Below are 109,895 nucleotides of genomic sequence, written 5' to 3' on the forward strand. Positions count from 1 at the left end.
TCAGGCCGTCGCCCAGCCAGCGCTCCAGCTGTTGCACGTACTTGTCGGCACGTTCGTCCGGGCCGTCGTCGCCGGACTGCTTCTCGCGCCATTCGGCCAGCTTCTTGTCGAAGCGTTTCTGCAGGTGCTGCCACTGCGCGGGCTGCAGGCCGGCCAGCAGCGGCGCGGCCAGCGGCGCGGCCTGCTGCAGGCTGCGCTCCATGCTGGCGCGTGCGCCACGCTCCAGCGCCGCCAGTTCGTCGGGCGTCACGCCACCTTCCAGCGCGCCCTGCGCCTGGCGCAGCAGCGCCACGACCTGAGGCAACTCCTCGCGGCGGTGCCAGGCCTGCCAGGCCTGCAGTTGCTGCTTCAACAGCCGGCTCTGGTTGCGGTCCAGGTCCAGATAGCCGTCCACCCAGAAGCCTGCCAGCGTGGGCAGCTGGTTGTAGGCCAGCGTCAGGCTGGAGCAGCCTGCGAGCACGACGAGGCAAGCTGCCGCGGCGAAGGCCATGAATCGTTGGATCAACCGCATGACCCCGATGGTGCCAAAGCCGGCCGCGAACCCCTGTCCGCCAAAGCCTTCATCTCACGTCGGACATCCGGTAAGGCGGCCGGGCGCCGGGGCCAATGCGCATGATCGCGACGGCTTGCTGCACGTTGGGCACGCCACGTGCCAACGCCTGCAGCGCGGCGGCCTGCGCGGCGCTTTCGACACAGCCCTCCAGGTAGACGACCCGCCCCTGCACGGTGAGCCACAGGCTGCTCGGGTGCAGTGCAGCCGCGCCCGAAAGCACGCCGCGCAACGCGGCCGCGATGCCGGCGTCATAGCGGTAGGCGTTGGGCTCGCTGCACTCGCCCTGGAGCCAGCAGCTGGTGCCACGCTCGGCCCGGTGGTGGGCCTGCGCGCGGGCCTCGGCGGCCGTGGTGCGCGGGCCCAGCGGCTCGGGGCAGCCGGCAATGTCCGACGACAACGCCTCGAAGGGGTCGTTGAAACGGTTCAGCGGCAGGTCGTCGGCACTGGCGCCTGCGAGCAGCAGTGCGATGAGCAGCGTGTTCACGGCGGGCAGGCCGTGCGCTGCATCGGGAAGTCGATGCCGCGCTCCCGGCCGCCCACGCGGCCCTCGATGCGCGCCGTCAGCCGGTCCGCGGCGTCGCGGCGGTACCGCACGCGCTGCGGGAAGTCGTGCCCGGCGTTCTCGAACACGGCCTCGGCCTCACCCTGGCGCAGCAGCGCGAACTCGGTCGGCGGGCGGCCCTGGGGCTGGGCGATGAAGGTCAGCCGGCCCGCGGCATCGGCGCGGATCTGCATGAACTCGAACTCGGTGGCGCGACCGTTCTTCAGCGTGCGCGCCATGCCCAGCATCAGCCCGCCGGCCGGTGCCGTCCATTGCTCCACCGAGCCGGCCTCGCGCCCCTGCTGCACCCAGCAGCCGGCCAGCCAGGCCACGGGCGCGAACGGGTCGGCCTGCGCCTGCGCGAACGGCGAACAGGCAGCGAGCAGCAAGGTGAACCAGCGCTTCATGCCGTCCATTCTGGTCGGGCCGGTTATGGTGTGAGCCCGCGCAAACCCTGCCACTGCCGCCCGTGCCCCACAAGGAACTGCCGCACAGCCTCAAGCTGATCACGATCTGGCTGCTGGTGACGCTCGTGCTCTTCCTCGGCTTCCAGGCCTGGGAGCATCAACGGGCGGCCAGCCGGTTCCAGCTGGCGGGCGGTGCCATCGTGCTGTCGCGCGGCGATGATGGCCATTTCCACTGGCCCGGCCGGGTCGGCAACGTCGCCGTGGACTTCCTGGTCGACACCGGCGCCACGGTCACGGCGCTGCCGCAGGGGCTGGCCGAGCGCGCCGGCCTCAAGCCGCTGGGTGCCGTGCGCACGCAGACGGCCAATGGCGCCGCCCGCGGCTTCATCGCCCGGGCCGACATCACGCTGGACGGCGGCGTGCGGGCCGACCAGCTGACCGTGACCGTGCTGCCCGACCTGGCCGCGCCGCTGCTGGGCATGGACGTGCTGGGCCGCCTGCACTTCAGCCAGAAGCCCGGCCAACTCCGCATCGAACCCAGCCCATGATCCGCACCGTCCTCGCATTCAGCGCTGCGCTGCTGGTCGGCAGCGCCCTGGCCGCCTGCCCGCCCGCGCCGGCCGCCCCCACGACCGAGCAGGCCACGCGCTGGGCCGCGCAGGCCCCCGACCGCGGCCTGCTGTGGCGCATCAGCCGCGATGGGCACAGCAGCTACCTGTTCGGCAGCCTGCACATCGGCAAGGCCGACTGGGCCTATCCCGGCCCGGCGCTGCGCGCGGCGTGGGACGCGACCGAGGTGCTGGCCGTGGAGCTGGACCCGGCCGATGTGGGCCCCGCGCTCGCCGCCATGAAACAGGGCGAACCGCTGCCGCCGCCGCTGGCCCGCCGCGTGCAGGCGCAAGCGCGCGCGGCCTGCCTGCCAGCCGGCGCGTTGAGCGCGCTGCCGACCATGCTGCAGCTGTCCACGCTGATGCTGATGGAAGCGCGGCGCGACGGCTTCGACGCCGGCCACGGGCAGGACCTGATGCTGCTCGCCCGCGCCAAGGCCGAGGGCCGGCCGGTGCAGTCGCTGGAAAGCGTGGAGGAGCAGCTGGCCGCGCTGCTCCCTCAGGATGCCGAGCTGCCGTCGGTCGTCGACGGCACGCTGAAGCAGCTGCAGCGCGGCCAGGTGCGGGCACCGATGCGCCGGCTGGCCGACACCTGGTCGCGCGGCGACCTGAAGGCGCTGGCCGACTACCCGCGCTGGTGCGGCTGCACCGGCACGCCGGCCGAGCGCGCCTGGCTCAAGCGCGTCAACGACGACCGCAACGGCAACCTGGCCGACCGCATCGCCGCGCTGCACGGGGCCGGCCAGCGGCTGCTGGTGGCCGTGGGCGCGCTGCACATGAGCGGACCACAGGCGCTGCCGCGGCTGCTGGCGGAGCGGGGTTTCGACGTGCAGCTGCTGGTGCCCAACAAGTAGGATGGCGGCGCGGCCCGCTGGGTCTGCACAGGAGACAAGACATGACCGACAACAGCTTCACCAAGTTCGTGCCCGGTTTCGAATTCCTGCAAGGCCTCGTGAAAAACGCCGGCTCGGCGCTGCCCGGCATCGGCCAATGGGTGGCGCCCACGCTGAACCCGGAGGAACTGTCCAAGCGCATCGAGGAGCTGCGCACCGTGCAGTTCTGGCTGGAGCAGAACGCGCGCATGCTGGCCGTCACCATCCAGGCACTGGAGGTGCAGCGCATGACGCTGTCCACGCTGCAATCCATGAACGTGCCGCTGGCGGACCTGCGCGACAGCCTGAAGCTGCCGGCCAGCGCGGAGGGCGCGGCCTGGCCCGCCATCCCGCCGGAGATCCTGGCCGCTGCGGCCCCCATGGCCCAGGCCGCCGCCAAGACGGCGGTGAAGACGGCCGCCCATGCCGTGAAGACCGCGGGGGACGCGGCCAAGGCCGCCAAAGCCGCTGCGACACCGGCCGCCGCCCCGACCGCAGCCATCGACCCCACGCAATGGTGGACGGCGCTGAGCCAGCAGTTCACGCAACTCGCTGCGTCGGCCATGAAGGACACGGCGACCGACGCGGCCAAGAACCTGGCCGGCAACCTCGTCAAGCAGAGCTTCGACGCCGCCAGCGACACGCTGCGCCGCGCGGCCACGGTGCCCGGCGCGGTGGTCGGCAGCGTCGCCAAGGGCCTGGCCGCCGGGTCGGCCAAGCCGGCCGCCAAGCGGGCGACCCAGGCCGGCGCCGCCCAACCCGCGGCCCGCACGGCCGCCAAGCCGCGCCCCACCCCAACCCGCCGCAAGCCTTGAACGCCCCCATCGACCTCGCCACCCGCCGCGCTGCGCTCGTCGCGGCGCTGGCACCTCTGCTGCCGGCGCATGCGCTGCTGCACCATGCCGAGCAGACCACGCCCTACGAGTGCGACGGCCTCAGCGCCTACCGCCAGCGCCCGCTGGCCGTGGCGCTGCCGGAGACCGAAGAGCAGGTCGCCGCCGTGCTGAAGGCCTGCCACCGGCTGGGCTTCCCGGTCGTCGCACGCGGCGCCGGCACGGGCCTGTCCGGCGGCGCGCTGCCGCACGAGGTGGGCCTGACGCTGGCGCTGGCCAAGTTCAACAAGATCATCAACCTCGACCCGCTGGCCCGCACGGCGCGCGTGCAGTGCGGCGTGCGCAACCTCGCCATCAGCGAGGCTGCGGCGCCCCTGGGCCTGTACTACGCACCCGACCCGAGCAGCCAGATCGCCTGCACCATCGGCGGCAACGTCGCCGAGAACAGCGGCGGCGTGCACTGCCTGAAGTACGGCCTGACGCTGCACAACGTGCTGCGCGTGCGCGGCTTCACGGTGGCGGGCGAGCCCGTCGAGTTCGGCAGCGAGGCGCTGGACGCGCCGGGGCTGGACCTGCTGTCGCTGGTGGTCGGCAGCGAAGGCATGCTGGCCGTCGTCACCGAGGTCACCGTCAAGCTGGTGCCCAAGCCGCAGCTGGCGCGCTGCATCATGGCCAGCTTCGACGACGTGCGCAAAGCCGGCGACGCGGTCGCGGCCATCATCGCGGCCGGCATCATCCCGGCCGGGCTGGAGATGATGGACAAGCCGATGACGGCGGCCGTGGAAGACTTCGTGCACGCCGGCTATGACCTGAGCGCCGAGGCCATCCTGCTGTGCGAGAGCGACGGCACGCCGGAGGAGGTGGCCGAGGAGGTCGAGCGCATGGAGGCGGTGCTGCAGGCGCACGGCGCGACGCGCTGCCAGGTGAGTGCCGACGAGGCGCAGCGCCTGAAGTTCTGGAGTGGCCGCAAGAACGCCTTCCCGGCGAGTGGCCGCATCAGCCCGGACTACATGTGCATGGACTCCACCATCCCGCGCAAGCACCTGGCCACCATCCTGCTCGACATCCAGCAGATGGAGAAGAAGTACGGCCTGCGCTGCGCCAACGTCTTCCACGCGGGCGACGGCAACCTGCACCCGCTGATCCTGTTCGACGCCAACGACCCCGACCAGCTGCACCGCTGCGAGCAGTTCGGCGCCGAGATCCTGCAGCGCAGCGTGGCGCTGGGCGGCACGATCAGCGGCGAGCACGGCGTGGGCATCGAGAAGCTCGACTCCATGTGCGTGCAGTTCAGCGCCGACGAGCTGGCGCAGATGCTGTCATTGAAGCGCGCCTTCGACCCCGACGGCACGCTGAACCCGGGCAAGCAGATCCCGAGCCTGAGCCGTTGCGCCGAGTACGGCCGCATGCATGTCAAGCGCGGCCTGCTGGCATTCCCTGAGCTGGAGCGGTTTTGAAGTTCGACGACCTGCAAGCGCGTTTGCGTGACGCACGCGCCCCGCTGCGCTTCACCGGCCACGGCAGCAAGGATTTCTACGGCGAGACGCCCACTGGCGAGGTGCTGTCGACGCTGTCACTGAACGGCGTCACCGCCTATGAACCCAGCGAGCTGTTCGTCAGCGCGCTGGCCGGCACGCCGCTGGCCGACGTGGAGGCGCTGCTGGCGCAGCACCACCAGCGCTTCGCGTTCGAGCCGCCGCGTTTTCCGGGCGGTTCGGGCGGCCAGGGCACGGTCGGCGGCATGGTCGCGGCCGGCCTGTCCGGCCCCAGCCGCGCCGCGCTGGGCTCGGTGCGCGACCACGTGCTGGGCGCCGTCGTCATCAACGGCAACGGCGAGCTGCTGCACTTCGGCGGCACCGTCATGAAGAACGTTGCCGGCTTCGACGTCAGCCGCGCGATGGCCGGCTCGCTGGGCCAGCTGGGTCTCATCACCGAGGTCACGCTGAAGGTGCTGCCGCTGCCCGCCGCGACCGCCACGCTGCGCTTCGAGTTCGACCAGGCGACAGCGCTGATGGCGCTGAACCGCTGGGGCGGCGAGCCGCTGCCCATCGAGGCCAGTGCCTGGTGGGACGGCGCGCTGCTGCTGCGCCTGGCCGGCGCGAACGCGGCGGTGGGCGCCGCGGCACGCAAGCTGGGCGGTGACGTCATCCCCAACGACATGGCCGCGCCGTTCTGGACCGGCCTGCGCGACCAGGCCGACGAGTTTTTCGTGGGCGCCGAGCGCGCGGTGGCCGGCGGGGCACGGCTGTGGCGGCTGAGCCTGCCCAGCACGACGCCGGAGCTGAAGCTGCACGGCGAGCAGCTCATCGAATGGGGCGGCGCGCAGCGCTGGGTCGTCACGCCGCTGGAGCCGGCCGCCGTGCGCGAGGCGGCCGCCAGTGTGGGCGGTCATGCGACGCTGTTCCGCGCGCTGGACAAGGGCTGCGGCGTGTTCACGCCGCTCAGCGCGCCGCTGGCCGCCATCCACCGGCGCCTGAAAGCCAGCTTCGACCCGCACGGCGTCTTCAACCCCGGCCGCCTTTATCCCAACCTCTGATGCAGACCACGCTTGCCCCCGAATTCGCCGGCACCCGCGACGGCACCGATGCCGAGGCCATCCTGCGGCGCTGCGTGCACTGCGGCTTCTGCACGGCCACCTGCCCGACGTATCAACTGCTGGGCGACGAACTGGACGGACCGCGCGGCCGCATCTACCTGATCAAGCAGGTGATGGAAGGCGCCACGCCCACGCGCGAGACGCAGCTGCACCTGGACCGCTGCCTGACCTGCCGCAACTGCGAGACGACCTGCCCGTCGGGCGTCGAGTACGGGCGCCTCGTGGACATCGGCCGGCGTGTCGTCGATGCCAAGGTCGAGCGCCCGGCCGGTGAGCGCCGCGTGCGCTGGCTGCTGAAGGAGGGGCTGACGTCGCCCCTGTTCAAGCCGGCGATGAAGCTGGGCCAGATGTTCCGGCCGCTGGTGCCGGCGTCGCTGAAGGACAAGGTGCCCGCCAAGCCGCCCGCCACCGCGCACGACTGGCCGACGCGCCAGCTCAACCGCAAGGTGGCGCTGCTGCTGGGCTGCGTACAGCCGGCCATGCTGCCCAACATCAACAGCGCGACGGCGCGGGTGCTGGACGCGGCCGGCATCCAGACCGTGGTGGCCGACGGCGCCGGCTGCTGCGGCGCGATCCGCGAGCACCTGGGCGACCGCGACGCGGCGCTGGGCGAGATGCGCCGCAACATCGACGCCTGGTGGCCGCTGGTGTCGGGCCGCGGCGAGCGCGTGGAAGCGCTGGTGATGAACGCCTCCGGCTGCGGCGCGATGGTGAAGGACTACGGCCATGCGCTGGCGCACGACCCGGCCTACGCCGACAAGGCGCAGCGCATCAGCGAGATGACGAAGGACCTGAGCGAGTTGCTGCCCGACCTGGTGCCGGCGCTGAAGCCGCGCCTGAAGGCCCGCGCCGGCTCGCTGGCCTACCACCCGCCCTGCACGCTGCAGCATGCGCAAAAGCTCAAGGGCGGCGTCGAGTCGTCGCTGCGCGAGCTGGGTTTCCAGATCGCCTGCGCGCCCACCGACAGCCACCTGTGCTGCGGCTCGGCGGGCACGTACTCGGTGCTGCAGCCCGAGCTGTCGCACCAGCTGCGCGACCGCAAGCTCGCCGCGCTGGCGCCGCTGCAGGCCACGCAGATCGTGTCGGCCAACATCGGCTGCATCCAGCACCTGCAAAGCGGCACCGCGACGCCCGTGCGGCACTGGGTGGAGGTGCTGGACGATGCGCTGCGCGGCGTGGGCATGGCGGGCTGACCTGCCAACGGGTCAACCGCGCGTCACCGAGCCGGCACGGCGAACCGGTAGTCCAGCCCGACGACGATGTTGTTGGCGCTGTAGCGCCCGCCGCCGCTGCTGCGGGCCTCGATGCGGCCGCCGCTCAGGCTCACCGCGAGGCGGTCGTCCAGCACGTAACGCACGCCAGCGCCGGCCTTGCCGCCCTTGCCATGCACGTTGGCGCCCGCCAGCAGCTGCCCGAAGGCCTGCACGCGCTCGCCGGGCGCCAGGTGCGTCTGCACACCCACGCCCGCGAAGATCTCGGCATAGCCCGGGTAGCCCAGGTAGGACGTGTAGGCCGCCGACGCCTGCAGCGGCAGGTACCAGCGGTCGCTGACCGGCATGTCGATCTGCAGGCCCAGCATGTGCAGCGCCGGCCGGTCCACGTCGCGGTAGCGCAGTTGCGCGTCGGTCTGGTGCAGCAATGTGATGCGCAGCCCTTCGTAGAGGGCCGGCCCGGCGCTGTCGTCGCCTTGCCCGGAGCGCAGGTGGCGCGTCAGCGTCAGGCCATACGTCGGGTTGCGGGAGCTGCCCTTGGGCGCGGTGAGGTAGCCCGCCGAGACCGCCAAGCCGAGGTCCCGGGTCAGGCCGTACTCGGCCGAGAGCCTGGGATAGACCAGCAGGCCGGGCCCGGTGTCGATCTGCTCGGGGGCGTAGCCGCCCGATCCCACGCCCAGTTGCGCGTAGAGCCGCCAGGCAGGCGCGGGCCGCCAGCGCCAGCCCAGGCCGCCCGTGAGCTGGTTGTACGTCGGCAGGCCGCTGTACGCGCTGGCGAAGTTGGCGAACCAGTACAAGTCCGCCGCGAGGAAGTGCGAGAACTGGAACTCGCCCGTGCGCACCGTGCCCTGGTAGCTGCCCTTGGCGTTGAGCTGGCGGTAGTTGTCGAGCGAGAAACTCAGCATGGTTTCGCCCATCTCGCGGGCGGCGCGCTGGTCGTCTGCCGGCGACAGCGGCTGGCCGCGGGTTGCATACGAGCCGCTGAGGTAGCTGAACGGGATGTCCAGGAAGACGTTGAGCTGGCTGTTGTCGATCAGCGAGCGGCGGAACTTCAGCCTGGACACGCCGGCGCCGACCGTGAAGTCGCCGGCGTCGTAGCCCAGCGCCAGTTGCCCGCGCACGAAGCTGCCCGTGCCGGACAACTGCTTGGCATGCTCGGGGCTGCGCCCGCCGGCACCGCCGCCCGCTGACAGGGCCGCCAGCGCCACGACGGGGCCGCCGAGGCGCAGCCGACCCTGAACGCCCACGCTGGCGCCCATGAAGCCGCCGTACCGCCCGGAGACGAGCGGCGCCAGCAACCCGGCGCCGACGGAGATGCCGTCGGCCACCGGCATGTAGACGTGAAAGCCCATCAGGTCGATGGGGCTGTCGCCCGGCACGCGAACGGTCTGGTAATCCAGCATCAGCCGGGCGTCGTTGCGCTGCAGACTCGACGTCTCGGTCGGCGCCGCATCCGGCACCGGCGCGCCTTGGCAGGGCAGCGCCAGGGCGCCGGCAGCCAGCATCGCCAGAGCAGCGTGCGCGCGGGGCCGCCAAGGCGTCTTCAAAGAGGCACGAGATGGCTGCACTTCACATCCTCCAGCGCAGCGTCGCTGCCACGGTTCTTCTTGTCGTCGGACGGACCTCGACCGCACAGGATCGAGCGCGGCTGGAGGACGAAGCCCTCCACGCGGGCGAATCGGCCCACAGAGCTCAGGTCCGGAAGGTCGACACGAGCTTGACCAGCTCGTCGGCCTGGCTCTTCAGGCTCTCCGCCGCGGCGGCGCTTTCCTCGACCAGTGCGGCGTTCTGCTGCGTGGCCTGGTCCATCTGCGTGATGGCCTGGCCGACCTGGGCGACGCCAGTGCTCTGTTCGCGGCTGGCCGAGCTGATCTCGCGCACGATCTGGGCGACCCGGTCGATGGAGGCCACGATCTGCTCCATCGTCTCGCCGGCACGGTTCACGAGCACGGCGCCCTGCTCCACACGCTCGACGCTGTCGCCGATCAGGCCCTTGATCTCGCGCGCCGCCCCGGCGCTGCGCTGGGCCAGCATGCGCACCTCGGCCGCGACGACCGCGAAGCCGCGGCCCTGCTCGCCGGCCCGCGCGGCCTCGACGGCCGCGTTCAGCGCCAGGATGTTGGTCTGGAAGGCGATGGCGTCGATGGTGCCGATGATGTCGGCGATCTTGCGCGAGCTTTCCTCGATGCCGCGCATGCGCTGCACCGCCTCGCCGACGACGTCACCGCCCTGGCGTGCGACGGCGCTGGCACTGTGCGCCAGCTTGTCGGCCTCGCCGGCGTTGTCGGCATTGAGCTTCACGGTGGCCGACAGTTCTTCCATCGACGCGGCGGTCTGCTGCAGCGCGCTGGCCTGTTGCTCGGTGCGTGACGACAGGTCATTGGCGCCCATCGAGATCTCGGAGCTGGCCGTGGCCACGCCGGTCGCGTTATCGCGCACGCTGCCGACGAGGTGGCGCAGCGCCTTCTGCATACCCGACAGCGCCTGCGTGAGCTGCGCCGTCTCGTCGCTGCCGGTGCTGCTGATGTCGCGCGACAGGTCGCCCTGGCCGACCTGCTCGGCCTCGTGGATGGCACTGCGCAGCGGGCCGACGACCGAGCGCGTGATGAGCCAGGCCGCGGCAATGCCGATGCTCAGGCAGGCCACGGCCAAGCCCAGCATCAGCATCTGCGTGTGGCGCGAATCCTCCAGCACCTGGCCGGTCTCGGTGCGCACGCGTTCGGCCTGGAATTCGGCGAGGTGCGTGAGGGTGCCGACGTAGGCGTCGGCGGCCGGCCGCATCTTGGTTTCCAGCGTCTGCAGCGCCGCGTCGGATTCCCCGGCCTTGAGCTGCGCGAACACCTGGTTGCGGATGTCGACGTAGACCTTGCGGGACGCGGCGATCTCGGTGAGCAACGTCTTGCCCCGTGCGCTGTCGAGCACCCGGGTGAGCGCTTCCTGCAACTCGTTGATGCGGGCGCTGGTCGTCTTGATCGCCGGGGCGAAGAACTCGGCCACCGGACCCGCGCCGCCGGCGCGCGCGACCGCGTCGGTGCGGGTCACGTTGAGCAGCGTCTGCGTGCGCCAGTCCTGCGCCATGTCCTGCTGCCGCTGCAGCTCCATCAGCATGTCGATGTGCGGGCCGACGGCGCCGATCTGCCGGTAGCTCAAGCCCACCGCCACCGCGAGCAGCAACAGCACGAGGCCGAAGCCCAGACCCAGCCGGGTGCCTATCCTGAGGGATTGCATGTTCATCGCCTGCCTCCAAGCGTGTGCCGGCTCTGGCAGGAGCGCCGGCCGGCTTGTGCAGCCGACTCTAACCGCGTGGCAGCGATGTGACAGGGCAAAAAGTTGCGCCCGATGCACAACGAGCCTGGGGCCGTCGGGCGCCAGGCTCGCAGGAAGTCCGTCTTTGGGTTTCTTCCCACGTCGCGACGCGACATGGGCGTTGCCCGCGAACGGCCAGGCCGCTTCGCGGTGGGCTTACAGCCCAGCAGCCGCGCGCAGCGCCGCTGCCTTGTCGGTCCTTTCCCACGTGAACTCGGGCTCCTCGCGACCGAAGTGGCCGTAGGCCGCAGTCTTGGAGTAGATGGGGCGCAGCAGGTCCAGCATCTGGATGATGCCCTTGGGACGCAGGTCGAAGTGCTCGTTCACCAGCTTGGCGATCTGCTCGTCGGGGATGACGCCGGTGCCTTCGGTGTAGACGGTCACGTTCATCGGCCGGGCCACGCCGATGGCGTAGGCGACCTGGATCTGGCATTGACGCGCGATGCCGGCGGCGACGATGTTCTTGGCGACGTAACGGGCGGCGTAGGCGGCCGAGCGGTCGACCTTGGACGGGTCCTTGCCGCTGAACGCGCCACCGCCGTGCGGGCAGGCGCCGCCGTAGGTGTCGACGATGATCTTGCGGCCGGTCAGGCCGCAGTCGCCCTGCGGGCCGCCGATGACGAAGCGGCCGGTCGGGTTGATCAGGTACTTCGTGTCGGCGCTGATCCATTCCTTGGGCAGCACCGGCTTGATGAGTTCCTCGCGGATGGCCTCGTAGAACTCGTCCGTCATGCGGTCGCCGAGGGAATACTCAGGCGCATGCTGCGTGGACAGCACCACGGTATCGATGCTGTGCGGCTTGCCGTCCACATAGCGCATCGTCACCTGGCTCTTGGCGTCGGGGCGCAGGAACGGCAGGCGGCCATCCTTGCGCAACTGCGCCTGGCGCTCGACCAGCCGGTGGGCGTAGTAGATGGGCGCGGGCATCAGCTCGGGCGTCTCGTCGCAGGCATAGCCGAACATCAGGCCCTGGTCGCCGGCACCGGTGTTCAGGTGGTCGTCGGACGCGTGATCCACGCCCTGGGCGATGTCGTTGGACTGCTTGTCGTAGGCGACGAGCACGGCGCAGCCCTTGTAGTCGATGCCGTAGTCGGTGTTGTCGTAGCCGATGCGCTTGATGGTGTCGCGCGCGACCTGGATGTAGTCGACGTGGGCGTTGGTCGTGATCTCGCCGGCCAGCACCACGAGGCCCGTGTTGCACAGCGTCTCGGCGGCCACGCGGCTGCGCGGGTCCTGTTCGAAGATCGTGTCGAGGATGGCGTCGGAGATCTGGTCGGCCACCTTGTCGGGGTGTCCTTCGGAAACAGATTCAGACGTGAAGAGGAAATCGTTCGCCACTTTTAAACTCCGGTTGCTTGGTAGACGGCGTCGCCGTGGCTCCAGGAGGTGCGGCGAACGCTTTAGCGGGATTTATGAATCGCCCCGCAAGTAGTTCATTAACTCGGCGATACCCGAAGTATAGGAAACATGGGCTGGGTCTTTCACGGGCTGTCCAGGCTGCCACTGGCTGTTTTGCACGCTTTGGGCGCGGCGATGGGCTGGATCGTCTATGCGCTGTCGCCCGCCTACCGCCGCCGCTTCAAGGCCAACGTGGCGGGCGCCGGCATGCCGTGGGCCCTGGCGCGGCCGGCCATCGCGGCGGCCGGCCGCATGGCGGCGGAGCTGCCCTGGCTGTGGATCGCCCAGAAGGGCCGGCCGTTCGGCGCCCGGCTGCGCTGGGAGGGCGCGGAGCTGATCGCCGCCGCCCTGGCGGAGAAGCGCGGCCTGGTGCTGCTGACGCCGCACATGGGTTGCTTCGAGATCTGCGCACAGGCCATCGCCGAGCGCTTCACGACGCCCGAGGCGCCCATCACCGTGCTCTACCGCCCGGCCCGCCAGGCCGTCATGCGCGACGTGATGGCCGGCTCGCGCGAGCGCCCCGGCCTGGCGACGGCGCCGGCCTCGCTGGCCGGCGTGCGGCAGATGATCCGCGCACTGCGCCGCGGCGAGGCGATCGGCCTGCTGCCCGACCAGGTGCCGCCCGATGGGCTGGGCGTGTGGGCGCCGTTCTTCGGCCGGCCGGCCTACACGATGACGCTGGCGGCCCGCCTGGTGCAGCAGACGGGGGCGGCGCTGCTGCTGATCTGGGGCGAGCGCCTGCCCGGCGGCGAGGGGTTCGTCGTGCACGTGCTGCCGGCGCCGGCCATCGCCAAGGACGCCGCCGCCGAGGGCGCCGCCGCGACCATCAATGCCGCGATGGAAAGCCTGATCCGCCGCGCGCCGGGGCAATACCTGTGGGGCTATCACCGTTACAAGCAACCGCGCGGGCTGGACATCGGCGCGGCCCCGGATAATCCCGCCCCATGAGACTGCGGTTCACCAAGATGCAGGGCGCGGGCAACGACTTCGTCGTCATCGACGCGACCCGGCAGCCCTTCGCGCTGACGCCCGAGCAAATGCGGCGCCTGGGCGACCGCCGCTTCGGCGTGGGCTGCGACCAGATCCTGGTGATCGAGCCCAGCACCGACGCCGGCGCGGACTTCCGCTACCGCATCTTCAACAACACCGGCGACGAGGTGGAGCACTGCGGCAACGGCGCGCGCTGCTTCGTGCGCTTTGTCGTCGATGCCGGCCTGACGGACAAGCGCGAGATCCGCGTCGACACGATGAACCGCCGCCTGCTGCTGACGCTGCAGGACGACGGCCGCGTCACCGTGGACATGGGCCCGCCGGTGTTCGACCACGCCGCCCTGCCCTTCGACGCGCAGGGCCTGGTGCCGCGCGTCGTCAACGGCTTCGAGCTGTGGCCCGTCGAAGGCGCCGAGCTGGCCGTGCTGTCCATGGGCAACCCGCATGCGGTGCAGCGGGTGGACGACGTCGAGACCGCGCCCGTGCTCACGCAGGGCCCGCGGCTCGAACGCCACGCGCGCTTCGCGCGGCGCGTGAACGTCGGCTTCATGCAGATCCTGGCCCGCGACCGCATCGCGCTGCGCGTGTTCGAGCGCGATGCCGGTGAGACGCTGGCCTGCGGCACCGGCGCCTGCGCGGCCGTTGTCGCGGGCATACGCCTGGGCTGGCTGGATGCGGCCGTCGAGGTGCAGACCCGCGGCGGCCTGCTGCGCATCGAATGGGCCGGTGGCCAGAACGCGGTCTTGATGACCGGCCCGGCGACCCAAGTTTTTGACGGAGAGATCACGCTGTGAGTTCCAACCCGGCCGCTGACGCGGTGCAAGGCATCACCGAAACCGACATTGCCAACTACCTGGCGGCGACTCCCGGTTTCTTCGAGCGCCATTCGGCGCTGCTGGCCAGCGTGCAACTGCAGCACCCGCATGGCGCGCGCGCCGTGTCGCTGCAGGAGCGCCAGGCCGAGATGCTGCGCGACAAGATCAAGGGCCTGGAGTTGCGCATCATCGAGATGATCCGCAACGGCCAGGACAACGTGGCCATCGCCGACCGGCTGCACCGCTGGACGCTGGCCGTCATGCGTGCCGTGGGCACGCCCACCGAGCTGCCGCACGTGCTGCTGGCCGAGCTGCGCCACCACTTCCTGATCCCGCAGGCCGGGCTGCGGCTGTGGGGCGTCGCACCCGAGCACGGGTCGTCGGAGTTCGCGGCCTCCGTCAGCGCCGACGTGAAGAGCTTCGCGTCCAGCCTGAGCCAGCCCTATTGCGGCGTGAACTCCGGCTTCGAGGCCGCACGCTGGCTGGGCCTCAGCGAAAGCGGCGGCACGGCGACGTCGCTGGCGCTGATCCCGCTGAGCCAGGCCGGCGCCCACGACGGCAAGCCCTTCGGCCTGCTGGTGCTGGGCTCGCCGGACCCGACGCGCTACACGGCCGAGATGGGCACGGACTTCCTGAACCGCGTCGGCGAGATTGCCAGTGCGGGCCTGGCCGGACTGCTGGCCACGGCATGACCGAGCTGGCAGCGGACTTTCAGGAGTTCTTGCAGCACGCCCGCGTGCAGCAGCGCCTGAGTCCGCGCACGCTGCGCATCTACACGGACGGCCTCGAGCGCCTGCAGGCGCTGCTCGCCGATGCGGCCATCGATGCACGCGCGCTGAGCCTGGCGCAGGCACGGCGCCTCGCGGCGCTGCTGCATCGCGAAGGCCTGGGGCCGAAGTCCATCGCGCTGCTGCTGTCGGTGTGGCGCAGCGCCTACCGCTGGCTGGGCCTGCAGGGCCGCGTGGCGCTGAACCCGTTCGACGGCCTGCGCGCGCCCAAAGGTGCCAAGCCGCTGCCCAAGGCGCTGGGCGTGGACGACGCCGTGCAGCTGGCCAGCCACGTGCCGGACGAGATCGCCGACTCGCGGCTGGAAGCGCGTGACCGCGCGATGGTCGAGCTGCTGTATGGCGCCGGCCTGCGTTCGGCCGAGCTGATCGGCCTGGACGTGCAGGCCAGCGGCCATGCGGACGGCTGGGTCGACCTGCAATCCGCCGAGGTGCACGTGCTCGGCAAGGGCGGCAAGCGCCGCAGCACGCCGCTGGGCCGCGCGGCGGCCGACGCCTTGCAGGCCTGGCTGGCCGTGCGGCCGCAGCTCGCCGCGGCCGGCGAGGCGGCGCTGTTCGTCGGCGCCCGCGGCAAACGCGTGGCGGGCTCGACGCTGCGCGCCATGCTGGGCGCGCGCGCCATCGCCGCCGGCAGCCCCGCCCATGTGCACCCGCACATGCTGCGCCACAGCTTCGCCTCGCACCTGCTGCAGTCCAGCGGCGACCTGCGCGCGGTGCAGGAGCTGCTGGGCCACGCCCACATCACGACGACCCAGGTCTACACGCAGCTGGATCACCAGCACCTGGCTCGCATCTACGACGCCGCGCACCCGCGCGCCAAAAAGTGACCCGCCCATGACCCGCCGATTCGCCACGCTGCTGGCGCTGCTGCCCGCCTGTGCCTGGGCCACGCCCGATGACGCGCCGTTCGCGCGCGTCGAAACCATCCGCCCGGCGGCCGTGGAGGCCAACTGGACGAAGATGAAGATGCCCGACGGTGGCCACACGGCGTTCGCGTCGATCAGCTACCTGATGGCGCTCAACGACGACTGGGGCTTCGGCCCCGGCGTGTACGGCGCGGCCAAGGGCGACTACGGCGGCATCTTCACGGTCGGCTTCACGGGTCAGCGGCGCTGGCGGCTGTCCGGCAACACACACCTGGCGGCCAGCCTGTACGTGGGCGCGGGCGGCGGGCTGTCCACACCGGTGCTGCGCTTCGGCGGCGGGTTGATGCTGCGGCCCGAGCTGTCGCTGCGCACGGAGGCCGGCGCCTGGTATTCGGGCATCGGCATCTCGCAGATCCGCTTCCCGAGCGGCAACGTGAAGAGCGGCGTGGGCCTGGCGTTCACGCTGGGCCGCGCGATGGAATTCGGCAGCTTCTCGCCCGCCGACGCGGGCCTGCCCGGCCGTGCGGGCCGGCGCACGGGGCTGGGCTTCGACGAGATCGCGCTGACCGGCGGCTTCGAGAAGCCCCGCGCCTCCAGCCGCACGCGCAGCGGCACCCCCTACGCGGGCAAGGTCGGCAAGGCCGGCGCCGAGCTGCGCCAGTACATCGCCGAGGGCAGCTGGTGGGGCGTGGAGGCGGCGGGCGCGGCCAAGGGCGGCGTGGATGGCTACATGGAAGTGTTGGGCCAGATCGGCCAGGACTGGGCGCTGTTCGGCAGCCCTCGGCTGCGCGTGGGCGGCCAGTTGGGCGCGGGCCTGGGCGGCGGCGGCAATGTCGACAGCGGCAACGGCTGGCTGCTGCGCGCCGGGCCGACGCTGCGCTGGATCACGCCCTGGGGGCCGACCGTGCGGCTGGACGCCGGCTTCACCCACGCGCCCAGCGGCGCCTACTCGGCGCCCTATGCGCGCGCGGTGCTGGCGATGCCGCTGGACCGCACGCCCACGCTGATCGGCGACGACCCCGGCGGCGCCGTGCGCGTGCAGCAGCTGGGTGCCAGCGTGCTGCACCTGCCCCGCGTGCGCTTCAAGGACGGCCGCCAGGAGGCCGTCAGCCACCTGGCCGTCACCATGTCACGCGAGTTCTCGCCGCGCGTCTACGGCACGGCGCAGGCGGGCAGCGCGGCGGCCGGCAGCGCGGGGGCGTATTCCTTCGGCCTCTTCGGCCTGGGCGTGCAGAGCGACCCGCTGTGGGGCGACCTGCGCGTCGGTGCGGAATGGCTGGTCGGCGCGGCCGGCGGCGGCGGCGTGAAGGTGGGCGGCGGCGCGGTGACGCAGGCCGAACTGTGGGCGCAGTGGTCGCTCAGCGAGCGGCTGCGGCTGCGCGCCGGCGTCGGCGAGTTCCGCACGCTGCGCGGCAGCGACCAGTCCTCACCGCTGGCCCACCTCAGCGTCAGCTACGCCTTCGGGACGCTGCGCCGATGAAGAAGGTCACGATCCGCCCCGGCAAGGAGCGCTCGCTGCTCAAGCGCCACCCCTGGGTGTTCGAAAGCTCCGTCGCGCGCGGCGGCGGCGATGCGGGCGAGACCGTGCGCGTGGAATCCGCGGATGGCGTTTTCCTGTGCTGGGCCGCCTTCAGCCCGCAGTCGCAGATCCGGCTGCGGGCGTGGAGCTTCGACGAGGCGGAGCGCATCGATGCAGCGTTCTTCCGGCGCCGCATCGACCAGGCCGTGGCGATGCGTACGCGGCTGGCCATCGACTCCGACGCTTGGCGCCTGGTGCACGGCGAGGCGGACGGCCTGCCCGGCCTGATCGTGGACCGCTACGGCGACACGCTGGTGGCGCAGTTCGGCAGTGCCGGCGCCGAGCGCTGGAAAGACGCCATTGCCGACGCGCTGCTGGCCGCGACCGGCCTCTCCCGCCTGTACGAACGCTCCGACGCGCAGGCGCGCGAGTGGGAGGGGCTTCCCGTGCAGACCGGCTGGCTGCGTGGAGAAGGGGACACCGCGCTGACCATCCGCGAGCACGACTGGCGGCTGACGCTGGACGTCGCCGAGGGCCACAAGACCGGCTACTACCTCGATCAACGCGACAGCCGCCGCCGCTTCGCCGACGCGGTGAAGCAGTACGGCTGCCGGACGGTGCTGAACTGCTTCAGCTACACCGGCGGCTTCTCGGTGGCGGCGCTGGCGGGCGGCGCGACCGAGGTCATCAGCGTGGACTCCTCGGGCCCGGCGCTGGCACGCGCCACGGCGCACGTGGCGCTGAACGGCTTTGACGCCAGCCGCCACCAGGCCTGGGATGCCGACGTGAACGCGACGCTGCGCCAGTGCCTGAAGGACGGCCGACGCTTCGACGCCGTCGTGCTGGACCCGCCGAAGTTCGCGCCGACGGTGGCCCACGCCGAGCGCGCCGCGCGGGCCTACAAGGACATCAACCGGCTGGCCTTCATGCTGCTCAACGACGGCGGCCTGCTCTACACGTTCTCGTGCTCGGGGGGCATCGCGCCCGACCTGTTCCACAAGATCGTGGCCGGCGCCGGGCTGGATGCCGGCGTGGACGGCTGCATCGTCGAGCGCCTGTGCGCGGCGGCCGACCACCCGCAGACGGTGTGCTTCCCCGAAGGCGACTACCTCAAGGGCCTGGGCATCCTGCGTCGGTGACGCGCAAGGCCCGCAAGGCGTAACCGTTTTCACACCTGGCGGCACCCAGGTGTTGCCCTGCCCCTTGGACGCGGGGGCCGCATCGTTCGGCTGGACAGCCGCCGAGCTTTACACTTTTTTTACACGAGTGTGGGGATGAGGGCCCCGCGCCTGCAGGCAACGCCAGCGGCGCTTCGATCAATTCGACGTTCCTCGTGGATCTGGTTCAAAAACAAGTGATAGCCGCCGTAGGAGGGCAATTCCCATGGGCAAGTTCCTGAATTTCAAATCCCTGGTGCTGGCACCGGTCGCCCTGGCTGCAGCCATGAGCGCCCAGGCCGCCGAAGGCATGAGCAACCTGATGACGGAATGGCTGGGCGGCGCGTCCGGCCCCGTCGCCACGACGGGCAACACCTCCGCCGCCAGCAACTGGCGCCTGACGGCCGGCATGGCCTTCAACGGCATCCAGGGTGCGTTCGACGGCACGGCGCTGCTGCTGTTCACGACCTCCACCGCAACCGGCACCTACGCCTGCAGCGGCTCGCTGGTCAGCAGCGAGTACATCCTGACGGCCGGCCACTGCACGGACGGCCTGCTCTCCATGAGCATCCAGTTCGGCTACACCAACGGCGTGGCCCTGCAGACCCGCACGGCGGCCAGCGTCGTGCAGGCCCCGGGCTGGAACGGCACGCTGGACACCGGCGCCGACCTGGCCTTGGTCAAGCTGAGCGCACCGGTCACCAACCTGCCGATCTACAGCCTGAGCACGACCAACGACGTGGGCAAGCAGTTCATCATGACGGGCTACGGCACGTCGGGCAACGGCAGCTCCGCCGGTTCCGCGAACAACCCGCTGCCCAACTGGAACGACAGCGCCTACGGCCACTACGGCTACAACACCTTCGACACCACGTCGGACGTGTTCACGGCCGCCTGGCAAGCCAAGACCGGCGAAAGCGTCTACACCTCGCCGACCTATGGCCGCACGTACGTGGCCGACTTCGACTACTACAACGCCACGGCCAACGCGACGAACTCGGCGCGCTACAACACGCTGCAGCGCATTGCCGACTTCACGGGCGGCACCTGGGGCAACAACGAAGGCGTCGGCGTCAACGAGGCGCTCATCGGCGGTGGTGACTCCGGCGGCGGCGACTTCATCTGGGACGGCTCCAAGTGGGTGCTGTCGGCCGTCCACTCGTGGGGTTGGCAGTTCTGCGGTGGCCGCTTCGGCTCCGGCACCGCCGGTGGCGGCACCAATTGCGACCTGAGCGCCAACAACAGCTCCAGCTTCGGCGACCTGATGGGCTCGACCGCCATCGTCGACCACGTCGACTGGATCAACTCGGTCATCGCCGTGCCGGAACCCGAGAGCTATGCGCTGATGTTGGCCGGCCTGGCCCTGGTCGGCGGTGTCGCCCGCCGTCGCCGCGCCTGAGCGTCGACCGCCCCACGACCCAGCGGCCTTCGGGCCGCTTTTTTGTGGCGACGGCCGCTAGCGCGACGGCAGGCCGATGCGCGTGTCGAACTTGGCCCGCTTCACGCTGAAGAAGGCCTTGATGTTGCGCACGTTGGCGTGCTGGGTCAGCAGGCGCTGGCTGAGGGCGTGGTAGGCCGGCATGTCGGCCACCTGCACGACCAGCACGAAGTCCGGCCCCGGCGACACGCGCCAGCACTGCTGCACGGCCGCCTCCTGCACGGCCAGCGCCTCGAAGGCGTCCAGGTGCTCGGCGCCCTGGCGGTCCAGCGTGATCTCCAGGATGGCCGACAGGCCGGCGCCCAGCTTGTCCGGCGACAGAAGGGCCACGCGGCGCTCCACGATGCCGGCGTCCACCAGCCGCTTCACGCGGCGCAGGCAGGTGGCGGGCGATACGGCGACTCGGGCGGCCAGGTCCTGGTTGCTCAGCGAGGCATCGGTCTGCAGCGCGTCCAGCAGCCTCAGGTCAACGGCATCCAATTCATCCAATTTCCACCTCTATTTGGCAGGAAATTTCTCCACGCTCCCGGAGAGAAATTTCTGGTCAATCTGAAGTGAATTTTGCACGCCAATGCCGCGGCGGCTTGCCTAGGATGCACGCCATCCCTGAATGGAGACACCTCATGTGCGGCATCGTCGGCGCGGTCAGTCAGCGCAACATCGTTCCCATCCTCGTTGAAGGCCTGAAGCGGCTGGAGTACCGCGGCTATGACTCCTGCGGCGTGGCCGTGCACCAGGACGGCGGCCTGAAGCGCGCCCGCAGCACCTCGCGCGTGGCGGAACTGCAGGCCCAGGCCGACCAGGACGGCATCGCCGCCGGCACCGGCATCGCCCACACCCGCTGGGCCACGCACGGTGCGCCCGCCGTGCACAACGCCCACCCGCATTTCTCGACCGGCCCGAACGCGGGCGCCGACGGCGTGGGCCGCATCGCCCTGGTCCACAACGGCATCATCGAGAACCACGACGAGCTGCGCGCCGAGCTGAAAGCCCGGGGCTATGTGTTCTCCAGCCAGACCGACACCGAGGTCATCGCCCACCTCGTCGACCACCTCTACGGCGGCGACCTGCTGGAAGCCGTGCAGCAGGCCCTGCCGCGCCTGAAGGGCGCCTACGCCGTGGCCGTGTTCTGCCGTGACGAGCCGCACCGCGTCGTCGCCGCACGGGAGGGCTCGCCGCTGGTGCTGGGGGCCGGCGCAGGCGAGAACTTCGTCGCCTCCGACGCGATGGCGCTGGCCGGCGTGACCGACCAGATCGTCTACCTGGAAGAAGGCGACGTCGTCGACCTGCAGCTGGGTCGCTACTGGATCAGCCACCTCGACGCCGCAAGCGGCCGCTACGCGGACGTGCAGCGCGAGGTCAAGACCGTGCACGCCCACAGCGGCGCGGCCGAGCTGGGCCCCTACCGGCACTACATGCAGAAGGAAATCTTCGAGCAGCCCACGGCCATCGCCAACACGCTCGAAGCCATCACCAGCATCTCGCCCGAGCTGTTCGGCGACGGCGCTTACCGCATCTTCAAGGACGTGGACAACGTCCTCATCCTCGCCTGCGGCACCAGCTACTACTCGGGCTCCACGGCCAAGTACTGGCTGGAGAGCATCGCCAGGATCCCCACATCGGTCGAGATCGCCAGCGAATACCGCTACCGCGACAGCGTGCCGAATCCGCGCACGCTGGTCGTCACCATCAGCCAGAGCGGCGAGACGGCCGACACCCTCGCCGCGCTGAAGCACGCCCGCGCCCAGGGCATGGCGCACACGCTGACCATCTGCAACGTGGCCACCAGCGCCATGGTGCGCGAGTGCGAACTGGCCTACATCACCCGCGCCGGCGCGGAGATCGGCGTGGCATCCACCAAGGCCTTCACGACGCAGCTCGTGGGCCTGTTCCTGCTGACGCTGGCGCTGGCGCAGACGCGCGGCCACCTGAGCGACGAGGACGAAGCCCGCCACCTCAAGGACCTGCGCCACCTGCCCGTGGCCGTGCAGGCCGTGCTGGCGCTGGAGCCGCAGGTCATCGCCTGGAGCGAGGAGTTCGCGCGCAAGGAAAATGCCCTCTTCCTCGGCCGCGGCCTGCACTACCCGATCGCGCTGGAAGGTGCGCTCAAACTCAAGGAAATCAGCTACATCCACGCCGAGGCCTACCCGGCCGGCGAGCTCAAGCACGGCCCGCTGGCGCTCGTCACCGCCGAGATGCCGGTCGTGACGGTGGCCCCCAACGATGCGCTGCTGGAGAAGCTCAAGAGCAACATGCAGGAAGTCCGCGCCCGCGGCGGCCAGCTCTACGTCTTCGCCGACGGCGACACGGCCATCGAGAGCGAAGCCGGCCTGCACGTCATCCGCATGCCCGAGCACTACGGCGCGCTGTCACCCATCCTGCACGTGGTGCCGCTGCAGCTGCTGGCGTATCACACGGCCTGCGCGCGCGGAACGGACGTGGACAAGCCACGCAACCTCGCGAAAAGCGTGACCGTCGAGTAGCCCTGCAGCGAGCAGAACTACACGCTGTATCACCGCGGCCCGTCAACCGAGCCGTCCCGCGGGCGTTCAATGAGTACTGGCGCGACGAGCGCCGCACTTTACGGATACCGACGATGACCACGCTGACACTCACCTTCAACGGCCCGGCAAGCCAGGCCCGCCAAGCCCTTGGCGGGCTGCTGCAGCGCTATCGCTCAGCCTATTTCGTGGAGCGCAGCAGCAACGAATATGCCGTGACGGCCGACGAGGTCACCGCGGCGGAACTGGCCACACAACCGCTGTGGTCGGCACTGCCGGCGCAGGGGCAAGCGCAGCGATAAGCGGCTGCGCCAGGCGACGAAACGAGTCGCCTGCAGCCTTGGGCCCCACTGGGGTGCGCCTTCAGGCCACGACGTTGCGTTGCTGCCCCAGCCGGGGATCGTTCGCCCGGTCGGGCTCCCAGGTGGGATGCTCGATGACGGGCGCCAGCGCCGGCGCCTGGCTGGGCATCGTCGGCTGAGCCGCGTCGAGGGCGCCTTCAGGCGGCAGGCCGGACACGTACAGCAACGCGGACGCGAGCGTCACGGCGAGCAGCGCAAGAACGATGGTCCGATGCAAGATCACGTGGGCCTCCTTGGGATGGCTGGCGTGATGTTCGATGCGCGGGGGCATGCGCGGCGCCGGACTGCCGCGCGTGGCGGCGTAGGACACGACCTGTGGCCCAGTTGCCGACCGCCGTGCGCGGGAAACCTCAGAGCCGGCGCCGATCAGCGGCGCGGCGACGCGCGTCGGCGCCAGGCCAGCAGCACGGCGCCGCCGCCGAGCAGCAGCGCGGCGCTGCCCGGTTCAGGCACCGCCAGCACGCCGTCCGGGCCATAGGCCGTGCCGGACGCCGAGAGGACCGAGAAGTCCGTGATCGCCGTGTTGCCGGCCTTGGCGCTGATGCCCGAGAGCACGGCGGTGTTCAGGAAATCGGAGACGACGGACGCCCCGTTGCAGCAGGCATAGGCCGTCGTCAGGAACGCCACCTCCATCTCGAAGGGCACGCCCCACTGGAACTCGAAATTGGCCGTGCTGAGCACTTCGGCCGAGCCGCTGAAGCTGCCGGGCGCGAGGATGAAGTTCCCCGGAATGCCGGTGCCGCCGCCGCGCAGGAAGGGCATGCCGTCGTTCACCACCGTGCCCATGAACGAGTACCACGGCGCCCGGCCGGCATTGCCTACGCCGGTACCGACACGGATGCCCAGCGCGATGTCACCCTGCTGCGTGTAGGGCGCGTTGGGCAGGCTCTTCAACAGGCCTTCGATGAGGAAGGCGAAGTCCACCGCGCCGACCGTGCCGGTGGCGATGCCCGGGCTGGTCAGCGTGAGGGTGTCCTGGTAGCGCGCGAAGCCGGCGGTCTGGTGGAAGGTGCTGGAGGACGTGGCGCCGGTCATCGTGCCGTTGGCCGACACACCCAGGCGCCCGTAGTCGGCCGTCGCGCTGGCCGAGCCGGTGAAGCTGCCGCCCGTCACACCCGCGCTGACGCTCTGCTGCGCCGTCAGCGGCCCGCCGGCCGCGGTGTTGTTGACAATGCCGCCGCCCAGGTTGCAGGCCGAGAACCCTTCGGTGGGAATGGCCACGCCCGCGAACCAGCCGTTGCCTATCGTCGGGCCGCTGGTCGCACAGGCGAAGGGGCCGCCCGTGCCCTGGGCGATGCCGCCCACCGCGCCGGCATAGGCTTGCAGCTCCGCCGCCGGGGCACCTGCGCCGGCCATGGCGAATGCAGCGATCAAGGCGCCTTGTCTGAGGTACTGCATGCGCGTCTTCCGGGGTGGGTTGAGCGGCACATGCTAGGAGTCGACGCGCACCGCTCCTACCCCTAACTGACGCGCGCCCCAGTGGACAGGGGGAGCCGTCTCCCCTGCCCGCATCTGTCATGCCGCCGGGGCGGCGGCGGCATCCACGCGGGCCAGCCAGCGCAGGAACGGCGCGACGACGGCTGCCGGCTGCTCCAGCGTCGTCAGGTGGGCCGCATCGGGCACCAGCACCAGCTCCACGTCGCCCGCCAACAAACGCGCCATCTCCTCGCTGCGCTCAGGCGGCGTGGTCTGGTCCTCGCGACCGCACAGCACCAGCGCGGGCACGTCCAGCGTCTTGAGCACGTCGCGCCGGTCGGGCCGGTTCATCGCAGCGGTCTGCTGCCGCACGAAACCAGCCTGGCCGATGCTGCGCGCCATGTCCTCCAGCAGCGCCACCAGCGCAGGATCCTGGGCATGCGCGGGATGGAACAGCTTGGCCGGGAACTGGCCCAGCGTCTGCGTGAACGATGCACTGCCCGAGACCAGCGCGTCGATCATGCGCTGGCGGTTCTGCTTCGCGTCGTCGGTGTCGGCCCGCGCGCTGGTGTCGAGCAGCGCCACGCCGGCGATGCGGTCCCGCGCCTGGTGGCAAAGCTCCAGCGTCACGTAGCCACCGAGCGAAAACCCGGCGACCGCGAAGCGGCCCGCGGGCATCTGCGCCAGCACCGAGGCCGCCAGGTCTGCGACGCCGTCGGCCGTGTGCGTCCGCCCCACCACGACGGTGCGGCCCGGCGGCAAGGCCTGCAGCACCGGGTCCCACACCCGCGCGTCGTTCATCAGGCCGGGCAGCAGCAGCAACGGGGTGACGGCCATGAGGGGCTCCAGAGTGGTGAACAGCCCGCACCGTAGGCCAGCCGCCGGCGCTGCCGTGTCGGACAACGGCGCCTTCATCGCCGGGCCTGCGCTCAGGTCGTGTGGCGCGTCAGCGCATCGACCAGCGCGTCAAAGACCGCGCGGCACGGCGCGCTGTGGCGCAAGTCCTCGTGCATCGCGATCCAGGTGTCCATCTGCCACGCGAAATCTTGGGCCAGCACGCGCTCCAGCTGCGGCTCGCGCCGCGCCAGCGCGACCTGGCAGAAGCCGATGCCGGCGCCCGCGCGGACCAGCGCGAGCGCCGCCAGGTCCGAGTCGCTGCGCAGCGCGAAGTGCTCGCGGCCCAGGCCGCCCAGCCGCTTGCCGACGGTGCGGATGAAGGGTGTCTCGGTGTCGAAGCCGATCAGCGTGTGCCGGCGCAGCTCCGCCATGCTGGCGGGCCGGCCGTGGCGGTCGAGGTAATCGGGGTGCGCATGCAGGCCCAGCGCCACGGCGCCGACGCGGCGTGCGACGAGCTGGCCTTGTTCCGGCGGCGTCATGCGCACGGCGATGTCGGCCTCGCGGTGCAGCAGGTCCTGCAGCTGGTTGCTCAGCACCAGCTCCAGCACCAGGCCGGGATGGCGCTCGCGCAGCCCGGCGAACACCGGCGCCAGCACCTCCACGCCGATGACCTCGCTGGCCGTCACGCGGACAGTGCCACTGACTTCGCCCCGCGCGCCGCCGCTGGCTGCGCGCTGCAATGCCGCGGCGGCGGCTTCCATCTGCTCGGCGTGGCCGCGCAAAGCCAGCGCGGCTTCGGTGGGCAGCAGCCCGGCGGGCGAGCGGGTGAACAGCGGCTGCGCCAGCAGCGCCTCCAGCGCGGCGATGTGACGGCCCACCGTCGGCTGCGTCAGGCCCAGCGCGCGCGCGGCGCCGGACAGCGAGCCTTCGCGCAGCACGCCCAGCAGCGTGTGAAGCCACTCCCAGGGGATCGTCGAGGCCATGCATGAATGTATAGCCACTCCCTCATCATCAGCAATTTTCAAATAGGCAGCCGGTTCCCAGAATCGCACCATCGACAACGGCTGGAGAACGGCATGCAAGGCAAGGACAAGACGGCGCTGGTGCTCGGCGCGAGCGGCGGCATCGGCGGCGAGGTGGCGCGGCAGTTGCGCGATGCCGGCTGGCGGGTGCTGGCGCTCCAGCGCGGCCTGGCCGCCACGCACGAGCTGCGCGACGGCATCCACTGGCAGCGCGGCGACGCGCTGAACGCTGCCGACGTGGCCCGTGCCGCCCAGGGCTGCGGCGTCATCGTGCATGCGGTCAACCCGCCCGGCTACCGCGACTGGGACCGGCTCGTGCTGCCCATGCTGGCACACAGCATCGACGCGGCACGCACGCAAGGAGCCACGCTGCTGCTGCCCGGCACGGTCTACAACTTCGGCCCCGATGCCTTCCCGCTGCTGCACGAGGGCGCGCCGCAGCGGCCCGTCACGCGCAAGGGCGCCATCCGCGCCGAGATGGAGGCGCGGCTGCAGGCCGCCAGCGACAGCGGCCTGCGCGTCATCGTCGTGCGGGCCGGCGACTTCTTCGGCCCGCGCCCGGGCAACAACTGGTTCTCACAGGGCCTGGTGAAGCCGAGCCAGCCGGTCACGGCCATCAGCAACCCCTCATCGACCGGCGTGGGCCACCAGTGGGCCTACCTGCCCGACGTGGCGCGCACCATGGTCGCGCTGCTGGCGCGGCGCGACACGCTGCCGGCCTTCGCCAGCCTGCACATGGCCGGCCACTGGGACGCGGACGGCCGGCAGATGGCCGAGGCCATCCAGCGCGTCGTCGCCCGCCACACCGGCAAGGCGCCGCGCATCGCGCGCTTCCCGTGGTGGCTGCTGACGCTCGCCTCACCCTTCGTCGCCACGTTCCGGGAGATGCGCGAGATGCGCTACCTGTGGCGGCAGCCGCTGCGCATGGACAACACGCGCCTGCTGGCTGCGCTCGGCCACGAACCCCACACGCCGCTGGACGAGGCCGTCGAGGCCGCGCTGCGCGGCCTGGGCAGCCTGCCGCAAGCGCCGATCGGGGCCGGTCGCGATAATCGGGGCCGTCCACTTGCATCGACCCCTCCATGACCTACTGCGTCGCGATGCGCCTGCGCTCGGGCCTGCTGTTCGCCTCCGACACCCGCACGAATGCCGGCGTCGACCACATCGCGAGCTTTCGCAAGATGTACCAGTTCCAGATCCCGCACCAGCGCGAGATCGTCATCCTGACCGCGGGCAACCTGGCGACGACGCAGTCCGTGCTGTCACTGCTGAATGCGCGGCTGCACAACGACAGCACCGAACACCTGCTGAACGTGGCCAGCCTGTACGACGCGGCCGTGCTGCTGGGCCGCACGATCAAGGAGGTCATCGCACGCGACAGCGACGCCGGCACCATGGGCCAGGGCGTGGACTTTGGTGCCAACTTCCTGCTGGGCGGGCAGATCAAGGGCGAGGGGCCGCGCCTGTTCCACGTCTACCCGCAGGGCAACTTCATCGAGTCGACGGAAGACACGCCCTACTTCCAGATCGGCGAGAGCAAGTACGGCAAGCCCATCATCGACCGCGTGGTGCGCTACGACACCACGCCGCTGGACGAGGCCGCCAAATGCACGCTGGTCAGCTTCGATTCGACCATCCAGTCCAACCTGTCGGTGGGCCTGCCCATCGACATGCTGATGCTGCGCGCCAACCAGTTCGACATGGCGATGAAGCCGCCGCACCGCATCGGCCGCGACGACCCCTACTTCCTGGCGCTGCGCACCGGCTGGAGCGCCGGGCTGCGCAAGGTCTTCGACGAGCTGCCCAACGAGCCCTGGTTCGACGCGTGAACGCGAGCCCCCCGCCCAGCCCCGCGGCGGCACGCCGGCGCGGCTGAACACCGGACCCTGACACGACATGATCCTGGAACGCTGGGAGCACGCCTCCCCCGTCGTCGGCCTGACCTTGCGCGGCTGGCACACGCCCGCGACCGGCAAGCCGCTGCTGCATTTCCTGCACGGCAACGGCTTCTGCGGCCGCACCTACGAGCCCATGCTGGCGGCGCTGGCGGCGGACTTCGACCTGTGGCTGTCCGACGCGCCGGGCCACGGCGACAGCGAGGCGCCCGCGCGCTTCCCCGGCTGGAACGCCTGCGCGCTCGCGGCGCTGGAGGCCTTCCAGGCGCACGCCGGCCGGTTCGGCGACGTGCCGCGCCTGGCCGCCGGGCACAGCTTCGGCGGCGTGTTGACGGCCCTGATGCTGGCCGAGGCCGGCCAGCCCTTCCGGCGCGCGGTGCTGCTGGACCCGGTGCTCTTTCCGCCGCCCATGCTGCTGGCCATCCAGCTCGGCCTGGGCCGCCTCAACCCGCTGGCCAAGGCGTCGCTGCGCCGCCGCAGCAGCTGGCCCGACCGTGCGGCGGCCGCGCAGGCACTGCGCGGGCGCGGCACCTACAAGGGCTGGACGGAGGACGCGCTGCAGGCCTTCGCCACGCACGCGCTGCGCGACGAGGCCGACGGCAGCGTGGCGCTGAAGTGCGCGCCTGAGCTCGAGGCGACCATCTTCGCCAGCGCGCCGCGCGGCCTGTGGGCCGCTGTGGCGAACATCGAAACGCCGACCTTGATCCTGCACGGCCACGACACGATGCCGTTCGTGGCCACGGCCGCGCGGCAGGCCGCGCGGCGCAGGCCGCAGGTGATCCGCGTCGCCGAGCTGCAGGGCGGGCACTGCTTCATGCAGCAGCACCCGGCAGACGCCGCGGCGCAGGTGCGGGCGCACCTCCTGGGTCAGGCGCCGACCGGCCCCAGCACGCGCATCGAGTAGTCGACGGCGCGCACGTCCTTGGTCAGCCGGCCAATGGAGATGCGGTCCACGCCGGTGGCGGCGATCCAGCGCAACTGGTCCAGCGCCACGCCGCCCGACACCTCCAGCAGCGCACGGCCGCAGTTCACGGCGACGGCCTCGCGCATCTGCGCCTCGCTGAAGTTGTCCAGCAGCACGCTGACCGCGCCGGCGTCCAGCGCCTCGCGCAACTGCGCGAGGGTCTCGACCTCGATCTGGATGTCCACGCCCGAGTCCAGCGCCTGCGCCGCACGCAGTGCCAGGCCCACGCCGCCGGCCGCGGCGATGTGGTTCTCCTTGATGAGGATGCCCGCATACAGCGCCAGCCGCTGGTTCTGCCCGCCGCCCACGCGCACCGCGTACTTCTGCGCCAGGCGCAGCCCCGGCACGGTCTTGCGCGTGTCGAGGATGGCGCAGCCGTTCGGGTTGGTGCTGGCGCCGGCCACCGCGTCCACGTGGGCACGCGTGACCGTCGCCGTGCCCGACAGCAGCTGCAGGAAGTTCAGCGCCGGCCGCTCGGCGGAGAGCAGCGCGCGGCCGTCGGCCTCGATGCGGCAGACGATGCTGTCGGCGGCCATCGGCGCGCCTTCGTCGCAGAGCCACGCGATGCGGCTGGTCGCGTCCAGCGCCGCGAACACGCCGTCGAACCAGTCGCGGCCGCACAGCACGGCGGCCTCGCGCACGCGCACCTGTGCCGCCACGCGCCGGCCCGCCGGCACGAGCTGCGCGGTCCAGTCGCAACGGCCGATGTCTTCCGACAGCGCGTCACGGATGTTGCGTGCCCGCGCCTCGTGCAGGCTTTCTTGCGCGAACATCACTCCGGCTCGCCCACCGTCAGCGTGATCTCGCCCAGGCCTTCGATGCGGCCCGTCAGCACGTCGCCCGGCACCACGGCGCCCACGCCGGCCGGCGTGCCGGTGTAGATCAGGTCGCCGGGGTGCAGGTGGTACAGGTGCGAGAGGTTGGAGACGATCTCGGCCTGGTTCCAGATCATGTCGCTCAGGTCGCCATGCTGCTTCTCGACGCCGTTCACGCTGAGCGTGATGGCGCCGCGCGCGAGCGGGCCCACGTCGCTGGCGCGCACGATCTCGCCGAGGATGGCGGACTGGTCGAAGCCCTTGGCCGTGTCCCAGGGCTTGCCGGCGGCCTTGGCGGCCGCCTGCAGGTCGCGGCGCGTCATGTCCAGGCCCGCGGCATAGCCCCAGATGGCGGCCTTGGCCGCCTCGGGCGTGACCTTGAACACCGGCGCGCCGATGACCAGCACCAGCTCCATCTCGTAGTGGTAGTTCCGGGTCTCGGTCGGGTAGGGCACGGTGCTGCCCGAGGGGGTCAGCGCGGTCGCTGGTTTCGTGAAGTAAAACGGCGGCTCGCGCGTCGGGTCGGCGCCCATCTCGCGGGCATGATCGGCATAGTTGCGGCCGACGCAGAAGATGCGGCTGACCGCGTAACGCGCCTCGGTGCCGCGCACCGGGGCGCTGGGAATCTCGGCCGGGGGAAAGACGAAATTGCTCATGGGGTGGCTTCGACATTGGAAGGACAGCGCGCAGCATACTGGGCTCGTCCTGGCACTGATGGCGCTGGCGCTGATGACCGGCTGCGCCACGCGGCCCGTCAGCCGCGACGGCCCGCCGGAGAGCCCGCCGCCCGACTTGGCCCGCGTGCCCGACGCGCTGCCCAGGCTGGAGCCCATCCGCATCGGCGGGCCCAACAAGCCCTATGAGGTGTTTGGGGACCGCTACCAGCCCATCACGACGGACACGCCGTACATCGAGCGCGGCCTGGCGTCGTGGTACGGCCGCCAGTTCCATGGCCGCCCCACCGCCAGCGGCGAGGTCTACAACATGTACGCGATGACGGCCGCGCACGCGACGCTGCCCATCCCCAGCTATGCCCGCGTGCGCAACCCGGCCAACGGCCGCGAGATCGTCGTGCGCATCAACGACCGCGGCCCCTTCCACAAGGGGCGCCTCATCGACCTGAGCTACACCGCCGCGCTCAAGCTGGACCTGCTGCGCGGCGTGGCGCCGGTGGAGGTGAAGCGCATCACCTATGCCGAGATCCGCGCCGGCCTGGCCACACCGCCGGCCGGCGAGCCCACACCCGTGTTCGTGCCCGCTCCGCCGCCCGGCGCACCGCAGCGCGAGACCACCGGCACGCCCGCCAGTGCGGCGGCGTACTGGCTGCAGTTCGGTGCCTTCACGCGGCTCGACGGCGCCGAGGCGCTGCGCCAGCGCGTCGCCGAGGCCGACCTGGGCCTGCTGCCGCTGCTGACCATCGTGCGCGAGGCCGGGCTGCACCGGCTGCGCGCCGGCCCGTTCCCGAGCCCCGACGAGGCGCGTGTGCAGGCCGACAAGCTGCGCACGGACCACGGCCTGGACACCAGCCTCGTCGAGAAGCGCTAGCGGCCTCCCGCGACGTCGAGCAAGGCGCCCACGGTGTAGCTCGCCGCGTCGCTCAGCAGCCAGGCGACGGCCTCGGCGACCTCCTCCGCCCGGCCCAGCCGCTGGATGGGGATGCCCGCCGCGATCTCGGGCGCGCCCACCGTGAAGCCGCTGGTGGCGTGGATGTCGGTCTCGATGATGCCGGGCCGCACGCCGTTGACACGGATGCCCTCGGCGATCAGCTCGCGCGCCAGGCCCTTGGTCAGCGTGTCGACGGCGCCCTTGGTGGCGGCGTAGTCCACGTAGATGCCGGCCGAGCCGAACTCGGCCGCGCGCGAACTCAGATTGACGATGGCGCCCCCTGCGCCGCCGTGTTTGGTGCTCATGCGGCGCGCCGCCTGCTGGCAGCACAGCAGCGTGCCCAGCACGTTGACGTCGAACAGCCGCCGCCAGCGCGCCATGTCCATGTCCTGCAACCGCGCGGCCGGTGCCACGATGCCGGCGTTGTTGACGAGTCCCGCAAGGTGGCCGCCGGCCTCGTCCAGCCGCCGGAACATCGCGGCCACCTGTGCCTCGTCGGCCACATCGGCCTGCAGCGTCAGAACGCGGCGGCCCCGTGCGTGCAATCTGCCCGCGAGCGCTTCGGCCGCGGCGCTATCCTGCGCGTAGTTGATGGCCACATCCCATCCGGCCTCGGCGCAACGCAGCGCCGTGGCCGCGCCGATGCCACGCGATCCGCCAGTGATCAAGACCCAGTCCGCCATGGCCGCATTGTGGCCGCCGTGCGGACCCGGCGATGAGGCTCGGTACCCCCCAAGAACCTGTTCCCGCTGCTGAATGGACTTTCTCGACACGCCCACCGTGCTGGTGGTCAGCGCCGTTTTCAACGCCATGGCGGCACTCGCCTGGTTGCTGCTGGCGCAGGTCTTTCACATCGCGCCCACCGCGGGCCGGCTGATGGCGGCGGCGCACCTCACGCGCATCCTGTCGCAGGGCTGCGGCGACTGCCTCACCGGCTGGCCCGCACGGCTGGGCCAGGCGCTGTCCGAGTACGGCACGCTGGCCAGCATCGCCTTGCTGCTGCTGGCCTTGCGCCGCATGCTGCGCAGCCGCCGGCGCCCGCAGGACATCGTGCGGCTGACCGTCCTGGGTGCGGCGGGCATGACGGCCGGCTTCATCGCCGGTTCGGGACCGCTGCCCCACCTGGTCGGCGCGACGGCCATCGCCGCGCTGGCGGTGCTGGCGGCGCGCGAGGTGGTGCGGGGGGTCGCGCGCCAGCTCTCGCGCACCGTCACGGCCTTCATGGCGGTGCCGTTCTTCGCCCTGGCCGCGGTGTCGGTGCTGAACGTGCTGGAGCTGGCCACCAGCCCCGACCGCCACCTGATCGGCAGCGCCCTGCCACCGCCATGGCGCGCGGTGCTGTGGTTCCTGCTCAGCGCCGCCATCACGCTGAGCTTCATGTCGCTGATGATCTGGCGCCTCATCACCCGCATCCAGCAGTTGATGCGCAACGACGCGCTGACCGGCACGCTGAACCGCCGCGCCTTCGGGCAGGCATTGGCCGAACACCAGGCCCTGCTGCTGCGCGGCCACGGCTTCGCCATCGTCATGATGGACATCGACCATTTCAAGCGCGTCAACGACCAGCACGGCCATGCCGCCGGCGACGCCGCGCTGCAGCACGCGGTGCGGCTGTGGCGCGCCGAGCTGCGCGATGTGGACGTGCTGGGCCGGCTCGGCGGCGAGGAGTTCTGCGCGCTGCTGCCGCTGGGCGATGGCGCCGGCATCGCCGCCGCGACGCTGGCGGCTGAACGCCTGCGCGCCGCCCTGGCCGCCGCGCCGCTGGCCTGGCAGGGCCGGTCGCTGCCGCTGACAGCCAGCTTCGGCGTGGCGCTGCCGCAGCCCCGGGACGCGACCGGCGGCGCGGGCCTGGCAAGCGCCGATGCCCAGGTCTACCGCGCCAAGGCGGCGGGCCGCAACCGCGTCTGCGTGGCCGCCCCGCCCGGGCGTGCGAACGGCATCACCGTGGCCGCCGAAGCCCCATGAGCACGGTCGCACAGACGCAGACGCTGCTGTCGGCCACCGTGCTGCTGACGACCATGTCCGCCATGGTCTGGGTGGGCATGGCCGCGGTGGCGCGGGTGTCGCCGCGCGCGTCGTGGACGCTGGCCGCCGCCAACGCCAGCGCGGCCCTCGCGCTGATGCTGCACGGGCTGCGCGGCCTGTGGTCCGACCTGCTGACGATGTGGCCGGCGGACGTGCTCTCCATCTCGGCGTTCGCGCTGCTGCGCGCCGCCGTGCCCGCCATCATCACGCGCCGCTTCGGCTGGCGCTCCGCGCTGGCCGTGGTGGGGGCCGGCGCGCTGGGGCTGGCCCTGCTGCCCGAAGAAGGCCCGCGCCAGGCCCAGGCCCGCATCGTCAATGCCGCGGGCGCGCTGCTGTCGCTGCTGGCGGCCGTGGATGCCTATCGCCACCTGCGTGGCGCGCAGATGCCGTTGCGCACGGTGCTGCTGCTGGTGGCCCCGCTGGCCCTCATCGCGCTGTTGCTGGCGCTGCGCGGCCTGCATGCACTGATGCACCCCGACCGGCTGGCGAACCTGATGCAGCCCACCGGCTTCAACCATGGCTTCCTGTGGGGCGCGCTGCTGCTGGCGCTGCTGCAGAACGCGACGCTGGCCTTCCTCGTGCTGATGCGGCTGGTGCTGCGCATCCGCCACCTGACCGAGCACGACCCGCTGACCGCCGTGCTGAACCGGCACGCCTTCAACCAGGCGCTGGAGGCCGCGCACGCCGGGTCCAGGCGTGGCCGCGGCTATGCGCTCGTCATGATCGACATGGACCGCTTCAAACACCTCAACGACAGCCTGGGCCACGCGGCCGGCGACGCCGCGCTGCTGCAGCTCGTGCGCGAGCTGCAGCCCTGCCTGCGCGAGGTCGACCGCTTCGGACGCCTGGGCGGCGAGGAGTTCTGCGTGCTGCTGCCGGGCACCGACCTCGTCGGCGCAGCACTGGTGGCCGAGCGCATGCGGGGCCTCATCGACGCGGCGCCGTTGCACTGGCAGGGACGCGACTGGCCGCTGTCCGCCAGCTTCGGCATCGCCGAGGCCGAGGCTGGCGACGCGTGCGGCGAGGCGGTGCTCGGCCGCGCCGACGCCGCGCTCTACCGCGCCAAGGGCCAGGGCCGCAACGTCGTCCAGGCTTAGGGCCATGACGCGCCGGCAGCGCCGCTGTTGCGCGCCGGCTGCACGCCATGCCGTGCATTGAAGGCCGACGGGACGGTGCCGGGTAGGCGCATTCCTATTTCGCCCGGCGCGCCGCCGCCGCCCCGTGGTGGGATCACACAATGAAACCACTTCAACGGGACAGACATGCCAGATCCTCAGCCAGCGCAAGCGACTGCCACGGGCGCGGACACCGCGCCAGCCACGCCCGCCAGGGCGCCCGAGTCGCCGCGCGTGATGCTCCACATGCCGGTGGACGTGCGCAGCATTTCTCTGGCCGTCATCGCAACGGTGCTGTGCCTGTACGCATTGCAATGGGCCAAGGACGTCATGGCGCCGATCTTCTCGGGGGTCATCGTCAGCTATGCGCTGAACCCGCTCGTGGCCCGCCTGCAGCGGCTGCGCGTGCCGCGCGCCGTCGGCGCGACGGGCGTGCTGTGCCTGCTGGTGGGCATGCTGGCGTGGGGGGCTTCGGCGCTGGGCAGCCAGGTGGACGCCCTGATCGACACGGTGCCGGCCGTGACGCAGCGCGTGCGCGAAATCTCGCAGCGCATCGCGGGCAAGGAGTCCACCATCGAGCGCGTGCGGCTCGCCGCGGACGACCTGACGGCCGCCGCGGGCGTGGCCACATCGCCCAGCGCGCCGGCCAGCACCGGCACCCCTCGCGCCGCGCCGCCGCGCAGCGTCGCCCGGGCGCCCGCCTACGCCCCTGCGCCGGCCACCGACCACGCCATCGACGTGCGCGCCTACCTGCTCAGCGGCACGCTGGGCGCGATGTCCTTTCTCGGCAAGCTGTCCATCGTCTTCCTCGTCGCGCTGTTCATCCTGGCCTCGGGCAGCAGCTTCCGCCGCAAGGTCGTCAAGCTCGCCGGCAAGTCGTTCAGCCAGAAGAAGGTCACCGTCTCGACGCTGGACGACATCACCGAGCAGATCCAGCGCTACCTGCTCGTGCAGGTGGGCGTGAGCGTGGTGGTGGGCGTGTGCACCTGGCTGGCCTTCCTGGTGCTGGGCCTGAGCAACGCCGGCGCCTGGGGCCTGGCCGCGGGCGTCACCAACCTCGTCCCCTACCTGGGCGCCGTGGTGCTGAGCGGCGCTGCCGCCATCGTCGCGCTGGTGCAGTTCGGCACGCTGGACATGGCGTTCGCGGCGGGCGCGCTGTCCATGGGCATCCATGCCGTGGCCGGCAACCTGCTCACGCCGTGGTGGACCGGCCGCGCCAGCAAGATGAGCCCGGTGGCGGTCTTCATTGCGGTGCTGGTGTTCGGCTGGCTGTGGGGCGTGTGGGGCCTGCTGCTGGGCGTGCCCATCCTGCTGGTCGTCAAGTCGGTGTGCGACCACGTGGAGGATCTGAAGTCCTTGGGCGAGCTGCTGGGGCCGTGACGGCGTGCGGCAGTCGGGCAAACTGCCGGCAGCCCACCACCGAGACCCCGCCATGGACCTGGACCCAAAGGACGTCATCGACCGCGCCGCCGACGCCAGCCGCGAGGCCAGCGCGGCGCGCCTGAACGCCGCCGTCGCCGTCACCGTGGCCATACTCGCCACCTTCATGGGCATCTGCAAGGTCAAGGACGACAACATCGTCCAGGCCATGCAGCAGGCCCAGGCCGACAAGCTGGACCACTGGGCCTACTACCAGGCGCGCACGGTCCGCGCCGACGTGGCCGAGGCGGCCGCGACGCAGCTCGAACTTGCCAAAGCCGGCGCCGCGCCCGCCCAGGCGGCGGCCTACGACCAGACCATCGCCAGGTATCGCGCGCGGGCCGCGGAGCAGCTCCAGAAGCGCGACGAACTGAAGGCGCAGGCCGAGGCCGACCAGACCACCTACGACGCGCTGAACTACCGCGACGACCAGTTCGACCTGTCCGACGCACTGCTGGCCATCGCCATCGCGCTGCTGGCCGTCACGGCGCTGACCAAGCTGTGGCCGCTGTTCTTCGTGGCCATGGTGCCGACCTTCTTCGGCATGCTGATGGGCGTCGCCGGCCTGGCCGCGCTGCACATCCACCCGGACAGCCTGATCAAGCTGCTCTCGTAGCGCCCGCCGGGCCACCCGCTGGCATGTCAAAACCCGGCGGGGCAGTTCGTGGTGCGCATGGGTGGGCCACGGCCAGGGCGCTGGCCGACTCCTTCGAGGACGTGCAGTCGCTGGCGCCGCAGTACCGCGTCCGCGGCTGCCTGCACAAGGGCGAGCCCGGATGCGCGGTGCGTGCCCACGTGGCTGCAGACCGGCTCGACAACGACCAGAGGCTGATCTCGACGCCCGGCGCGGCCAGTGGCAGGCGATTCGCAAGGCGGGCATCCAGCGCGCGCGAGACGCGGTCCTGGGCACCGGCCCGGCGCGCCGCTGGGTTCACCACACCTTGCAGTGCTGCCCCGCCGCCTTCACCAGCTTGGCCCCGGGCTTGCACGCGAAGGCCTTCTCGAACTCCGGCATGTTGACGACGACGCCGTTGATGCGCCAGCGCGCCGGTGAATGCGGGTCGGTCTTGGCCCGCACGCGCAGCGCCTCGGGGCGGGCGTCGGCGCAGTCCCATTGCGCGAAGGCGACGAAGAAGCGCTGCTCCGGCGTCAGGCCATCGCGGGCCTCACCGGTCCTGCCGGCCATGTGCGCCTTCCACGCTTCCCACGCCAGCACGAGGCCGCCGAGGTCGGCCAGGTCCTCGCCCAGCGTCAGCTTCGAATTGATCTTGATGTCGTCGACGACGGTGTAGGTGGCGTACTGGTCGGCCACGCAGGCGGCGCGCTTCTCGAATTCCTGGCCGTCCTTCTTCGTCCACCAGTTCTTCAGGTTGCCCTGTGCATCGAACTGGCGGCCTTCGTCGTCGAAGCCGTGCGTCAGCTCGTGGCCGATGGTGCCGCCGGTGTTGCCGTAGTTGGGCGCATCGTCCAGCTGGGCGTCGTACAGCGGCGGCAGCAGCACGCCCGCAGGGAAGTTGATGTCGTTCATCTGCGCGTCGTAGTACGCGTTGACGGTCTGCGGCGTCATGTGCCATTCGCCGCGGTCCAGCGGCTGGCCGATCTTGGCGAGCTGGCGGCGTGCCTCGAACTGGTTGCCGGCGATGACGTTGGCGAGGAAGTCGCCGCGCTGCACCGGCAGCGCCGCGTAGTCGCGCCAGCGCTCCGGGTAGCCGACCTTGTTGACGATGGCCTTCAACTTGGCCTGCGCGCGCGCCTTCGTCGCGGCGCTCATCCACGCCAGGCCGTCGATGCTGCGCGCCATCGCCGCCTCGATCTCGCCGGTCATCTGCACCGTGGCGGCCTTCAGCGCGGGCGTGAAGTTGCGCGCGACGAACTCCTGGCCCAGGGCCTCGCCGAGCTGCACGTCGACGAGTTGCACGCAGCGCTTCCAGCGCGGCATCAGCTGCGGCGTGCCCACCAGCGTCTGGCCGTAGAAGTCGAAGTTGGCCTGCACGAAGCCACTGTCCAGCGCGGGCGCGAGGCTGCTGGCCAGCTGCCAGCGCAGGTAGGCCTTCAGCTCGGCCGCCGACATCGCCTTCAGGCGGGCGCCGAAGGCCTTGAAGAACGCCGGCTCGGTGACGTTGTAGCGCGCATGCCAGGGCGCCGTGCCCAGCGCGGCCTGGTAGGCGGCCCAGTCGAAACCCGGCGTCAGCGCCTTCAGGCCACGGGCGTCATAGACGTGGAAGGTCTTGTACGGGTCGCGCTTGTCGACCTTGCTCAGCGAGGCCCTGGCCAGCACCGTCTCGGTGGCGATGACGCTGCGCGCGCCGGCTTTGGCCGCCTCGGGCGAGTCGCCCAGCAGCTCGAAGAGGCGGGCCACGTGGGCCTCGTAGGCGGTGCGGATCTTGACGGTCTTGTCGTCGTGCTTGAGGTAGTAGTCGCGGTCCGGCAGGCCCAGGCCGCCGGCCGACGCGAAGGCGATCTGGCGCGTCGCGTCGGCAAAGTCCTGGCCCGCGCTGAAGCCGAAGAACAGCCGGTCGTTGCCGGCAGCCAGCTGCAGCGCGGCCAGCAGCGCCGGCAGGTCCTTCTTGTCCTGCAGCGCGGCGATGCGCTGCAGCAGCGGTTGCAGCGGCTTCAGGCCGGCGGCCTGCACGGCGCCCTCGTCCATGCAGGCTGCGAAGTAGTCGCCCAGCTTGGCCTGGTTGGCGCTGCGGCCTTCGCCCTGGGTGGACAGCTTGTTCAGCACGCCCCACAGGTAGCGCTGGTTCTCGTTGGCCATCTTGGCGTAGACCGACCAGCGCGACTGGTCCGCTGGGATGGGGTTCTTGGCGCTCCAGGCGCCGCAGGCATAGCGGTACAGGTCGTCGCAGGGGTCCACGCTGCGGTCCATGACGGTCGGGTCCAGGCTGGGCGTGTAGGGCAGCGCGTCCAGCGGGGTTTCGGCCTGGCCATGGGCGGCCAGGGCGGCAGCGAACAGCGTGGACAGCAGCAGGAGTCGTTTCATGTCAGGGGCTCGGCGAGCATTCGGAACAACCGGGATTGTGGTCGCCCCGGCAGCGCCGGCCATTCGGCATGCCGCTCAGAGCCGGCGGCCTTCGGCAGACGCGGCGATGAGCTGGTCCAGCCGCCGCTCGGACGTGGCCTGCTGCTTGGCGTGCAGCACCCGGCGCAGCATCTGCTTGCGCCAGCCCGGCGGCTGGGCCTCGAACCAGCGCCACGCGGGCTTGTTCGCCTTGAAGCGCTTGAGCATCGCCGCCGGCCACACCGGGTCGTCGGCCTGCTCGTACAGGTAGACGGCGCTGCGGTGCGCCTCGCGCTTCGCATGCGCCGCCAGGCCTGCCGGCTGCATGCGGCCCTCGGCGGCAAGCGCCTGCACACGGGCGATGTTGACGGCGCTCCAGATCGACCCGGGCCGGCGCGGCGTGAAGCGGATCTGGTAGCGCAGCTCGTCCACGCGCTTCCTCACGCCGTCGATCCAGCCCACGCACAGCGCCTCGTCCACCGACTGCGGCCAGGTCATGCTGGGCACGCCGGAGCCGACCTTGTGGAAGCCCACGAGCAGCTCGGTCGCCGTGCCGGCATGCCGGGCCAGCCAGGCACGAAAGTCCTCGGGCGTCGCGAAGTAAACGGGTTCGGCCATGATGGCGCATTCTCACGTTGACCCGCCCTGCCCGCCCATGCTCACGCTGCTGCTGCTCGTCCGGATCGCGCCCGAACACAAGGCCTTGCTGCTGGACCGCTTCCACGTCATCGAGGCCACCGACACCGCCTCGCGCGCCGCCGCCATCGCCACGCGGGGCGTCGACATCGACCTCGTGCTGACCAACGGCGCCACGGGCCTGCGCGCCGACGAGATCGCCGCGCTGCCGAAGCTGAAGCTGCTGGCCGCCCAGGGCGCGGGCTATGAGAACGTGGACGTGGCCGCCGCCCGCGCGCGCGGCGTGCCGGTGTGCAACGGCGCCGGCACCAACGACGACTGCGTGGCCGACCACGCGCTGGCGCTGCTGCTGGCCAGCGTGCGCGCGCTGCCGCAGCAGGGCGCGGCGCTGCGCGCCGGCGTCTGGCGCGATGCGCTGCCGCTCTTCCCGCAGTTCGGCGGCCGCCGGCTGGGCATCGTGGGCCTGGGCACCATCGGCCGCAAGATCGCCCAGCGCGCGCGGGCCTTCGGCATGGTCATCGGCTACCACAACCGCCGCCCGCGCACCGATGCCGGCGACGCCACCTACCTGGACAGCGTGGCGGCGCTGGCCGCCTGGGCGGACGACCTCGTCGTCGCCACGCCGGGCGGCGCGGGCACAAGGCACCTCGTCGACGCCGACGTGCTGGCGGCGCTGGGCGCCGGTGGCCACGTCGTCAACATCGCGCGCGGCAGTTGCGTGGACACGGCGGCGCTCGCCGCGGCGCTGCGCGGCGGCGTCATCGCCGGCGCGGCGCTGGATGTCTACGAGAGCGAACCGGCGCCGCCACAGGCGCTCGTCGGCCTGGGCAACGTCATCCTGACGCCGCACGTCGCCGGCTGGTCGCCGCAGGCCATACGCGCCACGGTGGACAACTTCATCGCCAACGTGGACGCCCTGCAGCGCGGCGAGCCGCTGCGCACGCCGGTGTGACGGCCGGCCTGCAACGCCGTCAGGCGCGACGCGGGTCCAGCACCTCGGCCTCCTGGCGCGGTGCATAGTCGCGCTCACTGCCCTCGGCCAGCGCCACCTCCGCCGCGACACGGCCGAACCGCGTGCCGGCCAGCGCCTGCAGCCGCAGCACCTCGTCGTCATCGGGCATGCGCGTGTCCGGCGCATCCAGACTGGGCTCGCGACGCGCGAACCAGGCATGCAGAGGCAACAGGCGGCGGGGCGTGAACCAGAGCTTCATCGCGGGCTTCCAGGCAGTACGGGCGCTTTCGCAAGGCCGACTCGTCACAGACGTCATTGCAGCCCCGGCAGCGACAACGCACGGCGGGTGGCGCAGCCGCGCACGTCCTACGCCTCGCGCGCCCAAGTCCTACGCGTGCGCCCGGCCACCCGGCGCAGACTGGGTTTTCATACCCAGCCCAAGGAGGCTCGCATGGCAGGCAACACCACCCGCATGACCCACCGCAAGGCGCCCGACACGGTCGGCCGCCCGCATGACGACGGCCACAAGGCCGACCTGGCCCACAAGGCGCCGCCACAGGGTCACGCGTCGCCCAAGGACTTGGCCGCCGCCATCGACGCGGCCGAACATGGCGCCCAGCCGGCCGCCAAGACACCGCACGGCGACTGAGGAGCACCGCATGGCACACAGCAGTCTTCTGGGCACCGACAAGGTGCCGCGCCGCCCCAAGGGCACGGACGAAGAGGCACTGGGCCCGTCCGACGGCACGGACAGTGGCAGCGACCTGGTGGGCGCCGACTCGCTGCCCGCCGCGGACCCCGGCGAGCCGGTGGACGTGACGCTGAACCGCGATCAGGCCGTCGCGCCCATCGAGGGCACGAGCGAGGATTCGCACGAGACCGAGGCGACCGACATCGGCACGGACCGCGTCATCGAATCGCTGGACGCCGAGGAGCAGGTGCTGGACGAGGAAGACAGCGTCGACACCGTGCCCCCACCGCCGCGCCGCGGCCTGCCGTCCAAACCAAGCTAGCGCCGACGCGAGGCGCCGGGCTCGCTCGCCAGCCCGCTCAGTGCGCCGCCATGGGCAGCAGCACCTCGAAACACGAACCGGCCCCCGGCGCGCTGTGCACGGTGATGCTGCCGCCATGGGCCTGCACGAAGTGCTGGCTGATGAACAGGCCCAGACCCATGCCCGGCGACTTGGCCGCCGCCGGCAGGCGCTCGAACTGCTCGAAGATGCGCAGCTGGTCCGCGTCGGAGATGCCGATGCCCTGGTCGGTCACCGCCAGGCGCGCCATGCCGCCGTCCGTGCGGCTGACCTGCACCTGCACGGGCTTGCCGCCGCCATAGCGCAATGCATTGCTGAGCAGGTTCACCAGCACCTGGCCGATGCGGCTGTCGTCCCATTCGCCAACCACGCCCGGCGCGACATCGACGTGCAGCGGCACGGTGCGGTAATGGACCTCGAAGTCCGCGACGATGTCGCGCGCGAGCTCACCCAGGTCGGTGCGGCGCGGCCGGATGGACATCTTGCCGTGCTGGATGCGCGAGATGTCTAGCATGTCCTCGATGAGCCGCGTCATGCTGCGCAGCTGACGGGCCTCGCGCGCCAGCATCGTCTGCAGGTGCTCGCGGCTGAAGTAGGCGAGGTCGCCGCGCTCCAGCCGCTCCTGGCGCATGACGACGTCCAGCGTCATGACGCCCAGCGGCGTGCGCAGCTCGTGCGACACCATGGACATGAACTCGTCGCGCATCTTCAGCGCACGCTGCAGCTCGGCCTGGGTGTTCTGCAGCGCCGTCAGCAACTGCTCCTGCTGGGCCCGCGCCGCCTCGATCTCGACGAGCTGGCGGCGCAGCTCGCGGGTCTTGCGGTGCAGTTCGGTGAAGACGCGCACCTTGCTCTTCACGGCGTGCGCATCGAGCGGCTTGTAGAGGAAGTCCACCGCGCCGTTCTCGTAGCCGCGGAAGGTGTAGGACTGGTCGCGGTCCGCGGCGCTGACGAAGACGATGGGCAGGTGCATGGTGCGCGAGCTGCCGCGGATCAGCTCCGCGAGCTCGAAGCCGGTCATGCCCGGCATCTGCACGTCCAGCAGCGCCAGCGCGAACTCGTGCTCCAGCAGCAGCGACAGCGCGGCCTCGCCCGACTCCGCGGCGTGCACCTCCAGCCCGTCCTCGCGCAGCAGCGCCTCCAGCGCCAGCAGGTTCTCGGGCAGGTCGTCGACGATGAGCAGCTTGACGACGTCGGTGGGCGGGCAATCGGTCAAGTCGCGGCTCCCGCGTCGTGGCCAAGTCGTAGCAGCATGTGCCGGATGTCCTTCAGGGGCAGGATGTGGTCGGGTGCGCAGCGCGCGATGGCCGCCTCGGGCATGGTGGCCACGTCGGCGTCCTGGGGTTGCTGGACGATGGTGAGGCCACCGCCGGATTTGATCGCGGCCATGCCTTCGGCGCCATCCATGTTCGCCCCCGTCAGCAGCACGCCCGCCAGCGCGGGGCCGTAGGCGTCGGCGGCGGAGGCCATCAGCACGTCGATGGACGGGCGCGCATAGCTGACCGGCGCATCGCTGCTGAACGAGAAACTGTGGTCGTGCTCGATGAGCAGATGGTAGTTGGCGCTGGCCACGTAGACGGTGCCGGGCTGTATGGGCTCCTTGTCCTGCGCCTCGCGCACCGGCAGCGACAGGCGCGCGCCCAGCACGCGGCCGAGCTGGCTGTCATGGCGCGGCAGCAGGTGCAGCGCCGCGACGATGGGCAGCGCAAAGCGAGCCGGCAGCGGCGCCAGCAGGGCCAGCAGCGCCGCCACGCCACCGGCCGACGCGCCGATGACGATGAGCTCCACGCGGGGCCGGGCGACGGCAGCGCAAGGGCCCGGCATGTCAGCGCTCCGTGGCGCCGTGGCGCACGCGCCTGCGGCCAGCCAGGCGAGATGGGGCGAGGGTCAGCGTCATCTCAACGCTTGCGGAACAGCCGCTCACGCAGCGCGACCGGCTCGAAGGCGGCGCCCTGCGGCGTGAAGTCCAGGCTCTCCTTGCTGCCCAGGCCCAGGAAGCCGCGATGGCACAGCGACTGCGCGAACAGCCCGATCGCGCGGTCCTGCAGCTTGCGGTTGAAGTAGATCAGCACGTTGCGGCAGCAGATCAGGTTCATCTCGGAGAACACGTGGTCGGTGGCGAGGCTGTGGTCGGCGAAGGTGACGTGCCGGCACAGCTCGCGGTCGAAGCGGGCTGCATCGTAAGCGGCCGTGTAGTAGTTGGAGAAGCCCGCGGTGCCGCCGGCGTCCTGGTAGTTGCGGGTGTACTGCTGCAGTTCGCTGAGCGGGAAGATGCCCTGGCGCGCCCGCTCCAGCGCGGCCGGGTTGATGTCGGTCGCATAGATGAGGCTGCGTTCCAGCAGGCCTTCTTCCTTCAGCAGGATGGCCAGCGAATACACCTCCTCGCCGCTGGCGCAGCCGGCCACCCAGATCTTCACCGACGGGTAGGTGTGCAGCACGGGCACCACGTGCTGGCGCAGCGCGACGAAGAACTCCGGCTCCCGGAACATCTCCGTGTAGGGGATGGTGATGATCTCCAGCAGCTGCGCAAAGGCGCGCGGGTCGCGCAGCACCAGGCCCTGCAGCGCCGAGATCGAGTCGCACTGCAACTGCTCCACGCCTTGCAGCACGCGCCGCTTCAGCGAGGCGCCGGAATACTCGCGGAAGTCGTGGTTGTAGCGCGCGTAGATGGCCTCCAGCAGCAGGCGGATTTCGAGGTCCTGGACGGCATGCGGCATTTCAGTTGTTCCTGATCTTCGGGCCGAGCGCTGGGCCGCTCCCGAGCCCGCCCGTCTGGCGATGTGCCTGCGGCTCGACGCCGCAAGCATCGCCGTCCCCTCGGGGGCTGAGGTCGGACACAGGGCGTCCAGTGGACGGCCTGTGCCTACCGAAGCGCTGCGGCCCGGGCCGCAGCGCGGTCCCAGGCCAACGTACTCGTTGGACGAGGGGCTTCATGTCAGACGCGCTCGATGCCGGGCAGCCAGACGCGCAGCAGCGACAGCAGGCGGTCGGGCTCGATGGGCTTGGCCAGGTAGTCGCTGGCGCCAGCGCGGCGGCACTGCTCCTGGTCGTCGCGCATCGCCTTGGCGGTGATGGCGATGACGGGCAGCTTTTGCCAGCGCGCATCGGCGCGGATGCGGCGCGTGGCCTCCAGGCCGTCCATGACGGGCATCATCACGTCCATCAGCACGACGTCGATGTCGGCGTGGGCTTCGAGCTTCTCCAGCGCCTCGACGCCGTTGCGCGCCGGCTCCACGGTCAGCCCACGCTGCTCCAGCACGCTGGTCAGCGCGAAGATGTTGCGCGCGTCGTCGTCCACCAGCAGCACCTTGCGGCCCTCGAACACGCGCTCGCGGTTGCGCGCGGTGCGCAGCATGTCGCGCCGCTCGCCGGACATGCGCGACTCCACCTTGTGCAGGAACAGCGTCACCTCGTCCAGCAGCCGCTCGGGCGAACGCGCGCCCTTGATGATGATGGAGCGCGAGTAGCGGTTCAGCTCGGCCTCCTCCTCGCGGCTGAGGTGCCGGCCGGTGTAGACGATGACCGGCGGCGGCGTGATGTCCGGGCTGCGCGCGGCCATGCGCGACAGCAGCTCGGTGCCGTCCATGTCCGGCAGCTTCAGGTCGATGACCATGCAGTCGAAGTGCTGCTCGTCCAGCAGCTTGAGCGCCTGCTCGCCGCGCTCCACGGCCACCACCTCGATGTCGTCGTCGCCGATCAGGTGGGCGATGCTCTCGCGCTGGCGCTGGTCGTCCTCCACCAGCAGCAGGCGGCGGATCTGGTCGCCGCCCTGGCGCTCCAGCTTCTCGAAGATGCCCACCAGCTCCTCGCGCGTGGTGGGCTTGATGGCCGTGCCGACCGCGCCCATGGGCAGCGCGATGTCGCGGAAGTCCTCGCCGGCAATGATGTGCACGGGGATGTGGCGGGTGCGCGGGTCCTCCTTGAGCCGCTGCAGCACGGACAGGCCCGAGCCGTCCGGCAGCCGCACGTCCAGCAGGATGGCCTGCGGCAGGTGGGCGGCGGCCAGCTCCAGCGCCTCGCGGCCGTGGCTGGCGACGAGGCAGCGGTACTGCATCTCGTGCGCCAGGTCGTACAGGATGGCCGAGAACGAGGGGTCGTCCTCCACCACCAGCGCCAGGCGCCGCGACGGCGCGTCCGGCACGAGTTCGCGGCGGTCGTCGTCGAAGGCCGGCACCGCGACGTCGAGCGGCGCGTCCAGCGGCGACGCCCAGGAGGCCGGCGGCGGCGGCAGGGTGCGCACGGGTTCAGGGACGTCCGGCGCCGATGCCGCGGCGGCCGGCGGCTCGAAGGGCAACTGCAGCGTGAACTGGCTGCCCTGCCCTTCGACGCTGCTCAGGTGCAGCTCGCCGCCCAGCAGGCCCGCGAGCTGGCGCGAGATGGACAGGCCCAGGCCCGTGCCGCCGAAGCGCCGGTTCAGCGCGCCGTCGCCCTGGTGGAAGGCCTCGAAGACGCGTTGCTGCTGCGCCTGCGGAATGCCGATGCCGGTGTCCGTCACCACCAGCGCGATGGCGCCGGCGCGCGGCTGGATCTCCAGCGTCACCGAGCCCTTCTCGGTGAACTTGATGGCATTGGAGAGCAGGTTGCGCACGATCTGCTCGACCCGCTGGCTGTCGCTGACGATGGTCCTGGGCAGCCCCGGCGACAACCTGACGTCGAACTTCAGCCGCTTCTCCTGCGCCAGCGGCTGGAACAGGCGGCGCATGCCGTCGGCCAGCGCCTGCAGGTCCATCGCGCGGGCGGCGATCTCCAGCTTGCCGGCCTCGACCTTGGACAGGTCCAGGATGTCGTTGATCAGCGTCAGCAGGTCCTGGCCGGCCGAGTGGATGGTGCCGGCGAACTTGAGCTGCTCCTCCGTCAGGTTGCCGGGCTTGTTGTCCATCAACAGCTTGGACAGGATCAGCGCGCTGTTCAGCGGCGTGCGCAGCTCGTGCGACATGTTGGCGAGGAACTCGGACTTGTAGCGGCTGGCGCGCTGCAGTTCGTGGGCCTGCTCCTTCAGCTCCACCTGGGCCTGTCCGAGCGCCGTGTTGCGCAGCCTCAGCGTCTCGGCCTGCTCGCCCAGCTGCACGTTGGTCTGCTCCAGCTCCGCGCGCTGCTCTTCCAGGTGCAGCTGCGACTCGCTGAGCACGCGCGACTGCTCGCTCAACTCCTCGTTGGCCGTGCGCAGCTCTTCCTGCTGCACCTGCAGTTCCTCGTTGAGCTGGCGCGTCTCCTCCACCGACAGCTGCAGGCGGTGGCGGAAGTGCGCCGATTCCAGCAGCGTGCCCAGCATCCCCTGCAACTGGTCCAGCAGCATCAGCGCGCGTGCGTCCGGCGTGTTCAGGAAGCCCAGCTCCAGCACGCCGTTGACACGCCCTTCGTTCAAGGCCGGCACCAGCACGACCTCCTGCGGCCGCGCCTCGCCCAGGCTGGTCGCCACGCGCAGGAAGTCGGCCTGCAGCCCCGGCAGGCGCGTCAGCTTGCCGTCGCGCCAGGTCTGTGCCACCAGGCCGTTCTCGGGGTCGGGGAACGCGTCCTCGCCCGGCTGCATGCCGTGCGTGGCGATGCGCTGCAGCCGGCCATCCTCGCCGCGCACGAAGGCGGCCGACACGATGGCGCCGATGCGCTCGGCCAGGAAGGTCAGCGTGCGATGGCCGATGCCGGCCATCGCGCGCTCGCCCATCAGCTGTTCGCTCAGCTCGGCCTGCGCGCCGCGCAGCCAGGCGCGCTCCTCGCTCTCGCGCGCCGTCTCCTGCACCAGCGCCAGCGCGCTGCCGTACTCGCGGGACAGCGCCAGCACGTCGCGCCGGCCGGCCCAGGCGATGAACCCGCTGACGACCAGCAGCAGCGCGATGTAGCTGCCCACGGACACCCAGGTGCCGTTCTGCGCGTCCTCGTTGCGCTCGCGCAGCAGGCGGAACTCGGCATCGCCGAACGCGCGCAGCTCGCGGCGGATCTCGTCGACCAGCTGCTTGCCCGTCTGCCGGCGCACGACCTCCTCCACGGGCTCGCCGCGGCGCTTCATCTCGATGACGTCCTGCGCGAACTGGTTCCAGCGCTGCGACAGCGCACCCACGCGGCGCAGCCGCTCAATCTGGATGGGGTTGTCGCCCACCAGCGCCTCGGCCGCCTGCAACTCCGCGCCGAACTTGGCCTGCGACAGCGAGTAGGGCGCGAGGAACGCATCCTGGCCGCTGAGCAGGAAGCCGCGCATGCCGCTTTCCTGGTCGGCGTTCAGCGTGGCGAGCTCCTGCCCCTTGGCGATCACGCGGTGGGTGTGGTCCACCCAGTTCAGCAGGCCCAGCACATGCCACAGCAGGCCCACGAAGACGACGATGCTGCCCAGCCCCATCAACAGCGGGATCGCCAGGTTGCGCGTCAGGATGCGCTGGAATTGGGTCGAGTCGTCGGACCGGGCGTCAGTCATCGCTGTCCTTGTTCTGTTCATGTCGCGAGGGCGAGACGGTAACGCGCAAAACCGGCAGGGCGGCCCCGGCGCGGGCGTCGAATCGCCTGAAAACCGCCGCCGGCAAGCGCGACCGCCACGGCAGCGCGGCGCCTGCAAGGCGTGGAATCGGCAAAATTTGCCGTTATTTCAGACCCGGGGCGGAAAGAAACGCCTCAGGCGTTCTACCGAGAGCGGCTTGCTCAGCACGTGGTCGATGCCCGAGGCCATCGCCAGGTCGTGCTCCTCGCGGCCCTCGCGGCCGGTCACCGCGATCAGCACGAGGTCCGCGCCATAGCGCGCCCGCAGCCGCCGCGACAGTTCGCAGCCGTCCAGGTCCGGCAGGCCGAGGTCGACCAGCGCACAGACGGGCTGGTACTCGTCGACCGCCGTGATCGCGTCTTCCGCCGTGGTGGCGAACCGGACGCTGTAGCCGTCGAACGTCAACAGTTCGCTCAGTGCTTCGCAGGTGTCGATGTCGTCATCGACCAGCACCACGCGAATATCCTCCTTCGACACGGCCCATCTCCTTGGTTTGTTGCCGGGCGCCGGCTGGGCCGGCGCATCGATGGCGTCCATAAAGCAAGTGTGATGCCTGCTTTGCAGGACGGCGTGAGGCCCCGGATAGGACAATAGGCCGATGCGCTTCGCGGATGCCCCGGCCCGGAAAGCCGCCGCCCGCCGCCGGGGGCCGGCGCGCGCACTGCTGGCCTCGCTGCTGGTGCATGCGCTGCTGCTGAGCCTGGCCTTCGGCGGCGACGGTGCCGGGCTGCCGGGGCTCAACCTGCCCTGGCAGCAGCGCCGGGCCGAAGTGCCGGACCTGCGCGTGGTGCTGCTGCCGGCGGCACCTGGGCCGTCACAACCGCCACCCGCGTCACCGGCGCCACCCGGGGCACCCGACCTGCCGCCGGACATGCCTGCCGCGGCCGGCGCGGCCACGGACGCATCGGCCCGGGCGGAGCCCGCGCCCGTCGCCGAGGCGGCGCCGTTGCGCATGGCGGCGGCCGAAGCCGTCGCCACGGCCACGCCCGCCGTCATCGCCGTCGACAGGCCCGCGCGGCCGACGTGGACGGTGCCACCCGCGCTGCCGGCGTCTACCCCCGTCATCGCCGTCTTCGGCCAGGACGCAGCCAGTGCGCCGCCCGCGATGGCGCCCCTGCGCAACGCCAGCGACGCGATGCGCATGCGCGCCGACCGCGAACGCGCCGCCGACCTGGCCCGGCTCGACCTGTCCAGCGAGGACGTTCGGCAACAGGCGCAGCGGCTGGAGGCCGTGCGTGCCGAGGCTGAACGGCTGGAGGCCGAGCGCCTGGAAGCCGCACGCACCGCGGCCCTGCAGGAAGCCGCCCGGCAGGAGGCCGCGCGGGCGCAAGCCGAACGCCAGGACGCGGCCAGACGCGCCGCCGCGCAGCAGGAGGCGACCCGCCAGGAGGCCCTGCGGCAGGACGCGGCCAGGCAGGAGGCCGCACGCGCCGAAGCCGCCCGGCAGGAAGCGGCACGGCAGGACGCTGCCAAGCAGGAGGCGGCCCGCCAGGACGCCGCGCGCTCGGAAACCACTCGGCAGGAGGCCGCCCGCGTCGCGACGGCCAAGCTGGATGCGGCCCGCGCCGCCGAAGAGCAGCGCGAGGCCCGCCTGCGCGCCATCGGCCGGCAACTCGACGAGGAGGCCGCCCGCCGCGACGCGGCGGCATCACGCCCACCGAACGCCGCCCTGCCGACCTCGTGGAGCAGCGCCCGGCGCGGCCGGCTGCTGGGCCGCATCGACACCAATGCCGAGCTGGTGGCCTATGCCGAGGCCTGGGCGCGCAAGATCCAGTTCAACCCGACCTTCGACACGGTGCGCGATGCACTCAAGCAGCCCTACACCGACCCGCTCGTGAATGTCGCCATCCGCAGCGACGGCTCGGTGGAGTCGGTGACCTTCGTGCGCTCCAGCGGCGTGCCGGCGCTGGACGACGCGGTCCGCCGCGTCATCCAGAGCCAGGAACGCTACGCGGCCTTCCCGCCCGCGCTGCTGCAGGACTACGACGTCATCGAGATCCGCCGCACCTGGCATTTCGACAGCGCGATACGGTTGTACTGAGCCCGTTCACGGCGCTGCGGCGACAGCTCGCGATGGCAGGCGGATGAGCAACATCTCGACAGCGCGGTTGGTCTGCTCGGCGGTGTGGCGATCGGTCAGGGTCGGCAGATCCTGCTCGGCCAGGCGCGCCACGAACAGACGCGATGCGCTGATGCCGCCCTCCGCCCGCAGCGCCTGCAGCACACGGGCAGCGCGCCGGGCGGCGAGGCCGTCGTTGTGGGCGCCGCTGCCAACGGTGTCGGTGTTCGCGAGGATCAGCAGGCCGGCCCCCGCATGCTCGCGCAACTGGTTGCGGGCGGCCTCGACGCGACGCAACGCCTCGCACGTCAGGTCGGCCTTGCCGGTCGCAAAAAGCACCGGCGCCAGCCGCGGCAATGGCGGGAGCACCGGTGCGGGATCGGCGGACGAGATGACCGTGATGGTCGCCGGCAACGCCTCCTTGTCCTTCTGCGATGCGGCCGCGAGCACGAACACGGCGACGGCCCCCAGCGCCAACAGGCCGATCCGCAGCACGTCGCGCACACCGTCGCTGACGCGGATGTGCAGGCGCGTGAAGCCGCTCCAGTGGTTGATCATGGCCAGCTCGTCCGCTCGCCGCTCGTGGTCCAGGCGCTTGGGTTCGCTGGCCAGCTCCCGTTGGTGGGCGTCCCAGGCCGCAGACTTGGCTGCGATCAGGTCCTCGACGCTGTCGATCGACGGCTGCTGCGGCCGAGCCTTGGGCAGCAAATGCGCCTTGTGCTTTTCGAACTCGGCCTTCAACTTCAACAACTCGGCGTCCGTCGTCGGATCGGTCAACAGGCTGATGTAGGTCAGGTCCGGCCGCAGGATGAACAGCAATCGCCGCACGCACAGGCCCAGCAGCACGAGCGCTGCCAGCAGCGCCAGCGAGGCAACGGCCCACCGAACGCTGGGCAACTCCAGCGCGCCGTAGCCGGAGAACGGCGTGCCAGCGAGCAGCACGCCAGCCACGCCGCCGAACACGGCGATCAGCGTCTTGACGTTGTCGCGCAGGCTGGCCTTGGCTGCGGCGTAGGGATCGGTCACCACGACCTACTCGTCCTCGTCTTGTACCCCGAGCCCGGCGACACCCGGGGCAGGCCCCCAGTCCTGCAGCAGCCGCTGGATGTCCGCCAGGGCGCGTTGCTGCGGCGGGGCGATTTTGCTGACGTCGACCTCGACGATCCGCACGCCGCTGTGCCGGAAAAACGACCGGCTTACCCCCCACTCGACTTCTGCCTGCAGTGCCGCCAGCGTGGAGCGCCTGACGGACCGGACCCGATCCCCACCGGCCGCCGGCTCGGGCGTTCGCACCAAAAGGCTCGGCGGCTGCCCGCGGCTGCCGATCATGCCGATGAACATCGTGCTCGGCGGTATCGGCGGCTCCGGGGCGATCGTCGGCTGGTCTTCAGGCACCTTGATCGGCCGCGCGCCGGTGGAAGGGTCAGACAGATCGGGCGCCGTGGGAGACGGCCCGGCCGTCGTGCCGCCACCGCCGCCCGGAAGGCGGATCTCGATCCAGTCATCACCGCACCAGACAAAGATGCTCTCGTGGTCGGTGAATCGGTAGTGGATCGACATGACATGCCCTCCTTGCCGGCGGTCCGGCAGCACCGCCGACTGTTGCAGCGGCGTCGTGTAGGCGGCATCCCCAAGGCTGTGGATGCAGTGCTCCGATATGCTTTCGCCCAGGTTGTACATACAAGAGGAGACTGTCCATGACCCCCCACGACATCGTCATCGCCGGTGGCGGCGTGTCGGGCCTGTACTGCGCGCTGCGCCTGGCCGACGCGGGGCACCGCATCCTCGTGCTGGAGGCCGCGGCGGACCGCTGGGGTGGCCGCATCGAGACCGAGGACATGGACGGCTTCATCGCCGAGTACGGCCCGATGCGCTTCGAGCCGACGCTGCAGCCGCGCTTCGCGGCGCTGTGCGCGGAGCTGGCCGTGGGGCTGGTGGACTTCTCGGGGCCATCGGCCGACCAGCTCGCCACCGACGACACCGACCTGCCCGAGGCCGAGCGCGGCCTGAACTCGCTGCAGCTGCTCAAGCGCGGCATCCTGCTGATCATGGGCCGCACGGGCCCGGATGCGGACGACCAGGCCTGGATCGACGCGCTGACCGAGGCCGACTACATGCGCCTGCGCAAGCACGCGCAACTGCACGGCCAGCCGCTGTGGGACATGGGCTTCTGGAACGCGCTGTCGGCGCAGGGCATCCTGAGCCACCGGGCGCTCGTGAAGCTGCGCGACACCGGGACCTTCTATCACATGATCCCGGAGAACCTGAACGCGGCCGAGTGGATCATCTGGTGGCTGCGCGCGCTCAAGACCGTGGGCCAGCAGCTCGCCAGCATCGCGGGCGGCTCGGCCCGGTTGACCGAGGGCCTGCTCGCGCGGCTGCGCAGCCACGCCAACGTGACGCTGGCTGGCGGGCACAAGCTGCTGGGCCTGCGGCCCGTGGAGCTGGGCAAGCGCACGCTGGAGCTGGACGTGCTGACGCAGAACGGCCCTGTGAAGCTGCGCGCCGAGCGCCTCGTGCTCGCGCTGCCGCGGCTGCCGCTGCTCAAGCTGACGCGCCACCTGCCCGAGCACATCGCGTCGCAGCTGGACAGCGTCAACGGCTTCCCGATGCTCAAGGTCTTCTTCGTCAGCAACGCGCCGTGGTGGAGCCACGGCCAGGCGCCGCAGCAGTACGCCAACTGCATGCCCACGCGCGAGATCCACTACTTCCGCCGCGCGCCCGAGGCCGATGCGGACGGCCACGGCATGGTGCTGCTGTACATGGACCGGCCGTCCACCGAGTTCTGGCGCCACTACGTCATCGACGGCGACCGCCACGACCGCGCCGAGGTGGACCAGAACGCCCGCATCGTCGATGCCTTCGCCCTCTTCGTCGCCCGCGACGTGAAGCGCTCGACGGAGTCCGGTGCCGGCACGCCACTGAAGCTGACCGACCACGCGCGGCGCATCTTCGGCGACATGAGCCTGGCCGAGACCAGCCGCTACATCCGCGACTCCGTCATCACCTACGGCATCCGCGACTGGGCGCGCGCGCCCTATGGCGCGGCCAACCACGGCTGGCAGCCGGGCGTGCGCTCGTGGAAGGTCATGGACGCGTTCAAGGCCTTCGACTTCGGCAGCGGCGCCCGCAACCTGCACATCGTCGGCGAGGCGTATTCGGACTACCAGGGCTTCATCGAAGGCGCGCTGAACAGCGCCGAGCTGGCGCTGGCGACGGTGCCGGCCCAGCCGGTGGACGAGGCGGCGCAGGAACCCAGCCTGGGGCTGTCCTGACCCGCGGCCCAGGACCGACGCGCGCCTGAGGTCACAACACCAGCCGCCCGAGCACCTCGGCGCCCGCGCTGTTGCCCCAGCGCATCGCGACCATCTCGCCGGAGGCCGGGAACACCCCCGACAACGCGGTGATGTTCACCTGGTGCGTCACCACCAGCAGCGCGCCCGGCCCGGCCCAGGCGGCGAGCAAGGTGCGCGCCTGGGTCGCGAAGCGCTGCTCGCGCGTGCCGTCCGGGTCGTCGAAGAAGGAATTGAACAGCGGCTGCGGCCGGGTGACGCCCACCGCCAGCAGCTCGGCCGTCTCGCGGGCGCGGCACCACTGCGAGTGCCAGACCGCGGCAATCGACAAGCCCTGCGGCCGCAAGGCCCGCAGCCGCTCGCCGATGCGCCGTGCCTGCTCGCGCCCTTCGTCGCTGAGGTTGCGCTGCGTGGCGCAGTCGTCCAGCCGGAAGCCGGGCGGGTCGCCGCCGCCGGGCGCGCTGGCGTGGCGCATCAGCAGCACGACGCCGTCGGGCTGCGCCAGCAGCCGGTACAGCAGGCGCTCGTCCACGGCGTCGGCCGCCAGGCCCGCGGGATGCACGGCCGCGCCGGCCAGGCCCAGCAGCACGCCGCGGCGGTTCGGCTCCCGCGGGCTCATCGCACCAACGGCCGGATGGCCGTGAAGCCGCCGTCCACGGGCAGCACCTGGCCGGTGATGCGCCCGGCCTGCGCCGACAGCAGCCAGTCGATCACGGCCGCGACGTCGTCCGCGGTCTGCACGCCCTGCGCGTGCGGCAGCGGGTACTGTCTCGCCGCCGCGGCGCGCATCTCGGGCTGCTGGGTCAGGCCGGCGCTGAGCGGCGTGTCGGTCAAGCCCGGCGCCACCACGTTGATGCGCAGGCCCAGCGCGGCATAGCTGGCCGCGGCGCTGCGGGCCAGGCCCTCGACACCGGCCTTGGCCGCCGAGATGGCCTCGTGGTGGCTGACCCCGATGCGGGCCACCACCGAGCTCATCAGCACCGCCGCACCGCCGGACGCCATCTGGCGCAGGGCGTCCACCCAGGCGGCGAGCATGAACACGGCGCTTTCCAGGTTGATCCTCAGCAGCTCGCGCGCCTGAATCGGCCGCGTGCGGTGCAACGGCGCAATCAGCGTGCTGCCGATGCAGTGGGCGAGCAGCAGCTGCGGCCCACCCCAGCGGTCCTGGCAGGCCGCGAGCGCCTGCGCGATGCCCTCGGGCGTGGTGGCGTCCGCCGCGATGGGCAGGTCGGCGGCGGCGCCCGCCAGGCGCGCCGGGTCGCGGCCGGTCACGGCCACCTGCACGCCGCGTGCCTGCAGGCGCAGGGCCAGGGCGCGGCCGATGCCGCCGGCGCCGCCGGTGATCAGCGCGGTCGGGATGTCAGCGGGCATCGTGAAGGTTCTCCATCGGTTCAAGTCTGTCGTGCAGCGCCATGAGATCAGGCCGGCCAGCGCCCGGCCCCACGCCACAACCGCCGCAGGCGCAGGAACACCGCGTACCCGGCCGACAGCAGCAGGCGGCCGGCGGCGTTGTCCAGCCAGCGCGTCCAGCGCCGCCACCGCGGCAGCGCGCGCCACAGCACCAGGAACGCGGGGCCGCCCACATGCAGCCGGCCCTGCTCGTCGCGCACATGCAGGCGCGCCATCGCGGTGGCGCGGTCCAGGTCGGGCGCGCAGGCGGGCGCGTCGGCGGGGCTGATGTCCAGCCACTGCACGCGGTCGCCGCTGTCCGCCCGGCGGTACAGCGCGATCTCGCGGGCGCACACAGGGCAGCCGCCGTCGAAATAGACGACCGCGGCACGGGACTTCGGTGGGGCCATGGGCGCAGGATTCAAATTGGGTTCAACATCCAGCGTTGTAGGCCTTTTTTGCGCTGAACAAGGACTTTCAAATGGTTCAAAGCCTGTTCAAGACGGGTGTTGCCGCCCACATCGTGGGCATGCCGGCCAATACGCTGCGTGTCTGGGAGCGCCGCTACGGGCTCAAGTGCAGCCAGCTCGATGGCCAAGGCCACCGGCTCTACTCGGCAGACGACGTGCAGCGCATCGCCGCGCTGCGACAGCTGACGCTGCAAGGCCACGCCATCGGCGTCGTGGCCGGCCTGAGCCAGGACGCGTTGCGCGACCTGCTGTCGACGCAGGACCAGGTGCGCGAGGTCGCCCAGGCCATGGCCCAACCCGCCCTGCGGCCGCGCCAGTTGCTGGTGGTCGGCGCGGCGCTGGCCACGCGCATCAGCCGCGCGGCGCCGCGGCGCCAGCTGCGCGTGGCCGACTCCGCCAGCGACCTGACGGCAGCCCTGGTCGCGCCGCGGCCCACCGGCGCGGCGCGGCCTGACGCGCTGCTGCTGCACCTGCCGTCCCTGCACCTGCCGCAGGTCGAAGATCTGGCGGCCGCGGCCGCGGCGCTGGCCCTGCCGCGCGTGGGGGTGGTGTACGGCTACAGCAACTCCGAGGCGCTGCGCCGCTGCGCCGAACTGGGGATACCGTGCTGGCGCGACACGCACAACGACCGCAGCCTGGTGGGCTGGGTCCTGGAGGGCCTGGCCGCGCCGCGCAGCGCGTCACCCACGCCCGCCGCTGCACCGTCGCAAGCGGCGGCTGCGGCACCGCCCACGCCGCCGCAGTACGACGAATCCACGCTGGCCGACTGGGCCACGCGCAGGACGGCGGTGGCCTGTGAATGCCCATCCCATGTCGCGGAGCTGCTGCTGCGGCTGCAGCAGTTCGAGGCCTACAGCGCCGACTGCGAGCACCGCGACGACCGCGACCGCCACCTGCACGAGCAGTTGCACCGGCTGGCCGGCTCGGCCCGGGTGCTGTTCGAGGGCGCCATGCAACTGCTGGCCGAGCACGAACAGGCGCCGGGCCAGGCAGCGGCCCACTGAGCGTGGGGCGGCGGGCGGCTCAGCGCAGCCAGCGCGTGGCGACCACCGTGGTCGCCCAGCAGATCCATCCGGTCCAGAGCGTGTGGCTGGGGTAGTGCGCACCGCGCACCATCTGCCCCAGGCCATAGACGAACCCCAGCACCACGACCATGGCCCACCAGGCCCGCGCCGTGCGCGGGTAGGCGCGCGCGAGCGCCCAGCCGCCGGCCAGATAGGCGAATGCCGCACTCGCATGCCCCGACGGGAAGCAATGCCCGCCGCCGCCGTCGCGCACGCCGAACGCCCAGTGCGACACGTACTGCGCCGTGCCGCCGAACTCGGCCAGGTCCCAGGGGCAGCTCGTCATGCTGGCGCGCTTGATCAGCGAGATGACGGCCAGGCAGACCAGCGTGGTCACCAGCCACCAACGGCGTTCGCGCCGGTCCAGCGCCGGCAACAGCCGGGGCCAGACGTTCACCACGACGATGAAGGCCATCGCCACGTACGACACCAGGCGCCCGCCCTCGTGGATCAGCGCGCGCATGGCCCAGGCCTCGCGCAGCGCGAAGCCGCCCGCGTCGCCGACCTGGCGCATGGCCCAGAGGTCGAGGTGGCTGGCATCCCAGGCCAGCAGCAGCACGAGGGCGAGCGCGACCCAGCGCAACGGGAGAAAGCTTTGCATGGGGCGCATTGTCTACACTGGCCCGATGTCTTTCGATTCCTTCGATGCCGGGCGTGCCGTCCGCATAGGCCGTGACGCGCTCGAGGTCGAGGCGCGGGCGCTGGCAGGCCTGGCGCCACGCCTCGGCGAGGCCTTCGCCGAGGCCGTGAAGCGGGTGCTCGCCTGCCACGGCCGCGTGGCCGTGATGGGCATGGGCAAGAGCGGCCACGTCGGCCGCAAGATCGCCGCCACGCTCGCCTCCACCGGCACGCCGGCCCTGTTCGTGCACCCCGCCGAAGCGGCCCATGGCGACCTGGGCATGGTCACCGCGGGCGACATCGTGCTGGCGCTGTCCAACTCCGGCGAGAGCGACGAGCTCAACGCCATCCTGCCGGTGCTCAAGCGCCTGGGCGTGCCCGTCATCGCGATGACGGGCCGGGCCGAATCCAGCCTCGCCGCGCATGCGGATGTCGTGCTGGACAGCGCCGTGGCCGAGGAGGCCTGCCCGCTGCAGCTCGCGCCCACGGCCAGCACCACGGCGCAGATGGCGCTGGGCGACGCGCTGGCTGTCGCGCTGCTGGACGCCCGTGGCTTCAAGGCCGAGGACTTCGCCCGCTCGCACCCGGGCGGCTCGCTGGGCCGCAAGCTGCTCACGCATGTGCGCGACCTGATGCGCAGCGGCGACGCGCTGCCGCGCGTGTCGCCCGACCTGCCGTTCACGGCCGTCATGCGTGAGATGAGCAGCAAGGCGCTGGGCATGGCGGTCGTCGTCGATGCGGACGGCCGCGTGCGCGGCATCTTCACCGACGGCGACCTGCGCCGCCTCGTCGAGCAGGGCCGCGACCTGCGGGCCCTGACGGCGGCCGAGGTCGCGCATGCCAGACCGCGCACGGTCAGTGCGGACGCGCTGGCGGTGGACGCCGCCGACCTGATGGAGTCGGCCCGCATCACTGTCGTCCTCGTCGTCGACGACGCGCAGCGCCTCGTCGGCGCGATCAGCATCAACGACTTGATGCGGGCGAAGGTCATCTGATGGCGGCGCTGAGCTTCCCACCGGAACTGCTGGTCAGGGCGCAGGGCACGGGCCTCGCCATCAAGCTCGCCCTCTTCGACGTGGACGGCGTGTTGACCGACGGCCGCATCTACATCGGCGAGCGCGGCGAGGAGTTCAAGGCGTTCTCGACGCTGGACGGCCACGGCCTGAAGTCGCTGCAGCAGGCGGGCATCGTGCCGGTCATCATCACCGGCCGCGACAGCCCCGCCGTGCGCCGACGCGTGGCCGACCTGGGCCTGGCGCAGGCGTTCTACGGTGTGAAGGACAAGCTGGCCGTGGCCGAGCCGCTGCTGGCGCAACTGGGCGCGAACTGGGGCGAGGTCGCCGCGATGGGCGACGACTGGCCCGACCTGCCGCTGCTGCTGCGCGCCGGCTTCGCCTGCGCGCCGCCCGGCGCGCACGCCGAGGTGCTGGCCGTCGCCCACCACGTGACGCGGGCCGCCGCCGGCCATGGTGCCGCGCGCGAGTGCTGCGACCTGCTGCTGATGGCCGCGGGCCACTACGAGCGCCTGCTGCACGCGCACCACGACACGCTGGACGGGAGCGGCAGCGCATGACGCCGGTCACCCTGCCCGCACCGGCACCGCGCCGCCAGGTCGCCCAGCCCCTGCTGTGGCGGCTGCAGGGCCTGCTGTCCAACTACCTGCCGCTGCTGCTGATGGCGCTGCTGGCCAGCGGCACCTGGTGGCTGGTGAAGAACACGCCGCTGCTGGATCTGCCGGGCGAGGTCGCGCCGCCGCGCCACGTGCCGGACTACCGCATGGAGAACTTCGAGATCCAGCGCATCGGCGCCGACGGCCGGCTGCGCGTGCAGATCGCCGGGGCGCAACTGCGCCACTACCCCGACACCGACACGCTGGAGATCGACAACGCCCGCGTGCGTGCGATCGCGCCGGACGGCAGCCTCGCCATCGCCGAAGCCCGGCGTGCGATCAGCAATGGCGACGGCAGCGACATTCAGCTCATCGGCAATGTGAGGCTGCGCCGCCTGCCCCCCGACGCCGGCGAGAACGCGACCCCGGCGCTGGACGTGCGCGGCGAGTTCCTGCAGGCGCTGGCCAACGCCGAGATCCTGCGCTCCCACCTGCCGGTCACCATCCACCAGGGCGGCTCCACGCTGAACGCCCAGAACTTCGAGTACCGCCACCTGACCGGCCAGGCCACGTTCACGGGCCGGGCGCAGGGGCAGATCACCAACCGGGCGCCGCGATGAGGGCCGAGCGCAGGGTCGCCCCAAGCCGGCCCGTCATCCCCTCGGGGGATCGTCTCGTGTCCCCGCGAGACGAGGGGCACCCATGAACGAACTGGTGTTCATCACCGGTGCCTCCAGCGGCATCGGCCAGGCGCTGGCGCTGCGCTACTACCGCGATGGCGCGCGGCTGGCACTGGTGGCGCGGCGCACGGCGGAGGTCGAGCGCTGGGCGGCCGAACAGCGGCTGGACACGGCGCGCTTCAAGGTCTACGGCGCCGACGTGGCGGACCTGGACGCGATGGCCCGCATCGGCCGCGACTGCATCACCGCGCAGGGCTTGCCCGACGTCGTCATCGCCAACGCCGGCATCAGCATCGGCATGGACACGGCGCAGTTCGACGATCTGGGCGTCATGCGGCGCACCTTCGACACCAACAACGTGGGGCTGGCGGCGACCTTCCACCCCTTCGTCGCCGCGATGTGCGAGCGCCGCTCGGGCACGCTGGTGGGCGTGGCCAGCGTCGCGGCCATCCGTGGGCTGCCGGGGCATGGCGCCTACTGCGCCAGCAAGGCCGCCGTCGTCGCCTACTGCGAGAGCCTGCGCGGCGAGTGCCGGCCGGCCGGCGTGCGCGTCGTCACGCTGCTGCCGGGCTACATCGACACGCCGCTGACGCGCGGCAACCGCTATTCCATGCCTTTCCTGATGCCCGTGGACGACTTCGCCGACCAGGCGGTGCGCGCCATCCGCGCCCAGGTCAGCTACCGCGTCATCCCGTGGCAGATGGGCGTGCTGGCCAAGCTGCTGCGCCTGCTGCCCAACGGGCTGTACGACCGCGCGCTGGGCAGCCGGCCACGCAAGAAGCGCGCGAGCGAGTAACCCGGCGCGGCTTGGCAACGCCTGACCCTGCTGGCTACACTGCGCGCCTTCGAACCGAGGGCCGCCGCATGACATGCCGGGCCGCCGAGGAGGACATCATGGCCCAGGTACTTCACCCCTGCTGACGCTCGCGCGCTGAACACCGCTTCAGCGCCGCCCGCTGGCTGCGCCTCGCGCACGCCCGATTGATGCCTGCGGCCGCCCGTCACGCGGCGGCCGATCTCGGACGATTCCCATGACATACCGCCTTCTCGGCCCGGGCCTGGCTTCGAGCCTTTGTGCCCTGGCCCTGCACGCCTGGGGCCATGCCCCGGAGCTGCTCCATCCCACCGCACTGCGCCTGGCCCCGGGCGAATCCGTGCCCGCCATCGACGGTCGCCTGGACGATGCCGCGTGGCTGCGCGCGCCGGCCCATGAGCGCTTCGTGCAATTCCTGCCGGCCGACAAGCGTCCGGCCGCCTGGCGCACGACCGTGCAAGTCCTCGTCACCGAGGACGCGCTGGTCTTCGGCATCCGCGCCTGGGATCCGGCGCCCGATCGCATCCGCGCGCCTCTGGCGCGGCGCGACCAGGTCAAGTCCGACCAGGATTTCGTCTCCGTCCTCATCGACCCGGTCGGCCACCGGCGCACGGCGCAGTACGCGCGTGTCAGCGCGGCCGGCGCGGTGGAGGACGGGCTGTTCTCCGCCGAGGAAGACACCGAGGACGCCGCGCCCGATTTCGACGTCGAGGCCGCCGCGGCGCGGCTGCCGGACGGCTACAGCATCGAGCTGCGCTGGCCGTTGGCGGCGCTGCGCTTTGCGCATGCGGGCGGCGCGCCCTGGCGCATCATGGTCACGCGCAACATCCCGCGCGAAGACCGCACGGTCGACGTCAGTGCACCAGCGCTCACCAAGGACGCGCTGAGCTTCATCGCCGAGCTGCAGCCGCTGAACGGCCTGGACGATCTCGTCGACCAGGTGCGTGAGCGCAGCTTCGTTGGCTTGCGGCCGGAGCTGACGCTGCGCAGCACACGCGACGCCAGCGATGCCGACGGCACGCGGCGTGCGCGCAAGGCGTCGCTGGGCGCCGAGTTCAAGTGGCGACCGCGCGCCGACTGGGTGCTGGACGTGACGCTGAACCCCGACTTCTCGCAGGTCGAGCTCGACGCGCCGCAGCTCACCGGCAACACGCGCTTTGCGCTCAGCGTGCCGGAGAAGCGGCCGTTCTTTCTTGAAAGCGCGGACGTCGTCGGGCCCACGCAGGCCGACGAATCGGGCGAGAACCGCAGCCTCGCGGCCTTCTACACCCGCGCCATCACCGACCCCGACTGGGGCCTGCGCGCCACCTGGCGCGGCGCCGACGCCGAGGCCACCGCGCTGCACCTGCGCGACGCCGGCGGGGGCCAGGTGTTGCGGGCCGGCGCGTTCGCCACGCGCAGCGGCGTGCAGCCCGCCGGCTCGCAGGCCAGCTTTGCGCGCGGTCGCCTGCAGTTGGGCGGGCAGGGCCGGCTCGGCCTGGCGGGCCTGGTGTCGCTGCGCGACTTCGGCAGCGGCCTGGCGACGCAGGTGGTCGGCAGCGACGCGGTCTGGCGGCCGGGCGACAGCGACCAGTGGCGCGGCCATGTGCTGCTGTCCAGCACGTCGCTCGGCCTGGACGGCGGCGGCCGCGTGCTGCGCGTGAACCGCGAGCGCGGCCACCGCGCCTGGCTGGGCTGGCGGCACCGCGACGCGGGCTGGGTGGCCAACGTCAATGTGGAGGAGATCAGCAGCCGTTTCGCCAATGACAACGGCTTCGTCAGCCAGAGCGGCATCCGCCGCGCCTGCGCCTTCGGCTACCTGCGCCTGGGCCCCGGTGAACTGGCCGGCATCGCCCTGCACGACCGCGAAGCGCAGCTCAAGCTGCAGGAGACGCGCACGCTGGCCGACCCGCTGCTGGGCGTGGCGGCCGGCCAGGTCGTGGACCGCCTCGTGCAGCCCGGCTTCTGGTTCGCGGCGGCGCGCAACACGGGCGTCTGGGGCCATGTGGGGCTGGACAGCCATCGCGCGAAGAGCGGCGGGCGGCTGCACGCGACGCGCACGCTGCTGCTGGGCTTCGAGTCCAACCCCGGCGAGCTGCTGAGCCTCATCAACGGCGAGGTGGAATGGGGCCGCCGCCTGGACATCGACGCCGACCGCACCGGCCCGGGCCTGCAGGGTCAGCTCGAAGCCAGGCTGCGCACCGCGCTGCCGGCGGGCCTGTGGCTGGAGTTCGAGCAGCGCCTCGGGCTGGGCTGGGTCGATGCGCCGGACGGGCGGCGTGCGTTCACGGACCGCAGCGTGCAGAGCCTCGTCGTGCTGCACCTGAGCCCGCGCGACTCGCTGCGGCTGATCCGGCAGCGCACGCACTTCAGCCGCCGCAGTGACGCCGGGATGAATCTCGTGGCGCAGGACGATGTGGGACGCGTGCTGTCGTTGATGCTGCAGCACCGCGTGGGCCTGAGCCGCATCGTCAGCCTGGGCGTGAACCGTGCCCGTGAGCAGCCCGGCGGCGTGCGCACCGACGAGGTCTTCGCCAAGGCCACGCTGGGTTACTGACTGACCTGGCCGCGCCGCCCGGCTGCAAGCTTTTGGAGGCCTGAAACGAACAAAGCGCCCGAAGGCGCTTTGCTGCATCACTCTTGCGAGTGCCGGGATCAGTAGCCGCTGGAACGGCCACCGCCGCCGTAGCCGCCACCACCGGAACGGCCACCGCCGCCACCGCCGCCGTAGCCGCCACCGCCGGAACGGCCACCGCCGCCACCACCGTAGCCGCCACCACCGCCGCCGTAGCCACCGCCACCGCCGCTGCCGCCACCACCGTAGCCGCCGCCGCTGGAACGGCCACCGCCGCCACCACCGTAGCCGCCACCACCACCGAAGCCGCCGCCGCCGGAACGGCCACCGCCGCCACCGCCGAAGCCGCCCGGCCGCTCTTCGCGCGGACGCGCCTCGTTCACGACGATGGCGCGGCCTTCGAGGGCCTGGCCATTCATGCCGTTGATGGCTGCTTGCGCCTCGGCGTCAGAGCCCATTTCGACGAAGCCGAAGCCCTTCGAACGACCGGTTTCACGATCCATCATGACCTTTGCGGAGGTCACCGTACCGAACTGACCGAACGATTCTTGCAGCGATTCGTCACGCACGCTGTAGGCAAGATTGCCCACGTAAAGCTTGTTTCCCATGGGGAAGCCCTTCTCTTCTCAAAACCAAAAAACCATGTGGAGCTTCAACCCATCGTGAACCATTCAAGCGAAGGTGCGGCGTCCAGACACAGGCAATCGATTATGGTGGCGAGGGTCAGGGATTGCAGAACGGCACTCCGGCAAGTGTTGTTTTTCAGAGCTAGCACAAACCCTGGAGATGAAGGTCGGACATGGCGCCGTCATCGATACCATCGCCGCCCGAGCCCGAATTCATGACTTCTCCTCTGCTTTCCGCCCTGTCCCGCGTGCTGTCCAGCATCGATGCGCCGCGCAACCTGCGGGCGCTGTACGCGCTGCTGACCTGCTTCTGCTTCGCCGGCCTGATGCTGGCGATGGCGCAGTCGGCCCTGTCCCGTGACGAGAACCTGATGGGCGCGCTCTGGATGGGACTGGCACTGGCTGTCGCCTTTTTCGGGGTCAACGCCACCGGGCTGATGCTGATGGACCAGGCCCGCGGCCTGCCGGTGCGCGATCCGCAGGACGCGCTGTCGGACGCACTGCGCGGCGCCCATCGCGTGCTGCTGGCACTGCTGGCCTGCCTGGCGCTGGGCAGCGTGGGCGTCCTCGTGCTGGCCGGCCTGCTGTGGGCGACGCGCTGGCCCTGGGTCGGCGCGCCGCTGTTGGCGGTCGTGCTGCCCGCGGGTGTGCTGCTGCTCGGGGGACTGGCGTTCGTGGTGGTCATCCTGGTCGGGCCGCTGGCTGGCCCGGCCGTCTGGGCAGGCCAGCGCAGCCGCGGTGTGCTGACCTTCATCCGTGGGCGGCTGCGTCATGGCCTGCCCGAGACGGCGCTGCTGATGGCCGCCGTCTACCTGCTGACGACGCTGGCCACGGCCGCCGTCAGCTTCGTCGTCGTGACGGGCAGCAAGCTGCTGGCCGGCCTGGCCATCCTCGGGGCCGGCGTCGAACTGCCGGCGCGGCAACTGCTGGCCGGCGTCATGGGCCTGGGGCTGCGCGGCCTGAGCGCCAGCGGCGTGCCGCTGGAAGGCGGCAACCTGGGGCTGGCAGCGCTGATCGGCGGTGGCGTCGTCTTCGCGCTGGCGCTGGTGCTGCCCACGCTGGTCTACCTGCGCGGCTGCTGCGCGGTGTACCTGGCGCTGACTGAAGAGGCATGAGCGCGCCCCGCATCGCGTCGCTGGTGCCAAGCGCCACGCAGACGCTGGTGGCGCTGGGATTGGGGCCTTGCCTGGTCGCCCGCACGGGCTTTTGCATCCACCCGGCCGAGGCCGTGAAGGGCGTGCCCAAGGTCGGCGGCACGAAAGATGTGAATCTTGCCAAGCTGAAAAGGCTTGCGCCCACGCACGTCATCGTCAATGTCGACGAAAACCGCCGCGAAACGGCCGATGCCCTGCGCGAGTTCGTGCCCGAAGTCATCGTCACGCATCCCAGCCGGCCTGAAGACAACCTGGTGCTGTTCGAGCAGCTGCGCGCCGCATTCGCGGACCAGCCGGGCGTCAACGAGCGGGCCGCAGCGTTGGCCGCCGAGTTCTCGGCCGCACTGAGCCGGTGCAGGGCTGCGGACCGGACCGGCCAGCAGGTGCTCTACCTGATCTGGCGCGACCCATGGATGACGGTGGCGCGCGACACCTACATCTCGGCGATGCTGGCCGAGGCCGGCTGGCGCACCTGGCCTGACCTGCGGGGCGGCGACCATGGCGCCGGCCGCTATCCGGTGCTCGTCGGTGACGAGTCGGGGCTGCAACAGATCGACCGCGTGCTGCTCAGCTCAGAGCCCTACCGCTTCGGCGCCGAGCACCTGGCCGAGGCACAGGCGCTGTGCCCGCAGGCGCAGGTGCAGTTGGTGGACGGCGAGTTGCTGAGCTGGTGGGGCGCACGCGGCGCGGCGGGGCTGGACTACCTGCGCGAACTCAGCGGCGCCAGTCGATGCGGTCCAGCAGCGCCTTGAGTTTTTGCGCCTTGACGGCATTCAGCTGAGCGGCCCAGGCGACGCGCCCCTGCAGATGCCCGCGCCAGTCGGCGTGGCCGTCGCGGTTCTGGCCCGCCGGGCCGGCGACGACGCAGCGGTGCAGAACCGCCTTCAGCCGGTCGAACTCGTCGCGCGGCAGGTTGGGCCGCTCGTTGACGACGATGCCGCAGACCGACTGCCGCTGCGCAGCGCCCAGGCTGCGCGTCTTGCGCGCGTTCAACGCAAAGCCCTCGTCGGCGGCGATGGCCGCGACCCAGGCGGCGATCCGCCGCACGGGCAGCGTCGCCGGGCCGGAGAAGACGAGGTCGTCCGCATAGCGGCTGTAACGAGCGCCGACAGCCTCGGCCAGGCCGGCCAGCCGGGCATCCAGCGCGAACGCGCACAGGTTGGCCAGCGCCGGCGAGGTGGGCGCGCCCTGCGGCAGGTGCGGGTCGCGCAGGCGCTGGCGTTGCAGCCAGCTCAGCCGCGGCTCATCGCGCAGCCAGGCCTCGGGCACGGCCGTGGTGCACAGCGCGGTCAGCGCGCGGGCGGTGGCCGTGGAGTAGCCCAGCGTCTTGAACAGGGCATGCACACGCGACGCGCGCACCGTCGCGAAGAAGTCGCTCAGGTCGAAGCGCAGCACCCGCGCCTGCCCCGCGTGCCGCGCCGCGTGCTGCACGACCGAGCGGCCGGCGGCATAGCCGAACGCCACCTCGTGCGGCGGCAGGCCATTCAGCAGTTGCGCCAGCAGCCGGCGCTGCACGGCGCGCAGGTGCGGCTCGGGCACCTCCAGCAGCCGCCAGCCGGCGCCGTCGCCGCGCTTGGGCACCAGCGCCTGGCGGTAGTGCTGCTGCGCCAGCGGGCGGCGGCGCTGCCAGTCGGTGGGCAGGGTCAGCCGCCACAGGCCGGCGGGCGTCATGCCCAGCCTGCGGGCCAGCGCGCCGACGGTGGGCCAGTGCGGGCGCGCGAGGCCGGCGGGCGCCGGGGCCAGCTCGTCGGGCGGGCGCAGCAGCCAGTGGCGGGCCTGGGGGCGCGCCTCGCCGGCCCAGGCGACGGCAAAGCCCTCGTGGGCCTCGACGCGCTCGGCCAGCGTCGCCACCTCCAGTCGCCGCCAGACTTCGCCCGGCACGCGCGCCATGGCCTGGGCCAACGCGGCGAGCCAGGGCGGGCGCTCGTCCAGGCAGACGGCCATGCGCGCCGCCAGCCCCGCCGCATCGCGCGGGCCGGCCAGCATCGCGCGGGCCAAAGCCCGGGCGGTCATCGTGCGGGCGGTGTCCACCCCGTTCGTCTCCCTGACTGCAAAGGTGCGGCACGCTGCCCGAGCGACGGGTGATGCGTGAGGTGGCTGGCGCCTTGCGCCGGCACCGCTCACGCCCTGCCGGACGCGAGATTCAAGACCCCTGGGGTTGCCCCGGAGTGCTGGCCCGTGAAGGCTGGCAAAGACCTCGGGCAGCGGCCGCGCCGCGATGATAGGAGCACGCGCGCCGGCCTGGGGCCCGTTCACACGACGGCAACAGGCCCTCGTCCGCTCACAATCTGCGTCATGGACATCTACAAGCCCCTCGTCGCGCTGCTGGCCATCGTCAACCCGATCGGCGTGGTGCCCTTCTTCATCCACTTCACGTCCGCCTTCACGCGCCAGCAGCGGCGCCGGACCATCCTGGTCAGCGCCTGCACGGCCGGCATCGTCATCGCACTGAGCGCGCTGTTCGGCCTGAAGATCATCGAGTTCTTCGGCATCTCGCTGGCCAGCTTCCAGGTCGGCGGCGGCTGCCTGCTCTTGATCAGCTCGCTGCAGATGCTGAACGCCAAGCCGGCCGAGGCGAACAAGGAGGACGTGAGCGAGGGTTCCAGCAAGGTGGACGCAGGCGCCAGCATTGCCGTCGTGCCGCTGACCATCCCGCTGCTGACCGGCCCGGCGACCATCTCGACGATGGTCATCTACGCGGACAAGACCCGGCACTGGTGGGAGCTGGCCATCCTGTGCGGCTACGGCGTGGTCGTCGCGGTCGTGACCTTCGTGGCCTTCTCGGCCAGCAGCAAGATCGCCAAGGTGCTGGGCCAGACCGGCATCAACATCATGACGCGGCTGATGGGCCTGATCCTGGCCGCGCTGGCCGTCGAGCTGCTCAGCGACGGCCTCATCAAGCTCTTCCCCGTGCTGGCCGCGCGCACGATCAGCTGACGCCATGCGCCTGTTCGACCTGCCTCCCGTCTGGATGGCGCCCATGGCCGGCGAAGCCGCCAGCGCCGCGCTGGTGGCCGCCGTCAGCGCGGGCGGCGGCTTCGGCCAGCTCGGCGCGGCCTACCTGGCACCGGCGCGCATCGGCGAGATCGCCGCGGACATCCGGTCGCGCACCGACCAGCCCTTCGGCATCAACCTGTTCTGCCCGCAGCCCTGGCTGCGCGACGACGCGGCGCTGGACGCCTACCTGGCTCGCCTGGCCGCCTGGCACGCCGAGCTGGGCCTGCCGGCGCCGACGCGGCCCGAGCGCTTCGAGGAAGACTTCGACGCCCAGCTTGAAGCCACCGTCGCGGCACGGCCCGCCGTCATCAGCTTCGTCATGGGCGACCCCGGCGTCGCGCGGGTCGCGGCGCTGAAGGCGCAGGGTTTCAAGGTCGTTGGCACGGCCACGCAGGTGGCCGAGGGCCGCCTGCTGCAGGCCAGCGGCGTCGACGCCGTCGTGGCGCAAGGTTATGAGGCCGGCGGCCACCGCGGCGGCTTCCTGGGCCGGCCCGAGGGCGCGTTGATCGGCACGCTGGCGCTGGTGCCGCAACTGGTCGACGCGCTGGACATCCCGGTCATCGCCGCCGGTGGCATCGCTGACGCGCGCGGCGTGGCCGCGGCGCAGGCGCTGGGCGCCAGCGCGGCGACGGTGGGCACGGCTTTCCTGCTCGTCGATGAATGCCCGCTGTCGCCGGCCTACCGCGCCGCGCTGCTGGCCGCGACCGATGCCGACTCGACGCTGACCCAGGCCTTCTCCGGCCGCTACGCGCGCGGCGTCGCCAACCGCGTGACGCGCGAACTCGACGGTGTGGCGCTGCCGGCGTTTCCCCAGCCCAACGCGGCCAGCCGCGCGATGCGCCAGGCGGCGGCCCAGGCCGGTCAAGCCGACTTCCTCAGCCTGTGGGCAGGTCAGGCGCTGCCGCTCAGCCGCCAGGCGCGCAAGGCGGCGGAACTCGTCGCGGCGCTGAGCCAGGGTTGGCGCACTTGACGACGGACCACCCGGCTGCGCCACACGCTCAGACACGCCGGCAGCGTGAATTACGCTAGGGGCCTATGTCCCAGCAAGGTTTCGACTACATCATCGTGGGCGCCGGCACCGCCGGCTGCCTGCTTGCCAACCGGCTCAGCGCCGACCGCAGCGTGCGCGTGCTGCTCATCGAGGCCGGTGGCAAGGACGACTACCACTGGATCCACATCCCCGTGGGTTATCTGTACTGCATCGGCAACCCGCGCACGGACTGGTGCTACAGCACCGAGGCCGAGCCGGGCCTGAACGGCCGCAGCCTGCGCTACCCGCGCGGCAAGGTGCTGGGCGGCAGCTCCAGCATCAACGGCATGATCTACATGCGCGGCCAGAGCCGCGACTACGAGCACTGGGCCGACCTGACCGGTGACGACACCTGGCGCTGGGCCCGCGTACTGCGCGCCTTCCGCCGCCACGAGCACCACTGGCGGCTGGACAATCCCAAGACCGCGCCCGCCGGCTTTGCCGAGCTGCACGGTCCCATGCCCGGCAAGAAGGGCGAGTGGCGCGTGGAGCAGCAGCGCCTGCACTGGCCCATCCTCGACGCCTTCTCCCAGGCGGCGCAGCAGGCCGGCATCCCGGCCACCAGCGACTTCAACACCGGCACCAACGAGGGCGTCGGCTACTTCGAGGTCAACCAGAAGAAGGGCTTGCGCTGGAACACGGCCAAGGCCTTCCTGCGCCCGACCTGCCTGGGCAGGCCCAATTTCGAGCTGTGGACCGGCGCGCAGGTGCAACGCCTGCGGCTGATGAAGGACGACACCGGCATGCGCTGCAGCGGCGTGGAGGTGCAGACGCCGCACGGCCTGGAGCACCCGTGGCTGAACGCGGGCGGCGAAGTCATCCTCGCCGCCGGCGCCATCGGCTCGCCGCAGATCCTGCAGCTCAGCGGCCTGGGCCCGGCCGAACTGCTGCAAGGGTTGGGCGTCAAGGTCGAGCAGGACCTGCCCGGTGTCGGCGCCAACCTGCAGGACCATCTGCAGATCCGCGCCGTCTACAAGGTGCAGGGCGCCAAGACGCTGAACACACGCGCCGCATCGCTGGCCGGCAAGGCCGCCATCGGCCTGGAATACCTGCTGCGCCGCAGCGGCCCCATGAGCATGGCGCCCAGCCAGCTCGGCGCCTTCACGCGCTCCAGCCCCGACAAGGCCTGGCCCGACCTGGAGTACCACGTGCAGCCGCTGTCGCTGGACGCCTTCGGCGAGCCGCTGCACGGCTTCAACGCCTTCACGGCCAGCGTGTGCAACCTGAACCCGACCAGCCGCGGCACGGTGAACATCACCTCGCCCGACGCGGCCCAGGCGCCGGCCATCCAGCCCAACTACCTGTCCACCGACGAAGACCGCCACATTGCCGCGCAGAGCCTGCGCATGACGCGCCACATCGTCTCCCAGCCGGCGCTGGCCGGCTTCAAACCCGAGGAGTACAGGCCTGGCCCGCAGTACCAGACCGACGAGGACCTGGCCCGTCTGGCCGGCGACATCGCGACGACCATCTTCCACCCGGTGGGCACCTGCAAGATGGGCGCCAAGGACGACGCCAGCGCCGTCGTCGACTCGCGGTTGCGCGTGCGCGGCATCAGCGGCCTGCGCATCGCGGACGCGAGCGTGATGCCGACGATCACGAGCGGCAACACGAACTCACCGACGCTGATGATTGCGGAGAAGTTGGCGGGGTGGTTGGTGGGATGAGCGAGTAGGAACTCACCAAGGCAATGTCACAGCGGCGCGGCTCTGCGCACTTGGAGAAATGGCGAAAAGCCTGCGCAGCAGTGTGTTGACCTGTTTGGTGGAGCGGTCGCCGAACTCGCTGACAGCATCCACCTGCTGGGGCTCGTAGATCAGCGCTCGTTGACCTTCGCCTGTTGCATCAGCAGGTCCAGCTTGGCCTTCATCTGTTCCTGCGGCGTGCCGGTCTCTGCCCGGTACTGGAAGGTGTACAGGACGTCAGGATCCGGCTGAGCATCCGCAACGCCATAGATCGTGCTGATGATTTGCCTGCCGTTTGCGGTCAGCGCAACGGCATCGTAAGGATGGGCGTGATGAATCCGTTTGCGCCATTCGGTCTTCGCGGCCTCGCTCCCGGCTTCCGCAGGTGTCCCATGGCGGAAGACATCGACCTCGGTCTTCTCGTCGGCGTTGTAGGCCACGATGCCTGCGATGTCGAGCAGAGCCCCGGCCGGTTCACGCGTGAAGGCGAAGTCCAGCCGCAGGCGGCTGCCCTGATCGATCTTCTGCAACTCGGGCCCGTAGCTGAACGCCACATGGCGATCATCGAATGCGAAGCTGCGGCCATAGTCGACATGCAGCACTGAGGCCGCCAGCGCCTTGGGCAGCAGGGGCTTCTGCGACAGGAAGCCGTCCCACTGCGAGAGCTTTCCTTCGTAGGACGCCGCGAAGAAGCCCGTCAGCAGCTTCATCCGCTCGATCTGGAAGTTGCGCCCCAGCGTGGAGACCCTGCTCTCAAAACCGACTGAGCCGTCCGGCACGGGCAGGTCGAACTCGACAAGCCAGTCACTGCCGAACCAGGTGGTGACGTGCCAGACGCGCATCTGCCAGACCCGGCCCCAGGTGTCGGTGAAGAGGGAGTCCTCGGTCGGGGCGCCCATCGAAACGACCTTGGCATTCTCGGCATTGATGTGGATCGTGGCCGGGGACGCCTTGAGCACCACCTCCCTGGCCATCTGGGCGTCCGCGTACCACCTCGCCTGGTTGATGTCGTCCGGCTTGTGCCGGTGGAACACAAGGTATCCCTTGAAGTTGGCCGAGTCCTGCCAGCCCTCGCGACCAAGATCGAGCCGCGTGTAGCTGGGCTGCGTGAACGTCCAGTTGCCGTTGCCGTTCTGCACGACGATGGCGGGGGCGCTGCGCTCGTAGAGGCCGTGCAGCAAACGTTCGCTGCCGCTGCCGCGGGGGAAGGTTTCGTTCGCGTTGTCAGCGAGCAGCCCGCGCAACTGGCCCGCATTGAAATCGTCCACCGCCTTCATGTACGCCGCCGCCAGTTCGGCGAAGCGCTTGGGTGCAGGGATGTCCGCCTTGAATCGTCCAGCCCGCGTCTTGTCGAAGACGGCAAAGCCGGCGACGGCGCGCGAATCCGCGCTCACGACGTGATCCGGAGCGCTCTTCACGAGCGCAGCGGGGACGGCGATGTTCAGCGTGTTTTCGGAAGTGCGCATGGCGCGCACGAGGCCGATCACGCGGCCCCTCGCGTCGATCAGCGGTCCACCACTGTTGCCGCCCGATATCGGCGCGGAAAAACGCATCCACTTCCAGCGCCCGCTCTCCTCCTCCGGCGTGTCGGACGTGTAGTTGCCTTCCCGCATGACGACACCCTCGCCGAGTGCGTTGCCGACGGCGTAGACCGTCTCGTTGAGCTCGGGCTTGTCGTTCAGTTCCAGGAAGGCGGCTTGATCCGGTGGCTTCGCCAACGTGAACACCGCGAAGTCCTGGTCGGTGGAGCCTTTGGTGATCTGCGCGATCGGATAGAGGCTGCCGTTCGCGTCGCGCAGCATCGGCTCGCCGCGCGAGTCGCCGAACGCTGCGATCAGCACATGCATCGCTGTGGCGTACAGGTTCGGACCGATGGCGAAGGCCGTCCCCATCGACACGTACTTGTCGGAGCGCGCCTGATAGGGAATCAGCTCCTGCCAGGGCTTGTCATAGGTGACGGATTCCTGGGCCGGCTTGGGCAGGACGACTTCGAAGGTCGCGTCGCGCACTTTGCGCTGAATGCCGGCCTCCAATGGCGACGCGAACGCGCCGACGCAGAACTGCAGAGCGAGCACCACAACGCCACCGATGCGTGCCGTCGCTGCCAATGACATTTGCATACCTCTCCCTTGGGGTGGCGGTCCGATGAAGGCCGGGCCACCGGGGGATGCTGCGGCGGGCAGGCTGCCGTTTGGTATCGAGTGCGTGAAGAAGGATGAAGTGACTGACTGAGGCTTGTCGGCGCTGCCTCCCGCGCCAAGCTCGGATCGCGCCCTCTGACGAATGCAGGTCTTGGCCATGAGGCCACGATCGCGCGTGTCCAGTCCTAGGGCCTCGCTTCTGACAGAGGACCGGCGCGCACCGACAATCCGGCCATGCAGTCCCCGGCCCCCTCTGCTCAGCCATTCGCCCTCCGCGTGCTCGCCGTCATCCCGCCGATGACCCAGCTGAACACGCCCTACCCGTCCACCGCCTACCTGACCGGTTTCCTGCGCTCGCGCGGCGTGCAAGCCCGGCAGGTCGACCTGGCGCTGGCGCTCGTGCTGGCGCTGTTCGCGCCAGAAGGCCTCCAGCAGATGCACGCAGCCGTGCTGGCGCTGCCCGAAGCCGCGCAGACCGTGCAGACCCGCTGGTTCGCCGCGGATTTCAACGCCATAGCCGCCGCGGCGCCGCGCGTCATCGCCTTCCTGCAGGGCCGCGACCCGACGTTGGCGCACCGCATCAACACGCGGACCTTCCTGCCCGAAGGCAAGCGTTTCGACACGCTGGAGGCTTATGTCGACGAGGACGGCGGCGACCCGCTGGCCTGGGCCTTCGGTGCCTTGGGCCTGCAGGACCGCGCGCGGCACCTGGCGACGCTGTTCCTGAACGACCTGGCCGACGTGCTGCGAGACGCGGTGGACGCGCGCTTCGAGTTCGTGCGCTACGCCGAATCACTCGCCGCCGCCCAGGCACATTTCGACCCGCTCGCCGACGCGCTGGCCGCCCCGCCCAACCTCGTGGACCGCACGCTGCACCGGCTGACGCTGGCGGCACTCGAACAGCACACACCGGACGTGGTGCTGCTGTCCGTGCCCTTCCCCGGCTCGGTCTACGCGGCGCTGCGCATCGCGCAGGCGATCAAGGCCGCGCGGCCGGAAGTGGTGTGCGTGCTGGGCGGCGGCTATGTGAACACGGAGCTGCGCGAGCTGGCCGAGCCGCGGCTGTTCGACTTCGTCGACTACGTGACGCTGGACGCGGGCGAGCGGCCGCTGCTGGCGCTGCTTGAGCACGTCGCCGGCAAGCGCTCCAAGACCCGCCTGGTGCGCACGTTCTGGCGGGATGGCGAAGCCGTCAAGTACACCAACTTCGTCGAACCCGACATTCCCTTCGACGACGTCGGCACGCCCACGTGGGACGGCCTGCCGCTGGACCGCTACCTGTCTCTGCTGGACATGCTCAACCCCATGAACCGGCTCTGGAGCGACGGCCGCTGGAACAAGCTGACGGTGGCGCATGGCTGCTACTGGAAGAAGTGCAGCTTCTGCGACGTGAGCCTGGACTACATCTCGCGCTACGAGGCCGCCAGCGCCGAGGTGCTGGTGGACCGCATCGAGGCCATCGTCAAGGAGACCGGGCAGACGGGCTTTCACCTCGTCGACGAGGCCGCGCCACCCAAGGTCTTGCGCGCGCTGGCCGAAGAGCTGCTGAGGCGCGGCGTGGCCATCAGCTGGTGGGGCAACATCCGCTTCGAAAAGACCTTCACGCCCGAGCTGTGCCAGCTGCTGGCCGACAGCGGCTGCATCGCCATCTCGGGCGGCCTGGAGGTGGCGTCGGACCGCCTGCTGCAGCTGATGAAGAAGGGCGTCAGCGTGGAGCAGGTGGCACGCGTCACCAAGGCGTTCGCGGACGCCGGCGTGCTGGTGCACGCCTACCTGATGTACGGCTTTCCGACGCAGACGACGCAGGACACCGTGGATGCGCTGGAGTACGTGCGGCAGCTCTTCGAGCACGGCTGCATCCACAGCGGCTTCTTCCACCGCTTCGCCTGCACGGTGCATTCGCCGGTGGGCATGGACCCCGCGGCCTACGGCGTGACGCTGCAGCCGCTGCCGCCGGGCCGCTTCGCGAAGAACGACATCGCCTTCATCGACCCCACGCCCACCGACCATGACCGGCTGGGCCAGGGGCTGAAGAAAGGCCTCTACAACTTCATGCACGGCATCGGCGTGGACGAGGACGTGCGCAGCTGGTTCCCGCTGCGCGTGCCCAAGACGACCGTGCCGCGACGCTTCGTCGAACACGCGCTGAGCCGCTGACCCATGTTCACTTCGACTTTCACGTTCGCCAAGGGCGACTACGACGCCGACTTCTTCAGGCTGGACGACACCATCGCGCAGATCGCCCGCGCCATCCCGGGTTACCTGGGCGAAGAAGCCTGGGAGAACGCCGCCACCGGACTGATCTCCAACGTCTACTACTGGGACTCGATGGACGCCCTGCAACAGCTGATGAGCCATCCGGCACACCGCGAGGCCAAGCAGGCGCAGGGCCGCTGGCTGAAGGGCTACCAGGTCGTCATCGCGCAGGTCGTGCGCAGCTACGGCGACGGCGGCATCGCGCATCCGCTGGCCTGCCAACCCACCTGAGAACCACGCCATGCAACGTCGCCACCTGCTCTCCCTCGCCGCCCTGCCGCTGATCGCCGACGCCGCGCCTGCCGCTGTGCGCACCCGCGTCGACACCCCGCTCGGCCCGTTCGTCATCGCTGTGGACCCCGCTGTCGCACCGGTCACGGTCGCCAACTACCTGGCCTATGTGGACCAGCACCTGCTGGACCAGGCCTGGGTCTACCGCCTCGTCACGACCGCCAACCAGACGCCGGACACGACACACAAGATCGAGGTCGTGCAGTGGGGGTTGAACCTGCCCGACGACGCGACCCCGCGGCTGCCGGCCATCGCGCACGAGACGACCAAGGCCACAGGCCTGCGTCACAGGGACGGCACGGTCTCGATGGCGCGCGGCGCGCCGGGCACGGCGACGGCGGAGTTCTTCATCTGCATCGGCGACCAGCCCGCGCTGGACTTCGGCGGCCTGCGCAACCCGGACGGCCAGGGCTTCGCGGCCTTCGGCCAGGTGGTGCAGGGCATGGCTGTCGTGCGTGCGCTGCACGCCAAGGCGGGCGCCGAGCAATGGCTGAAGGCGCCCCTCGCGATCGGGCCGGTGCAACGGGTCTGAACGCCGCCGCGCGGCGGCGCCAGCGCTTCAGGTCGCCGCGACCGAGCCCGGCACCGCCGGCAGGCTGATGCGCGCGCGCAGCCCGGGGCCGCCGTGGGCGTCGAGCAGCGCCAGTTGGCCGCCGTGGCGCGCGGCGATGTCCGCCGCGATGGCCAGGCCCAGGCCGCTGCCGGTGCTGCCGGACGAGGTGTTGCCGCGGCGAAAGCGCTGCATCGCGGCCGGCCGATCCGCAGGCGCGATGCCGGGGCCGTTGTCCTCCACCTCCAGCCAGGCGCCTTGCGGCCCGCTGCCGCAGCGCACCGTGATGCGCGCGCGCGCACCGGCATAGTTGACGGCGTTGTGGATCAGGTTCTCCAGCGCCTCGCGCAGCAGGAAGGCATGGCCCAGCGCCGGCGCCTCGGCCAGCTCGAAGCCCAGGTCCACCCCGGAGGGCAGCGCGCGGTGCGCCCAGTCCTGGCCGCTCTCGGTGGCGATGTCGCGCAGGTCGATGCGCTGGCCCAGGTCCACCGTGCGGTCCTCGGTGCGCGCCAGCGACAGCAGTTGCTGGGCGAGGCGGGCGCTGCGCTCCACGCGCTGGCGCAGCCGGCGCAGCAGCGGGTCCACGCGCTGGTCATGCGGCTCCAGCATCGCGAGCTCGATCTCGGTCTGCAGCGACGTCAGTGGCGTGCGCAGCTGGTGGGCCGCGTCGGCCAGGAACTCACGCTGCGTCTCGGCGGCACTGGCCAGCCGCTCGAACAGCCGGTTGAAGGCGGCTTGCAGCGGCACCAGTTCGCGCGGCAGGCGGGCCGCCAGCGGCGTCAGGCGGTGCAGGTCGCGGTGTTCCAGCTCAGCGCTGAGGCCGGTCAGCGGCGTCAGGCCCTGGCGGATGGCCCACCAGGCCGCAAGCGCCAGCAGCACGACCAGGACCGCGCCGGTGATGGCCACCAGGCCGCCGATCTGGCGCTGCAGCGCATCGCGCTTGTGCAGCGTTTCGGCCACCAGGATCTGGCAGGCGCCCGCGCCGCATTCATGGCCGAGCTGCACGAGGCGCAGGTCGCGGTCGCGCAGCTTCACATCGCGGTAGGACGAGCGCCCGGCCGCCTGCGCCTGCGAGCGCGGCTGCAGGTCCGCCAAGCCGGCGTCGCCCTGCATGACGCTGCCGTCCGGCGCCAGCACGAGGTAGAAGACATCGTCCTGGCGGTCGAAGCGCAGCGCGCGGTCCATCGTCGCGCTGATGTCGATGCGGGGTTCGCCGCCGCGCACGTCGACCTGCCCGGCCAGCGTCAGCGCGGTGTCTTCCAGGCCCTCGTCCAGCCAGCCCTGCGCGCTGCGCTGGACCTGCTCGTAAAGCGCGGCCCCCAGCAGCGGCAAGGCCACCAGCAACGGCAGCGTCAGCCAAAAGAAAAGCCTGCGTTGCAGGCTTGAGCGGGAACCTTCAGCCAATTTCAGCCGATTTCTTCAAGCAGATAGCCGAGGCCGCGGACGGTGCGCAACTGCACGCCGCCGGGTTCGATCTTGGCGCGCAGGCGCGACAGGCACACCTCGATGGCGTTGTCGCTGACGCCCTGGTCCCAGGCATTGCTGGCCAGCGCGATGTGCTCCTTGGGGACGACCTTGCCGGCACGCGCCATCAGAAAGCCCAGCACATCCCACTCGCGCGCCGACAGCGCCAGCGGCTCTTCGTCGATGTAGGCGCGGCGCGCCTCCTGGTCGATGCGCAGGCGGGCGAGCTGCAGCTGGTTGCTGGTGCGCGCCTGGCTGCGGCGCACCAGCGCGCGCGCCCGCGCGACCAGTTCGGTCAGCGCGAAGGGCTTGACGAGATAGTCGTCGGCACCGCCTTCCAGGCCACGCACGCGGTCCTCGACGGCGTCGCGGGCGGTCAGGATCAGCGTCGGCACCGCCAGGCCATCGGTGCGCACCCGGCGCAGCGTCTCGAAACCGTCGATGCCGGCCAGGCCGATGTCCAGGATCAGCAGGTCGTAGGCATCCTCACGCAGGGACCGCGGCACGGGCTCCCCCCTTGCGGTGCAGTCCACGACCCAGCCCTGCGAACGCAGCGCGCGGGCGGTGGTTTCGACGAGTTGTTCGTCGTCTTCGACGAGAAGGATGCGCATGCCCGGAGTATGGCGCGAACGGCCCCACGGTGCTGACTCTGGGCTTGCGCCCGTGACAGGTGCCGGCAAGCCACACGTCAAGCGCTGGACGGCGCCCCCCGGGACACTTGCGACCCATGAAAGACGTCAACAACCGTCCCGCCGTCCTGCTGCTGCACGGCCTGTGCGCCAACCCGCTGGAACTCGCACCGGTGGCCAAGTCCCTGAGAGAGGTCGGTTATGTCGTCGAGACACCGGCCATGGCCGGCTACGGCGTCAGCGCCAACACCGGCGAGCCGCTGCCGGTGCCCCCGTTCGAGCAGTGGCTGGCCGAGGTGGAAGTCATTTATGACCGCCTGGCCGCCACCCATGGGCGGGTGGCCATCGGCGGCCTGTGCATGGGCGCCGTGCTGGCGATGGCGCTCGCCGCCCGCCGCCCCGCCGCCGCGCTGGTGCTGATCTCCACGACGCTGCACTTCGACGGCTGGAACGTCTCGCCCTGGCGCCGGCTGCTGCCGCTGGCCTACCTGCCGGGCCTGCGCCGGCGCATGAGCTTCAAGGAGACGGCGCCCTTCGGACTGAAGAACGAGCGCATGCGCGCCTGGGTCGAGCAAGCCATGGCGTCGCACCACGTGTCGGCCGTCGGCGCCGCCCGGCTGTCCGCCGCGGCGCTGTTCGAGGCCACGCGGCTGATCCGCCACGTGCGCGCCTGCCTGCCCAGGCTGAGTGCGCCGTCCATCGTGCTGCACGCCACCGAGGACGACGTGGCCAGCCCGCGCACCGTGCACGAACTGCAGGCGCGCCTGGGCGCCAAGCCCGAGGTGCACTGGTTCCATGACAGCTACCACATGCTGACGCTGGACAACGAGCGCGCCGTCGTCGCCCGCACCGTCCGAGATTTCCTGTTGCGTCAGCACCCGCTGGCCGAACTCACCCCGACCCTCTCTGGAGCCCTTCATGAACAGCACGCTTGACCAACTCTGCGCCATCGCCCAGCGCGAACTCGGCGCCGAGTCGCTGGCCGACAAGACCGCCACGCCCTTCGTCGAACTGGGGCTGGACTCGCTGGGCCTGGTCGATTTCATGTTCACCGTGGAAGACCACTTCCACGTGAGCATCGAGCACGACCGCGCGCTGCAGAACCCGACGCTCGCCGGCCTCGCCACGCTGGTGGACGAACTGCTGGCCGCCGCCCAACCCCAGGCCGTGCCCGCCACCGCCTGACGAACCCTGGGTCCCGACACGATGCGCATCGTCATCACCGGCCTGGGCGCGGTCAGCGCACTGGGCAGCGGCGCCGACGCGCTGGCCGCCGGCCTGCAGGCCGGCCGCTCGGGCATCACCGCGCATCCGGGCAGCCCGGCCCATGCGCTCCACCCCTACGCCGCGGCCGTGCTGGCCACGCCGCTGGGCGCCGGCATGGCGCCGGCCCAGCGCAACCTCTACGACCGCCACAGCCTGATGGCGATGGAAGCGGCCGCCGAGGCCTGGGCGCAGGCCGGCCTGCCCGCGGTCGCGCCCGACCCCGACCGCGCTGCCGTCGCCTGGGGCACCGGCCTGGGCGGCTCGTCGTCGCTGGAGCAGTCCTACCAGCAGATGTTCACGGCCACGCCGCCGCGTGTGCACCCGTACACGGTGGTGCGCGTGATGGCCAACTCGGCCGGCTCGCACCTCGCCATGCGCCATCAACTGCGCGCGGCGCAGTTTGCCGTCTCCAACGCCTGCGCATCGTCCACCCAGGCCATCGGCGAGGCGCTGTGGCTGCTGCGCAATGGCCGTGCCGATCTGGCACTCGTCGGCGGCTCCGAATCCATGCTCAACATCGGCAGCCTGCTGGGCTGGCAGGCCATGGGCGTCATGGCGCCGCTGGACGCCGACGCGCCAGAGCAGAGCTGCCGCCCCTTCGACGATGCGCGCAAGGGCCTGGTGCTCGGCGAAGGCGCTGCGGCGCTGGTCATCGAGACCGAAGCGCATGCGCTCGCCCGCGGCGCCAAGCCGCTGGCCGTGCTGGCGGGCTACGGCCATAGCGTCGATGCCGTGCACCTGTCGCGCCCCGACGCAGCAGGCCAGGCGCGCGCGATGCAGGCCGCGCTGCGTGACGCGGGCCTGGCGCCTGTGGACATCGGCTATGTCAACGCGCACGGCACGGCCACCGAAGTCGGCGACGCGGTGGAAGCGGCGTCCATCGCCGACGTGTTCGGCCCGCGCGGCGTGCCGGTGTCGGCCACCAAGGCGCTGCATGGCCACCTGATCGGTGCTGGCGGTGCGCTGGAACTCGTGGCGACCGTGCAGGCCTTGCGCCAGCAGGTGCTGCCGCCCAGCGCCCATGTGCGCACGAGCGCGCTGACCACGCAGGCCGACATCATCACCGGTGAGGCGCGCGCCACCCGGCTGCGCGCGGCGATGTCCAACTCCTTCGCCTTCGGCGGCAGCAACGTGACGCTGGTGGTGACCGAGGCCGGCTGAACTACGATGCCCTGAACTTCAGACAGGGCATCAGGCATGAGTCAGATCCACTTCATCGGTGGCGAAAAGGGCGGCGTCGGCAAATCGCTCGTGGCGCGCGTGCTGGCCCAGCATTTCATCGACCGCGGCCTGCCCTTCCTGGGCTTCGACACCGACCGCTCGCATGGTGCGCTGACGCGCTACTACGCCGACTTCGCCGCGCCGCTGCTGCTGGACGCGCACGACAGCCTGGACCCCGTCATCGAGGCCGCTGCCGAGCAGCCCGACCGCCGCGTGCTGGTGGACCTGGCCGCGCAGACGCAATCGGCACTCAGCCGCTGGCTGGACGAGGCCGGCGCGGCCGAGGTGGCCGCCGAGCTGGGTGTGCAGCTCAACTACTGGCACGTGATGGACGCGGGCCGCGACTCGGTCGACCTGCTGCGCGGCTGGCTGGACGGGCCAGCGGCGGCGCTGCCGCTGGTCATCGTCCTCAACGAGGTGCGCGGCGAGCGCTTCGAGCTGCTGGCGGCCAGCGGCCTGCTCGAGCGGGCGCAAGCCCAAGGCGCGCGCGTGGTCCACCTGCGCAAGCTGCCGGATGCGCTGCTGCAGAAGGTGGATGGCGCGGGCGCGAGCTTCTGGGCCGCATCGCAGGGCCAGGGCGGCGGGCTGGGCCTGCTGGACCGGCAGCGGGTGCGCGTCTGGCTGCAGCGGGTCGGCGCGGAACTGGACGCGGCAGGCGTCTGAGCCACACAGGCGAGGCCGGCATCAGGCCGCGCCGAACGTCTTCAACCACTGCCTGAGCCTCTTGCGCCCATCGCTGTTCGTGCCGCGGTAGGTCTTCAGCGCGAGCGCGAGGAACTGCTGCTCGGCCGGCGTCAGGCCAGTGGGCTCACGGGCTTCGTCGATCCAGCCGGCAGGCCGGCCACAGTGGTGCTCGATCTGGCGCGCCAGCTTGTCGCCGATGGGCCGCGCCCCGCTCTTGGCCATGGACCACGTGGCGCCGCTGACGCCGATGCGTGCCGCCCAGGCGGCCTCCAGGCCCTTGGGCGGATCGCCCGCCGTGATGCGCTCTTCCGCGAACGTCTGGAAGAGGGCGAGGGCATTGAGCCGGCGGATGGTGGCGGGGCTGGACATGGATGAGGGCTTGACGACGCCGTGTTGTGAAAACACTTCACATTGATTCTAGGTGGTTGCCGACGCTTGACCGAGGCGTGAACAGTTTTCACAATACATGGATTCGCTCAACGCCGTTGGGCCTTGCGATCCACCTCAACCACCGACCGAGCCGCTTTCGACCTCTGCCATGAAACGCCAACTCGTCACCGCCATCGACCTCTTCGGCTCCCTGAGCCGATGCGATGCCGCGCTGCCGGCGCAAGGGTTGCAGCTTGCGGGCATGCCCGCATCGGCCGGCGATGCACACGACTTCGGTCGTGAGAGTGATGCCACCAACACATCGGGTGAAGGACCCGGCTGACGCCGCCCTTCCACGCTCATTCGAGGCCCGGTTTCCTTCCAAGGAACCGGGCCTTTGTTTTACCCCGTTCAACCGAACGACGCGCGGGGCTGCCCCGGCGCCGCTGCACACGCAGCGCCTGCTCTTTCACAACTCGCATCGAGTGCATGCCGGTCCAATCGGCATGTCACTCGAAAACTGGCAGGCGCCGAGGTTCGTCCTCGGCCGCCCTGCCCCATCTCGGGTGTGCCCACGCACAAGCACCGGCCGGCCCGGTGTGCATGTGCGCTCGGGCGGCCGCCTGTCGCGTGCAGCGACGCATCACTGGCTTGCGCAGGCTGGTCGCGTCGCGTGTGGACACAGCCGAGATGGTCCTGAAGCCTTTCGTCGAGCTCACGCTTCGAAGGGCGCAAACCGGCCGCAACGATTGGGCGGCGTCGGAACCCGTCACCGACAACCTTTTCTCCCCGTGCGCCACCGCAGCTCAACCGGCAGCGCGCCGATCCACCGACCCGCAGGCCCCGCCAGCGGCCCCATGTTTTTCTCGCATGTGTTGTGCCATATAGCCGCCAGGCTGAAGGCCCGCATGCAAAAGTCGCAGGATCGCGCCATACACCGTGCGAACTCGCAGAAAGGAGGTCACCATGCACGACGTTTTGCAGTTGGACATCACCGGCCTCCCGCAGGCCTGGATCTCGGTGGAAGAAGCGGCCGGCCTCGTGGCCACCGATTCGGTGGTCTGGTCGGCGGGCGAGGCGCCGCTGGCCGTGCTGCGCGGTGGCTTCAACACCATCACCGGCCGGCAGTCCGTGCTGGAGGTGCCGCCCATCGTGGCGTTGCGTGGCGCGGCCAGGATCAATCTCTTCGACCTGACGCCCACGTTCAGCAAGCTCAAGGTCATCAAGCGCGACCGCTGCACCTGCGCCTACTGCGGCGAGGTGTTCGACGCCCGCGTGCTGACCGTGGACCACATCCGCCCCGACAGCCGCGGCGGGGCCTTGAGCTGGATGAACACGGTGGCCGCCTGCCGCAGCTGCAACATGCTGAAGGCCGATCGCACGCCGGACGAGGCACGCATGCCGCTGCTGTTCGCGCCGTTCGTGCCCAGCCGCTTCGAGGACTTCCTCCTCAAGGGCCGCCACATACGCGCCGACGTGCACGACTGGCTGGCCGCGCGCCTGCCGAAGGGGTCGCGCCTGAGCTGACGGCTCGGGTGCTCTTGAATCGGCCGAGGAAGGCAAAGGCTCACGGCTGGGGTTCAGACACCCGCCGGTGCGCTGCGGCCGGGTCCGCCCGTTGCCGCGGCGTATGCCGCCCTGCTGGGTCGGTCGATACGGCCAGGACACGGTTGCCCCGCAAGGGCTCGGGTTCGTTCATCCCCGCCCTTTGATCTTGTGATGGCTGAATTAGACAGAGCGCACTGACACCTGAAGACCTAGCCGGCTCCGCTCTGAGGCTGTGCAGGGTGACCTTGAATTGACGAGCAAACCAACCCCTCATCCAATCTGCCGGCGGCCAAGAAGCCGCGTGTCGAAGAACACAGGGAGAGCGAGATGGGCCGTAGGTCTGGAGTCGAAGGGTTTCTGCGCGCGGCAGGGCGTGCCATGGCGGCGGCTGAGCGGGACCGCCAGCGCTCGGTTCGTTCAGCAGCAACCCAAGCAAGGCAGCTCGAACGACATCAGCGCATGACCGCAAACCAGCAGCGACGCTTGGATCAGGCGGCAGCGAAGGAGGCCAAGGCTCAATACCTCGCCGACAGGGAAGCTGAGATCGAAGACCTGAATGCCGAAGTCCAAGAGCGCGTTGATGCGCTCCAGGAAATTTTGGCGCACACGCTGCGAGTGGACGACCGCATCAGCTTCGGCTCGCTACGGAGCCGGGTGGCCTTCGAGGAGTTCAAGCTTCCACCAGCGCTTGCATCTAAGCCAGCCCCAACGCCTGCTGTTGTCGCGCCCCTCTCCTGGATGAAGAAACTCATACCAGGCACTTCATCGAAGCATGCTCGCGCCATCGAGGCGAACCGTGCCTCGCACGCATTGGCGATGGCAGAGCATGCGCGCGCTGAAGCAATGAAGGCATCAGCGACCGCAAAAGCGATGGAAGAGCACGCTCAACGCAAGACCGCCTTTGAAGCAGCGCAGCAGAGAAGGAACACCGAGGTTGACGAATTCGAGGCCGACTATCGAGCCAGGGACGCCGATGCGGTAGTGGCATACAACGAGATGGTCCTTGCTCGCTCCGAGTACCCAGAAGAAGGGTTCCCGCAGAACTTCCGCCTGGCCTACAACGAAGCTTCCAGCGAACTGGTCGTCGAGTACGAATTGCCGCTCGCCACAGTGATCCCTGCGGAGACCGAGTACCGATACATCAAGTCGCGGGACGAGATTGAGTCGAAGGCGCGAAAGCCTGCGGAGGCAAAGAGGATGTACCAGGACTTGCTGGCATCCCTCACTCTTCGCACGCTGCACGAGCTTTTCGAAGCGGACCAGGCCAACGCGTTGTCCTTGGTTACCTTCACGGGCGTCCTGGATGCCATCGATCCAGCCACCGGCCGCGAGGCGCGTATACCGGTCATCAGCGTCCGCGCTCCCAAGGAAGAGTTCGAGCACATTCGCCTGGACAAGGTCGACAAGGTGATCTGTCTGCGAAATCTCGGAGCCCATGTCTCAAGCCGACCCGATGAGCTTCAAGCGGTGAAGCCAATCGTCGAGTTCAACAGGGTCGACAAGCGGTTCCTCGAGCAAGGCGATGCGCTCTCGGGTCTGGAGTCGCGGCCGAACCTCATGGACCTGACGCCAAGCGAGTTCGAAATCCTGGTCTCGAACCTGTTCGGCAAGATGGGGCTTGAGACCAAGCTCACGCGCTCGTCGAGGGACGGTGGTGTGGATGCTGTCGCGTTTGATGCTCGCCCGGTCCTTGGCGGCAAGGTCGTCATCCAGGCCAAGCGATTCCGCGACACCGTGGGAGTCAGCGCGGTGCGCGATCTTTACGGCACGATACTCAATGAAGGCGCATCCAAGGGCATACTCGTTTGCACCAGCGGCTACGGCGCGGACGCCTACAACTTCTCGAAGGACAAGCCGCTCGAACTCATCGACGGAGGCGGCCTGCTGTACCTGCTGCGGGAGCATGCTGGCACGCACGCGCGCATCTCGTCTTAGGGTTGATCTTGTGGGCCGCGCGTCCAGACGTGCAGACCCAGGCGGGGCGCCGTAGGACCTGTTGGTCGCAGTGCCCTGGGGGCGTCACTGGTCTCAGCGTGAGACACGGATGTCGCACAAGCCGCATGCGCTCAGATCCGACCACGCACCGGCCCACTCACCGCTCAGGGCGCCCGACTTCGGTCGGGCGCCCTTTTTTATGCGGGATTCGTCGGGAACCGCGCGCCCGGGTGCGGCCACTCACCCAGATCGGCGCACTACCATCGCCTGTTCGGGAAGAGGTCACCCATGAAACTGCTTGCGAAATTCAATCTCGTCTACCTGGTCGTCATGAGCCTGGGCATCGTGCTCAGCGGCTACATCGCCCGCAGCCTGCTGCAGGGCAACGCGCAGCAGGAGGTGGTCGAGAGCGCGCGCATGCTGATGGAGAAGGCCGTGGCGGTGCGCAACTACACGAACACGCAGGTCAAGCCGCTGCTGGTGTCACAGATGGCGCACGACTTCCTGCCGCAGACGGTGCCCAGCTACGCCGCCACCGAGGTGCTGAACGACCTGCTTTCCAAGCACCCCGAGTTCGCCTACAAGGAGGCGACGCTGAACCCGACCAACCCGCGCGACCGCGCCACGAGCTGGGAGGTGGACATCGTCGGCCAGTTCCGCTCCGCGACCGACCTGAAGGAGACCGTGGGCACGCGCGACACGCCGGCCGGCCCGTCGCTCTACATCGCGCGCCCGATGCGCATCACCGACCCCGCCTGCCTGGCCTGCCACAGCAGCGTGGACGCCGCGCCGGCCACGATGGTCGCCAAGTACGGCCCGGCCAACGGTTTCGGCTGGAACCTGAACGAGATCATCGGCGCGCAGATCGTCTCCGTGCCGCTGGGCGTGCCGCTGCAGCGCGCCGACCAGACCTTCAAGGTCTTCATCACGTCGCTGGTGGGCGTGTTCATCGCGGTGGGCGTCGTGCTGAACGTGATGGTGTGGATGCTGGTCGTGCGCCCGGTCACGCGGCTGTCCGCGCTGGCCGACCGTGTCAGCCAGGGCGACCTGGACGCACCGGAGTTCAAGACCGGCGGCCGCGACGAGATCGCCACGCTGTCGGACTCGTTCTCCCGCATGCGCGCCAGCGTCGTGCAGGCGATGAAACTGCTGGACTCGTAAGCTAGCGACTTCCGGCCACCCGCAGTCCCGGCCGGCAAGCCTCCATGAACCATCCCAAGCAGCTCGGCAAATACCAGATCACCGAAGTCCTCGGCGAGGGCGCCATGGGCGTCGTCTACAAGGGTTTCGACCCGGACATCCAGCGCACCGTCGCGCTGAAGACGATACGCACCCAGCTCGACACCGACGACGACAGCCCCGGCGCGCCGGCCTCGCGCTTTCGCAACGAGGCCCAGGCCGCGGGCCGGCTGACGCACCCGGGCATCGTCGCCGTCTACGACTTCGGCCGCGACCAGCATGTGGCCTACATCGCGATGGAGTTCGTCGAGGGCCGGTCGCTGGCCAGCTACCTCAGCGCCAAGGTGCGCTTCACCGACACCGACATCCCCGGCATCATGAGCCAGCTGCTCGATGCGCTGGGCCATGCGCATGACAAGGGCGTCTGGCACCGCGACATCAAGCCCGCCAACATCATCATGACGACCGCCGGCGGGCGGCTCAAGGTGGCCGACTTCGGCATCGCGCGCATCGAGAGCACCAGCCTCACGCAGACCCACTACATGGTGGGCACGCCCAGCCACATGGCGCCCGAGCAGTTCCTGGGCAAGCCCATGGACCGGCGCGTGGACATCTACGGTGCGGGCGTCGTGCTGTACCAGCTGCTGACCGGCCGCGCGCCGTTCGCGGGCACGACCGAGGCGCTGATGTACAAGGTCGTCAACGAGCTGCCGCAGCCGCCGTCCACCATCGAAGGCGCCGACCGCCCCGGCTGGTTCGACGCCATCATCGCCCGCGCGCTCGCCAAGCGCCCGGACGACCGCTACGCCAGCGCCGAGGAGTTCAAGCAGGCGCTGACCGATGCCGTGGGCCGCGGCATCGACGACACGTCCTGGGAAAAGACCGTGCTGCTGGCACCGGCGCGGGTGCGCACGGTGCCGCCGCTGGCCACGCCCACGCAGGCGCCAGCGTCGCTCTCGGGCGCATCGCTGCCCGGCTCGACGGCCGGCACCACCAGCGCGCCGCCGCCGTCGCACTGGGACCGGGGCCAGCTCAACCAGGCCGAGATGACGCTGGCCCGGCATGTCGGCCCGCTGGCCGGCGTGCTCGTGCGGCGCGCCGCGCGCGAATGCAGCGACATCAACGAGCTGTACAGCAAGCTGGCCGAGCAGGTCACGGACCCGCGTGCGCGCGACGCCTTCCTGGGCCAGGCCAGCCTGGTGGCCGGCATCGCCCCGCGCACGGCGGGCGGCACCGCGGGTTCGCCGCCGACGGCGGGCTCGCGCAGCGGCTCCGTGGGGTCGGCCGCCGGCACCGCCATCGGCGGACCGCTGAACGACGCAGTCATGGACAAGGCGCAGGCGCTGCTGGCCCAGCACGTCGGCCCCATCGCCAAGGTGCTCGTGAAGCGCGCCGCCACCGGCATCGACAGCCGGGCGGTGTTCTTCAACCGGCTGGCCGAGGTCGTGACCGACCCGGCCGCGCGGACCAGGCTGCTGGCGGAACTGGGCAAGCTGCCCTGAACGCCTGACCCCGCGACCATGAAAAAGGGGCCCGAAGGCCCCTGTCAGTCTTTCACGTCATCGCCACTCAGGGGTAGCTGATCGTCAGCGTGTACGGCGTCGTGGTGCTGGAACCGCCATAGCTCTGCACCTTGATGTAGACGGTGCGCGCGGTCGTGCCGTTCGTGTACGTCAGCGACTCGGACGCCGTGCTGCCTTCCGACGACGCGAGGCCGGCGCCGGTGGACGTGACCAGGTAGAGGTCGTAGTCCACGCCGCTGGGGCCGGCCATGTCGACGCGGATTTTCTTGCCGGCGGGCAGGTCGAGCTTGAAGTAGTCCTTGTCGCTGGCGGTGCTGATGAAGCCGGTGACCGTCGTGGCCGTGCCCAGCGCGTTCGCAGCGGCGATGGTGTTGTTCGGCTCCGTCTCGCCGCTGGACGCGCCGGCGTTCGACACCTCGAAGCTCACCGGCGTGGACGACGCGCTGTTGGCGGCGGCATCGAACGCCTTGGCGACCAGCGTGTGCGTGCCGTTGGGCAGCGTGCGCGAATCCATCGTCATGCTGTAGGGCGCCGCCGTGACGGTGCCCTTGAGCGCGCCGTCGACCCAGAACTCGACCTTGGTCACGCCGACGTTGTCGCTCGCCGTGGCCGACAGCGTGATCGTGCCGCTGTTGCCGGTCTCGCTGGCGCTGACGGTGGGCGGCGTGGTGTCACCGTTGTTGGCGGCACCCTGGTTCACCCAGATCGGCGCGGACCACAGGATCTTGCCGTCGTTCTGCGTCAGCTTGGCGTAGTACACGTGCAGGCCGTCCGTGGGCGTGTGGCTGTAGGTGGCGCTGTTGGACAGCAGCGTCATCGTGCCGTTGCGGCCGGGCACACCTTGCCAGATCTCCACCAGCGACACGGTCTTGCCGGCGGTGTTGGCGAAACCGATGCTCAGGTCCAGCACGCCGGTGTTGTTGATGCGCGAGCCCATGATGGCGCCGTTGGCACTGAACACCAGCTGCGAGTTCTTGTCATGCGTGGCGAACACACGGCGTGCCTTCAGCGCCTCGACGAAGCTGGCCTTGGTCAGCGCGGTGCCGGTGGGCACCAGGATGGCCGTGCGGTTGGTGTACGACGACCCCCAGTTCGCGCAGTGGTTGTCCTGGTTGGTGGCCGGTGCCACGTGGAAGCCGCGCTCCAGGATCTTGCGGAAGGCGCTTTCGTAGCCCGAACCCGGCTGCTGGCTCTCGTCGTCCTTGTTGGAGAAGGCGCTGGTGTTGGAGATCTCGGCCAGCACCATGACTTCGTCGCCATCGGCGGTGTAGCCGAAGTCGGTGCCGTTGATGATGTACTGCCCGGACGTGTCGGGGTGGTTGAACTGGCCGACCTGGCCCGCCGCGCGCATCACCGAGTACAGCGTGGCGTAGTCGTTCTTGGCGACGAAGCGGTGGCCGTAGAGCTGGTTGCTGGGGTCGTACTCCCAGGAGTACAGCTCGTCGCTGTTGAAGATGTTCAGGTGGCCGCCGCCGCTGATGACGCCCCACTCCATGCCGTACATGGCCAGGAAGCCGGGGTTGGCCGCCGTGTAGTTCGTGGCGATGGTCAGGCCCGCGGTGTAGCGGTTCTTGGCCGTGGCCGCGGGGATGGTGCCCAGGCCCGAGCTGCCGTCGAAGTAATGGTTGTGGTCGGTGTTGGCGAAGAAGTCCAGGCCCTTGCTCTTGGCATAGGGGAAAGCCGTGTCCGGGCCGTACTTGCCGGTCTGCGCCGCCTGCGAGGAGTTGCAGGTGGCCAGGTCGCCGCCGCCGTCGGAGTCGTTGGTCTGGCCGTGCAGCGAGCCGTAGTACACCGTGTACGGCCAGCTGGCGATGGCCGCGGCCGACAGTGCCCGGGCACGCGGCTCCTCGCCCTGGCCGAGCTGGGCGCCCATGGCCATCGCCCGGTAGGCGGGCATCTTGGCCGTGGGTGCGGCGCCCAGCGCGAACTTGAAGGTCTCGACGTGCGGCGCGTGGCCGTGTTCGTCCGCGCCCATCAGCGACTGCACGCGCGCGTCGTCGCTGTCGCCCTTGGCGGCCACGTCGGCGGCGACCGCGAACGCGGTCAGGCGGGCCTCGTAGATGCCGTCGGCCAGCGCCGACTTCTCACCGCGGCCGGCCCAGTCGAAGTCCAGCGTCACCGGCTTGCCGGCGTAGCGCGTGATGCCGCTGTAGGTCTGCACGACGCGGCCATCCGCCGCCACCAGTTCCAGCCGGTACGCGAACTGCTCGCCCTCCGGCGCGCCCAGGTAGTTCATCGCCACGCTGAAGCGGCGTGCGCCGCTGGCCACCGCGCTGGTGAACGGCACCTGCAGTTCGGCCTCGAACTCGTGGTGGTCCGGGTGCTTGGCGCTGGCGTCCACCGAGGCGGCGCGCGCCATGCTGTCGGTGGCCGCGGCGGTCGCCGTGGCGGAGGGCCCGTTGGCGCCGCCGCAGGCGGCCAGCAGCAGGGGCAACATGCACGCCACGAGCGGGCGCAGGGAGAGGAATTGAGCGTTCACGACGTCCTCGGTGTGAGTGTCTTGTGGGATGGAACGGGTGGGCGGGCGGCGCGGGTCAGCCCGCGCGGCGGCGGCGGGCGACCAGGCTGACCGCGGCCAGGCCGGCGAGCATCAGCGCGTAGGTGTGCGGCTCGGGGATGGGCGCGGTGTCGGGAATGGCGGTGCCGCTGAACAGCACGTTGTCGTAGCGGATGGTGCCGCCCGTGCCGTAGCTGGAGCCCGTGCCGGTGGCGGCGTAGGCGCTGGTGCCCGGGGCGAAGCTGGCCAGCAGCTGGACGCCGAACAGCGGGTTGTCGTTGGCGCCGGTGATGCTGCTGAAGTCGAACGTGATGCCCGAGACGAACGTGGTCGACGCGGCCGCCGGCATCTGGAAGGTGGTGGCGAAGGTCCAGGTGTCGCCGCCGTCCAGCGTGTACTGCAGCGTCGTCCAGGCCGAGGCCGTGGCGCTGTTGCGCTGGGCGAAGGTCAGCACGATGTCGGTGTAGCCCGAGGTATCGACGTCATATTCCACGCCGCGCGTCAGGTTGCCCGCGCCCTGTGCGGCGTAGGTGGCGGTGTTGAGGGCCTGGTTGGTCACGCCGCCAGCAAAGCTGGTGACGATGCCGCCGATGGCGGCGAATGACGCGCCGTTGGCGCTTTGGGTTTGCTTGGTGGTGGTGGGCGTGGCGCTGTAGTCCCACAGGGCGACGATGTCGGCATGGGCGGCGAAGCTGGTGGCCACGAGGGCGGCGAGGGCGATGGAGCGGATTTGCATGGTGGCGTGGTTAGGAAGTGCAGATGGCGAGCGCCGAGACCCCTTCCCGACGCGCGGCGCGAGCGTAGTGACGCTTTTTTACGGAGTAGGAAAGATTTCGTGAAGCACTCGGGCATTGCGTCCGTGCGCAGGTGGGCCACCGGCCCGCAAACCCGCGTCGCTCCTGGGGATCACGCTGTTTTTCAGCTTGGCAAGGGGACCTGCACCCTCCCGCATTCGCGGGGGATGCCATCCGCATTCCCGTTGCAACGGCGACACGCTTTCGGGTCCGCGGGCCGGCCCGCCGCCGTCAGGCGCCCGGGTCGGGCATCCGGTAGGCCAACACCTTCAGCGCCCGCTCGGGCGACACGTCCGTGAACGCGGCCGGGTTGGCCACGCGCCCGGCGAACACCAGCTCGGGGGCGTGCTCGGCCACCGCATCGCGCAGGAAGTCCACGCCCAGCTCCGGCGCGTTCAGGCACAGCAGCGCCTGCCCGCCCGGCGCCAGCAGCCCGGGCAGCCGCCGCGCCAGGCGCGCGTAGTCCTTGCTGGCGACGAAGCTGCCCTTCTGGAAGCTGGGCGGGTCGCAGATGACGAGGTCGTACGGGCCGCCCCGCGTCAGCTTGCCCCAGGAGTTGAAGATGTCATGGGCCAGGAACTTCGCGCCGGCCTTCACGCCGTTGAGCTCATGGTTGGTGCGGCCGGTCGCCAGCGCACCGGAGGCCATGTCGACGTTGACCACCTCGGCCGCGCCCGCCTGCAGCGCGACCACCGAGAACGCGCAGGTGTAGGCGAACAGGTTCAGCACCTTGGCGCCGGGCACCACGTGCCCGCGCACCCAGCGCCGACCCTCGGCCATGTCCAGGAACAGGCCGTGGTTCTGGCCGCGCAGCAGGTGCACGAGGTAGCGGGTACCCGGCGCACCGGCCTCCGCGACGACGTGCGGCTCGGGCACGGCGCCCGCCATCAGGCGCGTCTCGACGCGGCCGCCTTCCTGGCGGCACTGGAGCACCCAGCTGAGCGCCGGGCCCTCGGGGGCGATCGCCTGCCAGCGCCGGGCCAGCGCGTCGCCGACCACGGCCACCTGCGCCTCGGGCAAGGGCTTGAAGCTGGTCAGCAGCAGCACCGGCGGGTAGGCGTCCAGCGTCAGGTGCTCGCAGCCGGGATGCAGGCCGCCGCGGCCGTGGAACAGGCGCTGGGCATCCGTGGGCATCCCGGCCAGGGCGGCGATGGTGTCGAGCAAGGCTTGCATGGGGGGCGATTGTCCCGGGCCAGAATGGCCGCCATGGACTTCCAAGCGATCCTCGACGACATCGACGCCGAACTGCGGCCGCTGCTGGCCACGGCCGGCGGCACGGTCGCCAGCTACATCCCGGCGCTGGCGCGGGTGTCGCCACGCCAGTTCGGCATCGCGCTGCGCACCTGCGCGGGCGAAACGGCCGCGGCCGGCGACAGCGCCGTGCCGTTCTCCATCCAGAGCATGTCCAAGATGTTCTCGCTGACGCTGGCCATCCGCTCGCTGGACGAGGCGCTGTGGGACCGCATCGGCCGCGAGCCCTCGGGCAACGCGTTCAATTCGCTGGTGCAGCTGGAAACGGAGCGCGGCATCCCGCGCAACCCGTTCATCAATGCCGGCGCCATCGCCGTGGCGGACCGGCTGGTGTCGCTGGGCGCCGCCAAGGACGAGCTGCTGGCGCTGCTCGGCCGCTTGTGCGGCGAGCCCATCCACATCGACGCGGAGGTGGCGCAGTCCGAGGCGGACACGGGCTTTCGCAACCGCGCGCTGGCCAACTTCATGAAGAGCTTCGGCACGCTGGACAACGACGTGGCCACCGTGCTGGACGTCTATTTCAACCAGTGCGCCATTCGCATGAGCTGCGAACAGGTGGCCTGCGCCGCGGGCTACCTGTGCCGCGACGGCCGGCATCCGCTGGCCGGCACGCCGGTGCTCAGCACGGCGCAGACGCGGCGCGTCAACGCGCTGATGCTGACCTGCGGCACCTACGACGCGGCCGGCGAGTTCGCCTTCCGCATCGGCCTGCCGTGCAAGAGCGGCGTGGGCGGCGGCATCATCGCCGTCGTGCCGGACCGGCTGTCCCTGTGCGTGTGGTCGCCGGCGCTGGACCCGACCGGCAACTCGCTGCTGGGCCGCCGCGCGCTGGAGCTGTTCGTCGCGAAGACGGGGCTGTCCGTCTTCTAGCGCGAACTCAACTGGCGTACTTGACGCTGCAGCCGTAAGGCCGCGTCGACGCCTTCTCGACCTTCTTGCCGGCAGCCACGGCGGCCAGTGCTTCCTTCACATAGGGCTCGGCCCTGGCAATGTCGGCCTTGTCGGCGGTGGCCAGGCTGTCGATGCCGCCCTTGTAGGCCAGCGTGCCGTCTGCCTTGATGACGTACAGGTGCGGCGTCGTCTGCGCGCCGTAAAGCTTGCCCAGGTCGCCCTTGGGGTCCAGCAACGTGGCCGCAGGCACGGCGCTGCGGTCGGCATTGAGCTTTTGCGCCGTGGCGCCGTCGACAAAGCCCTGCTGGCCAGGCGCCGACGAGATGACCTGCAGCCACACCACGCCCTGGGCCGCGGCGTCCTTCTGCTGCGCCTGCATGTTGCCGCTGCCGTAGTGCTTCTTCACGTAGGGGCAGTCGTGGTTGGTCCACTCCAGCACGACGGTCTTGCCCTTGTAGTCGGCCAGGGACACCGTCTTGCCATCGGCCGTCACGGCCGAGAAGGCAGGCGCGGGTGCATCGACGGTGGCGGCGGCATGGGCGAAGGCCGGCGCGGCGATGGCGGCGACGATCAGCGTGCGGCGAAGCAGTTTCATCATGTCGAACTCCGGGAGGTCGTGGCGGATGGGGGTGAAGAGACGGCCTCGACGACGAGGCCGGGCGTGAGGATCTGCGGCAGCACCTGGGCCTCGGCGGCGCCCGGCGCGTAATACAGGTACAGCGGCACGCCGGAGCGGCCATGGGCCTTCAGCACGGCGGTGATCTTCGGGTCCTCGCGCGTCCAGTCGCCCTTCAGATACACGACGCCGGCCTTGGCGAAGGCCTCGTGCACCTCGGGGCGCGACAACGCGACGCGCTCGTTGACGAGGCAGGAGATGCACCAGGCGGCCGTGAGGTTCACGAACACCGGCTTGTTCTGGCCGCGCAGCTCCGCCAGGCGCTCGCTGCTGAAGGCCTCCGTCGATTCGCCCGCCGTGCGCACGTCGGCCGACACCGGCTTGATCCAGGTCGCCACGCCCAGCGCCATCACGATGCTGACAACAGCCGCGCCGGTGCCCAGCGCGCTCGCGCCGCTGGCGTTGCGCCACCACAGGCCGAAGGCCATCAGCACCAGGCCGCCCAGCGCCAGCGCCACGCCGTCCGGCCCGGCCTGCTGGGCCAGCACCCACAGCAGCCAGACGACGGCCGCGTACATCGGGAAGGCCAGGAACTGCTTGAATTTGTCCATCCACGCGCCGGGGCGCGGCAGCCAGCGCTGTGCGGCCGGCCAGAACGCCAGCACCAGGAAGGGCAGCGCCAGGCCCAGGCCCAGCGCCAGGAACACGGCGATCATCACCATGGCCGGCTGCGACAGCGCGAACGCCAGCGCCGCGCCCATGAACGGCGCCGTGCACGGCGTGGCGACCACGGCCGCCAGCACGCCGGTGAAGAAGCTGCCGGCCAGGCCGTCGCGCGCGGCCAGGCCCGAGCCGATGCCGGTGATGCGGCCGCCGATCTCGAAGAAGCCCGACAGGCTCAGGCCCACGAGGAACAGCAGGTAGGCCACCACCAGCACGAACACCGGCGAATGGAACTGGAAGCCCCAGCCCACCTGCTGGCCGCCGGCACGCAGCGCGATCAGCACGGCCGCCAGCGCCAGGAAGCTGACCAGCACGCCGGCCGTGTAGGCCAGGCCCTCGGCCTTGTGGTTGCCCTTGTTCACCAGCGCCAGCGCCTTGATGGACAGCACCGGGAAGACGCAGGGCATCAGGTTCAGGATCAGCCCGCCCACCAGCGCCAGCGCCAGGGCGGGCAGCAGGCCCAGGTCGCTTTCGGGGGCGGGCGTGGCGGCGGCCGGTGCGGTGCCGGCGTCCGGGGCGCTGAAGTCGGCCGGGCCGGGGCCCTTGCCGGCGCCTTCGGGCATGGGCGCGGAGAGGGCCCAGGCCTGGTCGCCGGCACCGGTGGTCAACACCAGCACGCCCGACAGCGGCTTGCCGGCGGCCACCGGCTCCTCGCCGGCCGGCACGTCCAGCGCCCAGCCGCCGCCCTCGGACTTCAGCGCCTGCGGTGCGCTGTGCGTGACGGCGCCCCACGTGTCGGCGAAGAAGTAGGCCTTGGTGACGCCGGGCGTCGGGCCGCTCAGGCGCACGCCTTGCGGCGCCGGCTTGATCTGCACGGCAAAGTTCGCCGGCTTGGGGATGAGGCCGCGCCATTCCTCGATCTGTGCCGCGTCGTCGCCGGCCTTGGCCGCGGCGGCCGACCCGACGACTGGCAAGTCCAGCCCGAGGCTCACCTGCTCGGGAATGCAGACATCCTTGCAGACCAGCCAGCGCACCTCGGCGGTGGGCTTGAAGCGGCTGCCGGCCTTGGCATCGGCCGGCACGGTCAGCTCGACCAGCAGCGCCGCGCGGCCCTCGTAGCCGTAGTTGACCAGCGGGCCGATGGGCTGCACGGTGGGCGTGGGCCACTGGATGGGGCCGGCCTCGGCGCCCATCCAGTCGATGCTGGTCGCCTGGCCGGAGTCGCCCGGGTTGATCCAGTACGTGTGCCAGTGCGACTTGATGTTCTGTTCCAGCGCCACGGTGAAGCGCTGGCCCGGCGCCACCGTGGACTGGCTGGACACCAGGCGGGCCTGCACGTGTTCGGTGGCAGCCTGCGGCGGCGCCGCCAGGGCCAGCAGGGGGGCGGCCAGAAGGGCCGGGATCAGGGGGCGCAGGAACGACAACATCCCGCCATGCTAGGCCAAACCGGTTTTCCCCCGGTTCGTCATGCCCGTGCGGACGAATTCGTCGAACGCTGCCCACAGCGGATCGAAGCGTTCTGGCTGGCCTTCCAGCAGCGCCAGCGCGTGCAGGCCGGCCTCCAGCGTGGACAGCTGCCCCGGGCGATGGGCGCGGCGGATCGCATAGCGGCCGGGCTGCACGGGCAGCGCCAGTCGGGGCAGCGCGGCCAGCCAGGGGTTGGCGGCCAGCAGGCGCCGGCTCTGGCGCCAGTTGCCGTCCAGCAGGATCAACCGATCCACGTCGGTCGGCGCCAGCGGCGCGCCTTCACCTGGATAGAGCAGCGCGGTTCCGGGGCTGGCCAGCGCCGCATCGAACACCTCGCCGCGCAGCAACTGCGCCGCCGGGCTCAGCCCCAGGGTCAGGAAGGCGGTGGTGTTCTTGGCATGTCCGGCCTCCACCGGGTGCTGCAGGATCAGCAGCCGGGTGCTCACCGCCACCGGCGGCGGCAGCGTGGTGCACAGGCAGGTGCAGGCCGGCCGCTCGCAGCGCGGGCAGACCGCGCGGGGCATCAGCGCCGGCTCAACGGATCGGCGGCGACAGCGTGGCCGGCGCGACCGTCGACGCGCCGCTGTCCGGGCCGGCGTCGGCATCGGCCGCGTCCTGGCCCGCCTGCTCGCGGCGGCGGGAGCGCGTGGTAGGCAGGCTCAACTGCCGCTTCTGAGCCATCTTCCCGGCCAGCCAGACACCGCCGACGATGCCGAAGATGTTCAGCGCGCCGAACAGCGGCGCGGCGTTGGACGACAGCACCATGCTCTGCAGCGGCGCCGAGTAGGACCGCGGCTTCAGCGCGAAGCTGAAGGCACCGAAGATCAGCCAGCCCGCCCAAGCCACGCCGACGCCGGACATCATCCAGGCGACGTAGGGCCGGTGGCGGCGGCGCGCCGGACGCAGCGTCAGGTACGCCCAGATCGTCGCGACGATGAACAGCGCCACGACGATGGCGATGGCCTCGCCCAGCATGACGGGCAGCGTGTTGCGGCCACCCAGCGACGCGTAGACCTGCCGCGGCAGGCCGATGCCGGCGTACTTCATCGCCGCACCTGCACCAAAACAGTACAGCAGGACGCCGGAGGCGAAGGCAATGGAGCGGCGGGCGGCTTTCATGGGGCCGCATTCTCGGCGCTGGCGACGCGACGGGGCCGGGAGGATTTCCCGACCGGACAAAACAAAGCCCGCCGTCCGAGGGCCGGACGGCGGGCTGGAGACTCGCAGCGGCCGCTGCTCAGCGCTTGCGGTCGAAGCGCATCGCGCGGGCCAGACCCCGGCGCTCGCCGCTGTAGAAGCCGGTGTCGAAGGCTTCGTGCTTGCGGCCCTTGTCGGCGCTCCAGTCCAGGCCCATCTCCGGCACAGGGAGGCGGCGGGGCTGCGGTTCGGTACGGGAGTGAATCTTCATCATGGCTGTCTGGCCTGTCTTGCTTGTCTCGCGGCCCGAAAGCGGCGCGATTGGGAGCACAACGCCGCCCCTAGGATGGCGGTTGACAAGCCGGTCACACTTCTTTGCAAGTTGATGTGCCGACAATGCCGGCTTCCCGAATTCCAGGATCCGTCATGACCGTCCAGTTGAAGAAGACCCTTCCGTCCAAGGCCACGCCCATCATCGCGGTCGACCGCGCCGCCTTCCAGGCGCTGGCGGCGAGCCTGCCCGCGGCCACGCGCGAGTGGCTGACGACGGTCGGCTTCGTCGGCGCCGCCGACACCCACGCGCTGGTGCCGGGCGCCGATGGCCGCCTGGCCCAGGTCTTCGCCGGTGTCGCGCACACCGCCCACCCGTTCGCGCTGAGCCACCTGCCGCTGGCGCTGCCGGAGGGCGTCTACAAGCTCGACGACGCCGGGCTGGCGCTGCTGCCCGAGTGCGCGGCGATGTCCTGGGAGCTGGGCGGCTACCGCTTCGACCTCTACAAGCAGCCCAAGCGCGCCCCCGCCACGCTGATGCTCAAGCCCGGCGCCGACGCCGAACGCGGCCTGGCCATGGCGACCGCCATCGTGGCGACGCGCGACCTGGTCAACACGCCGGCCGAGCACATGGGCCCCGCCGAGTTGGCCGGCGCCGCCAAGGCGCTGGCCAGGCAGTACGGCGCGACGTTCTCGGAAGTCGTCGGCGACGCGCTGCTGAAGAAGAACTTCCCCAGCATCCACGCGGTCGGCCGCGCGAGCATGCGCTCACCTCGCCTGATCGAGGTGAACTGGGGCAACCCCAAGCACCCCAGGCTGGCGCTGGTCGGCAAGGGCGTCTGCTTCGACACCGGCGGCCTGAACATCAAGGGCGGCGAGGGCATGCGCCAGATGAAGAAGGACATGGGCGGCGCGGCCAACGCGCTGGGCCTGGCCACGCTCATCATGGCCTTCAAGCTGCCGGTGCGGCTGCAACTGCTGATCCCGGCGGTCGAGAACTCGATCTCGGGCAATGCCTACCGGCCGGGTGACGTCATCAAGACACGCAAGGGCCTGCACATCGAGATCGGCAACACCGACGCCGAGGGCCGCGTGGTGCTGAGCGACGCGCTGGCCTATGCCGCCGAAGGCAAGCCCGACCTCGTCATCGACCTGGCCACGCTGACCGGCGCGGCGCGCGTGGCGTTGGGCGCGCAGTTGCCGGCGCTGTTCGCCAAGCACATGGACACGGCCCGCGACCTGGTGGACCTGGGCCTGAAGCTGGACGACCCGCTGTGGCACATGCCGCTGTGGGCGCCGTACCACGCCGGCATCGAGAGCAGCATCGGCGACATCGTCAACACGGGCAAAAGCGCGCTGGCCGGCGCCATCAATGCGGCGCTGTTCCTGGAAGACTTCCTGCCCGCCCAGCAGGACTGGCTGCACATCGACCTGTTCGCGTGGAACGACACGCCGCGCGCCGGGCGGCCGGTGGGCGGGGAGGCGCAGACGATCCGCACGCTGCTGGCCTATCTGGAGCAGCGTTATTCAGCGTGACCCAACCGCGGCTCGTTGAAGCCGCGGGCTGATCACTCGGCCGCCTGATCCCGGGCCGGCGGCTGATCCGCTGCCGGCTCGGCCTTGGCGATCTTGGCGGCCTGCAGGGCTTGAGCCATCTGGGACGGGGCGGCCTGCTCCGGCTGCTGCGGCGCGGGCTTGCGGCTTGGCTGCGGCGGGCGGCCACCTTCGCCACGCGGGGGGCGACCACCCCGCGGCGGCTGGTCGCGCCGGCCGCCTTCCGAGCGCTGCTCGGGGCGACGCGGGCCACGGCCATCGGGCCGGCCGCCACCGGGACCAGGGCGGCGGTCGTCGCGGCGCGGGCCGTCACGGCGGTCATCGCGCGGCGGGGCCGGTGGCGCCTCGGCGCGCTCCTTGCGGGCGATCTCCAGCAGGCCGGGCAGCTCTTCGGGCACCACGCCCTTGAGCACGCAGAAATTGGCCTCGGTCAGCGTCGTGCGTTCGAAGTCCCACAGCAGTTGCGCGCGGTTGCGGCGCTGCTGCGCTTCCAGCTGGTGGCGCTCCTGATCGGCCTGCTGGCGCTCCTGCTGCAAGCCCTTGCGGCGCGCCAGCTCTTCCTTGGCCGCGGCCAGGTGCTCCTCGGTGATCTCGCCGGCCGGCTGGCCGTCCAGGTCGAAGCGGGTCTTGGCCTGGGTCAGCGCGATCAGGTAGCCCGTGCTGCCCGTGTGGCGGCGCAGGAAGGCGCTGAGCTGCGCCTTGCTGAACCTGCCCGGCGCACGCTCCTGGATGTCGGCCTGGATGCGCAGCTTGACGGGCTTGGCCTTGCCGGTGAAAAGGGCCGGGAACAGCGCCTTCAATTCGGCCGTGGCATCGACAGCCGGGGCGGCCGATGCGGGCGCAGGCGCAGGCGCAGGTGCGGCGGCGGCCTCAGCGGCGGTCACCGGCGCAGCCACGTCGGCCGCCACCTCGGGCACCGCGTCGCTGGACGGCGACTGCGTGGACACGTCGGTCGCCACTTCAGTCGGCGTGGCGGAATCGGGAAGATCGGAATTCATCGCAAAGCGGCAAGCAGCCCACAGCAGCCCACGATCGGGCAAGGGCGGGATTGTCGTTCAGGTGCGCGCGCCGGCCCAGTCGTCCTACGGGCCGTGCTTTCAGGCACTGCGATTGCCGAAGCCGGCTGGTCGACATCCTGCGAAGCGCCACCCATGCATCTCGAAGGTTCCTGCCACTGCGGCAGCATCAGATTCTCGGTCGAGGCCGACTCGCCCGTGCCCTTCATGCGCTGTTACTGCACCATCTGCCGCAAGACCGCAGGCACGGGCGGCTACGCGATCAATCTCGGCGCGCAGACGGCCACGATGAAGGTCAAGGGCAAGCGGCACCTGCGCATCTACCGCGCCCGGCTGCCCAACAAGACCGGCAAGGGCAGGCACAAGAGCAGCGCCCGGCGCTACTTCTGCATCAAGTGCGGCACGGCGTTGTGGCTGTGGGACCCGACCTGGCCGGAACTGGTGCACCCGCATGCCGGCGCCATCGACACGCCGCTGCCCATGCCGCCGCAGAACGTGCACGGCCTGCTCGATTCGAAGGCGCCCTGGGTGCGGGTGGAGGGCAAGCCGAAGGACCCTCGTTTCGACCATTACCCGGACATGTCGCTGGCCGAGTGGCACGCGGCGCACGGCTTCTAGCCTAACGCACCGGCCGCGTCGCCACGAACAGGCTGACGAGGCACAGCGCCATGCCGCCCACGGCCTGCGGCGTGGCCTGCCAGCCCTCGAACACGGCCGAGATGACCAGCGCGATCACCGGCACCAGCACGCCCACCAACGCGGCATGGGCGGGCCCCTTGCGCTCGGCGAGCTTGTAGTACAGCGTGAACGCGATGACGGAGCCGAAGGCGGCCAGGTAGACGAGGCTGGCCAGATAGGACGGCGTGAGGTCCAACCGCAAGCCCTTGCCGGTGGCCAGCGACAGCCCCAGCAGGAAGGCCGCGCCATAGCCCATGCTCCAGGCCAGCACCGGCACCAGCGGCAGGCCGCGGCGCGTCAGCACGATGGTGAAGAAGCCGCCGATGACGGCGGCGACGACGGCGAAGAAGCTCAGCCCCAGCCCCAGCATCGCATTCGGCCGCGCGCCGGTGGCGGCGATCTCGGGCCAGAAGATCAGCGCCACGCCCAGCACCGCGCCGCTGGACGCCGCCAGGAAGCGCCGGCTCACCGGCTGGCGCCACAGCAGCCAGGCGACGAAGGCGTTCATGAACACCATCAGGCAGAACAGCACCGCGACCAGCCCGCTGGGCACGAAGCGCTCGGCCTCGTAGACCGACCAGTAGTTGCCGGCGTACTGGATGACGCCGGTTGCGAGCATGTAGCCGTGAGCATGGCGTGGCAGCTTCAGCGACGCGCCCTGCTGGCGCGCCAGCGCGGCCAGCATCAGCGCCGACAGCAGGAAGCGCCAGCCGACCGAGGTCAGCACGGGCACCCCGGAGTCGAGCTGGTAGAGGATGACGTGCCAGGTGCTGGCCCAGATCAGCACCGGGACCAGGAACAGGCACCAGGTGGGGAGGCCGCGTGCGTTGTCCGCCGCCGGCATCAGGCGGCGCGCTTGAACGTCGCCAGCAGCATGCCCGCCGCCACGAAGAGCGTGCCGAACACGCGGTTCAACGCCTTGATGTGGCTTTCGCTCTTCAACGCCGCCAGCACCCGCGCGGCCAGCGCCGTGTAGCCGGCCATGACGACGAGGTCGGTGAAGGCGAGTGTGCCGCCGATGACCAGGTATTGCGGCGCCAGCGCCGCGTGCAGGTCCAGGAACTGCGGCACCACGGCCAACAGGAAGACGGTGCCCTTGGGGTTCACGGCGTTGATGCCCCAGCCGCGCAGCACCAATTGGCGGCGCGTGACCTGCACCGCGCCGTCGTCCGCCGCCACCATGGGCTTGGCCGGCGCGCGCCACTGCTGCACGCCGAGGAACACGAGGTAGGCCACGCCCGCCCACTTCACCAGCGCGAAGCCCAGCGACGAGGCCGCGATCAGTGCGCCGAGGCCCGCGCCGACAAGGATGACCTGCGTGACGATGCCCAGGATCAGGCCGAAGGTCATGAAGTAGCCGCGCCGGAAGCCGTGGCTCAGGCCCGCGCTCATGGCGGCCACGGCGCCTGCGCCGGGGGACAGGCTGATCGCCCAGGATGCCGCGAAGAACGCGAGCCAGACCGAAAATTCCATGAGCACCTCCACACCGCAGCATCACTGCGCGCCGCGGGGCACGGGTTGTAGCACGCGCGCCCCCCGGGGGGCGCTGGAAGTCAGGCATTGCCCGCCTAGACTGCGGGCACCTTGCCCACGCCTGCCTCGTTCCGTCTGCTGACCGCCGCCGCCCTCGCGCTGGCTGCGGCGTGCGCCTGCGCGCAGCCCCTGCGCTTCGCGTTCAGCGAGCTCGAACCCTGGAAAACCCGCCAGGGCGGCCAGTTTGGCGGCGCCTACACGGCGATCGTGCGCGAGCTGGCGCGCCGCCTGGACCGGCCACTGCAGATCATCGTCTGCCCCCTGAAGCGCTGCCTGAAGATGCTGGAAGTTGGCGAGGCCGACCTCGTCATCGGCGTGCAGCAGTCCACCGAGCGGCTGCGCTACTTGCAGTACCTCGCGGCCCCGTACCGCCGCACCAGCAGCGACCGCGTGTTCCTGCTGCGCCGCGTCGACGCCCGCCGCGTCGCCCGCTACGAGGACCTGCAAGGCCTGCGCATCGGCGTCAAGCAGGGCAGCGAATACTTCGACCGCTTCGACAAGGACACGCAGCTCATCAAGGATGCCGCGCCCACCGCCGAGGCCTCGTTGCGCAAGCTGATGCTCGGCCGTGTGGACACCGTGCTCATGCCGCAGGACCAGGCGCTCGCGCTGCTGGGCCAGCTCGGCCTGCACCGCGACGTCGAGATCGCGCCGCTGCGCGTGCCCGACCCGACGCCGCGCTCCATCGCCATCTCCCGGGCGTCGCCGCTGCTCGCGCAACTGCCGCAGCTGGAGCAGGCCATGCGCGAGATGCGTGAGGACGGCACCTTGGCGGCCATCTACAACCGCCACTACTACCAACGCTACCGGGTTGCCCGGCACAGCGTGCTGATCGACTGAAAGCCCATGGCCAAGGACAAATCCCTCTACGTCTGCAGTGAATGCGGCGGCACCAACGCGAAGTGGCTGGGCAAGTGCCCGCACTGCGGCGCCTGGAACACGCTGACCGAGACGGTGGCTGAAGCGCCCGCTGCGGGTAAGAACCGCTACCAGTCGCTGGCCCGCAGCCAGCCGGTGGCGACGCTGTCGGACATCGAGGCCAGTGACTTCGAGCGCACGCCCACGGGCCAGGAGGAACTGGACCGCGTGCTGGGCGGCGGCATCGTCGCCGGCGGCGTGGTGCTGATCGGTGGCGACCCGGGCATCGGCAAGTCCACGCTGCTGCTGCAGGCCGTCGAGTCGCTGAGCCAGACGGTCAAGGTGCTGTACGTGACCGGCGAGGAATCGGGCGCGCAGGTCGCGATGCGCTCGCGCCGCCTGGGCCTGGCGGGCACCCAGGTGCGCGTGATGGCCGAGATCAGCCTGGAGCGCATCCTCGCCACCATCGACGTGGAGGCGCCCGACTTCTGCGTCATCGACTCCATCCAGACGATGTACTCCGAGCAGCTCAGCTCGGCGCCCGGCTCGGTCGCCCAGGTGCGCGAGTGCGCGGCGCAACTCACGCGCACGGCCAAGGCGCGCGGCTGCGCGATGGTGCTGGTGGGGCATGTGACCAAGGAGGGCGCGCTGGCCGGCCCGCGCGTGCTGGAGCACATCGTCGACACGGTGCTGTATTTCGAGGGCGACACGCACAGCAGCTTTCGCCTCGTGCGCGCCATCAAGAACCGCTTCGGCGCCGTCAACGAGATCGGCGTGTTCGCGATGACGGAGAAGGGCCTGAAAGGCGTGGCCAACCCGAGCGCGATCTTCCTGTCCACGCACGCCGAGCCGGTGCCGGGCAGCTGCGTGCTCGTGACGCTCGAAGGCACGCGGCCGCTGCTGGTGGAGCTGCAGGCGCTGGTGGACAGCGGCGGCGTCAGTCCACGGCGGCTCTCGGTGGGCCTGGACCGGGATCGTCTCGCGATGCTGCTGGCGGTGCTGCACCGCCACGCCGGTGTGGCCACCGGCGACCAGGACGTGTTCGTCAACGCGGTGGGGGGCGTGCGCATCACCGAGCCGGCGGCCGACCTGGCGGTGATGCTGGCGATCCAGAGCAGCCTGCGCGGCAAGGCGCTGCCGAAAGGCTTCATCGCCTTCGGCGAGGTGGGCCTGGCCGGCGAGGTGCGCCCCGCGCCGCGCGGCCAGGAGCGGCTGAAGGAGGCAGCCAAGCTGGGCTTCAGCGTCGCCGTGGTGCCCAAGGCCAACGCGCCGAAGAAGGCCATCGAGGGACTGACCATCCATGCCGTCGAGCGCGTGGAGCAGGCCATCGACGTGCTGCGCGGCCTGGTCTGACGACAACCGCAGGTTTGCATGCTGCACGGCAGCCCAAAGACTGCATAGGATAGTGACCTCGCACCGGAGGAAGCCTCATGTCCGATCACGCCGATCTCAGGCAATTCGCCCGCACCGACTTTCTCGGCGCCCAGCACGACGCGGAGTCCCTGCCCGGCTGGGTCTTCAAGCCGGTGCAGTTCAGCCAGGGACCGGCCGGCCTGGTGCTGAACATGAGCGACGGCGGCCTGCAGGTGCTGACCAGCGCCTCCGAACCGCTGGACGACGCGCGCTACGAGGTCGTGCTGCTGCTGGGCCGCTCCGATGCGGACGCGGCGGACGAGCAGGTGTCGTGGTTCAACGGCGTCGTCGAGCGCAAGTGGTCGCGGCCGGTGCCGCGCATGGGCATCCTGCACGGCATGTGCTTCACGGCGCGCAACTCCACGGCCGAGCAGTTCCTGGCCGGCCACCAGGCCGCGCTGGAGTCGGGCCAGTGGGTGCGCTGCCTGTTGCTCAAGGTACCCGGCTAGGGGCTGTCATGGCGCACTGCGGCCGACTGCTCGACCACGTGCACCTGCGCGTGAGCGACCTGGCAGCCAGCCGGCGCTTCTACCGCGCCGCGCTGGCCGCCATCGGCCGGCTGGATGCGTTCGGCGAAGCGGCGGGCTGCTTTTTTGCGGACGAGTTCTACGTCGACCAGGCCGACGGCCGCGTGTCGCATGTGCACCTGGCTTTCCAGGCCCGCAGCGAGGCCGAGGTGCAGCGCTTCCACGCGATGACGCTGGCCGCCGGCGGTCGCGACCAGGGCGGGCCGGGGCCGCGCCGCTACCACCCGGGCTACTACGCCGCCTTCGTGCTGGACCCGGATGGCAACAACATCGAGGCCGTCTACCACGGGCCGACCGCGCGCTCGGCCGACAGCGTCGAGGTGACGCGCCTGCCGCCGCCGGCCTGACGCCATGGCAGGATGCGCGCCATGAGCGCACTGCCCGCCCCTCCCTACTACGCCGTCATCTTCACCAGCCAGCGCACGCCCACGGACGCCGGGTACGGCGACATGGCGGACCGCATGGTGGCCTTGGCCGCAGAGCAGCCGGGGTATCTGGGCATGGAGAGCGCGCGCGGCGACGACGGGCTGGGCATCACGGTGTCGTACTGGCGCAGCAGCGACGACATCCTCGCCTGGCGCCGCCATGCCGAGCACAAGGTGGCCCGCGACACGGGGCGCAGCGACTGGTATGCACACTACAGCGTGCGTGTCGCCCAGGTCGAGCGGGCCTATGCCTGGGAACGCGCCGACGGTGCGAAGGACCCGCAGGCATGAACCCGTGGATCGGTGTGGGGCTGGCGTTGCTGGCGCTGCTGGCCGGCGGCGCGCTGCTCGGCTGGCAGGGCGCCATCTTCGCGACGACCGGCATCATCTTCTGGCTGCTGCTGCAGATCTCGCGGCTGATGCGCGTCATGAAGATGGCGGGCGCTGCACCGATGGGGTCGGTCGCTAATGCGGTGATGCTGTCAGCCAAGCTGCACGCGGGCATGAAGCTGGTCGACCTGATCACGCTGACCGGCAGCCTGGGTGTGAAGCAGGCGCCGGAGACCTTCGTCTGGCGCGACGCGGCCGGCGACGCGGTGCAAGTCAAGCTGGTGAAAGGCAAGCTCGTCGAATGGCAGTTGATGCGCGCGGCACAGGCCGACGCGACTTCGTAAAATCGCCGTCTTTCTTCCCCAGCCCTGGAGTACCCGATGGTCCCCGCCCCCCTGCACGACCGCGACGGCAAGATCTGGATGGACGGCGAACTCGTCGACTGGCGCGATGCCAAGATCCACGTGCTGACGCACACGCTGCACTACGGCTGCGGCGCTTTCGAGGGCGTGCGCGCCTATGACACGGTCAATGGCACGGCCATCTTCCGGCTGCAGGAGCACACGCAGCGCCTGTTCAACAGCGGCAAGATCCTGCGCATGAAGATCCCGTTCTCGCAGGAACAGGTCAACGACGCGCAGCGCGAGGTCGTCAAGGCCAACGGCCTGAAGAGCGCCTACATCCGCCCGCTGATCTGGATCGGCTCCGAGAAGCTGGGCGTGAGCCCCAAGGGCAACCAGGTGCACCTGATGGTGGCCGCGTGGAGCTGGGGCGCCTACCTGGGCGAAGAGGGCATGAAGCGCGGCATCCGCGTCAAGACCAGCTCCTACACGCGCCACCACGTCAACATCACCATGACGCAGGCCAAGACGGTGTCTAACTACACCAACTCCATCCTCGCCAACATGGAAGCCACCGACGACGGCTACGACGAGGCGCTGCTGCTGGACGCCTCCGGCTTCGTCTCCGAAGGCGCGGGCGAGAACCTGTTCGTCATCAAGAACGGCGTGGTCTACACGCCCGACCTGTCGGCCGGCGCGCTCAACGGCATCACGCGCAACACCATCTTCTCGATCTGCCAGGACCTGGGCCTGAAGCTGGTCGAGAAGCGCATCACCCGCGACGAGGTCTACATCTGCGACGAGGCCTTCTTCACCGGCACCGCCGCCGAGGTCACGCCCATCCGCGAGCTGGACCGCATCGAGCTCGGGACCGGCAGCCACGCGGGCTCGCGCGGCCCCATCACCGAAAAGATCCAGTCGGCCTTCTTCGACATCGTCAATGGCCGCAACCCCAAGTACGCCCACTGGCTCACCGCCTGCTGACCGCCGTCTGAAGAGAACAACCATGAGCACCACCCAAGCCCCCGCCGCCACCGTCGAAGTCACCGCCAAGGACTGCCAGGACAACGGCAGCGTCTTCTGCCCCAACCCCAAGATGGCGCTGTGGAGCACCCACCCGCGCGTCTTCATCGATCTCACCCACGGCGGCAAGGGCCAATGCCCCTATTGCGGCACGCTCTACAAGCTCAAGGCCGGCGAGGTGCTGTCCGGCGGCCACTGATGCCCCGCACCCCTGCACAGCAGGCCGTGCTGCTGGCCTCGCCCGACGACACCGAGGTGCAGTTCTACGAAGCGCTGCAGCATGCCGACCTGGACCACCTGATGGCCCTGTGGGCGGATGACGAGGAGATCGCCTGCGTGCACCCGGGCGGCCCGCGCATCGTCGGGCTGGCCGCCATCCGCGCGGCGTTCCAGGCCGTCTTCGAGCGCGGCGCGGTGCAGGTGCATCCCGAGCGCGTGCGCCGGCTGCACAGCGGCGACTGCGCCATCCACCATGTGCTGGAGCGCGTGCAACTGCACGCCCCGGCCGACAAGGCCCCGCCCACGGCCTGGGTCATCGCCACCAACGTCTACCTCAAGACCGCCCTGGGCTGGCGCCTGGTGCTGCACCACGCCAGCCCCGGCAGCGCGGGCGACGTGCAGGAACTGGTGGCCGACGCCGGCACCTTGCACTGAATACGGTTACACCGCAGCAAGCAGGGTTGACGCGGGCTGTGCGAGTATCAGCGTCGTCTTTTCTTGCCTCGTGACATGCAGTACCGCGCCCCCCGCTGGCTTCCCGGCGGCCACGTCCAGACCATCTGGCCCGCCCTGTTCAGCCGCCAGCACGACGGCCCCGCGCCGAGCTGGACGCGCGAGCGCTGGGCCACGCCCGATGGCGACTTCATCGACGTCGACTTCCTCGAAGGAGCGCCCGAAGGCGCCCCGCTGTTCGTGCTCTTTCACGGTTTGGAGGGCGACCGCGCCAGCCATTCCAGCGTCGCCTTCGCGAGCGTCGCGCGCGAGCGCGGATGGGCGATGGCGCTGCCGCATTTCCGCGGCTGCTCCGGCGAGCTGAACCACGCGCCGCGCGCCTACCACTCGGGCGACTACGAGGAAGTCGGCTGGATCCTGGATCGTCTGCGCGAGCGCCACGGCGCCAAGCTGCTCGCCGCCGGCGTGTCGCTGGGCGGCAATGCACTGCTGCGCTGGGCCGAAGAGGCCGGCAGCGAGGCGGCGAAGGTGGCGCACGCCGTCTGCGCCGTCTGCTCGCCCATTGACCTCGCCGCCGCCGGCGCGGCCATCGACCGCGGCTTCAACAAGCAGGTCTACGCGCGCCGCTTCCTGCGCACGATGATCCCGAAGGCGCTGCGCAAGCTGCAGCAGCACCCGGGGCTGTTCGACGGCGAGCGGCTGAAGCGCGTGTCGACCATCTACGACTTCGACAACCTCTTCACCGCGCCGCTGCACGGCTTCAAGGGCACCGAGGACTACTGGGCCCGCGCCGCCGCCAAGCCGCACCTGCACCGCATCCGCGTCCCGGCGCTGGTGCTGAACGCGCGCAACGACCCCTTCGTGCCCGGCCACAGCCTGCCGCATGCGGCCGACGTGGGCCGACACGTGACGCTCTGGCAGCCCGGCCATGGCGGCCACGTGGGCTTCCCTGCGGGCACGCTGCCCGGGCATCTGCTGACCATGCCGCAGCAGGTGTGCGACTGGCTCGGCAGACAGACCTGACCCCCGGAGGCACGGATGGACCCCATCGTCGAAGCCGCGTTGAAGAAGTGGCCCAACGTGCCGCATTGCTACGGCTGGCTGGCGCTGGACGCGCGCGGCGACTGGTACATGCGCGACGACCGTATCCAGCAGGCCGGCCCGTTCCCGCGCGTGAAGGGCAGCCGCATCGAACACGACAAGCTGCTCGCCTTCATCGGCCGCAACTACGCGGCGGACGAGCGCGGCGCCTGGTTCTTCCAGAACGGCCCGCAGCGCGTCTACGTGGAGCTGGAATGCACGCCGTGGATCTGGCGCCTGCAGCCCGATGGCCGTGTGCTCACGCACACCGGCCTGCAGGCGAACGTGGCGTCGGCCTGCCTTGACGAAGCCGGCCACCTCTACCTGCTCACCGACCTAGGGCCGGGCCTGGTCCACACGCAGGACATGGCGCTGGCTGCCGAGGCCGTCGAGAGCGGCCGTTGGGTGCCGCAGGACTGCTTCGCCGGCAAGCTGCCAGCGCTGTACGGCTACCAGCTGCGTCCGCAACCCGGCTGAAGCGCGCAGGCGCGAAAAAGCCCGCTCGCGGCGGGCTTCTCAAGAGGGCGCGCAGGCCTCAGTTCGCGGCCGAAGCGGCCGGTGCCGGCATCTTGGGTTCGTCGAACTTGGCGCCGCCCTGGTTGGCCATGTAGACGACCGCGCGCTGGATCTCGAAATCCGAGAAATCACCACCGCCCTGCGGGCCCATGTTGCCCTTGCCCGCCAGCGCGGAGTGCAGCAGCGCCTCGACGCCGCTCTTGATGCGCGGGCCCCAGGCGGCCGCATCACCCAGCTTGGGCGCACCGGCGGCGCCGGTCGCATGGCAGGCCGAGCACTGGGCCTGGAAGACCTGCTCGCCGGTCTTCATGGACGCCGCGTCGTTCACATCCTTGACCTCGACATGGCCGACCGGCGCAATGCGCCCGGCGACCGCCTCGCCCTCCAGCGCGCCCGTGCCGGCGGCCGGCTTGGTGGCGGTGGTGACGTAGTTGGCCAGAAGGATGATGACGATCACCGGCACCACGAAGGAAAACAGCACGGCCCAGGCCAGTTGCTTGGGCGTCTTGATCGGGCCCGTGTGGGCTTCGTCGTGATCGTGATCTTGGCTGGCGCTCATGGAGTCCTCTTGTTGGTCCTTGTCGTCGCTTCGGTGCCCGCCGCGCGGGACACAAAACCCACCAATTATAGGCAGCCCCCATGGGGCCTCGGCCTCATGGGAACCCCGCTGCTAGAATGCAAGGCTTCGCGCCCGTAGCTCAATGGATAGAGTACTGCCCTCCGAAGGCAGGGGTTGTTGGTTCGATCCCAACCGGGCGCACCAAGCGCATCAAGCACTTAGCTTCACGGCAAAGTGCTTTTTCTTTGCCGGCACTGTCAAAGCACCTCGGACATCCTTGCTGAGTGGGGCGGTCGGGCAGCAGCCCGCACAGCCCCTGCCTGAGGCGAGGCCATCGACATTGCAGATGTCATGCGGCAGGCGGCGCTCGCAACAAAGGCAGCGGCCGCTGCCCCGATGCTTGCGATGCGCCATCGAGGACCGGTGGTGCATCGGGTTCAGCCCCATCCGTCATCCACGCCATCAAGGAAACACCATGCACCCACAACACCGATCCGTGAGCTGGGCCCTCGCCGCCCTGTTGGCGGGCAGCCTCAGCGCATGTGGCGGCGGCACCGGCACCGTCCCGCTGTCCGGGTCACTCAGCGGGCTGGCCACAGGCTCCAGCGTGACGCTCAGCGATGGGCCGACGACCATGGCCCTGAGCAGCAATGGCAGCTTCCAGTTCGCCGACGGCAGCCTCAGCGCCGGCAGCCCCTACGACGTCACGGTCACCGCCCAGCCGCCGGG

The 109,895-nt window shown here is 70.8% G+C and carries 112 protein-coding genes and 1 tRNA gene (2 of these 113 cut by a window edge); 67 read left to right on the top strand and 46 right to left on the bottom strand.

Translation table 11 applies throughout. The features are described from left to right. The 3 genes in view from ACO07H_RS22815 to ACO07H_RS22825 are tightly spaced (at most 49 nt apart) and all read right to left on the bottom strand, a layout consistent with a single transcriptional unit that may run on beyond the window. Positions 1-511 carry the 5' portion of a DUF6279 family lipoprotein gene (locus ACO07H_RS22815; RefSeq protein WP_422018442.1) on the bottom strand. It extends 317 nt beyond the left edge of the window, so 511 of the gene's 828 nt are visible here — the first part of the coding sequence; it begins with the start codon at positions 509-511; the stop codon falls past the left edge of the window. A gap of 49 nt (positions 512-560) precedes the next feature. After that, on the bottom strand, positions 561-1,037 hold the full coding sequence (locus ACO07H_RS22820; protein ID WP_422018443.1) for a BON domain-containing protein: 477 nt from the start codon (positions 1,035-1,037) through the stop codon (positions 561-563). Continuing rightward, positions 1,034-1,501, bottom strand: coding sequence for a DUF6265 family protein (locus ACO07H_RS22825; protein WP_422018444.1), 468 nt, complete (start codon positions 1,499-1,501; stop codon positions 1,034-1,036). The genes ACO07H_RS22820 and ACO07H_RS22825 overlap by 4 nt, the downstream gene beginning before the upstream one ends. 62 nt (positions 1,502-1,563) lie before the next feature. Here ACO07H_RS22825 and ACO07H_RS22830 point away from each other — a divergent pair, with 62 nt between their 5' ends. The 6 genes from ACO07H_RS22830 to glcF are packed head-to-tail and all read left to right on the top strand — an operon-like array spanning position 1,564 to position 7,603. Beyond that, positions 1,564-2,049, top strand: coding sequence for a retropepsin-like aspartic protease family protein (locus tag ACO07H_RS22830; RefSeq protein ID WP_422018445.1), 486 nt, complete (start codon positions 1,564-1,566; stop codon positions 2,047-2,049). Then, a complete protein-coding gene (locus ACO07H_RS22835) occupies positions 2,046-2,963 on the top strand; it encodes a TraB/GumN family protein (protein ID WP_422018446.1) in 918 nt (305 codons plus the stop codon). The genes ACO07H_RS22830 and ACO07H_RS22835 overlap by 4 nt, the downstream gene beginning before the upstream one ends. 41 nt (positions 2,964-3,004) lie before the next feature. After that, complete coding sequence (locus ACO07H_RS22840; protein WP_422018447.1) at positions 3,005-3,796, top strand: PhaM family polyhydroxyalkanoate granule multifunctional regulatory protein; 792 nt, start codon at positions 3,005-3,007, stop codon at positions 3,794-3,796. Next, entirely contained in the window at positions 3,793-5,271 is a 1,479-nt protein-coding gene (locus tag ACO07H_RS22845) for an FAD-linked oxidase C-terminal domain-containing protein (RefSeq protein WP_422018448.1), read from the top strand. The genes ACO07H_RS22840 and ACO07H_RS22845 overlap by 4 nt, the downstream gene beginning before the upstream one ends. Further along, positions 5,268-6,350 (top strand): glycolate oxidase subunit GlcE, encoded by a 1,083-nt coding sequence (gene glcE / locus ACO07H_RS22850; RefSeq protein ID WP_422018449.1) that lies wholly within the window; start codon positions 5,268-5,270, stop codon positions 6,348-6,350. The genes ACO07H_RS22845 and glcE overlap by 4 nt, the downstream gene beginning before the upstream one ends. Then, positions 6,350-7,603, top strand: a complete 1,254-nt coding sequence (gene glcF, locus ACO07H_RS22855; RefSeq protein WP_422018450.1) for a glycolate oxidase subunit GlcF — start codon at positions 6,350-6,352, stop codon at positions 7,601-7,603. Before glcE ends, glcF begins: the two co-directional genes overlap by 1 nt. Positions 7,604-7,626: 23 nt before the next feature. Here glcF and ACO07H_RS22860 read toward each other — a convergent pair whose 3' ends face one another. The 3 genes from ACO07H_RS22860 to metK form a co-directional block, all read right to left on the bottom strand. Then, entirely contained in the window at positions 7,627-9,126 is a 1,500-nt protein-coding gene (locus ACO07H_RS22860) for a hypothetical protein (RefSeq protein WP_422018451.1), read from the bottom strand. A gap of 187 nt (positions 9,127-9,313) precedes the next feature. Then, complete coding sequence (locus ACO07H_RS22865) at positions 9,314-10,855, bottom strand: methyl-accepting chemotaxis protein (protein ID WP_422018452.1); 1,542 nt, start codon at positions 10,853-10,855, stop codon at positions 9,314-9,316. A gap of 228 nt (positions 10,856-11,083) precedes the next feature. Then, on the bottom strand, positions 11,084-12,265 hold the full coding sequence (gene metK, locus ACO07H_RS22870; RefSeq protein ID WP_422018453.1) for a methionine adenosyltransferase: 1,182 nt from the start codon (positions 12,263-12,265) through the stop codon (positions 11,084-11,086). A 129-nt stretch (positions 12,266-12,394) separates the two neighbouring features. Between metK and ACO07H_RS22875 the strand changes: the two genes are divergently transcribed. From ACO07H_RS22875 to ACO07H_RS22905, 7 genes are all read left to right on the top strand, one after another. Then, positions 12,395-13,273: a lysophospholipid acyltransferase family protein gene (locus ACO07H_RS22875; protein ID WP_422018454.1), complete on the top strand. Its 879-nt coding sequence runs from the start codon at positions 12,395-12,397 to the stop codon at positions 13,271-13,273. Then, on the top strand, positions 13,270-14,109 hold the full coding sequence (gene dapF / locus ACO07H_RS22880; RefSeq protein ID WP_422018455.1) for a diaminopimelate epimerase: 840 nt from the start codon (positions 13,270-13,272) through the stop codon (positions 14,107-14,109). Before ACO07H_RS22875 ends, dapF begins: the two co-directional genes overlap by 4 nt. Continuing rightward, on the top strand, positions 14,106-14,822 hold the full coding sequence (locus ACO07H_RS22885; protein ID WP_422018456.1) for a DUF484 family protein: 717 nt from the start codon (positions 14,106-14,108) through the stop codon (positions 14,820-14,822). Before dapF ends, ACO07H_RS22885 begins: the two co-directional genes overlap by 4 nt. Beyond that, the gene (locus ACO07H_RS22890) at positions 14,819-15,742 is read left to right on the top strand and encodes a tyrosine recombinase XerC (RefSeq protein WP_422018457.1); all 924 of its coding nucleotides are present in this window, start codon (positions 14,819-14,821) and stop codon (positions 15,740-15,742) included. Before ACO07H_RS22885 ends, ACO07H_RS22890 begins: the two co-directional genes overlap by 4 nt. A gap of 7 nt (positions 15,743-15,749) precedes the next feature. Beyond that, on the top strand, positions 15,750-17,261 hold the full coding sequence (locus tag ACO07H_RS22895; RefSeq protein WP_422018458.1) for a hypothetical protein: 1,512 nt from the start codon (positions 15,750-15,752) through the stop codon (positions 17,259-17,261). Beyond that, a complete protein-coding gene (locus tag ACO07H_RS22900) occupies positions 17,258-18,439 on the top strand; it encodes a class I SAM-dependent rRNA methyltransferase (protein WP_422018459.1) in 1,182 nt (393 codons plus the stop codon). The genes ACO07H_RS22895 and ACO07H_RS22900 overlap by 4 nt, the downstream gene beginning before the upstream one ends. A gap of 244 nt (positions 18,440-18,683) precedes the next feature. After that, positions 18,684-19,856 carry a trypsin-like serine protease gene (locus ACO07H_RS22905; RefSeq protein WP_422018460.1) on the top strand — a complete coding sequence of 391 codons (1,173 nt, stop codon included), beginning with the start codon at positions 18,684-18,686 and terminating at the stop codon, positions 19,854-19,856. A 57-nt stretch (positions 19,857-19,913) separates the two neighbouring features. Here the strand turns inward: ACO07H_RS22905 and ACO07H_RS22910 are convergent, their stop codons facing one another. Beyond that, positions 19,914-20,384, bottom strand: a complete 471-nt coding sequence (locus tag ACO07H_RS22910; RefSeq protein WP_422018461.1) for an Lrp/AsnC family transcriptional regulator — start codon at positions 20,382-20,384, stop codon at positions 19,914-19,916. Between the two features lie 134 nt (positions 20,385-20,518). On the opposite strand from ACO07H_RS22910, the gene glmS reads away from it, so the two are divergent. Beyond that, positions 20,519-22,378, top strand: coding sequence for a glutamine--fructose-6-phosphate transaminase (isomerizing) (gene glmS, locus ACO07H_RS22915; RefSeq protein ID WP_422018462.1), 1,860 nt, complete (start codon positions 20,519-20,521; stop codon positions 22,376-22,378). Between the two features lie 113 nt (positions 22,379-22,491). Further along, on the top strand, positions 22,492-22,698 hold the full coding sequence (locus tag ACO07H_RS22920; RefSeq protein WP_422018463.1) for a hypothetical protein: 207 nt from the start codon (positions 22,492-22,494) through the stop codon (positions 22,696-22,698). Between the two features lie 61 nt (positions 22,699-22,759). Here ACO07H_RS22920 and ACO07H_RS22925 read toward each other — a convergent pair whose 3' ends face one another. From ACO07H_RS22925 to ACO07H_RS22940, 4 genes are all read right to left on the bottom strand, one after another. Next, complete coding sequence (locus ACO07H_RS22925; RefSeq protein WP_422018464.1) at positions 22,760-22,981, bottom strand: hypothetical protein; 222 nt, start codon at positions 22,979-22,981, stop codon at positions 22,760-22,762. Positions 22,982-23,124: 143 nt separating this feature from the next. After that, positions 23,125-24,156: a PEP-CTERM sorting domain-containing protein gene (locus tag ACO07H_RS22930; RefSeq protein ID WP_422018465.1), complete on the bottom strand. Its 1,032-nt coding sequence runs from the start codon at positions 24,154-24,156 to the stop codon at positions 23,125-23,127. A gap of 117 nt (positions 24,157-24,273) precedes the next feature. Further along, positions 24,274-25,011, bottom strand: coding sequence for an alpha/beta fold hydrolase (locus tag ACO07H_RS22935; protein WP_422018466.1), 738 nt, complete (start codon positions 25,009-25,011; stop codon positions 24,274-24,276). Between the two features lie 92 nt (positions 25,012-25,103). After that, positions 25,104-25,994: a LysR family transcriptional regulator gene (locus ACO07H_RS22940; protein WP_422018467.1), complete on the bottom strand. Its 891-nt coding sequence runs from the start codon at positions 25,992-25,994 to the stop codon at positions 25,104-25,106. Positions 25,995-26,087: 93 nt separating this feature from the next. Between ACO07H_RS22940 and ACO07H_RS22945 the strand changes: the two genes are divergently transcribed. The 3 genes from ACO07H_RS22945 (at position 26,088) to ACO07H_RS22955 (ending at position 28,832) form a co-directional block, all read left to right on the top strand. After that, a complete protein-coding gene (locus ACO07H_RS22945) occupies positions 26,088-27,119 on the top strand; it encodes an NAD-dependent epimerase/dehydratase family protein (RefSeq protein WP_422018468.1) in 1,032 nt (343 codons plus the stop codon). Then, positions 27,116-27,862 (top strand): peptidase, encoded by a 747-nt coding sequence (locus ACO07H_RS22950; protein ID WP_422018469.1) that lies wholly within the window; start codon positions 27,116-27,118, stop codon positions 27,860-27,862. Before ACO07H_RS22945 ends, ACO07H_RS22950 begins: the two co-directional genes overlap by 4 nt. A gap of 67 nt (positions 27,863-27,929) precedes the next feature. After that, a complete protein-coding gene (locus ACO07H_RS22955) occupies positions 27,930-28,832 on the top strand; it encodes an alpha/beta hydrolase (RefSeq protein ID WP_422018470.1) in 903 nt (300 codons plus the stop codon). On the opposite strand, the gene nadC is transcribed toward ACO07H_RS22955, so the two are convergent. Further along, on the bottom strand, positions 28,796-29,665 hold the full coding sequence (nadC, locus tag ACO07H_RS22960; RefSeq protein WP_422018471.1) for a carboxylating nicotinate-nucleotide diphosphorylase: 870 nt from the start codon (positions 29,663-29,665) through the stop codon (positions 28,796-28,798). The two genes, ACO07H_RS22955 and nadC, sit on opposite strands and share 37 nt — an antisense overlap. Then, complete coding sequence (locus ACO07H_RS22965; RefSeq protein WP_422018472.1) at positions 29,665-30,363, bottom strand: fumarylacetoacetate hydrolase family protein; 699 nt, start codon at positions 30,361-30,363, stop codon at positions 29,665-29,667. Before ACO07H_RS22965 ends, nadC begins: the two co-directional genes overlap by 1 nt. A 58-nt stretch (positions 30,364-30,421) precedes the next feature. On the opposite strand from ACO07H_RS22965, the gene ACO07H_RS22970 reads away from it, so the two are divergent. Continuing rightward, positions 30,422-31,252 (top strand): septal ring lytic transglycosylase RlpA family protein, encoded by an 831-nt coding sequence (locus tag ACO07H_RS22970; RefSeq protein ID WP_422018473.1) that lies wholly within the window; start codon positions 30,422-30,424, stop codon positions 31,250-31,252. Here ACO07H_RS22970 and ACO07H_RS22975 read toward each other — a convergent pair. Further along, complete coding sequence (locus tag ACO07H_RS22975; protein WP_422018474.1) at positions 31,249-31,995, bottom strand: SDR family oxidoreductase; 747 nt, start codon at positions 31,993-31,995, stop codon at positions 31,249-31,251. The genes ACO07H_RS22970 and ACO07H_RS22975 overlap by 4 nt on opposite strands. A gap of 73 nt (positions 31,996-32,068) precedes the next feature. Between ACO07H_RS22975 and ACO07H_RS22980 the strand changes: the two genes are divergently transcribed. The 4 genes from ACO07H_RS22980 to ACO07H_RS22995 all read left to right on the top strand — a co-directional run bounded on the left by ACO07H_RS22980 (position 32,069) and on the right by ACO07H_RS22995 (position 36,487). Continuing rightward, complete coding sequence (locus ACO07H_RS22980; RefSeq protein ID WP_422018475.1) at positions 32,069-33,277, top strand: GGDEF domain-containing protein; 1,209 nt, start codon at positions 32,069-32,071, stop codon at positions 33,275-33,277. Further along, positions 33,274-34,434 (top strand): diguanylate cyclase domain-containing protein, encoded by a 1,161-nt coding sequence (locus ACO07H_RS22985; protein WP_422018476.1) that lies wholly within the window; start codon positions 33,274-33,276, stop codon positions 34,432-34,434. The genes ACO07H_RS22980 and ACO07H_RS22985 overlap by 4 nt, the downstream gene beginning before the upstream one ends. 255 nt (positions 34,435-34,689) lie before the next feature. Continuing rightward, entirely contained in the window at positions 34,690-35,832 is a 1,143-nt protein-coding gene (locus ACO07H_RS22990) for an AI-2E family transporter (RefSeq protein ID WP_422018477.1), read from the top strand. Between the two features lie 52 nt (positions 35,833-35,884). Beyond that, positions 35,885-36,487, top strand: coding sequence for a DUF4337 domain-containing protein (locus ACO07H_RS22995; protein WP_422018478.1), 603 nt, complete (start codon positions 35,885-35,887; stop codon positions 36,485-36,487). Positions 36,488-36,802: 315 nt separating this feature from the next. Here the strand turns inward: ACO07H_RS22995 and ACO07H_RS23000 are convergent, their stop codons facing one another. Then, on the bottom strand, positions 36,803-38,854 hold the full coding sequence (locus ACO07H_RS23000) for a M13 family metallopeptidase (RefSeq protein ID WP_422018479.1): 2,052 nt from the start codon (positions 38,852-38,854) through the stop codon (positions 36,803-36,805). A gap of 75 nt (positions 38,855-38,929) precedes the next feature. Further along, positions 38,930-39,490, bottom strand: a complete 561-nt coding sequence (locus ACO07H_RS23005) for a YdeI/OmpD-associated family protein (protein ID WP_422018480.1) — start codon at positions 39,488-39,490, stop codon at positions 38,930-38,932. A gap of 37 nt (positions 39,491-39,527) precedes the next feature. Here ACO07H_RS23005 and ACO07H_RS23010 point away from each other — a divergent pair, with 37 nt between their 5' ends. Then, positions 39,528-40,460 carry an NAD(P)-dependent oxidoreductase gene (locus tag ACO07H_RS23010; protein WP_422018481.1) on the top strand — a complete coding sequence of 311 codons (933 nt, stop codon included), beginning with the start codon at positions 39,528-39,530 and terminating at the stop codon, positions 40,458-40,460. A 19-nt stretch (positions 40,461-40,479) separates the two neighbouring features. Here the strand turns inward: ACO07H_RS23010 and ACO07H_RS23015 are convergent, their stop codons facing one another. Further along, the gene (locus tag ACO07H_RS23015) at positions 40,480-40,719 is read right to left on the bottom strand and encodes a hypothetical protein (RefSeq protein WP_422018482.1); all 240 of its coding nucleotides are present in this window, start codon (positions 40,717-40,719) and stop codon (positions 40,480-40,482) included. Between the two features lie 192 nt (positions 40,720-40,911). Between ACO07H_RS23015 and ACO07H_RS23020 the strand changes: the two genes are divergently transcribed. Together ACO07H_RS23020 and ACO07H_RS23025 are read left to right on the top strand one after the other, a co-directional pair. Beyond that, positions 40,912-41,109: a hypothetical protein gene (locus tag ACO07H_RS23020; RefSeq protein ID WP_422018483.1), complete on the top strand. Its 198-nt coding sequence runs from the start codon at positions 40,912-40,914 to the stop codon at positions 41,107-41,109. A 10-nt stretch (positions 41,110-41,119) separates the two neighbouring features. Continuing rightward, positions 41,120-41,473 carry a hypothetical protein gene (locus ACO07H_RS23025; RefSeq protein WP_422018484.1) on the top strand — a complete coding sequence of 118 codons (354 nt, stop codon included), beginning with the start codon at positions 41,120-41,122 and terminating at the stop codon, positions 41,471-41,473. 37 nt (positions 41,474-41,510) lie between these two features. Here ACO07H_RS23025 and ACO07H_RS23030 read toward each other — a convergent pair whose 3' ends face one another. The 5 genes from ACO07H_RS23030 to ACO07H_RS23050 all read right to left on the bottom strand — a co-directional run bounded on the left by ACO07H_RS23030 (position 41,511) and on the right by ACO07H_RS23050 (position 48,494). Then, positions 41,511-42,707, bottom strand: coding sequence for a hybrid sensor histidine kinase/response regulator (locus ACO07H_RS23030; protein WP_422018485.1), 1,197 nt, complete (start codon positions 42,705-42,707; stop codon positions 41,511-41,513). Beyond that, the gene (locus tag ACO07H_RS23035) at positions 42,704-43,315 is read right to left on the bottom strand and encodes a chemotaxis protein CheB (RefSeq protein ID WP_422018486.1); all 612 of its coding nucleotides are present in this window, start codon (positions 43,313-43,315) and stop codon (positions 42,704-42,706) included. Before ACO07H_RS23035 ends, ACO07H_RS23030 begins: the two co-directional genes overlap by 4 nt. Positions 43,316-43,389: 74 nt before the next feature. After that, positions 43,390-44,208, bottom strand: a complete 819-nt coding sequence (locus ACO07H_RS23040; RefSeq protein ID WP_422018487.1) for a CheR family methyltransferase — start codon at positions 44,206-44,208, stop codon at positions 43,390-43,392. Positions 44,209-44,426: 218 nt separating this feature from the next. After that, a complete protein-coding gene (locus ACO07H_RS23045; protein WP_422018488.1) occupies positions 44,427-47,897 on the bottom strand; it encodes a response regulator in 3,471 nt (1,156 codons plus the stop codon). A 168-nt stretch (positions 47,898-48,065) separates the two neighbouring features. After that, positions 48,066-48,494 carry a response regulator gene (locus tag ACO07H_RS23050; RefSeq protein ID WP_422018489.1) on the bottom strand — a complete coding sequence of 143 codons (429 nt, stop codon included), beginning with the start codon at positions 48,492-48,494 and terminating at the stop codon, positions 48,066-48,068. Between the two features lie 61 nt (positions 48,495-48,555). Here ACO07H_RS23050 and ACO07H_RS23055 point away from each other — a divergent pair, with 61 nt between their 5' ends. Further along, complete coding sequence (locus ACO07H_RS23055; protein ID WP_422018490.1) at positions 48,556-49,998, top strand: TonB family protein; 1,443 nt, start codon at positions 48,556-48,558, stop codon at positions 49,996-49,998. A 6-nt stretch (positions 49,999-50,004) separates the two neighbouring features. Here ACO07H_RS23055 and ACO07H_RS23060 read toward each other — a convergent pair whose 3' ends face one another. Both ACO07H_RS23060 and ACO07H_RS23065 read right to left on the bottom strand, forming a co-directional pair. Continuing rightward, a complete protein-coding gene (locus tag ACO07H_RS23060) occupies positions 50,005-50,979 on the bottom strand; it encodes an OmpA family protein (RefSeq protein ID WP_422018491.1) in 975 nt (324 codons plus the stop codon). A gap of 69 nt (positions 50,980-51,048) precedes the next feature. Next, complete coding sequence (locus tag ACO07H_RS23065; RefSeq protein ID WP_422018492.1) at positions 51,049-51,696, bottom strand: hypothetical protein; 648 nt, start codon at positions 51,694-51,696, stop codon at positions 51,049-51,051. Positions 51,697-51,713: 17 nt separating this feature from the next. Here ACO07H_RS23065 and ACO07H_RS23070 point away from each other — a divergent pair, with 17 nt between their 5' ends. Further along, the gene (locus ACO07H_RS23070) at positions 51,714-53,291 is read left to right on the top strand and encodes a flavin monoamine oxidase family protein (protein ID WP_422018493.1); all 1,578 of its coding nucleotides are present in this window, start codon (positions 51,714-51,716) and stop codon (positions 53,289-53,291) included. Positions 53,292-53,322: 31 nt separating this feature from the next. On the opposite strand, the gene ACO07H_RS23075 is transcribed toward ACO07H_RS23070, so the two are convergent. Genes ACO07H_RS23075 through ACO07H_RS23085 form a run of 3 tightly spaced genes read right to left on the bottom strand, consistent with a single transcriptional unit; the run spans position 53,323 to position 55,108 of the window. Beyond that, complete coding sequence (locus ACO07H_RS23075) at positions 53,323-53,928, bottom strand: histidine phosphatase family protein (protein ID WP_422018494.1); 606 nt, start codon at positions 53,926-53,928, stop codon at positions 53,323-53,325. After that, positions 53,925-54,680: an SDR family NAD(P)-dependent oxidoreductase gene (locus ACO07H_RS23080; RefSeq protein ID WP_422018495.1), complete on the bottom strand. Its 756-nt coding sequence runs from the start codon at positions 54,678-54,680 to the stop codon at positions 53,925-53,927. Before ACO07H_RS23080 ends, ACO07H_RS23075 begins: the two co-directional genes overlap by 4 nt. A 47-nt stretch (positions 54,681-54,727) precedes the next feature. Beyond that, complete coding sequence (locus tag ACO07H_RS23085; RefSeq protein ID WP_422018496.1) at positions 54,728-55,108, bottom strand: thiol-disulfide oxidoreductase DCC family protein; 381 nt, start codon at positions 55,106-55,108, stop codon at positions 54,728-54,730. 71 nt (positions 55,109-55,179) lie between these two features. Between ACO07H_RS23085 and ACO07H_RS23090 the strand changes: the two genes are divergently transcribed. Then, positions 55,180-56,172 carry a MerR family transcriptional regulator gene (locus tag ACO07H_RS23090; RefSeq protein WP_422018497.1) on the top strand — a complete coding sequence of 331 codons (993 nt, stop codon included), beginning with the start codon at positions 55,180-55,182 and terminating at the stop codon, positions 56,170-56,172. Between the two features lie 19 nt (positions 56,173-56,191). On the opposite strand, the gene ACO07H_RS23095 is transcribed toward ACO07H_RS23090, so the two are convergent. After that, on the bottom strand, positions 56,192-56,833 hold the full coding sequence (locus tag ACO07H_RS23095) for a phosphatase PAP2 family protein (protein WP_422018498.1): 642 nt from the start codon (positions 56,831-56,833) through the stop codon (positions 56,192-56,194). A 25-nt stretch (positions 56,834-56,858) separates the two neighbouring features. On the opposite strand from ACO07H_RS23095, the gene ACO07H_RS23100 reads away from it, so the two are divergent. The 5 genes from ACO07H_RS23100 to ACO07H_RS23120 all read left to right on the top strand — a co-directional run bounded on the left by ACO07H_RS23100 (position 56,859) and on the right by ACO07H_RS23120 (position 62,489). After that, a complete protein-coding gene (locus ACO07H_RS23100) occupies positions 56,859-57,845 on the top strand; it encodes a KpsF/GutQ family sugar-phosphate isomerase (RefSeq protein ID WP_422018499.1) in 987 nt (328 codons plus the stop codon). Next, on the top strand, positions 57,845-58,423 hold the full coding sequence (locus ACO07H_RS23105) for a KdsC family phosphatase (protein ID WP_422018500.1): 579 nt from the start codon (positions 57,845-57,847) through the stop codon (positions 58,421-58,423). Before ACO07H_RS23100 ends, ACO07H_RS23105 begins: the two co-directional genes overlap by 1 nt. Next, positions 58,420-59,079 carry an LPS export ABC transporter periplasmic protein LptC gene (gene lptC / locus ACO07H_RS23110; RefSeq protein ID WP_422018501.1) on the top strand — a complete coding sequence of 220 codons (660 nt, stop codon included), beginning with the start codon at positions 58,420-58,422 and terminating at the stop codon, positions 59,077-59,079. Before ACO07H_RS23105 ends, lptC begins: the two co-directional genes overlap by 4 nt. An 82-nt stretch (positions 59,080-59,161) precedes the next feature. Further along, positions 59,162-59,935, top strand: a complete 774-nt coding sequence (locus ACO07H_RS23115) for an SDR family oxidoreductase (protein ID WP_422018502.1) — start codon at positions 59,162-59,164, stop codon at positions 59,933-59,935. A gap of 235 nt (positions 59,936-60,170) precedes the next feature. Beyond that, positions 60,171-62,489 (top strand): carbohydrate binding family 9 domain-containing protein, encoded by a 2,319-nt coding sequence (locus ACO07H_RS23120; protein ID WP_422018503.1) that lies wholly within the window; start codon positions 60,171-60,173, stop codon positions 62,487-62,489. 98 nt (positions 62,490-62,587) lie between these two features. Here the strand turns inward: ACO07H_RS23120 and ACO07H_RS23125 are convergent, their stop codons facing one another. After that, positions 62,588-63,115 carry an RNA recognition motif domain-containing protein gene (locus ACO07H_RS23125; RefSeq protein ID WP_422018504.1) on the bottom strand — a complete coding sequence of 176 codons (528 nt, stop codon included), beginning with the start codon at positions 63,113-63,115 and terminating at the stop codon, positions 62,588-62,590. A gap of 233 nt (positions 63,116-63,348) precedes the next feature. Here ACO07H_RS23125 and ACO07H_RS23130 point away from each other — a divergent pair, with 233 nt between their 5' ends. Then, positions 63,349-64,248: a hypothetical protein gene (locus ACO07H_RS23130; protein WP_422018505.1), complete on the top strand. Its 900-nt coding sequence runs from the start codon at positions 63,349-63,351 to the stop codon at positions 64,246-64,248. Then, positions 64,245-65,039 (top strand): helical backbone metal receptor, encoded by a 795-nt coding sequence (locus ACO07H_RS23135; RefSeq protein ID WP_422018506.1) that lies wholly within the window; start codon positions 64,245-64,247, stop codon positions 65,037-65,039. The genes ACO07H_RS23130 and ACO07H_RS23135 overlap by 4 nt, the downstream gene beginning before the upstream one ends. Here ACO07H_RS23135 and ACO07H_RS23140 read toward each other — a convergent pair. Next, the gene (locus ACO07H_RS23140; protein WP_422018507.1) at positions 65,002-66,318 is read right to left on the bottom strand and encodes a reverse transcriptase family protein; all 1,317 of its coding nucleotides are present in this window, start codon (positions 66,316-66,318) and stop codon (positions 65,002-65,004) included. The two genes, ACO07H_RS23135 and ACO07H_RS23140, sit on opposite strands and share 38 nt — an antisense overlap. Positions 66,319-66,582: 264 nt before the next feature. Between ACO07H_RS23140 and ACO07H_RS23145 the strand changes: the two genes are divergently transcribed. The 3 genes from ACO07H_RS23145 (at position 66,583) to ACO07H_RS23155 (ending at position 69,981) form a co-directional block, all read left to right on the top strand. Then, a complete protein-coding gene (locus ACO07H_RS23145) occupies positions 66,583-67,224 on the top strand; it encodes a MarC family protein (RefSeq protein ID WP_422018508.1) in 642 nt (213 codons plus the stop codon). 4 nt (positions 67,225-67,228) lie between these two features. Further along, a complete protein-coding gene (locus ACO07H_RS23150; RefSeq protein ID WP_422018509.1) occupies positions 67,229-68,254 on the top strand; it encodes an NAD(P)H-dependent flavin oxidoreductase in 1,026 nt (341 codons plus the stop codon). Positions 68,255-68,319: 65 nt separating this feature from the next. After that, positions 68,320-69,981, top strand: a complete 1,662-nt coding sequence (locus ACO07H_RS23155; RefSeq protein ID WP_422018510.1) for a GMC family oxidoreductase — start codon at positions 68,320-68,322, stop codon at positions 69,979-69,981. A 149-nt stretch (positions 69,982-70,130) separates the two neighbouring features. On the opposite strand, the gene ACO07H_RS23160 is transcribed toward ACO07H_RS23155, so the two are convergent. Beyond that, positions 70,131-72,113 carry a S1 family peptidase gene (locus tag ACO07H_RS23160; protein WP_422018511.1) on the bottom strand — a complete coding sequence of 661 codons (1,983 nt, stop codon included), beginning with the start codon at positions 72,111-72,113 and terminating at the stop codon, positions 70,131-70,133. Positions 72,114-72,437: 324 nt separating this feature from the next. Between ACO07H_RS23160 and ACO07H_RS23165 the strand changes: the two genes are divergently transcribed. Genes ACO07H_RS23165 through ACO07H_RS23175 form a run of 3 tightly spaced genes read left to right on the top strand, consistent with a single transcriptional unit; the run spans position 72,438 to position 75,219 of the window. Continuing rightward, positions 72,438-74,297: a B12-binding domain-containing radical SAM protein gene (locus ACO07H_RS23165; RefSeq protein ID WP_422018677.1), complete on the top strand. Its 1,860-nt coding sequence runs from the start codon at positions 72,438-72,440 to the stop codon at positions 74,295-74,297. Between the two features lie 3 nt (positions 74,298-74,300). After that, a complete protein-coding gene (locus ACO07H_RS23170; RefSeq protein WP_422018512.1) occupies positions 74,301-74,627 on the top strand; it encodes an antibiotic biosynthesis monooxygenase family protein in 327 nt (108 codons plus the stop codon). A gap of 10 nt (positions 74,628-74,637) precedes the next feature. Next, positions 74,638-75,219 carry a peptidylprolyl isomerase gene (locus ACO07H_RS23175; protein ID WP_422018513.1) on the top strand — a complete coding sequence of 194 codons (582 nt, stop codon included), beginning with the start codon at positions 74,638-74,640 and terminating at the stop codon, positions 75,217-75,219. Positions 75,220-75,246: 27 nt separating this feature from the next. Here the strand turns inward: ACO07H_RS23175 and ACO07H_RS23180 are convergent, their stop codons facing one another. Both ACO07H_RS23180 and ACO07H_RS23185 read right to left on the bottom strand, forming a co-directional pair. Then, on the bottom strand, positions 75,247-76,575 hold the full coding sequence (locus ACO07H_RS23180) for a sensor histidine kinase (RefSeq protein ID WP_422018514.1): 1,329 nt from the start codon (positions 76,573-76,575) through the stop codon (positions 75,247-75,249). 68 nt (positions 76,576-76,643) lie between these two features. Beyond that, complete coding sequence (locus ACO07H_RS23185) at positions 76,644-77,312, bottom strand: response regulator (RefSeq protein WP_422018515.1); 669 nt, start codon at positions 77,310-77,312, stop codon at positions 76,644-76,646. Positions 77,313-77,428: 116 nt separating this feature from the next. On the opposite strand from ACO07H_RS23185, the gene ACO07H_RS23190 reads away from it, so the two are divergent. The 4 genes from ACO07H_RS23190 to ACO07H_RS23205 are packed head-to-tail and all read left to right on the top strand — an operon-like array spanning position 77,429 to position 80,480. Beyond that, the gene (locus ACO07H_RS23190; RefSeq protein WP_422018516.1) at positions 77,429-78,265 is read left to right on the top strand and encodes an alpha/beta hydrolase; all 837 of its coding nucleotides are present in this window, start codon (positions 77,429-77,431) and stop codon (positions 78,263-78,265) included. Continuing rightward, positions 78,249-78,515 carry an acyl carrier protein gene (locus ACO07H_RS23195; protein WP_422018517.1) on the top strand — a complete coding sequence of 89 codons (267 nt, stop codon included), beginning with the start codon at positions 78,249-78,251 and terminating at the stop codon, positions 78,513-78,515. Before ACO07H_RS23190 ends, ACO07H_RS23195 begins: the two co-directional genes overlap by 17 nt. Before the next feature lie 21 nt (positions 78,516-78,536). Then, the gene (locus tag ACO07H_RS23200) at positions 78,537-79,757 is read left to right on the top strand and encodes a beta-ketoacyl-[acyl-carrier-protein] synthase family protein (RefSeq protein ID WP_422018518.1); all 1,221 of its coding nucleotides are present in this window, start codon (positions 78,537-78,539) and stop codon (positions 79,755-79,757) included. Between the two features lie 36 nt (positions 79,758-79,793). After that, positions 79,794-80,480, top strand: a complete 687-nt coding sequence (locus ACO07H_RS23205) for a mobilization protein (RefSeq protein WP_422018519.1) — start codon at positions 79,794-79,796, stop codon at positions 80,478-80,480. 21 nt (positions 80,481-80,501) lie between these two features. Here ACO07H_RS23205 and ACO07H_RS23210 read toward each other — a convergent pair whose 3' ends face one another. Further along, positions 80,502-80,906, bottom strand: a complete 405-nt coding sequence (locus tag ACO07H_RS23210; RefSeq protein ID WP_422018520.1) for a hypothetical protein — start codon at positions 80,904-80,906, stop codon at positions 80,502-80,504. A 133-nt stretch (positions 80,907-81,039) separates the two neighbouring features. On the opposite strand from ACO07H_RS23210, the gene ACO07H_RS23215 reads away from it, so the two are divergent. The 5 genes from ACO07H_RS23215 to ACO07H_RS23235 all read left to right on the top strand — a co-directional run bounded on the left by ACO07H_RS23215 (position 81,040) and on the right by ACO07H_RS23235 (position 87,034). Continuing rightward, positions 81,040-81,213 (top strand): hypothetical protein, encoded by a 174-nt coding sequence (locus ACO07H_RS23215; protein ID WP_422018521.1) that lies wholly within the window; start codon positions 81,040-81,042, stop codon positions 81,211-81,213. 623 nt (positions 81,214-81,836) lie between these two features. Beyond that, on the top strand, positions 81,837-82,397 hold the full coding sequence (locus ACO07H_RS23220) for an HNH endonuclease (RefSeq protein ID WP_422018522.1): 561 nt from the start codon (positions 81,837-81,839) through the stop codon (positions 82,395-82,397). 480 nt (positions 82,398-82,877) lie between these two features. After that, positions 82,878-84,353, top strand: coding sequence for a restriction endonuclease (locus ACO07H_RS23225; RefSeq protein WP_422018523.1), 1,476 nt, complete (start codon positions 82,878-82,880; stop codon positions 84,351-84,353). A gap of 288 nt (positions 84,354-84,641) precedes the next feature. After that, positions 84,642-85,514: a c-type heme family protein gene (locus ACO07H_RS23230; protein WP_422018524.1), complete on the top strand. Its 873-nt coding sequence runs from the start codon at positions 84,642-84,644 to the stop codon at positions 85,512-85,514. A 44-nt stretch (positions 85,515-85,558) separates the two neighbouring features. Next, on the top strand, positions 85,559-87,034 hold the full coding sequence (locus ACO07H_RS23235) for a serine/threonine-protein kinase (RefSeq protein ID WP_422018525.1): 1,476 nt from the start codon (positions 85,559-85,561) through the stop codon (positions 87,032-87,034). A 67-nt stretch (positions 87,035-87,101) separates the two neighbouring features. Here the strand turns inward: ACO07H_RS23235 and ACO07H_RS23240 are convergent, their stop codons facing one another. The 3 genes from ACO07H_RS23240 to ACO07H_RS23250 form a co-directional block, all read right to left on the bottom strand. Then, entirely contained in the window at positions 87,102-89,492 is a 2,391-nt protein-coding gene (locus ACO07H_RS23240) for a CehA/McbA family metallohydrolase (RefSeq protein WP_422018526.1), read from the bottom strand. A 97-nt stretch (positions 89,493-89,589) separates the two neighbouring features. Then, a complete protein-coding gene (locus ACO07H_RS23245; RefSeq protein ID WP_422018527.1) occupies positions 89,590-90,288 on the bottom strand; it encodes a PEP-CTERM sorting domain-containing protein in 699 nt (232 codons plus the stop codon). A gap of 289 nt (positions 90,289-90,577) precedes the next feature. Continuing rightward, positions 90,578-91,519, bottom strand: a complete 942-nt coding sequence (locus tag ACO07H_RS23250) for a class I SAM-dependent methyltransferase (RefSeq protein WP_422018528.1) — start codon at positions 91,517-91,519, stop codon at positions 90,578-90,580. Between the two features lie 24 nt (positions 91,520-91,543). Here ACO07H_RS23250 and ACO07H_RS23255 point away from each other — a divergent pair, with 24 nt between their 5' ends. Continuing rightward, on the top strand, positions 91,544-92,467 hold the full coding sequence (locus ACO07H_RS23255; protein WP_422018678.1) for a glutaminase: 924 nt from the start codon (positions 91,544-91,546) through the stop codon (positions 92,465-92,467). A 7-nt stretch (positions 92,468-92,474) separates the two neighbouring features. Here ACO07H_RS23255 and ACO07H_RS23260 read toward each other — a convergent pair whose 3' ends face one another. From ACO07H_RS23260 to ACO07H_RS23280, 5 genes are all read right to left on the bottom strand, one after another. Then, positions 92,475-93,086, bottom strand: coding sequence for a redoxin domain-containing protein (locus ACO07H_RS23260; protein ID WP_422018529.1), 612 nt, complete (start codon positions 93,084-93,086; stop codon positions 92,475-92,477). After that, on the bottom strand, positions 93,083-95,194 hold the full coding sequence (locus tag ACO07H_RS23265) for a protein-disulfide reductase DsbD family protein (protein ID WP_422018530.1): 2,112 nt from the start codon (positions 95,192-95,194) through the stop codon (positions 93,083-93,085). Before ACO07H_RS23265 ends, ACO07H_RS23260 begins: the two co-directional genes overlap by 4 nt. A 9-nt stretch (positions 95,195-95,203) precedes the next feature. After that, positions 95,204-95,758, bottom strand: a complete 555-nt coding sequence (locus ACO07H_RS23270) for a tRNA-uridine aminocarboxypropyltransferase (RefSeq protein WP_422018531.1) — start codon at positions 95,756-95,758, stop codon at positions 95,204-95,206. A 10-nt stretch (positions 95,759-95,768) separates the two neighbouring features. Then, complete coding sequence (locus tag ACO07H_RS23275) at positions 95,769-96,353, bottom strand: hypothetical protein (RefSeq protein WP_422018532.1); 585 nt, start codon at positions 96,351-96,353, stop codon at positions 95,769-95,771. Positions 96,354-96,471: 118 nt separating this feature from the next. After that, on the bottom strand, positions 96,472-96,642 hold the full coding sequence (locus ACO07H_RS23280; RefSeq protein WP_422018533.1) for a hypothetical protein: 171 nt from the start codon (positions 96,640-96,642) through the stop codon (positions 96,472-96,474). A 155-nt stretch (positions 96,643-96,797) separates the two neighbouring features. Between ACO07H_RS23280 and ACO07H_RS23285 the strand changes: the two genes are divergently transcribed. After that, a complete protein-coding gene (locus tag ACO07H_RS23285; RefSeq protein ID WP_422018534.1) occupies positions 96,798-98,177 on the top strand; it encodes a leucyl aminopeptidase family protein in 1,380 nt (459 codons plus the stop codon). 32 nt (positions 98,178-98,209) lie between these two features. Here ACO07H_RS23285 and ACO07H_RS23290 read toward each other — a convergent pair whose 3' ends face one another. Next, positions 98,210-99,193, bottom strand: coding sequence for a ProQ/FINO family protein (locus tag ACO07H_RS23290; RefSeq protein WP_422018535.1), 984 nt, complete (start codon positions 99,191-99,193; stop codon positions 98,210-98,212). Between the two features lie 153 nt (positions 99,194-99,346). Here ACO07H_RS23290 and ACO07H_RS23295 point away from each other — a divergent pair, with 153 nt between their 5' ends. Then, positions 99,347-99,829 (top strand): GFA family protein, encoded by a 483-nt coding sequence (locus ACO07H_RS23295; RefSeq protein WP_422018536.1) that lies wholly within the window; start codon positions 99,347-99,349, stop codon positions 99,827-99,829. Position 99,830: 1 nt separating this feature from the next. On the opposite strand, the gene ACO07H_RS23300 is transcribed toward ACO07H_RS23295, so the two are convergent. Both ACO07H_RS23300 and ACO07H_RS23305 read right to left on the bottom strand, forming a co-directional pair. Continuing rightward, complete coding sequence (locus ACO07H_RS23300) at positions 99,831-100,733, bottom strand: DMT family transporter (protein WP_422018537.1); 903 nt, start codon at positions 100,731-100,733, stop codon at positions 99,831-99,833. After that, the gene (locus ACO07H_RS23305) at positions 100,733-101,362 is read right to left on the bottom strand and encodes a LysE family transporter (protein WP_422018538.1); all 630 of its coding nucleotides are present in this window, start codon (positions 101,360-101,362) and stop codon (positions 100,733-100,735) included. Before ACO07H_RS23305 ends, ACO07H_RS23300 begins: the two co-directional genes overlap by 1 nt. Positions 101,363-101,473: 111 nt before the next feature. Here ACO07H_RS23305 and ACO07H_RS23310 point away from each other — a divergent pair, with 111 nt between their 5' ends. The 11 genes from ACO07H_RS23310 to ACO07H_RS23360 all read left to right on the top strand — a co-directional run bounded on the left by ACO07H_RS23310 (position 101,474) and on the right by ACO07H_RS23360 (position 108,568). Next, positions 101,474-102,262, top strand: a complete 789-nt coding sequence (locus tag ACO07H_RS23310; protein WP_422018539.1) for a substrate-binding periplasmic protein — start codon at positions 101,474-101,476, stop codon at positions 102,260-102,262. Positions 102,263-102,268: 6 nt separating this feature from the next. Continuing rightward, the gene (gene radA, locus ACO07H_RS23315) at positions 102,269-103,633 is read left to right on the top strand and encodes a DNA repair protein RadA (RefSeq protein WP_422018540.1); all 1,365 of its coding nucleotides are present in this window, start codon (positions 102,269-102,271) and stop codon (positions 103,631-103,633) included. Between the two features lie 77 nt (positions 103,634-103,710). Further along, positions 103,711-104,142, top strand: coding sequence for a hypothetical protein (locus ACO07H_RS23320; protein ID WP_422018541.1), 432 nt, complete (start codon positions 103,711-103,713; stop codon positions 104,140-104,142). 8 nt (positions 104,143-104,150) lie between these two features. Then, positions 104,151-104,567 carry a VOC family protein gene (locus ACO07H_RS23325; protein ID WP_422018542.1) on the top strand — a complete coding sequence of 139 codons (417 nt, stop codon included), beginning with the start codon at positions 104,151-104,153 and terminating at the stop codon, positions 104,565-104,567. Between the two features lie 21 nt (positions 104,568-104,588). After that, the gene (locus ACO07H_RS23330; protein ID WP_422018543.1) at positions 104,589-104,936 is read left to right on the top strand and encodes an antibiotic biosynthesis monooxygenase family protein; all 348 of its coding nucleotides are present in this window, start codon (positions 104,589-104,591) and stop codon (positions 104,934-104,936) included. Then, a complete protein-coding gene (locus tag ACO07H_RS23335) occupies positions 104,933-105,319 on the top strand; it encodes a hypothetical protein (protein ID WP_422018544.1) in 387 nt (128 codons plus the stop codon). The genes ACO07H_RS23330 and ACO07H_RS23335 overlap by 4 nt, the downstream gene beginning before the upstream one ends. 36 nt (positions 105,320-105,355) lie before the next feature. Continuing rightward, positions 105,356-106,300: a branched-chain amino acid transaminase gene (locus tag ACO07H_RS23340; RefSeq protein WP_422018545.1), complete on the top strand. Its 945-nt coding sequence runs from the start codon at positions 105,356-105,358 to the stop codon at positions 106,298-106,300. A 22-nt stretch (positions 106,301-106,322) separates the two neighbouring features. Then, on the top strand, positions 106,323-106,538 hold the full coding sequence (locus ACO07H_RS23345) for a zinc-finger domain-containing protein (RefSeq protein WP_422018546.1): 216 nt from the start codon (positions 106,323-106,325) through the stop codon (positions 106,536-106,538). Beyond that, positions 106,538-106,993, top strand: a complete 456-nt coding sequence (locus tag ACO07H_RS23350; RefSeq protein WP_422018547.1) for a YybH family protein — start codon at positions 106,538-106,540, stop codon at positions 106,991-106,993. The genes ACO07H_RS23345 and ACO07H_RS23350 overlap by 1 nt, the downstream gene beginning before the upstream one ends. 75 nt (positions 106,994-107,068) lie before the next feature. Further along, on the top strand, positions 107,069-108,034 hold the full coding sequence (locus tag ACO07H_RS23355) for a YheT family hydrolase (protein WP_422018548.1): 966 nt from the start codon (positions 107,069-107,071) through the stop codon (positions 108,032-108,034). Positions 108,035-108,049: 15 nt separating this feature from the next. Further along, the gene (locus ACO07H_RS23360) at positions 108,050-108,568 is read left to right on the top strand and encodes a DUF2946 family protein (RefSeq protein ID WP_422018549.1); all 519 of its coding nucleotides are present in this window, start codon (positions 108,050-108,052) and stop codon (positions 108,566-108,568) included. 58 nt (positions 108,569-108,626) lie between these two features. Here ACO07H_RS23360 and ACO07H_RS23365 read toward each other — a convergent pair whose 3' ends face one another. Further along, positions 108,627-109,166 (bottom strand): c-type cytochrome, encoded by a 540-nt coding sequence (locus tag ACO07H_RS23365; protein ID WP_422018550.1) that lies wholly within the window; start codon positions 109,164-109,166, stop codon positions 108,627-108,629. Between the two features lie 128 nt (positions 109,167-109,294). Between ACO07H_RS23365 and ACO07H_RS23370 the strand changes: the two genes are divergently transcribed. After that, a tRNA-Arg gene (locus ACO07H_RS23370) sits at positions 109,295-109,370 on the top strand. Between the two features lie 292 nt (positions 109,371-109,662). Then, on the top strand, positions 109,663-109,895 hold the start of the coding sequence (locus ACO07H_RS23375; protein WP_422018551.1) for a hypothetical protein. The gene runs 589 nt beyond the window's last position; only the first 233 of its 822 coding nucleotides appear in the window; the start codon lies at positions 109,663-109,665; its stop codon lies off the right edge, out of view.

Origin of the sequence: Roseateles sp. (assembly GCF_965229315.1) — a bacterium.
Lineage (GTDB): Bacteria > Pseudomonadota > Gammaproteobacteria > Burkholderiales > Burkholderiaceae_C > Pelomonas.

Coding starts and splice junctions, on each gene's coding strand:
- ACO07H_RS22825 (WP_422018444.1), bottom strand. CDS start 1,501: ATGAAGCGCTGGTTCACCTTGCTGCTCGCTGCCTGTTCGCCGTTCGCG.
- ACO07H_RS22835 (WP_422018446.1), top strand. CDS start 2,046: ATGATCCGCACCGTCCTCGCATTCAGCGCTGCGCTGCTGGTCGGCAGC.
- ACO07H_RS22840 (WP_422018447.1), top strand. CDS start 3,005: ATGACCGACAACAGCTTCACCAAGTTCGTGCCCGGTTTCGAATTCCTG.
- glcF (WP_422018450.1), top strand. CDS start 6,350: ATGCAGACCACGCTTGCCCCCGAATTCGCCGGCACCCGCGACGGCACC.
- ACO07H_RS22860 (WP_422018451.1), bottom strand. CDS start 9,126: ATGCTGGCTGCCGGCGCCCTGGCGCTGCCCTGCCAAGGCGCGCCGGTG.
- ACO07H_RS22865 (WP_422018452.1), bottom strand. CDS start 10,855: ATGAACATGCAATCCCTCAGGATAGGCACCCGGCTGGGTCTGGGCTTC.
- ACO07H_RS22875 (WP_422018454.1), top strand. CDS start 12,395: ATGGGCTGGGTCTTTCACGGGCTGTCCAGGCTGCCACTGGCTGTTTTG.
- dapF (WP_422018455.1), top strand. CDS start 13,270: ATGAGACTGCGGTTCACCAAGATGCAGGGCGCGGGCAACGACTTCGTC.
- ACO07H_RS22890 (WP_422018457.1), top strand. CDS start 14,819: ATGACCGAGCTGGCAGCGGACTTTCAGGAGTTCTTGCAGCACGCCCGC.
- ACO07H_RS22895 (WP_422018458.1), top strand. CDS start 15,750: ATGACCCGCCGATTCGCCACGCTGCTGGCGCTGCTGCCCGCCTGTGCC.
- ACO07H_RS22900 (WP_422018459.1), top strand. CDS start 17,258: ATGAAGAAGGTCACGATCCGCCCCGGCAAGGAGCGCTCGCTGCTCAAG.
- ACO07H_RS22905 (WP_422018460.1), top strand. CDS start 18,684: ATGGGCAAGTTCCTGAATTTCAAATCCCTGGTGCTGGCACCGGTCGCC.
- glmS (WP_422018462.1), top strand. CDS start 20,519: ATGTGCGGCATCGTCGGCGCGGTCAGTCAGCGCAACATCGTTCCCATC.
- ACO07H_RS22920 (WP_422018463.1), top strand. CDS start 22,492: ATGACCACGCTGACACTCACCTTCAACGGCCCGGCAAGCCAGGCCCGC.
- ACO07H_RS22930 (WP_422018465.1), bottom strand. CDS start 24,156: ATGCAGTACCTCAGACAAGGCGCCTTGATCGCTGCATTCGCCATGGCC.
- ACO07H_RS22935 (WP_422018466.1), bottom strand. CDS start 25,011: ATGGCCGTCACCCCGTTGCTGCTGCTGCCCGGCCTGATGAACGACGCG.
- ACO07H_RS22940 (WP_422018467.1), bottom strand. CDS start 25,994: ATGGCCTCGACGATCCCCTGGGAGTGGCTTCACACGCTGCTGGGCGTG.
- ACO07H_RS22945 (WP_422018468.1), top strand. CDS start 26,088: ATGCAAGGCAAGGACAAGACGGCGCTGGTGCTCGGCGCGAGCGGCGGC.
- ACO07H_RS22950 (WP_422018469.1), top strand. CDS start 27,116: ATGACCTACTGCGTCGCGATGCGCCTGCGCTCGGGCCTGCTGTTCGCC.
- ACO07H_RS22955 (WP_422018470.1), top strand. CDS start 27,930: ATGATCCTGGAACGCTGGGAGCACGCCTCCCCCGTCGTCGGCCTGACC.
- nadC (WP_422018471.1), bottom strand. CDS start 29,665: ATGTTCGCGCAAGAAAGCCTGCACGAGGCGCGGGCACGCAACATCCGT.
- ACO07H_RS22965 (WP_422018472.1), bottom strand. CDS start 30,363: ATGAGCAATTTCGTCTTTCCCCCGGCCGAGATTCCCAGCGCCCCGGTG.
- ACO07H_RS22970 (WP_422018473.1), top strand. CDS start 30,422: ATGGCGCTGGCGCTGATGACCGGCTGCGCCACGCGGCCCGTCAGCCGC.
- ACO07H_RS22975 (WP_422018474.1), bottom strand. CDS start 31,995: ATGGCGGACTGGGTCTTGATCACTGGCGGATCGCGTGGCATCGGCGCG.
- ACO07H_RS22980 (WP_422018475.1), top strand. CDS start 32,069: ATGGACTTTCTCGACACGCCCACCGTGCTGGTGGTCAGCGCCGTTTTC.
- ACO07H_RS22985 (WP_422018476.1), top strand. CDS start 33,274: ATGAGCACGGTCGCACAGACGCAGACGCTGCTGTCGGCCACCGTGCTG.
- ACO07H_RS22990 (WP_422018477.1), top strand. CDS start 34,690: ATGCTCCACATGCCGGTGGACGTGCGCAGCATTTCTCTGGCCGTCATC.
- ACO07H_RS22995 (WP_422018478.1), top strand. CDS start 35,885: ATGGACCTGGACCCAAAGGACGTCATCGACCGCGCCGCCGACGCCAGC.
- ACO07H_RS23000 (WP_422018479.1), bottom strand. CDS start 38,854: ATGAAACGACTCCTGCTGCTGTCCACGCTGTTCGCTGCCGCCCTGGCC.
- ACO07H_RS23005 (WP_422018480.1), bottom strand. CDS start 39,490: ATGGCCGAACCCGTTTACTTCGCGACGCCCGAGGACTTTCGTGCCTGG.
- ACO07H_RS23010 (WP_422018481.1), top strand. CDS start 39,528: ATGCTCACGCTGCTGCTGCTCGTCCGGATCGCGCCCGAACACAAGGCC.
- ACO07H_RS23015 (WP_422018482.1), bottom strand. CDS start 40,719: ATGAAGCTCTGGTTCACGCCCCGCCGCCTGTTGCCTCTGCATGCCTGG.
- ACO07H_RS23020 (WP_422018483.1), top strand. CDS start 40,912: ATGGCAGGCAACACCACCCGCATGACCCACCGCAAGGCGCCCGACACG.
- ACO07H_RS23025 (WP_422018484.1), top strand. CDS start 41,120: ATGGCACACAGCAGTCTTCTGGGCACCGACAAGGTGCCGCGCCGCCCC.
- ACO07H_RS23035 (WP_422018486.1), bottom strand. CDS start 43,315: ATGCCGGGCCCTTGCGCTGCCGTCGCCCGGCCCCGCGTGGAGCTCATC.
- ACO07H_RS23040 (WP_422018487.1), bottom strand. CDS start 44,208: ATGCCGCATGCCGTCCAGGACCTCGAAATCCGCCTGCTGCTGGAGGCC.
- ACO07H_RS23045 (WP_422018488.1), bottom strand. CDS start 47,897: ATGACTGACGCCCGGTCCGACGACTCGACCCAATTCCAGCGCATCCTG.
- ACO07H_RS23050 (WP_422018489.1), bottom strand. CDS start 48,494: ATGGACGCCATCGATGCGCCGGCCCAGCCGGCGCCCGGCAACAAACCA.
- ACO07H_RS23055 (WP_422018490.1), top strand. CDS start 48,556: ATGCGCTTCGCGGATGCCCCGGCCCGGAAAGCCGCCGCCCGCCGCCGG.
- ACO07H_RS23065 (WP_422018492.1), bottom strand. CDS start 51,696: ATGTACAACCTGGGCGAAAGCATATCGGAGCACTGCATCCACAGCCTT.
- ACO07H_RS23070 (WP_422018493.1), top strand. CDS start 51,714: ATGACCCCCCACGACATCGTCATCGCCGGTGGCGGCGTGTCGGGCCTG.
- ACO07H_RS23075 (WP_422018494.1), bottom strand. CDS start 53,928: ATGAGCCCGCGGGAGCCGAACCGCCGCGGCGTGCTGCTGGGCCTGGCC.
- ACO07H_RS23080 (WP_422018495.1), bottom strand. CDS start 54,680: ATGCCCGCTGACATCCCGACCGCGCTGATCACCGGCGGCGCCGGCGGC.
- ACO07H_RS23085 (WP_422018496.1), bottom strand. CDS start 55,108: ATGGCCCCACCGAAGTCCCGTGCCGCGGTCGTCTATTTCGACGGCGGC.
- ACO07H_RS23090 (WP_422018497.1), top strand. CDS start 55,180: ATGGTTCAAAGCCTGTTCAAGACGGGTGTTGCCGCCCACATCGTGGGC.
- ACO07H_RS23095 (WP_422018498.1), bottom strand. CDS start 56,833: ATGCAAAGCTTTCTCCCGTTGCGCTGGGTCGCGCTCGCCCTCGTGCTG.
- ACO07H_RS23100 (WP_422018499.1), top strand. CDS start 56,859: ATGTCTTTCGATTCCTTCGATGCCGGGCGTGCCGTCCGCATAGGCCGT.
- ACO07H_RS23105 (WP_422018500.1), top strand. CDS start 57,845: ATGGCGGCGCTGAGCTTCCCACCGGAACTGCTGGTCAGGGCGCAGGGC.
- lptC (WP_422018501.1), top strand. CDS start 58,420: ATGACGCCGGTCACCCTGCCCGCACCGGCACCGCGCCGCCAGGTCGCC.
- ACO07H_RS23115 (WP_422018502.1), top strand. CDS start 59,162: ATGAACGAACTGGTGTTCATCACCGGTGCCTCCAGCGGCATCGGCCAG.
- ACO07H_RS23120 (WP_422018503.1), top strand. CDS start 60,171: ATGACATACCGCCTTCTCGGCCCGGGCCTGGCTTCGAGCCTTTGTGCC.
- ACO07H_RS23125 (WP_422018504.1), bottom strand. CDS start 63,115: ATGGGAAACAAGCTTTACGTGGGCAATCTTGCCTACAGCGTGCGTGAC.
- ACO07H_RS23130 (WP_422018505.1), top strand. CDS start 63,349: ATGACTTCTCCTCTGCTTTCCGCCCTGTCCCGCGTGCTGTCCAGCATC.
- ACO07H_RS23135 (WP_422018506.1), top strand. CDS start 64,245: ATGAGCGCGCCCCGCATCGCGTCGCTGGTGCCAAGCGCCACGCAGACG.
- ACO07H_RS23145 (WP_422018508.1), top strand. CDS start 66,583: ATGGACATCTACAAGCCCCTCGTCGCGCTGCTGGCCATCGTCAACCCG.
- ACO07H_RS23150 (WP_422018509.1), top strand. CDS start 67,229: ATGCGCCTGTTCGACCTGCCTCCCGTCTGGATGGCGCCCATGGCCGGC.
- ACO07H_RS23155 (WP_422018510.1), top strand. CDS start 68,320: ATGTCCCAGCAAGGTTTCGACTACATCATCGTGGGCGCCGGCACCGCC.
- ACO07H_RS23160 (WP_422018511.1), bottom strand. CDS start 72,113: ATGTCATTGGCAGCGACGGCACGCATCGGTGGCGTTGTGGTGCTCGCT.
- ACO07H_RS23165 (WP_422018677.1), top strand. CDS start 72,438: ATGACCCAGCTGAACACGCCCTACCCGTCCACCGCCTACCTGACCGGT.
- ACO07H_RS23170 (WP_422018512.1), top strand. CDS start 74,301: ATGTTCACTTCGACTTTCACGTTCGCCAAGGGCGACTACGACGCCGAC.
- ACO07H_RS23175 (WP_422018513.1), top strand. CDS start 74,638: ATGCAACGTCGCCACCTGCTCTCCCTCGCCGCCCTGCCGCTGATCGCC.
- ACO07H_RS23185 (WP_422018515.1), bottom strand. CDS start 77,312: ATGCGCATCCTTCTCGTCGAAGACGACGAACAACTCGTCGAAACCACC.
- ACO07H_RS23190 (WP_422018516.1), top strand. CDS start 77,429: ATGAAAGACGTCAACAACCGTCCCGCCGTCCTGCTGCTGCACGGCCTG.
- ACO07H_RS23195 (WP_422018517.1), top strand. CDS start 78,249: ATGAACAGCACGCTTGACCAACTCTGCGCCATCGCCCAGCGCGAACTC.
- ACO07H_RS23200 (WP_422018518.1), top strand. CDS start 78,537: ATGCGCATCGTCATCACCGGCCTGGGCGCGGTCAGCGCACTGGGCAGC.
- ACO07H_RS23205 (WP_422018519.1), top strand. CDS start 79,794: ATGAGTCAGATCCACTTCATCGGTGGCGAAAAGGGCGGCGTCGGCAAA.
- ACO07H_RS23215 (WP_422018521.1), top strand. CDS start 81,040: ATGAAACGCCAACTCGTCACCGCCATCGACCTCTTCGGCTCCCTGAGC.
- ACO07H_RS23220 (WP_422018522.1), top strand. CDS start 81,837: ATGCACGACGTTTTGCAGTTGGACATCACCGGCCTCCCGCAGGCCTGG.
- ACO07H_RS23225 (WP_422018523.1), top strand. CDS start 82,878: ATGACCGCAAACCAGCAGCGACGCTTGGATCAGGCGGCAGCGAAGGAG.
- ACO07H_RS23230 (WP_422018524.1), top strand. CDS start 84,642: ATGAAACTGCTTGCGAAATTCAATCTCGTCTACCTGGTCGTCATGAGC.
- ACO07H_RS23235 (WP_422018525.1), top strand. CDS start 85,559: ATGAACCATCCCAAGCAGCTCGGCAAATACCAGATCACCGAAGTCCTC.
- ACO07H_RS23240 (WP_422018526.1), bottom strand. CDS start 89,492: ATGTTGCCCCTGCTGCTGGCCGCCTGCGGCGGCGCCAACGGGCCCTCC.
- ACO07H_RS23245 (WP_422018527.1), bottom strand. CDS start 90,288: ATGCAAATCCGCTCCATCGCCCTCGCCGCCCTCGTGGCCACCAGCTTC.
- ACO07H_RS23250 (WP_422018528.1), bottom strand. CDS start 91,519: ATGCAAGCCTTGCTCGACACCATCGCCGCCCTGGCCGGGATGCCCACG.
- ACO07H_RS23255 (WP_422018678.1), top strand. CDS start 91,544: ATGGCCGCCATGGACTTCCAAGCGATCCTCGACGACATCGACGCCGAA.
- ACO07H_RS23260 (WP_422018529.1), bottom strand. CDS start 93,086: ATGATGAAACTGCTTCGCCGCACGCTGATCGTCGCCGCCATCGCCGCG.
- ACO07H_RS23265 (WP_422018530.1), bottom strand. CDS start 95,194: ATGTTGTCGTTCCTGCGCCCCCTGATCCCGGCCCTTCTGGCCGCCCCC.
- ACO07H_RS23270 (WP_422018531.1), bottom strand. CDS start 95,758: ATGCCCCGCGCGGTCTGCCCGCGCTGCGAGCGGCCGGCCTGCACCTGC.
- ACO07H_RS23275 (WP_422018532.1), bottom strand. CDS start 96,353: ATGAAAGCCGCCCGCCGCTCCATTGCCTTCGCCTCCGGCGTCCTGCTG.
- ACO07H_RS23280 (WP_422018533.1), bottom strand. CDS start 96,642: ATGAAGATTCACTCCCGTACCGAACCGCAGCCCCGCCGCCTCCCTGTG.
- ACO07H_RS23285 (WP_422018534.1), top strand. CDS start 96,798: ATGACCGTCCAGTTGAAGAAGACCCTTCCGTCCAAGGCCACGCCCATC.
- ACO07H_RS23290 (WP_422018535.1), bottom strand. CDS start 99,193: ATGAATTCCGATCTTCCCGATTCCGCCACGCCGACTGAAGTGGCGACC.
- ACO07H_RS23295 (WP_422018536.1), top strand. CDS start 99,347: ATGCATCTCGAAGGTTCCTGCCACTGCGGCAGCATCAGATTCTCGGTC.
- ACO07H_RS23300 (WP_422018537.1), bottom strand. CDS start 100,733: ATGCCGGCGGCGGACAACGCACGCGGCCTCCCCACCTGGTGCCTGTTC.
- ACO07H_RS23305 (WP_422018538.1), bottom strand. CDS start 101,362: ATGGAATTTTCGGTCTGGCTCGCGTTCTTCGCGGCATCCTGGGCGATC.
- radA (WP_422018540.1), top strand. CDS start 102,269: ATGGCCAAGGACAAATCCCTCTACGTCTGCAGTGAATGCGGCGGCACC.
- ACO07H_RS23320 (WP_422018541.1), top strand. CDS start 103,711: ATGTCCGATCACGCCGATCTCAGGCAATTCGCCCGCACCGACTTTCTC.
- ACO07H_RS23325 (WP_422018542.1), top strand. CDS start 104,151: ATGGCGCACTGCGGCCGACTGCTCGACCACGTGCACCTGCGCGTGAGC.
- ACO07H_RS23330 (WP_422018543.1), top strand. CDS start 104,589: ATGAGCGCACTGCCCGCCCCTCCCTACTACGCCGTCATCTTCACCAGC.
- ACO07H_RS23335 (WP_422018544.1), top strand. CDS start 104,933: ATGAACCCGTGGATCGGTGTGGGGCTGGCGTTGCTGGCGCTGCTGGCC.
- ACO07H_RS23340 (WP_422018545.1), top strand. CDS start 105,356: ATGGTCCCCGCCCCCCTGCACGACCGCGACGGCAAGATCTGGATGGAC.
- ACO07H_RS23345 (WP_422018546.1), top strand. CDS start 106,323: ATGAGCACCACCCAAGCCCCCGCCGCCACCGTCGAAGTCACCGCCAAG.
- ACO07H_RS23350 (WP_422018547.1), top strand. CDS start 106,538: ATGCCCCGCACCCCTGCACAGCAGGCCGTGCTGCTGGCCTCGCCCGAC.
- ACO07H_RS23355 (WP_422018548.1), top strand. CDS start 107,069: ATGCAGTACCGCGCCCCCCGCTGGCTTCCCGGCGGCCACGTCCAGACC.
- ACO07H_RS23360 (WP_422018549.1), top strand. CDS start 108,050: ATGGACCCCATCGTCGAAGCCGCGTTGAAGAAGTGGCCCAACGTGCCG.
- ACO07H_RS23365 (WP_422018550.1), bottom strand. CDS start 109,166: ATGAGCGCCAGCCAAGATCACGATCACGACGAAGCCCACACGGGCCCG.